The 113,273-nt window shown below is 73.9% G+C and carries 98 protein-coding genes and 3 pseudogenes (1 of these 101 only partly in view); 51 read left to right on the forward strand and 50 right to left on the reverse strand.

What is annotated here, in order from left to right:
• The first annotated feature begins 430 nt into the window (after positions 1-430).
• Both ACIPXC_RS04145 and ACIPXC_RS04150 read left to right on the forward strand, forming a co-directional pair.
• Positions 431-1,222 carry a glutamate racemase gene (locus ACIPXC_RS04145; RefSeq protein WP_401613316.1) on the forward strand — a complete coding sequence of 264 codons (792 nt, stop codon included), beginning with the start codon at positions 431-433 and terminating at the stop codon, positions 1,220-1,222.
• A gap of 405 nt (positions 1,223-1,627) precedes the next feature.
• On the forward strand, positions 1,628-2,182 hold the full coding sequence (locus tag ACIPXC_RS04150) for an ATP-binding cassette domain-containing protein (RefSeq protein ID WP_401613317.1): 555 nt from the start codon (positions 1,628-1,630) through the stop codon (positions 2,180-2,182).
• Here ACIPXC_RS04150 and ACIPXC_RS04155 read toward each other — a convergent pair.
• Together ACIPXC_RS04155 and ACIPXC_RS04160 are read right to left on the reverse strand one after the other, a co-directional pair.
• Positions 2,152-3,084 (reverse strand): ADP-ribosylglycohydrolase family protein, encoded by a 933-nt coding sequence (locus ACIPXC_RS04155; protein WP_401613319.1) that lies wholly within the window; start codon positions 3,082-3,084, stop codon positions 2,152-2,154. The two genes, ACIPXC_RS04150 and ACIPXC_RS04155, sit on opposite strands and share 31 nt — an antisense overlap.
• The gene (locus tag ACIPXC_RS04160) at positions 3,081-3,671 is read right to left on the reverse strand and encodes a TetR/AcrR family transcriptional regulator (protein WP_401613321.1); all 591 of its coding nucleotides are present in this window, start codon (positions 3,669-3,671) and stop codon (positions 3,081-3,083) included. The genes ACIPXC_RS04155 and ACIPXC_RS04160 overlap by 4 nt, the downstream gene beginning before the upstream one ends.
• Positions 3,672-3,824: 153 nt before the next feature.
• Between ACIPXC_RS04160 and ACIPXC_RS04165 the strand changes: the two are divergent.
• From ACIPXC_RS04165 to ACIPXC_RS04190, 6 genes and pseudogenes are all read left to right on the forward strand, one after another.
• A pseudogene (locus ACIPXC_RS04165) lies at positions 3,825-4,288 on the forward strand (FAD-dependent oxidoreductase); the annotation flags it as partial.
• A gap of 90 nt (positions 4,289-4,378) precedes the next feature.
• Positions 4,379-4,966: a dihydrofolate reductase family protein gene (locus tag ACIPXC_RS04170; RefSeq protein ID WP_401613323.1), complete on the forward strand. Its 588-nt coding sequence runs from the start codon at positions 4,379-4,381 to the stop codon at positions 4,964-4,966.
• A 72-nt stretch (positions 4,967-5,038) separates the two neighbouring features.
• A complete protein-coding gene (locus tag ACIPXC_RS04175) occupies positions 5,039-5,554 on the forward strand; it encodes a hypothetical protein (RefSeq protein WP_401613325.1) in 516 nt (171 codons plus the stop codon).
• Between the two features lie 73 nt (positions 5,555-5,627).
• Entirely contained in the window at positions 5,628-7,262 is a 1,635-nt protein-coding gene (gene lnt, locus ACIPXC_RS04180; RefSeq protein ID WP_401613327.1) for an apolipoprotein N-acyltransferase, read from the forward strand.
• A gap of 34 nt (positions 7,263-7,296) precedes the next feature.
• Positions 7,297-7,788 (forward strand): NUDIX hydrolase, encoded by a 492-nt coding sequence (locus tag ACIPXC_RS04185; protein WP_401613329.1) that lies wholly within the window; start codon positions 7,297-7,299, stop codon positions 7,786-7,788.
• A gap of 111 nt (positions 7,789-7,899) precedes the next feature.
• Positions 7,900-9,108 (forward strand): acyltransferase family protein, encoded by a 1,209-nt coding sequence (locus tag ACIPXC_RS04190; RefSeq protein ID WP_401613331.1) that lies wholly within the window; start codon positions 7,900-7,902, stop codon positions 9,106-9,108.
• A gap of 87 nt (positions 9,109-9,195) precedes the next feature.
• Here the strand turns inward: ACIPXC_RS04190 and ACIPXC_RS04195 are convergent, their stop codons facing one another.
• Both ACIPXC_RS04195 and ACIPXC_RS04200 read right to left on the reverse strand, forming a co-directional pair.
• Entirely contained in the window at positions 9,196-9,972 is a 777-nt protein-coding gene (locus tag ACIPXC_RS04195) for a trypsin-like serine peptidase (protein ID WP_401613332.1), read from the reverse strand.
• A 188-nt stretch (positions 9,973-10,160) separates the two neighbouring features.
• Positions 10,161-11,615, reverse strand: coding sequence for a hypothetical protein (locus ACIPXC_RS04200; RefSeq protein ID WP_401613529.1), 1,455 nt, complete (start codon positions 11,613-11,615; stop codon positions 10,161-10,163).
• Positions 11,616-11,776: 161 nt separating this feature from the next.
• Between ACIPXC_RS04200 and ACIPXC_RS04205 the strand changes: the two genes are divergently transcribed.
• Positions 11,777-13,066, forward strand: a complete 1,290-nt coding sequence (locus tag ACIPXC_RS04205) for an ATP-binding protein (RefSeq protein WP_401613334.1) — start codon at positions 11,777-11,779, stop codon at positions 13,064-13,066.
• 21 nt (positions 13,067-13,087) lie between these two features.
• Here ACIPXC_RS04205 and ACIPXC_RS04210 read toward each other — a convergent pair whose 3' ends face one another.
• The 5 genes from ACIPXC_RS04210 to ACIPXC_RS04230 all read right to left on the reverse strand — a co-directional run bounded on the left by ACIPXC_RS04210 (position 13,088) and on the right by ACIPXC_RS04230 (position 18,307).
• Complete coding sequence (locus ACIPXC_RS04210; RefSeq protein ID WP_401613335.1) at positions 13,088-13,669, reverse strand: hypothetical protein; 582 nt, start codon at positions 13,667-13,669, stop codon at positions 13,088-13,090.
• Positions 13,666-15,303 (reverse strand): serine/threonine-protein kinase, encoded by a 1,638-nt coding sequence (locus tag ACIPXC_RS04215; protein WP_401613337.1) that lies wholly within the window; start codon positions 15,301-15,303, stop codon positions 13,666-13,668. Before ACIPXC_RS04215 ends, ACIPXC_RS04210 begins: the two co-directional genes overlap by 4 nt.
• Before the next feature lie 121 nt (positions 15,304-15,424).
• A complete protein-coding gene (locus ACIPXC_RS04220) occupies positions 15,425-16,675 on the reverse strand; it encodes a Tm-1-like ATP-binding domain-containing protein (protein WP_401613339.1) in 1,251 nt (416 codons plus the stop codon).
• A gap of 48 nt (positions 16,676-16,723) precedes the next feature.
• Positions 16,724-17,209 (reverse strand): NUDIX domain-containing protein, encoded by a 486-nt coding sequence (locus ACIPXC_RS04225; RefSeq protein ID WP_401613341.1) that lies wholly within the window; start codon positions 17,207-17,209, stop codon positions 16,724-16,726.
• Positions 17,210-17,293: 84 nt separating this feature from the next.
• On the reverse strand, positions 17,294-18,307 hold the full coding sequence (locus ACIPXC_RS04230; RefSeq protein WP_401613342.1) for a cation diffusion facilitator family transporter: 1,014 nt from the start codon (positions 18,305-18,307) through the stop codon (positions 17,294-17,296).
• 179 nt (positions 18,308-18,486) lie between these two features.
• On the opposite strand from ACIPXC_RS04230, the gene ACIPXC_RS04235 reads away from it, so the two are divergent.
• Together ACIPXC_RS04235 and ACIPXC_RS04240 are read left to right on the forward strand one after the other, a co-directional pair.
• Complete coding sequence (locus ACIPXC_RS04235; protein WP_401613344.1) at positions 18,487-20,877, forward strand: FHA domain-containing protein; 2,391 nt, start codon at positions 18,487-18,489, stop codon at positions 20,875-20,877.
• 5 nt (positions 20,878-20,882) lie between these two features.
• Positions 20,883-21,548 (forward strand): hypothetical protein, encoded by a 666-nt coding sequence (locus tag ACIPXC_RS04240; RefSeq protein WP_401613346.1) that lies wholly within the window; start codon positions 20,883-20,885, stop codon positions 21,546-21,548.
• Positions 21,549-21,699: 151 nt separating this feature from the next.
• Here ACIPXC_RS04240 and ACIPXC_RS04245 read toward each other — a convergent pair whose 3' ends face one another.
• Positions 21,700-22,986 carry a streptophobe family protein gene (locus ACIPXC_RS04245; RefSeq protein WP_401613347.1) on the reverse strand — a complete coding sequence of 429 codons (1,287 nt, stop codon included), beginning with the start codon at positions 22,984-22,986 and terminating at the stop codon, positions 21,700-21,702.
• A gap of 94 nt (positions 22,987-23,080) precedes the next feature.
• On the opposite strand from ACIPXC_RS04245, the gene ACIPXC_RS04250 reads away from it, so the two are divergent.
• Positions 23,081-24,559 carry a DUF6777 domain-containing protein gene (locus ACIPXC_RS04250; protein ID WP_401613349.1) on the forward strand — a complete coding sequence of 493 codons (1,479 nt, stop codon included), beginning with the start codon at positions 23,081-23,083 and terminating at the stop codon, positions 24,557-24,559.
• 55 nt (positions 24,560-24,614) lie between these two features.
• On the opposite strand, the gene ACIPXC_RS04255 is transcribed toward ACIPXC_RS04250, so the two are convergent.
• Positions 24,615-25,355: an SDR family oxidoreductase gene (locus ACIPXC_RS04255; RefSeq protein ID WP_401613351.1), complete on the reverse strand. Its 741-nt coding sequence runs from the start codon at positions 25,353-25,355 to the stop codon at positions 24,615-24,617.
• 91 nt (positions 25,356-25,446) lie between these two features.
• Here ACIPXC_RS04255 and ACIPXC_RS04260 point away from each other — a divergent pair, with 91 nt between their 5' ends.
• The 3 genes from ACIPXC_RS04260 (at position 25,447) to ACIPXC_RS04270 (ending at position 29,395) form a co-directional block, all read left to right on the forward strand.
• Entirely contained in the window at positions 25,447-26,340 is an 894-nt protein-coding gene (locus ACIPXC_RS04260; RefSeq protein ID WP_401613353.1) for a LysR family transcriptional regulator, read from the forward strand.
• Between the two features lie 627 nt (positions 26,341-26,967).
• Complete coding sequence (locus ACIPXC_RS04265) at positions 26,968-27,189, forward strand: hypothetical protein (protein ID WP_401613355.1); 222 nt, start codon at positions 26,968-26,970, stop codon at positions 27,187-27,189.
• 124 nt (positions 27,190-27,313) lie between these two features.
• Positions 27,314-29,395: a SpoIIE family protein phosphatase gene (locus ACIPXC_RS04270; protein WP_401613357.1), complete on the forward strand. Its 2,082-nt coding sequence runs from the start codon at positions 27,314-27,316 to the stop codon at positions 29,393-29,395.
• A 370-nt stretch (positions 29,396-29,765) separates the two neighbouring features.
• Here ACIPXC_RS04270 and ACIPXC_RS04275 read toward each other — a convergent pair whose 3' ends face one another.
• The 3 genes from ACIPXC_RS04275 to ACIPXC_RS04285 form a co-directional block, all read right to left on the reverse strand.
• Positions 29,766-31,727: an ABC transporter permease gene (locus tag ACIPXC_RS04275; protein WP_401613359.1), complete on the reverse strand. Its 1,962-nt coding sequence runs from the start codon at positions 31,725-31,727 to the stop codon at positions 29,766-29,768.
• A gap of 221 nt (positions 31,728-31,948) precedes the next feature.
• The gene (modA, locus tag ACIPXC_RS04280; protein WP_401613361.1) at positions 31,949-32,761 is read right to left on the reverse strand and encodes a molybdate ABC transporter substrate-binding protein; all 813 of its coding nucleotides are present in this window, start codon (positions 32,759-32,761) and stop codon (positions 31,949-31,951) included.
• A 215-nt stretch (positions 32,762-32,976) separates the two neighbouring features.
• Complete coding sequence (locus ACIPXC_RS04285; RefSeq protein WP_401613363.1) at positions 32,977-33,372, reverse strand: molybdopterin-binding protein; 396 nt, start codon at positions 33,370-33,372, stop codon at positions 32,977-32,979.
• Between the two features lie 145 nt (positions 33,373-33,517).
• Here ACIPXC_RS04285 and ACIPXC_RS04290 point away from each other — a divergent pair, with 145 nt between their 5' ends.
• Positions 33,518-33,907, forward strand: coding sequence for an RNA-binding S4 domain-containing protein (locus ACIPXC_RS04290; RefSeq protein WP_401613365.1), 390 nt, complete (start codon positions 33,518-33,520; stop codon positions 33,905-33,907).
• A 385-nt stretch (positions 33,908-34,292) separates the two neighbouring features.
• On the opposite strand, the gene ACIPXC_RS04295 is transcribed toward ACIPXC_RS04290, so the two are convergent.
• Both ACIPXC_RS04295 and dhaL read right to left on the reverse strand, forming a co-directional pair.
• Complete coding sequence (locus ACIPXC_RS04295; protein WP_401613367.1) at positions 34,293-34,700, reverse strand: PTS-dependent dihydroxyacetone kinase phosphotransferase subunit DhaM; 408 nt, start codon at positions 34,698-34,700, stop codon at positions 34,293-34,295.
• Positions 34,697-35,311 (reverse strand): dihydroxyacetone kinase subunit DhaL, encoded by a 615-nt coding sequence (gene dhaL / locus ACIPXC_RS04300; protein WP_401613369.1) that lies wholly within the window; start codon positions 35,309-35,311, stop codon positions 34,697-34,699. The genes ACIPXC_RS04295 and dhaL overlap by 4 nt, the downstream gene beginning before the upstream one ends.
• 230 nt (positions 35,312-35,541) lie before the next feature.
• On the opposite strand from dhaL, the gene ACIPXC_RS04305 reads away from it, so the two are divergent.
• Positions 35,542-37,503: a PAS domain S-box protein gene (locus tag ACIPXC_RS04305; protein ID WP_401613371.1), complete on the forward strand. Its 1,962-nt coding sequence runs from the start codon at positions 35,542-35,544 to the stop codon at positions 37,501-37,503.
• 62 nt (positions 37,504-37,565) lie between these two features.
• Complete coding sequence (locus tag ACIPXC_RS04310) at positions 37,566-38,738, forward strand: lysostaphin resistance A-like protein (RefSeq protein WP_401613372.1); 1,173 nt, start codon at positions 37,566-37,568, stop codon at positions 38,736-38,738.
• 275 nt (positions 38,739-39,013) lie between these two features.
• On the opposite strand, the gene ACIPXC_RS04315 is transcribed toward ACIPXC_RS04310, so the two are convergent.
• The 4 genes from ACIPXC_RS04315 to ACIPXC_RS04330 all read right to left on the reverse strand — a co-directional run bounded on the left by ACIPXC_RS04315 (position 39,014) and on the right by ACIPXC_RS04330 (position 42,101).
• A complete protein-coding gene (locus ACIPXC_RS04315) occupies positions 39,014-40,414 on the reverse strand; it encodes an MFS transporter (protein WP_401613531.1) in 1,401 nt (466 codons plus the stop codon).
• Between the two features lie 148 nt (positions 40,415-40,562).
• A complete protein-coding gene (locus ACIPXC_RS04320) occupies positions 40,563-40,913 on the reverse strand; it encodes an ArsR/SmtB family transcription factor (RefSeq protein WP_401613374.1) in 351 nt (116 codons plus the stop codon).
• Positions 40,914-41,030: 117 nt separating this feature from the next.
• Positions 41,031-41,861 (reverse strand): CbtA family protein, encoded by an 831-nt coding sequence (locus ACIPXC_RS04325; RefSeq protein WP_401613376.1) that lies wholly within the window; start codon positions 41,859-41,861, stop codon positions 41,031-41,033.
• A gap of 12 nt (positions 41,862-41,873) precedes the next feature.
• A complete protein-coding gene (locus ACIPXC_RS04330; protein ID WP_386455370.1) occupies positions 41,874-42,101 on the reverse strand; it encodes a CbtB-domain containing protein in 228 nt (75 codons plus the stop codon).
• Positions 42,102-42,478: 377 nt separating this feature from the next.
• Between ACIPXC_RS04330 and ACIPXC_RS04335 the strand changes: the two genes are divergently transcribed.
• The 3 genes from ACIPXC_RS04335 to ACIPXC_RS04345 all read left to right on the forward strand — a co-directional run bounded on the left by ACIPXC_RS04335 (position 42,479) and on the right by ACIPXC_RS04345 (position 44,809).
• Positions 42,479-43,678 (forward strand): MFS transporter, encoded by a 1,200-nt coding sequence (locus ACIPXC_RS04335; RefSeq protein WP_401613378.1) that lies wholly within the window; start codon positions 42,479-42,481, stop codon positions 43,676-43,678.
• 61 nt (positions 43,679-43,739) lie between these two features.
• Positions 43,740-44,375, forward strand: coding sequence for an alpha-ketoglutarate-dependent dioxygenase AlkB (locus ACIPXC_RS04340; RefSeq protein WP_401613380.1), 636 nt, complete (start codon positions 43,740-43,742; stop codon positions 44,373-44,375).
• Positions 44,376-44,437: 62 nt separating this feature from the next.
• Positions 44,438-44,809: a VOC family protein gene (locus tag ACIPXC_RS04345; protein ID WP_401613382.1), complete on the forward strand. Its 372-nt coding sequence runs from the start codon at positions 44,438-44,440 to the stop codon at positions 44,807-44,809.
• A 66-nt stretch (positions 44,810-44,875) separates the two neighbouring features.
• On the opposite strand, the gene ACIPXC_RS04350 is transcribed toward ACIPXC_RS04345, so the two are convergent.
• Together ACIPXC_RS04350 and ACIPXC_RS04355 are read right to left on the reverse strand one after the other, a co-directional pair.
• Positions 44,876-45,184: a YkvA family protein gene (locus ACIPXC_RS04350; RefSeq protein ID WP_401613384.1), complete on the reverse strand. Its 309-nt coding sequence runs from the start codon at positions 45,182-45,184 to the stop codon at positions 44,876-44,878.
• A gap of 54 nt (positions 45,185-45,238) precedes the next feature.
• On the reverse strand, positions 45,239-45,703 hold the full coding sequence (locus ACIPXC_RS04355; RefSeq protein WP_401613386.1) for a MarR family winged helix-turn-helix transcriptional regulator: 465 nt from the start codon (positions 45,701-45,703) through the stop codon (positions 45,239-45,241).
• Positions 45,704-45,821: 118 nt separating this feature from the next.
• Between ACIPXC_RS04355 and ACIPXC_RS04360 the strand changes: the two genes are divergently transcribed.
• From ACIPXC_RS04360 to ACIPXC_RS04370, 3 genes are all read left to right on the forward strand, one after another.
• Positions 45,822-46,385, forward strand: a complete 564-nt coding sequence (locus tag ACIPXC_RS04360) for a DoxX family protein (RefSeq protein ID WP_401613388.1) — start codon at positions 45,822-45,824, stop codon at positions 46,383-46,385.
• A gap of 262 nt (positions 46,386-46,647) precedes the next feature.
• Positions 46,648-48,453, forward strand: coding sequence for a glycoside hydrolase family 15 protein (locus ACIPXC_RS04365; RefSeq protein ID WP_401613390.1), 1,806 nt, complete (start codon positions 46,648-46,650; stop codon positions 48,451-48,453).
• Positions 48,454-48,457: 4 nt separating this feature from the next.
• Positions 48,458-49,309, forward strand: coding sequence for a hypothetical protein (locus tag ACIPXC_RS04370; protein ID WP_401613392.1), 852 nt, complete (start codon positions 48,458-48,460; stop codon positions 49,307-49,309).
• On the opposite strand, the gene ACIPXC_RS04375 is transcribed toward ACIPXC_RS04370, so the two are convergent.
• Positions 49,306-51,465, reverse strand: coding sequence for a SpoIIE family protein phosphatase (locus tag ACIPXC_RS04375; RefSeq protein WP_401613394.1), 2,160 nt, complete (start codon positions 51,463-51,465; stop codon positions 49,306-49,308). The genes ACIPXC_RS04370 and ACIPXC_RS04375 overlap by 4 nt on opposite strands.
• A gap of 304 nt (positions 51,466-51,769) precedes the next feature.
• On the opposite strand from ACIPXC_RS04375, the gene ACIPXC_RS04380 reads away from it, so the two are divergent.
• Complete coding sequence (locus ACIPXC_RS04380; protein WP_401613396.1) at positions 51,770-52,507, forward strand: class I SAM-dependent methyltransferase; 738 nt, start codon at positions 51,770-51,772, stop codon at positions 52,505-52,507.
• Between the two features lie 111 nt (positions 52,508-52,618).
• Here the strand turns inward: ACIPXC_RS04380 and ACIPXC_RS04385 are convergent, their stop codons facing one another.
• Complete coding sequence (locus ACIPXC_RS04385; protein WP_401613398.1) at positions 52,619-53,527, reverse strand: alpha/beta hydrolase fold domain-containing protein; 909 nt, start codon at positions 53,525-53,527, stop codon at positions 52,619-52,621.
• 202 nt (positions 53,528-53,729) lie between these two features.
• Between ACIPXC_RS04385 and tdh the strand changes: the two genes are divergently transcribed.
• From tdh to ACIPXC_RS04400, 3 genes are all read left to right on the forward strand, one after another.
• Positions 53,730-54,758, forward strand: a complete 1,029-nt coding sequence (gene tdh / locus ACIPXC_RS04390) for an L-threonine 3-dehydrogenase (RefSeq protein ID WP_401613400.1) — start codon at positions 53,730-53,732, stop codon at positions 54,756-54,758.
• Positions 54,759-54,864: 106 nt separating this feature from the next.
• Entirely contained in the window at positions 54,865-56,073 is a 1,209-nt protein-coding gene (locus tag ACIPXC_RS04395; protein ID WP_401613402.1) for a glycine C-acetyltransferase, read from the forward strand.
• A gap of 30 nt (positions 56,074-56,103) precedes the next feature.
• Positions 56,104-57,018, forward strand: a complete 915-nt coding sequence (locus ACIPXC_RS04400; RefSeq protein WP_183065763.1) for a LysR family transcriptional regulator — start codon at positions 56,104-56,106, stop codon at positions 57,016-57,018.
• Positions 57,019-57,148: 130 nt separating this feature from the next.
• Here the strand turns inward: ACIPXC_RS04400 and ACIPXC_RS04405 are convergent, their stop codons facing one another.
• Positions 57,149-57,928 carry a DeoR/GlpR family DNA-binding transcription regulator gene (locus ACIPXC_RS04405; RefSeq protein ID WP_401613404.1) on the reverse strand — a complete coding sequence of 260 codons (780 nt, stop codon included), beginning with the start codon at positions 57,926-57,928 and terminating at the stop codon, positions 57,149-57,151.
• Between the two features lie 167 nt (positions 57,929-58,095).
• Between ACIPXC_RS04405 and ACIPXC_RS04410 the strand changes: the two genes are divergently transcribed.
• The 3 genes from ACIPXC_RS04410 to ACIPXC_RS04420 all read left to right on the forward strand — a co-directional run bounded on the left by ACIPXC_RS04410 (position 58,096) and on the right by ACIPXC_RS04420 (position 61,473).
• Positions 58,096-58,998: an SIS domain-containing protein gene (locus tag ACIPXC_RS04410; RefSeq protein ID WP_401613406.1), complete on the forward strand. Its 903-nt coding sequence runs from the start codon at positions 58,096-58,098 to the stop codon at positions 58,996-58,998.
• Positions 58,995-59,831: a class II fructose-bisphosphate aldolase gene (locus ACIPXC_RS04415; RefSeq protein WP_401613408.1), complete on the forward strand. Its 837-nt coding sequence runs from the start codon at positions 58,995-58,997 to the stop codon at positions 59,829-59,831. The genes ACIPXC_RS04410 and ACIPXC_RS04415 overlap by 4 nt, the downstream gene beginning before the upstream one ends.
• Positions 59,832-60,282: 451 nt before the next feature.
• Positions 60,283-61,473, forward strand: a complete 1,191-nt coding sequence (locus ACIPXC_RS04420) for an acyl-CoA dehydrogenase family protein (protein ID WP_401613410.1) — start codon at positions 60,283-60,285, stop codon at positions 61,471-61,473.
• A gap of 102 nt (positions 61,474-61,575) precedes the next feature.
• Here ACIPXC_RS04420 and ACIPXC_RS04425 read toward each other — a convergent pair whose 3' ends face one another.
• The gene (locus ACIPXC_RS04425) at positions 61,576-61,995 is read right to left on the reverse strand and encodes an arsenate reductase ArsC (RefSeq protein ID WP_266608171.1); all 420 of its coding nucleotides are present in this window, start codon (positions 61,993-61,995) and stop codon (positions 61,576-61,578) included.
• Positions 61,996-62,241: 246 nt separating this feature from the next.
• On the opposite strand from ACIPXC_RS04425, the gene ACIPXC_RS04430 reads away from it, so the two are divergent.
• The 3 genes from ACIPXC_RS04430 (at position 62,242) to ACIPXC_RS04440 (ending at position 64,471) form a co-directional block, all read left to right on the forward strand.
• On the forward strand, positions 62,242-62,556 hold the full coding sequence (locus ACIPXC_RS04430) for an ArsR/SmtB family transcription factor (protein ID WP_401613412.1): 315 nt from the start codon (positions 62,242-62,244) through the stop codon (positions 62,554-62,556).
• Positions 62,557-62,633: 77 nt separating this feature from the next.
• Complete coding sequence (locus ACIPXC_RS04435) at positions 62,634-63,416, forward strand: aquaporin (RefSeq protein WP_401613414.1); 783 nt, start codon at positions 62,634-62,636, stop codon at positions 63,414-63,416.
• A complete protein-coding gene (locus ACIPXC_RS04440) occupies positions 63,413-64,471 on the forward strand; it encodes an ArsO family NAD(P)H-dependent flavin-containing monooxygenase (RefSeq protein WP_401613416.1) in 1,059 nt (352 codons plus the stop codon). Before ACIPXC_RS04435 ends, ACIPXC_RS04440 begins: the two co-directional genes overlap by 4 nt.
• A gap of 61 nt (positions 64,472-64,532) precedes the next feature.
• Here the strand turns inward: ACIPXC_RS04440 and ACIPXC_RS04445 are convergent, their stop codons facing one another.
• Both ACIPXC_RS04445 and ACIPXC_RS04450 read right to left on the reverse strand, forming a co-directional pair.
• Positions 64,533-65,030: a GNAT family N-acetyltransferase gene (locus ACIPXC_RS04445; protein WP_401613418.1), complete on the reverse strand. Its 498-nt coding sequence runs from the start codon at positions 65,028-65,030 to the stop codon at positions 64,533-64,535.
• A complete protein-coding gene (locus ACIPXC_RS04450) occupies positions 65,027-65,395 on the reverse strand; it encodes a helix-turn-helix transcriptional regulator (protein ID WP_030724816.1) in 369 nt (122 codons plus the stop codon). The genes ACIPXC_RS04445 and ACIPXC_RS04450 overlap by 4 nt, the downstream gene beginning before the upstream one ends.
• 256 nt (positions 65,396-65,651) lie before the next feature.
• Here ACIPXC_RS04450 and ACIPXC_RS04455 point away from each other — a divergent pair, with 256 nt between their 5' ends.
• A complete protein-coding gene (locus tag ACIPXC_RS04455; protein WP_401613420.1) occupies positions 65,652-67,013 on the forward strand; it encodes an NAD(P)-binding domain-containing protein in 1,362 nt (453 codons plus the stop codon).
• Positions 67,014-67,200: 187 nt separating this feature from the next.
• Here the strand turns inward: ACIPXC_RS04455 and ACIPXC_RS04460 are convergent, their stop codons facing one another.
• The 12 genes from ACIPXC_RS04460 to ACIPXC_RS04515 all read right to left on the reverse strand — a co-directional run bounded on the left by ACIPXC_RS04460 (position 67,201) and on the right by ACIPXC_RS04515 (position 78,788).
• The gene (locus ACIPXC_RS04460; RefSeq protein ID WP_401613422.1) at positions 67,201-67,797 is read right to left on the reverse strand and encodes a hypothetical protein; all 597 of its coding nucleotides are present in this window, start codon (positions 67,795-67,797) and stop codon (positions 67,201-67,203) included.
• A 42-nt stretch (positions 67,798-67,839) separates the two neighbouring features.
• Positions 67,840-68,340, reverse strand: a complete 501-nt coding sequence (locus ACIPXC_RS04465; protein ID WP_401613424.1) for a flavodoxin domain-containing protein — start codon at positions 68,338-68,340, stop codon at positions 67,840-67,842.
• A 279-nt stretch (positions 68,341-68,619) separates the two neighbouring features.
• Complete coding sequence (locus tag ACIPXC_RS04470) at positions 68,620-69,066, reverse strand: universal stress protein (protein WP_401613426.1); 447 nt, start codon at positions 69,064-69,066, stop codon at positions 68,620-68,622.
• Positions 69,067-69,151: 85 nt separating this feature from the next.
• A complete protein-coding gene (locus ACIPXC_RS04475; protein ID WP_401613428.1) occupies positions 69,152-71,551 on the reverse strand; it encodes a glycoside hydrolase family 65 protein in 2,400 nt (799 codons plus the stop codon).
• Entirely contained in the window at positions 71,548-72,309 is a 762-nt protein-coding gene (locus ACIPXC_RS04480; RefSeq protein ID WP_401613430.1) for an HAD family hydrolase, read from the reverse strand. Before ACIPXC_RS04480 ends, ACIPXC_RS04475 begins: the two co-directional genes overlap by 4 nt.
• A complete protein-coding gene (locus ACIPXC_RS04485) occupies positions 72,306-72,467 on the reverse strand; it encodes a hypothetical protein (RefSeq protein WP_401613432.1) in 162 nt (53 codons plus the stop codon). Before ACIPXC_RS04485 ends, ACIPXC_RS04480 begins: the two co-directional genes overlap by 4 nt.
• A complete protein-coding gene (locus ACIPXC_RS04490) occupies positions 72,464-73,540 on the reverse strand; it encodes a zinc-dependent alcohol dehydrogenase family protein (protein WP_401613434.1) in 1,077 nt (358 codons plus the stop codon). Before ACIPXC_RS04490 ends, ACIPXC_RS04485 begins: the two co-directional genes overlap by 4 nt.
• A gap of 449 nt (positions 73,541-73,989) precedes the next feature.
• On the reverse strand, positions 73,990-74,655 hold the full coding sequence (locus ACIPXC_RS04495) for a CBS domain-containing protein (protein ID WP_401613436.1): 666 nt from the start codon (positions 74,653-74,655) through the stop codon (positions 73,990-73,992).
• A gap of 364 nt (positions 74,656-75,019) precedes the next feature.
• Complete coding sequence (locus ACIPXC_RS04500) at positions 75,020-76,033, reverse strand: Acg family FMN-binding oxidoreductase (RefSeq protein ID WP_401613438.1); 1,014 nt, start codon at positions 76,031-76,033, stop codon at positions 75,020-75,022.
• Positions 76,034-76,079: 46 nt separating this feature from the next.
• Positions 76,080-76,745 carry a CBS domain-containing protein gene (locus ACIPXC_RS04505; protein WP_401613440.1) on the reverse strand — a complete coding sequence of 222 codons (666 nt, stop codon included), beginning with the start codon at positions 76,743-76,745 and terminating at the stop codon, positions 76,080-76,082.
• Positions 76,746-77,081: 336 nt separating this feature from the next.
• Positions 77,082-77,789, reverse strand: coding sequence for a hypothetical protein (locus tag ACIPXC_RS04510; RefSeq protein WP_401613442.1), 708 nt, complete (start codon positions 77,787-77,789; stop codon positions 77,082-77,084).
• A 249-nt stretch (positions 77,790-78,038) separates the two neighbouring features.
• Positions 78,039-78,788, reverse strand: a complete 750-nt coding sequence (locus tag ACIPXC_RS04515) for an ABC transporter ATP-binding protein (protein WP_401613444.1) — start codon at positions 78,786-78,788, stop codon at positions 78,039-78,041.
• Positions 78,789-78,990: 202 nt separating this feature from the next.
• Between ACIPXC_RS04515 and ACIPXC_RS04520 the strand changes: the two genes are divergently transcribed.
• From ACIPXC_RS04520 to ACIPXC_RS04535, 4 genes are all read left to right on the forward strand, one after another.
• Positions 78,991-82,287 carry an FtsX-like permease family protein gene (locus ACIPXC_RS04520; RefSeq protein ID WP_401613446.1) on the forward strand — a complete coding sequence of 1,099 codons (3,297 nt, stop codon included), beginning with the start codon at positions 78,991-78,993 and terminating at the stop codon, positions 82,285-82,287.
• Positions 82,284-85,196 carry a hypothetical protein gene (locus ACIPXC_RS04525; RefSeq protein WP_401613448.1) on the forward strand — a complete coding sequence of 971 codons (2,913 nt, stop codon included), beginning with the start codon at positions 82,284-82,286 and terminating at the stop codon, positions 85,194-85,196. Before ACIPXC_RS04520 ends, ACIPXC_RS04525 begins: the two co-directional genes overlap by 4 nt.
• On the forward strand, positions 85,193-86,152 hold the full coding sequence (locus ACIPXC_RS04530; protein WP_401613450.1) for an ABC transporter ATP-binding protein: 960 nt from the start codon (positions 85,193-85,195) through the stop codon (positions 86,150-86,152). The genes ACIPXC_RS04525 and ACIPXC_RS04530 overlap by 4 nt, the downstream gene beginning before the upstream one ends.
• Positions 86,153-86,564: 412 nt before the next feature.
• Positions 86,565-86,816: a hypothetical protein gene (locus ACIPXC_RS04535; protein WP_401613452.1), complete on the forward strand. Its 252-nt coding sequence runs from the start codon at positions 86,565-86,567 to the stop codon at positions 86,814-86,816.
• Between the two features lie 17 nt (positions 86,817-86,833).
• Here ACIPXC_RS04535 and ACIPXC_RS04540 read toward each other — a convergent pair whose 3' ends face one another.
• A complete protein-coding gene (locus ACIPXC_RS04540) occupies positions 86,834-87,226 on the reverse strand; it encodes a molybdopterin-binding protein (RefSeq protein WP_401613454.1) in 393 nt (130 codons plus the stop codon).
• 149 nt (positions 87,227-87,375) lie between these two features.
• Here ACIPXC_RS04540 and ACIPXC_RS04545 point away from each other — a divergent pair, with 149 nt between their 5' ends.
• Genes ACIPXC_RS04545 through ACIPXC_RS04555 form a run of 3 tightly spaced genes read left to right on the forward strand, consistent with a single transcriptional unit; the run spans position 87,376 to position 92,044 of the window.
• Positions 87,376-88,323 carry an oxygenase MpaB family protein gene (locus tag ACIPXC_RS04545; protein ID WP_401613456.1) on the forward strand — a complete coding sequence of 316 codons (948 nt, stop codon included), beginning with the start codon at positions 87,376-87,378 and terminating at the stop codon, positions 88,321-88,323.
• 26 nt (positions 88,324-88,349) lie between these two features.
• Positions 88,350-90,443, forward strand: coding sequence for a tetratricopeptide repeat protein (locus tag ACIPXC_RS04550; protein ID WP_401613458.1), 2,094 nt, complete (start codon positions 88,350-88,352; stop codon positions 90,441-90,443).
• Positions 90,440-92,044 (forward strand): phytoene desaturase family protein, encoded by a 1,605-nt coding sequence (locus ACIPXC_RS04555; protein ID WP_401613460.1) that lies wholly within the window; start codon positions 90,440-90,442, stop codon positions 92,042-92,044. The genes ACIPXC_RS04550 and ACIPXC_RS04555 overlap by 4 nt, the downstream gene beginning before the upstream one ends.
• Positions 92,045-92,186: 142 nt before the next feature.
• Here ACIPXC_RS04555 and ACIPXC_RS04560 read toward each other — a convergent pair whose 3' ends face one another.
• Both ACIPXC_RS04560 and ACIPXC_RS04565 read right to left on the reverse strand, forming a co-directional pair.
• Positions 92,187-92,636, reverse strand: coding sequence for a nitroreductase family deazaflavin-dependent oxidoreductase (locus tag ACIPXC_RS04560; RefSeq protein WP_401613462.1), 450 nt, complete (start codon positions 92,634-92,636; stop codon positions 92,187-92,189).
• 39 nt (positions 92,637-92,675) lie between these two features.
• Positions 92,676-93,887, reverse strand: coding sequence for an FAD-dependent monooxygenase (locus ACIPXC_RS04565; protein ID WP_401613464.1), 1,212 nt, complete (start codon positions 93,885-93,887; stop codon positions 92,676-92,678).
• Positions 93,888-93,964: 77 nt separating this feature from the next.
• Between ACIPXC_RS04565 and ACIPXC_RS04570 the strand changes: the two genes are divergently transcribed.
• A complete protein-coding gene (locus ACIPXC_RS04570; protein WP_401613466.1) occupies positions 93,965-94,615 on the forward strand; it encodes a TetR/AcrR family transcriptional regulator in 651 nt (216 codons plus the stop codon).
• A 215-nt stretch (positions 94,616-94,830) separates the two neighbouring features.
• Positions 94,831-95,205: a VOC family protein gene (locus ACIPXC_RS04575; protein WP_401613468.1), complete on the forward strand. Its 375-nt coding sequence runs from the start codon at positions 94,831-94,833 to the stop codon at positions 95,203-95,205.
• 61 nt (positions 95,206-95,266) lie between these two features.
• Here the strand turns inward: ACIPXC_RS04575 and ACIPXC_RS04580 are convergent, their stop codons facing one another.
• The gene (locus ACIPXC_RS04580) at positions 95,267-97,366 is read right to left on the reverse strand and encodes a serine hydrolase (RefSeq protein ID WP_401613470.1); all 2,100 of its coding nucleotides are present in this window, start codon (positions 97,364-97,366) and stop codon (positions 95,267-95,269) included.
• A gap of 290 nt (positions 97,367-97,656) precedes the next feature.
• Between ACIPXC_RS04580 and ACIPXC_RS04585 the strand changes: the two genes are divergently transcribed.
• The 3 genes from ACIPXC_RS04585 (at position 97,657) to ACIPXC_RS04595 (ending at position 101,580) form a co-directional block, all read left to right on the forward strand.
• The gene (locus tag ACIPXC_RS04585; RefSeq protein ID WP_401613472.1) at positions 97,657-98,772 is read left to right on the forward strand and encodes a nitronate monooxygenase; all 1,116 of its coding nucleotides are present in this window, start codon (positions 97,657-97,659) and stop codon (positions 98,770-98,772) included.
• A 5-nt stretch (positions 98,773-98,777) separates the two neighbouring features.
• The gene (locus tag ACIPXC_RS04590; protein WP_401613474.1) at positions 98,778-100,361 is read left to right on the forward strand and encodes an acyl-CoA synthetase; all 1,584 of its coding nucleotides are present in this window, start codon (positions 98,778-98,780) and stop codon (positions 100,359-100,361) included.
• Between the two features lie 109 nt (positions 100,362-100,470).
• Positions 100,471-101,580, forward strand: a complete 1,110-nt coding sequence (locus ACIPXC_RS04595) for a calcium:proton antiporter (protein ID WP_401613476.1) — start codon at positions 100,471-100,473, stop codon at positions 101,578-101,580.
• Between the two features lie 93 nt (positions 101,581-101,673).
• Here the strand turns inward: ACIPXC_RS04595 and ACIPXC_RS04600 are convergent.
• Positions 101,674-101,964: pseudogene (locus ACIPXC_RS04600) on the reverse strand (penicillin acylase family protein); the annotation flags it as partial.
• On the opposite strand from ACIPXC_RS04600, the pseudogene ACIPXC_RS04605 reads away from it, so the two are divergent.
• Positions 101,965-102,264, forward strand: a pseudogene (locus ACIPXC_RS04605) (acyl-CoA synthetase); the annotation flags it as partial. It abuts the pseudogene before it with no gap.
• Between the two features lie 21 nt (positions 102,265-102,285).
• On the opposite strand, the gene ACIPXC_RS04610 reads toward ACIPXC_RS04605, so the two are convergent.
• On the reverse strand, positions 102,286-103,140 hold the full coding sequence (locus ACIPXC_RS04610) for a YhjD/YihY/BrkB family envelope integrity protein (RefSeq protein WP_401613478.1): 855 nt from the start codon (positions 103,138-103,140) through the stop codon (positions 102,286-102,288).
• 187 nt (positions 103,141-103,327) lie between these two features.
• On the opposite strand from ACIPXC_RS04610, the gene ACIPXC_RS04615 reads away from it, so the two are divergent.
• The gene (locus ACIPXC_RS04615; RefSeq protein ID WP_401613480.1) at positions 103,328-103,885 is read left to right on the forward strand and encodes a flavoprotein; all 558 of its coding nucleotides are present in this window, start codon (positions 103,328-103,330) and stop codon (positions 103,883-103,885) included.
• Positions 103,886-104,159: 274 nt separating this feature from the next.
• On the opposite strand, the gene ACIPXC_RS04620 is transcribed toward ACIPXC_RS04615, so the two are convergent.
• The 3 genes from ACIPXC_RS04620 to paaK all read right to left on the reverse strand — a co-directional run bounded on the left by ACIPXC_RS04620 (position 104,160) and on the right by paaK (position 106,751).
• A complete protein-coding gene (locus ACIPXC_RS04620) occupies positions 104,160-104,696 on the reverse strand; it encodes a hypothetical protein (RefSeq protein ID WP_401613482.1) in 537 nt (178 codons plus the stop codon).
• Positions 104,697-104,703: 7 nt separating this feature from the next.
• Positions 104,704-105,153: a cytidine deaminase family protein gene (locus ACIPXC_RS04625; RefSeq protein ID WP_401613484.1), complete on the reverse strand. Its 450-nt coding sequence runs from the start codon at positions 105,151-105,153 to the stop codon at positions 104,704-104,706.
• Between the two features lie 281 nt (positions 105,154-105,434).
• Positions 105,435-106,751, reverse strand: coding sequence for a phenylacetate--CoA ligase PaaK (gene paaK, locus ACIPXC_RS04630; RefSeq protein ID WP_401613486.1), 1,317 nt, complete (start codon positions 106,749-106,751; stop codon positions 105,435-105,437).
• 284 nt (positions 106,752-107,035) lie between these two features.
• On the opposite strand from paaK, the gene ACIPXC_RS04635 reads away from it, so the two are divergent.
• Positions 107,036-110,980 carry a hypothetical protein gene (locus tag ACIPXC_RS04635; protein ID WP_401613488.1) on the forward strand — a complete coding sequence of 1,315 codons (3,945 nt, stop codon included), beginning with the start codon at positions 107,036-107,038 and terminating at the stop codon, positions 110,978-110,980.
• 86 nt (positions 110,981-111,066) lie between these two features.
• On the opposite strand, the gene ACIPXC_RS04640 is transcribed toward ACIPXC_RS04635, so the two are convergent.
• Positions 111,067-112,704: an acyl-CoA synthetase gene (locus tag ACIPXC_RS04640; RefSeq protein WP_401613490.1), complete on the reverse strand. Its 1,638-nt coding sequence runs from the start codon at positions 112,702-112,704 to the stop codon at positions 111,067-111,069.
• A 187-nt stretch (positions 112,705-112,891) separates the two neighbouring features.
• On the opposite strand from ACIPXC_RS04640, the gene ACIPXC_RS04645 reads away from it, so the two are divergent.
• On the forward strand, positions 112,892-113,273 hold the 5' portion of the coding sequence (locus ACIPXC_RS04645; RefSeq protein WP_401613492.1) for a crotonase/enoyl-CoA hydratase family protein. Its footprint extends 419 nt past the window's final position; 382 of the gene's 801 nt are visible here — the first part of the coding sequence; the start codon lies at positions 112,892-112,894; the stop codon falls past the right edge of the window.

Consider the following 113,273-nt stretch of genomic DNA (forward strand, 5'->3'; position numbering starts at 1 on the left):
GGCAGGTCCGGATCCTGGGCCCTGTGCGGTACGTGGTACGGCGGGCCGGAGGTGGGCGTGGGCGGGCCCGGATCCTGAACCTGCGTGGTGCCGGGTGTCTGGTGCGTGGTGCGTGGTGCGTCGGGCCGGAGGTGGGTCTGGGCAGGTCCGGATCCTGGGCCCCGTGCGGTACGCGGTGCGGCGGGCCGGAGGTGGGCGTGGGCGGGCCCGGATCCTGAACCTGCGCGGTGCGCGGCCTTCGGTGCGCCGGGTCGCAGGACGGTGCGGTGGAGGCGGAGATCGGCCGCGGCCGGTCCCCCGGGGCTGGGGGGTGCTCCGGCGGGGTGCGACCCTCGGGCGTGGGGCGGCGGCGGGCGGGTGCTCCGGGGCATGGGGTGGGGAGTGGGCGACGGCGGGGCCCGGCGGGGGCGGTGTCGACTAAGGTGTGCGGGTGAAGATCGCGCTCATGGACTCCGGAATCGGCCTCCTCGCGGCGGCCGCGGCGGTGCGGCGGCTGCGGCCGGACGCGGATCTGGTCCTCTCCTCCGACCCCGACGGGATGCCCTGGGGCCCGCGGACCCCCGACGACCTCGCCGGGCGGGCCCTGGCCGTGGCCCGGGCCGCCGCCGAGCTCCGTCCCGACGCGCTGATCGTGGCCTGCAACACCGCCAGCGTGCACGCCCTGGACGCCCTGCGGGCCGAGCTGGAGCCGGCCGTCCCGGTCATCGGGACCGTGCCCGCGATCAAGCCGGCCGCGGCGGCCGGCGGCCGGGTGGCCATCTGGGCCACCCCCGCCACCACCGGCAGCCCCTACCAGCGCGGGCTCATCCGCGACTTCGCCACCGGCGCCCGGGTCACCGAGGTGCCCTGCCCGGGGCTCGCCGATGCCGTGGAGGCCGCCGACGACGCCGCCGTGACCGCGGCCGTCGCCGCGGCCGCGGCGCTGACCCCGGCCGACGTCACCGACGTCGTGCTCGGGTGCACCCACTACGAGCTGACCGAGGGGCCCATCCGGGCCGCCCTCGCCGCGCGGACCGGGGGAGCGGAGCTGGTCTTCCACGGCTCCGCCGAGCCCGTCGCCGTCCAGGCGCTGCGCCGTATCGGCGTCACCGCCGAGCCGGGCATGCCCCGTACCGGCGGCCTGACCGTCCTGCACAGCGGCCGCGTGGCGGCCCTGCCCGCTGCCGCCTTCGCCTACGCCGAGGGCAGGCTGCTGGCGGGCCAGGGCGCACCCGTCGGCTGACAGTCCGCCGGCCAACAGTCCGCGGGACGGCGATCCGCCGGTCGGCACCACCTCGGGCACCGTCCCCGAAGCGGGGCCCTGCGGTCTCGCGCTGCGGGCCGCCCGGCGAGCCGCGCCGCCGAACGGGCCCGCCGCGAGCGGGAGTACGAGGAGTGGCGCGAGGAGGTTCGCAGCGCCGAACGGCTCGCCGACACCAACATCGGGCGGTTCGCCGCGATCCCGCGCAAGCTGCCGCGCGGCTTCAGCGGGGCGGGGGCCTTCCGCGCCCGCTCGCGCACCCACGGCGCCGCGAGCCGTATCCGCACGGCCCGCGAGCGCCTGCACCGGCTGACCGGGAACCCGGTACCGTCGCCCCCGCGGCCGCTCGCCTTCACCGGCCGGTTCACCGAAGGCGCCGCCGGGTCCGTGGAACTGGCCGCCGCGGGACTGCCGGGACGGCTCGACCCGGTCGCGCTGCACCTCGCGCCGGGGGAGAGACTCCTGGTCACCGGCCCCAACGGGGCTGAAAAATCAACCCTGTTGCACCTTCTGGCGGGTGAACTCCAGCCCGAACAGGGCCTCGTACGGACCCCCGCGCGCGTGGGACTCCTACGGCAGGATGACCCCTGGGCGGGCGAACCCCGCTCCGCCGTCGAGCTGTTCGGGCAGGAGCACGCCGACCGGTTCGTCGCCGGGCTCGGCCTGCTGGCCCCGGCCGACCTGACCCGGCCGGTGCGCACCCTCTCGGCCGGCCAGCGCCGGAAGCTGGAACTGGCCCGTCTGGTGGCGCGGCCCCTCGACCTGCTCCTGCTGGACGAACCGACGAACCACCTGGCCCCGGCCGTGGTGGAGGAACTGGAGGCGGCCCTGGTCCACTTCGGCGGGACCCTCGTGGTGGTCACGCACGACCGGCGGCTGCGCGCCGGATTCCGCGGCCGCCGCCTGGAACTTCAGCCGGAGCCGGCCGCCGCCAGCCGCTGAGCCAGTGCGCGCAGGTCGTCGGCGTCCAGGACCCGCTCGCCGAACCCGGGCAGCGGCACGTGGAGTGCGGCCGTCCAGGGCGCGGGCACCGCACCCTGCCCGTACCGTGCGCCCGCCAGGGCGCCCGTCACCGCGGCCACCGTGTCCGTGTCCCCGCCCAGGTCCACGGCGGCCCGTACGGCTTCGGCGAACCCGGTGGTGGTGCGCAGCGCCCAGACCGCCGAGCCCAGGCAGGGCCACACGGCCCCGTTGAACTCGGTGGCCAGGTCCGGGTGCCAGTCGGGGGCGAGGACCCTGCCGTAGCGTTCGCGGTGGTCCGGGTGCACCGCACCGAGGGTGGCCGGGAGGGCGGCGAGCGGATCGGCGCCGTCCAGGGCGACCCGGACGAGATCGTGCAGGATCGCGGTCCCCTCCCAGGCGGCCCGGTCGCCGTGGGTGAGCGCGGCGATCCGCCGCGCGGCGTCCATGGTCGCCTCGCGTCCGGCGGCGGCGAAGTACACGGCCGGGGTGGCGGCCCGCATCAGGGAACCATTGCCTGCCGCCCGGGCGTTGACCTGGAAGTGCAGCGCCGCCGCGAGGTCCCAGGGCTCGCCGCTGGTGAGCACGACCTCGGTCTGCAGGCCGATGTCCTTGGGCTGCCCGGCGGCCCACCGCCGGAACCGGGCGAAGACGTCGGCGAGTTCGAGGCCGTCGCGCTCCAGCAGCGACTCGGCGACCAGGACGGCCATCTGCGTGTCGTCCGTAGCCTCGCCCGGATCCCAGCCACCGCCCCCGCGCATCTCCTCGCCCCGCGCGCTCAACTGCCCTGCCGGGCCGAACTCGTACGGGGCGCCGAGGGCGTCTCCCGCGGCCGAGCCGAGCACGGCTCCCACGGCCCGGTCGAGCCGGGTGGGCCCGGTCATCGTGCCTCCTCGGGGGGTACGGCGGCCAGCAGCCCGCGGGCGAACCGGTCCAGGTCGTCCAGGCCGGCGGCGGCGAGGGTCGCCGGGGCGCCGCTCAGCAGGTGGGGGATGGCGCCGTGCAGGGTGAGGGTCAGGGCCCGGGCCCGCTCCGGCCCGGCCGGCAGCCCGGCCGTCCGCAACAGGTGCGCGTGTGCGTCGAAGTCCGCCGCGGCGATCGGATCCAGGAGCGCGGCCAGCCACGGCCGCCGCGTCCCCTCGATCTGCAGCTCCAGATAGGCCAGGACGCGGGGGCGCCCCGGCCCCGCCATGTCCCGCAGCAGTCCGGCGAGCAGCGCCGCGAGCTGCTCGGCGTCGGCCGGACCCGGGCCGGCCCCCGCCAGGGACGCGGCCAGTGCCCGGTACTGCTCCACGCAGCGTTCGGCCACCGCCCGGAGCAGGGCGTCGCGCGTGGGGAAGTAGTTCTTGGCCGTGCCGGTCGGCACGTCGGCGGCAGCGTCGACGGCCCGGTGGGTCAGCCCGCGCCCGCCCGACTCCGCCAGTACGACGACGGCCGCGTCCCGCAGCCGGTCCCTCCGGTCCTGATTCACGTTGCCAGCATAACCACAGCCGTGGTACCGCAAATGTAGTACCGCGGCTGTGGTGGCCATTGTCGGCGCGGACGGGAGGGACGAGCCATGGGCGGTGAGACCGTGGACGGGGCCGGGACCGGGACCGAAGCCAGGACCGGCGCTCCGCGTGGACCCGTCGAGCCCGGCCGCACCAACTGGTACGCCACCGTGCCCGCGGCCACCACCGCCCGAGAGGTACGGGAGGCCTTCGCCGGCTGGCACGACCCGGTCCCGCGGATCCTGGCCGAAACCGACCCCGCGACCTGGATCCGCTACGAGATGCGCCACCTCCACCCCGCACTTCCCTCCTTCGTCGCCGACGGCCGCGTCGCCCTCGTCGGCGACGCCGCCCACGCCATGACGCCCAACCTCGGCCAGGGCGCCTGCACCGCCCTGCTCGACGCCGAGGCCCTGACCCGCGCCGTCGCCACCGGCGGGCCGGGCGGGCTGCCCGGCGCCCTGCGCGCGTACGACGCGGAGCGCCGCCGCAGCGCCCAGCGCGTCGCCCTCGGCTCGCGGGCCCTGCACCGGTTCACGACCGGCTGCCGCCCCGCCCCGCCCTGCGCGACGCGCTCGTGGCCCTCCTCCCGGGCTGACGCGCCCGGCGCGGCGGCTCGCGCGCGTCGCGACGAGTTCCGCGGCCTCCGGCGGCCGTACTGTCGGATCCTCACCGAGGAGGACTTCTGATGCGCAGTGTGACCTACGCGATGGGCGTCTCACTCGACGGCTACATCGTCGGGCCGGACGGTGACTTCGAGTGGACGGAACCCGACGACGAGATCTTCCGTTTCTGGATCGACGAGACCCGTGAGCTCGGCGTCCACCTGCTGGGGCGGCGGCTGTACGAGACGATGCTGTACTGGGAGACCGCCGACCAGGAGACACTCGACCCCGCATCACTCGAATGGGTCGCGGTCTGGAACCCGCTTCCGAAGGTGGTGTTCTCCAGCAGCCTCTCGACGGTGCAGGGCAACGCCCGCCTGGCCTCCGGCGGCCTGGCCGAGGAGATCGAGCGGTTGCGGGCCGAGCCGGGGGACGGCGACATCGGCCTCGGCGGCGCGACGCTCGCAGCCGAGGCCGCCGCGCTGGACCTGATTGACGAGTACCGGGTCATGATCCACCCGGTGCTGGTCGGCGGTGGCATCCCCTTCTTCCCCCAGCACGGCCGCCGGGTCGATCTCGAACTCGTCGAGACCCGCACCTTCGGCTCGAAGGCAGTCCACCTCCGCTACCGCGTGGTCCGTCAGGTGCCGCAGGTGCCCCAGGTGCCCTAGGAAGGGGGTCCCCGCCGGGTGGCCGGGCGTGCGGCGGTGGTGTCCTTCCGGAACGTGGGTACGCTGCTACGTATGACGGGTCACTCTCCTGGTCCGCTCTGGGCGGGCAGGGCCACCAACCCCCTGCAGTGGCTGCTCGCCGCGGCCGGTGCGGCCTGCATGGCGCTCGGCGTCGAGCTCGCCGTCGACAACGCGTGGACCTCCGGCTTCGTCCCGCTCCTCATGGCGGTGACCGGCTGCGTCGCCGCCGGGCTGCTCATGGTCTACGGCACGGTCGCCTTCGTGCACGTCGCCGTCACCGTCGACGCCCAGGCCCTCGTGGTGCGCTGCGGCCACATCGGGTTCCCGCGCCGCAGGATCGAGCTCGCGGACGTGGCCTCGGCCGAGTTCCTCCCCCGGATCACCCCCCAGCACTGGGGCGGGTGGGGCTACCGCTGGCGTCCCGAGAAGGGCACCGCGGTGATCGTCCGGCGCGGCGAGGGCTTCGAACTGACACTGGTCGACGGCAAGCTCTTCACGGTGACCGTCGACGACGCCGAGAACGCCGTCCGCGTCATCCGCGCCCACCTGCGCACCCTCGCCGGCTGAGGTTCCGCCGCGCACGCCGCACGGACCGAGGCGCTTACCGGATCCGACGGCCCGGGGACGTACACTCCGCCAGATGAGCAGCAGTGTGACGCGCGAGGCCGCCTCGAACGAGCCCTCGCGGCCCGCCGACGGACCGGCCGGGCCCAGTACGCCCTCCGTGACGCCCCCCGCCACCCCCGCTACCCCGGCGCGCAGGGGTGCCCGGCTGGTCAGGCCGGTGCTCGCCGCACTGTCCGGCGTGCTGCTCTACCTCAGCTTCCCGCCCCGCCCGCTGTGGTGGCTCGCCCCGCTCGCTCTCGCCCTGCTCGCCGGCTGCCTGTACCAGCGCCGTCCACGGGCCGGCTTCGGGCTCGCCACCCTGGCCGGGCTCGGTTACCTGCTGCCGCTCCTCGTGTGGACCGGGGAGGAGGTCGGCCCCGTGCCCTGGCTGGCGCTGGCCGCCCTCGAAGCCCTCTTCATCGGTCTCACCGGCCTCGGTATCGCCCTCGTCAGCCGGCTCCCGGCCTGGCCGCTGTTCGCCGCCGCCGTGTGGGTCGCGGGCGAGGCCCTGCGGGCCCGGGCGCCCTTCGGTGGTTTCCCCTGGGGCAAGCTCGCCTTCGGACAGGCCGACGGCGTCTTCACCCCGCTCGTCGCGCTCGGCGGCACACCCCTGCTCTCCTTCGGTGTGGCCCTCTGCGGATTCGGCCTGTACGAGGCGCTGCGCATCGCCCGCCGCCACCCCGGCCGCACCGCCGCCGCGCTGACCGCGCTCACCGTCGCCGCCCCGGTGGGCGTCGCACTCGCCGCCCGCCCGCTGGTCTCCGACGCCGCCGAGGACGGCACCGTGGTGGCCGCCGTCATCCAGGGCAACGTGCCCCGCCTCGGCCTCGACTTCAACTCCCAGCGCCGGGCCGTCCTCGACAACCACGTCAAGCGGACCATCCAACTCGCCGAGGACGTCAAGGCCGGCCGGACCCCCAAGCCCGACTTCGTCGTCTGGCCCGAGAACTCCTCCGACCTCGACCCGTACGCCGAACCCGACGCCCACGCCGTCATCGACGAGGCGGTCAAGGCCATCGGCGTACCCGTGGCGATCGGCGCGGTCGTCGCCCCGGAGACGGGCCCGCTGCGCAACACGATGATCCTCTGGGACCCCGTCGCCGGACCCACCGCGACCTACGACAAGCGCAAGATCCAGCCCTTCGGCGAGCGCATCCCGATGCGCTCCTTCGTCCGGCTCTTCAGCTCCGACGTGGATCGGGTGCGCCGAGACTTCGGCCCCGGCGAGGACCCCGGCGTCTTCGACATGGCGGGCAGCGGCGTCGGCATGGTCACCTGCTTCGAGGCCGCCTTCGACGACGCCGTACGCTCGACCGTCCAGGACGGCGCCCAGGTGATCGCCGTACCGAGCAACAACGCCACCTTCGGCCGCACGCAGATGACCTACCAGCAGCTCGCCATGGACCGGATCCGCGCGGTCGAGCACAGCCGCACCGTCCTCGTCCCCGTCACCAGCGGTGTCAGCGCGGTCATCCGGCCCGACGGGCGGATCGTCGCGGAGACGAAGATGTTCACCGCGGACGCGCTCGTCGCCGAGATCCCGCTCCGCTCCGGCCGCACCCCGGCCACCGTCCTCGGTCCGCTGCCCGAATACGCCCTGCTGATGCTCGCCGCCGGCGGCCTCGGCGTACTCGCCGCCCGTCGGATCCGCGCCCGCCGAGCCGCCTGAGCCGGGGCCGGCCCCGGCCTCGTAGGGTCGGGGGATGACCACTCCTGATTTCATCCGGCGGATCCGTGAGACCGCCGGACACCAGCTGCTCCTGCTGCCCGGGGTCACGGCCATCGTCCTCGACGACCGGGGCAGGGTGCTGCTCGGCCGGCGTTCCGACACCGGGCGGTGGTCCGTGGTCGGCGGCATCGCCGAGCCGGGCGAGCAGCCCGCCGAGACCGCCGTGCGCGAGGTGTACGAGGAGACGTCCGTGCACTGCGTGCCCGAGCGCGTGGTCCTGGTCCAGATGCTGGAGCCGATCACCTACCCCAACGGCGACGTCTGCCAGTTCCAGGACATCACCTTCCGCTGCCGCGCCACGGGCGGTGAGGCCCGGGTCAACGACCACGAGTCCCTCGAAGTGGCCTGGTTCGACGTGGACGCGCTGCCGCCGCTGGAGTCCTTCGCCCTGGACCGGATCCACCGGGCCCTGCGGGAGGAGCCCACCTGGTTCGAGATCCCCGCCGCCGTCACCGAAACACCCTAGGGGCGTCCTGTCGATCATGGTGGGGTTCGGTCGGACCGGCCCGGATGGCGCTGTAGGGTTCCGCAGATCCGACGGGTCAGACACGGACCGTCCAGCATCGGGGGTTGAAGAATGAGCGCAGGTGGAAAGGCCGGAATACCGAGGACGGGCGGGCACCCGAGGAACGGCGTCCCGCGCGCCGGAGGGCCGGGGCCGCGCCTCGTGGCCCTCGACGGCATCCGGGTGATCGCCGCGCTCTCCGTCCTCTTCTACCACTACGCGGCCCTCGACAGCGCCTGGGGCGAGCCCGCCGCGGGCGTCTTCCCGGTCGCGCACGCGCTGGCCGTCTACGGCTGGCTCGGCGTCGAGATCTTCTTCCTGGTCAGCGGCTTCGTGATCTGCATGAGCGCCTGGGGCCGCACCGCGGGTGACTTCGCGGTCTCCCGGGTCTCCCGGCTCTTCCCCGCCTACTGGGCGGCTGTGGTCTTCACCTCGCTCGTGCTGTTCAACTGGCCCGAAGTGCGCGAGGTCGAGTCGTTCAGCGATGTCGTGGTGAACCTCTCGATGCTCCAGGCCGGGATCGGCGTGCCCCACGTGGACGACGCGTACTGGACGCTCTTCGTGGAGCTCAAGTTCTACGTACTGTTCACGATCGTCGTCATGCGCGGCCTGACCTACCGCAACTGCGTGCTCTTCTGCGCGGCCTGGACCCTCGCAGGCGTCGTGGCCCCGACCGTCGACAGCGGCCTGCTGTCGTTCTTCGCGGTGCCGTCGGCGTCGCCGTTCTTCATCGCGGGCATCGCCTTCTACCTGATGCGCCGCTTCCGGCCGAACGCCGTCCTGTGGGCCGTGGTCGGTGTGCAGTTCCTCCTCGCCCAGCACCACGTGCACGCCCGCATGATCTCCAGCCTGGGCCGGAGCGCCACCCAGCAGACGCCCGCCTGGCCCGCCCACTTGATCATCGTCCTCGGATTCGCCGTCATGGCGGCCATAGCCCTCGGTGCCCTCGACCGCGTCCAGTGGCGCTGGCTCCCGCACGCCGGAGCGGTCACCTACCCGCTCTACCTGATCCACATGATGGCCGGGCTGACCGCGATCCATCACTTCCGCGGCGACATCGCACCCGTCCCGCTCGTCCTCGGGGTGACAGCCGTCATGGTGGCCCTCGCCTGGCTCGTCCACCGGTTCGTCGAGCGTCCGCTGGGCCGCGTCCTGAGGGACGGCCTGCGGCGCGGGGTACGGGACATCCGCCTGGGCACGCCGTGTCCGGCGACGCTCGGCAGGGTGCCCGCGCAGCCCTCCGTGCCGGAGGCGGAACGCATCCCGGCCGCCCGTACCTGAGGCCCTGCGGGCACCGGGAGCGGGGCGCGCACCGGCCGCCCGTACCTGAGGCCGTCCGGGCACCGGGGGCGGGGCCCGCACGGGCCGTCAGCCGTCGACCGCGGCCTCCCGGTACAGCTCCACCGCCTGATCGCCCATCACCGCGCTGTACGAGATCTCCGGCACGGTCCCGCCGCCCTCGTGGCCCCCCAGCACCCCCGCCAGCGCCCCGTCCACCAGCCAGGGGCTGCCGCTGGTGCCGCCGCTGAGGTCCGGGCAGCCGATCCGGCGCTGGGTCGGGGAGAACAGGCCGGTGGTGTTGGCGCAGCGCAGCGGCGCCTCCAGCGTCCGCGGGTAGCCGATGACCGTCACCCTGGCCCCGGCGGGCTGCTCGGCCGCGACCGGGAAGCCGCCCACGACGTCCTCGATGCGGCGGGTCTGTCCGCCGTCCACCGGCGCCACCGTCGCGAAGGCGATGTCGGCGTCCGGGTCCTGACCGGCGGTCCACTCCGGAGCCACGTGCACGCCGGTGATCCTCCACAGGCCGTACGGGGCCTCCCCGTCCCGGTATCCGGGCGCGAAGACGGTGGTGCCGGTGCTCTCCAGGCAGTGCGCCGCGGTGGCGATCACGTCGCGGTCCGCGCTGCGCACCACCGCGGCGGTGCAGAAGTGCCCGCCTTCGAGACCGTCGGCGAAGAGGGCGCCCACGCGGTCGGCCTCTTCGCCGGGCCGGGCCCACGCGGTGACGCCCAGCGGCGGTCCGGACGCCGCATCGGGCAGGTCCACGCCGATCAGCGCGGCCATCGCGGTCAGCGCGAGCAGGATCCGTGACGCCCGCCGCGCACGGGAGCGCCGGGCCGATCGGGGGAGCGTGTCCTGGATCATGTTTTCCACCCTGCCCTCCGAACCTATGACCGGAGGACGGTGTTCCGTATGAATCCCCTGTGAATCCTGTGAAGACGGCGTGAAGAACGGGTCATGACCGGACGAGGCGGTTCCGACCGGCACAGCCCCGGACGAGACACCCGCCGGCACCGCGCCCGGCCCACCCCGCCCGGCCCACCCAGCCGCCGTCAGTCGCGGCGCTCGTACACCGTCACCCGGCGCCCCCGCACCTGCCGGTCCGCCACCACCGTGAACCACTCCCGCAGCACAGCGGCCTTCGCCTTGTCCCGCTCCGCCGACGGGGCCTTCGCGACCTTCGCCGAGTCCGTCACCAGCAGCACCCGCCGCTGCTCCAGCAGGGCCTCCCGGATCCGCGCAGGCTGCGCCTCCTCGCCCTTGAGGGTGGCCGAAGCCACCGGGCTCTCGGCCAGCGCCAGGTCGGTCAGCCCCGTGAAGGCGCCGGGGGAGACCAGCGCGGTGTCCCGCCGCGCCGCCGGTACGAACAGCACCCCGTCCCCGTCCCGCTTCAGCCGGGCCACCTCGCCGGCCACCGCGAGCACGTCGTCGACCCGGCTGGCCGGGGCCCGCTTGCCCAGTTCCACCGGCAGCAGCGCCAGCACCGAGACCCCCACCACCCCCGGCACCAGCAGGGCCGACGCCCTCGGGAACCGGGGCGCGCACGCCCGTACGACAGCACCCAGGGCCGCGCCGACCAGCAGCGCCAGACCCGCCATGCTGAACAGCACGTACCGGTCCAGGAAGAGCGGTTGGACCAGCGACAGCCCGATCAGCCCGAGCTGGGGCACCGCCAGCAGCGGCAGCCCCACCGCCGCCGCCGACAGCCGCGACCGGTCCGGCCGGTCCGCCCACGCCCCCAGCGCGCCGATCGCCAGCAGGATCCCCGGGCCGATCAGCATGTGCCAGGTCAACGGCGGTATCCAGGACACCTGATCGGACTGGCCGCGGCTGAACAGGACCAGCGGCAGAGCCCCCGCCACCGCCCCGGAGCCGTACGCCGCCCAGCGCAGCCACACGCCGCGTCCGGCCCGTACCCACCACAGGGTCACCGCGTGCGCGGGCAGGACCAGCAGCGACAGCCAGTTCAGCAGCGCGCACACCAGCATGGCCGATCCGTACGCCGTCCAGCGCGGCCATGTCCGCCGCCCGGGCCGGCCCTCCAGCAGCGACACCAGCAGCAGCGTCGACAGCCCCGCCCCGGCCGCGACCAGCGCGTACGGCCGGCCCTCCTGGAGGTAGAACTGCACGGCCGGGAGCAGCCCGAGCGCCAGCCCGCCCCCGAGCCCCGCCCAGAAGCCGGCCAGGCGCCCGCCGATCGCGGCCACGCACACGGCGGCACACGCGACCGCCAGCACGGACGGCAGCCGCAGGGTCGTCGTACTCGCCCCGAACACCTCGAAGAGGCCGTGCATCAGCAGGTAGTAGAGGCCATGGACGGCGTCGACGTTCCCGAGCATCCGCCAGATCTCTGCCGTCGGCCGCCCGGCCACCTGCCAGGTCGCCGCCTCGTCGCGCCACACACTGTCCTGCCGGGAGAGCCCCCACAGGCCGAGCGCCAGGGTCCAGAGGAAGGGGACGAGGCAGAGGAGGCGCCCGCGCCGGGCCGCGGATATGTGGCAAAGCATGAAGTTGCTGGGATCCTCGCTCTGGCGTTCGGGCGGAAGCCACCAGTCTATGGACGCCACGGAGGGGTCCCGGACCGCCTGTTGTGCACCGCGGAGCGAGATCGCCGGGCCCACTCGCCCCTAGCCTCGCCGCAACGAGCACGAACGAGGGGCGGTACCCGGTGAACTGGCTCATCCACGACTACCGCGAGAGCGATCTCGCAGCGGTGGTCCACCTGATCGACACCACGGCCGAACTCGGCCAGGAGTCCGTCTTCTCACTCGCCGAGTGCATCAGCGCACTGACCGGCCGGCAGCCCTGCGTCGTCGCCGTCCACCAGGGCGTCCCGATCGGCGCCGCCCTGGCCTGCGTCACCGGGGAACGCGCCTGGGTCATGCGCATCGCGATCTCCGCCGGATGGCGCGGCCGGGGCCTGGCCAGCGCCCTCCTCGTCGAGCTGGAACGACGGCTCGTCGCCGCCCGCGTAGGCCGCATCGCCTACGTCCTGCCCGAGGAGGACCTGCTCGGCGAAGGGCTCCTCAACGCCGGCTACACCCGGCAGCCCGCCGTCGCCTACTTCGAGAAGACCGAGCCGCTGCACGGACCGGCCGCCGGCCTCCTCGACGACCTCGGCGGCCGGTTCCTGCCGAACGACCTGTGGTCCAAGGTCGCCGGCATGGAGAAGGAGAAGGACCTCATCGAGCGGCGCGTGGTGCTGCCGCTCGCCGAGCCCGAGCGGGCCGCCGCGCACGGAGTGCGGCCGCCGCGCGCCATCACCCTCTTCGGCCCGCCCGGCACCGGGAAGACCACCTTCGCCCGGGCCATCGCCTCCCGGCTCGGCTGGCCCTTCGTGGAACTGCTGCCCTCACGTCTCGCCGACGAGGGCAACCTGGCCGCGGCACTGCGCCACGCCTTCGCCCGGATCGCGGAACTGGAGCGCGTACTCGTCTTCATCGACGAGGTGGAGGAGATCGCCCCCGTGCGCACCGAGCCCGCGCAGCCCGGCGGCATCCACGGGGTCACGAACGAACTGCTGAAGCTGATACCGGGCTTCCGGGAGGGCGACGAACGCCTCCTGGTGTGCGCCACCAACTCCATCCGCTCCCTCGACCCGGCCTTCCTGCGGCCCGGGCGCTTCGACTACCTCATCCCGATCGGGACTCCGGACGCCGGCGCCCGCGCCGCGATCTGGGGCCGCTACACCGCGGGGCGCGCCGACGTCGACGTCAGCGCCCTCGTCGAGGCGTCCGAACTCTTCACACCCGCCGACATCGAGCACGCGGCGCGGATCGCGGCGCAGGTGTCCTTCGAACGGGACCTGGAGGCGGTGGGCGCTCGCGGCGCGGCGGCCGCGCAGCTCGGCGCGACCACGCGGGACTACCTGGAGGCCGTCCGGCAGTGCCGGCCGACGGTGACCCCGGCGATGACGGGTGAGTTCGAGGCGGACATCACCGCGCACGCGCGGTTCTGAACCCCGTGCGGGCGTGGCCCGCTACCGCGGACAGCGGTACGTGAAGTCCACCGCGGCCGTGCGCTGTCCGGGAGACAGCAGCTGGAGCTCGGCCTTCGCCCGGTAGCTGCCCGTGCCCCGGAACGTCCACAGCAGGTGCAGCCGGGCCTCGCGCTGACCGCGCGGCACCCGCTCGGTCAGCTCCTGCGACCGGGTGCCGTCGCTGCGGACCCAGCGGTAGGTGAGCGTCCCCGGCCGGCCGTTGGTGCCCACGACGGCCACCACGTCGGCGGTCGCGTCGCAGGCCGGGCCGGCCGGATCGGTGGTCACGGAGACCTCGCGGACCTCGATCCCGGGCCCGAACCGCTGCCAGCCGAGGTACGCGAGGACCGCCGCCAGCACGACCGCGGCCAAGGTGTACCGGCGCAGCCCGGCACCCCGCCGCCGCGGCGGCACCACGACGGGGACGACCACCGGGAACGGCGCGGGCATGGCGGCCGTCACGCCGGGCCCGAACCGCATGACCGACCCCTCGACACGGTCGGGCACGGCCTCCTGCGGCTGCGGCGGGCCACTGAACCAGTGGCTGCCGAGAACGGTCGCGCTGTACTCTTCGTCGCTCATCGGATCATGCACCTCGTCAGCCAGACCTGGTCGGTCGGGGAACCGTTGCCCGCGGCGGGCTTCGTGGTGACCCGCACGCCCCAGTAGCAGCCCTGCCCGGAGAAGGTGTGCCGCCTGACGACGGTGCCGCTGCCCGGCTGGTACACCAGCGTCTCCGCCCGGCCGTCGGCGGTGCCCAGAACACCGGACCGGTTGCTGGTGAACCACTCGACGGTGACGCTCACCGGGGCCGTGCCCTTCGCGTCGACGGAGATGGCGGCCTCACCCGTCGTGAAGTCCACCTGCCGGAGGTCCACCTTGATCGCCCCGACCACCACCGTCGGTCGCGGCGACGGGGGCCGGCTGGTGGTCGGCGAGGTCGTCGGCGTGGTCGTCGGCGCGGTGGGTGTCGCGGTGGGCCTCGCGGTCGGGGTCGCCGAGGCCCCGGGGGTCGCGGACGGCGACGGCGACAGCGACGGCGACGGCGACGCGGACGGCGAAGCGGAGGTCGATGCCGACGCGGAAGCGGACGCCGACGGCGAAGCCGACGCGGTGACCACCGGGGAGGGGAAACCACCGTCCGGCGCCGCGCTGGTCGTTGCGAACGCGCTCAGCGCCGATGCGCCGCCCCGCTGTTCACCCGCCGCCTGCGCCGAGAACACGATCATCGCGCCGAGCACCAGCGCCACACCGGCGGCCACCGCCCCGCGCCGGTCGGGCAGCCAACTGCGGGGCGGCGACGCCAGGGTGGTCGTCGCCACGGCCGTGGAGCCGGCCGACGCGCCCGCCGAGGGGAAAAGCAGCGGCAGGAGAGCGGCCAGCGCCGCCAGCTTGCGCTGTCCGCGCTCCTCCCACTCGGGCCCGTACGCGGCCAGTGCCACGCCCTCCAGTTCGGCCACGAACGCCTCGGCGTTCTCCGGCCGCTGCTCGGGCGCCTTGGCGAGGCCGCGCCGGATCAGCGGACGGACGGGCTCGGGGGCCTCGGTCTCCGGTACGGGAGCCTCGATGTGCTGGACCGCGAGCTCCGCGAAGTTCTCCCCGGCGTACGGCTTGCGCCCGGTGAGGCACTCGAAGAAGGTCGCCGTCGCCGCGTACACGTCGGCGGCGGGTGACGCCGGCCGCCCCTGCCACTGCTCCGGCGCCATGTAGGCGGGCGTGCCGGCGACGCCGGGCGTGGTGCCGCGGCGGGCGGCGATCCCGAAGTCCACCAGACGCGAGGAGCCGTCCGCCGCCACCAGCACGTTCGCCGGCTTGTAGTCACGGTGGACGACGCCCGCCCGGTGCGCGTGCGCCAGACCCAGCAGCGAGCCCTTCAGCACCACGAGCGCGGCTTCGGGGTCGGTCTGTCCGGCCTGCTTGAGCAGGGCCTGCAAGGAGATCCCGTCGATCAGCTCCATCACGATGGCGGCGCCACCCGGGGCCTCGACGTACTCGTACAGCCGCACGACATAGGGGGACTCCAGCCCGCCGAGGAGCCGGGCCTCGGCCCGGAACTCCCCGACGAAGGCCGGGTCCTCGCGCAGCCGGTCGCTCAGGTACTTCACGGCGACCGCCGTGCCCGTCGCCTCGTGGACGGCGAGCACCACGCGTCCACTGGCCCCCGAGCCCAGCTCGCGCACCTCCGCGTAGCCGGGCACCGCCCACGCGTTCTTCATCGTCTTCCCCCGTCCATGACGTCACCGTGCCCCTGGCCGTGCGGCGCGGTCTTCTTGTCGGCCGGCCACTCTCAGGGACACATTTCGCGCCGTGGCCGGTTCCCGGCGGTCCGGTCGCATGTCAGGCGACGGCGCGTCGCGCGCGGATCATCGTATGGAGCCGGTCCGCGGCCGCCCGCCCGAAAGCCGGGTCGTTGATGTGCGTGTCGTAGTCGTGGAGCCGCGCGGCGCTGCCCCGCAATCCCTCGCGCAGCGCCGAGAACAGTGCCCCGTCCGCGCGGGGGTCATGGTACGGCCCGCCGGGCGCGCCGAGCGTGGACAGTCCACGGAGCGGGACGCAGACGGCCGTGGGTCCGGTCGCCGCACGGAGTTTGGCGGCGACCCGGCGGCCGAGCTCCGTGCACTCGGCCTCGCTCGTGCGGATCACCGTGATCGACGGGTTGTGGACGTGGACGCCCCGCTCCAGCACCCGCCGGGGCAGGGTCTCCAGCGGCCCGAACTTCACCATGTCCAGCGCGCCCAGGCTCACCACCTGCGGGACACCGGCCCGCCCGGCCGCGGTCAGCCGGTCGGGACCCGCGGTCAGGATCCCCCCGCACAGGTCGTCGGCGAGCTCGCTGAGGGTCAGGTCGAGGACCCCGGCGAACACCCCCTGCCCGGCCAGGGCCTCCAGCGTGCGGCCGCCGGTGCCGCTGACGTGGAAGACCAGCACCTCGTACCCCAGCTCGGTCAGCCGTTCGCGTGCCGCGTCCACACTGGGCGTGGTCACGCCCGCCATGCTCGCCGCGACCAGCGGCCGGGGGCCCGCCCCGAGCCGGGGCGCGCGCCCGCCCGGGGCGCGGGCGAAGGCCCCGGCCATCCCGGCGATCGCCGCCACCGCGTTGGACAGGATCGGCGCGGAGACGCTGTTGATCCCCGCGATGTCCACCACGCTGTACATCATCGTGATGTCCGAGGAGCCCACGTACGGGGCCGTGTCCCCGGACGCCATGGACGAGACCATCAGCTTCGGCACGCCGAGCGGCAGGGCGCGCATCGCCCGGGTGGCGATCGAGGTGCCGCCGCTGCCGCCGATCGCGAGCACCCCGTGCAGCCGGCCCTCGGCGTGCAGGCGCAGCAGGATCGCCTCGGCGCCCCGGGCCATCGTGGTCACGGCCGCGCCCCGGTCGGCGGCCGATCGAAGGAGGGACAGTTCGGTTCCGGCGGCCCGGGCCACCGCGGCGCGCGGCACGTCCGCGGCCACCCGGGGTTCACCCATGATTCCTGTGTCGACCAGTACCACTTCGGCGCCGGCGCGCAGCAGCCTCTCGCGCAGCCAGCCGTACTCCACACCCTTGGTGTCCAGGGTTCCCACCAGCACGACGTTCGTCATGTGTGCAATGTCCAGGCAGGTGGGGATATTGGCAAGTACGCGCTCTGGTCAAGCCTTCAGCAGGGACAACAGTCGCTCCACGAAGGGTAGTTGCCCGGGAATGAGCATGCTCCGAGCCATCTCGGGCGTGCACCAGGCCACCCGGTCCAGCTCCGGGAACTCCTGTACGTTCCCCGAGCGCGGGGGCCACTCCATGGTGAAGGTACCCGGGACCATGAGCGCCGGATCGAGGTCCGCCTCCACCGCCCAGATGGTCACGAGCTTCCCGCTGGAGAGCCGTACCTCGCCCAGCGGCAGGTACTCGCCCTCCGGCGGGGGCAGTCCGATCTCCTCGGTGAACTCCCGCCGGGCGGCGTCGCGCGGAGTCTCCTGCGGCCCGTACTCACCCTTGGGGATGGCCCAGTCCCCGGAGGTCCGCCCCGACCACAGGGGGCCGCCCATGTGCCCGAGCAGGATCTCGACCCCCGGCCCCGGCCCCGGGCCGGTGTCCGTCCGCCGGAAGAGGAGCAGTCCGGCGCTGCGCTTGTACGTCATGGGCCCATACATGCCCCGGACCGGCGTCGCTCAGTGGTCCCCGCTCAGTGGTCCCCGGCCGGTGGTCCGGTCGGGAGCCGGCGGTCAGTGCTCGTGCGGGCCCTCGCGGTGGACCGGCCCGTGCGCGTCCGCGCAGTGCGGGTCGTACGCCGCCTCGCCGCGCCGGCCGACCGAGAGGAGGGAGTCCTGGGCGTGGTCCACCTGGAGGGTGGTGTGCGTGATCCCGTACTCCTTCTCCAGCAGCCGCTCCAACTCCCGGCGTACGGCGTGGCAGTCGCCCGCCGGCTCGACCAGCACGTGCGCGGAGAGCGCGGCCTGCCCCGAGGTGATCGTCCAGATGTGCAGGTCGTGCACCTCGGTGACCGGCGGGTGTCCCGCGAGCCGGTCGCCGACCGCGTCCGGGTCCAGGTGCGCGGGGGCCGCCTCCAGGAAGATCCGTCCGGAGTCGCGGACCAGTCCGTAGCCCGCCTTGACCATCAGGACCACGACCACGAGCGTGGCGATCGCGTCGGCCTGCCGGAAACCGGTCGTCATGACGACCAGGCCGGCGACGGCCGTCCCGATGAAGGCGTACAGGTCGTTCAGCACGTGCTGGAAGGCGCCCTCGACCGCGAGCGAGGACCGGTTCGCCCGCGAGATGCACCAGGCCGCGGCCACGTTGACGACGATGCCCGCGAGCGCCGTCACCAGCACCAGCCCGCCCTCCACCGGCGGCGGGTCCATCAGCCGGCGCACCGCCTCGTACGCCAGCCACGCGCCCAGCAGCAGCAGGGTCAGGCCGTTGGCCTGGGCGGAGAGTATCTCCGCCCGCTTGAGGCCGTACGTGAAACCGCCGCGGGCGGGGCGGGCCGCCAGCCGCATCGCGATCAGCGCGAGGACGATCGAGACGGCGTCCGTCAGCATGTGGGCCGCGTCGGAGATCAGGGCCAGGGAGTGGGCCATGATGCCGATGACCACTTCGACGGCCATGAACCCGCAGATCAGGGCGAGCGCGATGGCCAGCCAGCGGCGGTCCGCGTCGGCTGCCACGCCGTGGCTGTGGCCCCCGGGACCGTGGTCGTGGCCGTGGTCGTCGTGCCCGTGGTCGTGCCCGCTCATGGCATCCCCCGTCTCGTCGCGGCAGCCGTGTGTTCGGTTCCGTCGCGTGAAGTGAAGCGCACCCCGGCGAGATCGGCAAAGGCTGCAACGGGGACCGTTGTCATTACCCATAAGAGGCCTCTGACCTGGGGTTTTATCGGATCGCTGCCAGGCTGGTGTGATCGTGGGAAAATCTCCTCATGGTCCAGCGCCCCGGTGTGCCGACCGCGCCCGAGTTCGTCCTGGAGACAGACACGGGCTCCACACCGATGAGCCCGGGCCGGACGTACCACGTCGGCCGGGACCCGCTCTGCGAGATCTGCTTCGAGGACGCCCGCGTCTCCTGGCACCACGCGCTCCTGCGCCCCGACGGCGACCACTGGACGGTCGAGGACGAGGACAGCACCAACGGCACCTGGGCCGACGGCCACCGCGTCCACGAGTGGAGCGTGGGCGCCGGCAGCGAACTGCGCTTCGGTGACGCGCAGGACGGCCCCCGGGCCGTCCTCACCGCCCCGGCCCCCTCTCCCTCACCCGGTTCCGCGGAGGCCGGGTCCGGACCGGCCCGGATCTCCAACCCGTCGATGACCACCACCTTCCGCCGCCCGAGCGCCGTCCTCCCGCTGCCCGCCCGTACCACCGTGCGCATCGGCCGCGCCACCGACAACGACCTCGTCATCGACGAACTCGACGTCTCGCGCCGGCACGCCGAACTGCGGGCCCTCCCCGACGGCGGCTACGAGATCGCGGACCTCGGCAGCCACAACGGCACCTACCTCAACGGCACCCCCGTCGCGGGCGCGGCCCCCCTCGCCGAGGGTGACCTCGTCGGCATCGGCCACCTGGTCTTCTGCCTCGTCGGCGACCGGCTCCAGGAGTACCAGGACACCGGCGAGGTCACCCTCGACGTCCAGGGCCTCACCGTCGCCGTGGACCGCGGCCGCAAGACCCTCCTCGACCAGGTGTCCTTCCCCGTGGGCGCCAAATGCCTGCTCGCCGTCATCGGCCCCAGCGGAGCCGGCAAGTCCACCCTGCTCGGTGCCCTCACCGGCCTGCGCCCCGCCGACCGGGGCACCGTCCTCTACGACGGCCGCGACCTCTACCGCGACTACGCCGAACTGCGCAGCCGCATCGGCCTCGTGCCCCAGGACGACATCCTGCACTCCCAGCTCACCGTCCGGCGCGCCCTCACCTACGCCGCCGAACTCCGCTTCCCCCAGGACACCGCGAAGCCCGAACGGCAGCGGCGGGTCGACGAGGTGATCGGCGAACTCGGTCTCGAACAGCGCGCCGCCCAGCCCATCCACAGCCTCTCCGGCGGCCAGCGCAAACGCGTCTCCGTCGCCCTGGAACTGCTCACGAAACCCTCCCTGCTCTTCCTCGACGAGCCCACGTCCGGCCTCGACCCGGGGATGGACCGTTCGGTGATGCACATGCTGCGCGGCCTCGCCGACGACGGCCGTACCGTCATCGTGGTCACCCACAGCGTCCTCAGCCTCGACGTCTGCGACCGGCTGCTGGTCCTCGCCCCGGGCGGGCGCATCGCCTACTACGGGCCCCCGGCCGAGACCCTCGGCTTCTTCGGCGCCTCCCAGTGGCCCGAGGCATTCGAGGCCTTCGAGAACGAGCGCGACCGCGACTGGGCCGGGGAGTACGCCGCCTCGGCGTCCCACCTCACGTACGTCCGGGGCGGGGCCCGCCAGCCGTGGCACGGCGGCGAGCGCAGGGCGTCCGGAGCCGCCGCCGGGGCCGACTTCGTCCCCCCGCCGCCCAAGGCGCAGAGCTGGGGCTCGCAGCTGTCCACCCTCGTCCGCCGCTACGCGGCCGCACTCGCCGCGGACCGGACCTTCCTCGCCATCATGATCGCGCTGCCCTTCGTCATGGGCGCGATGGCCCGTGCCCTGGCCGGCAGCAGCCTCACGCAGGAGACCGCGATCAACGCCCTGCTCATCCTGTCCGTCGGCGCCGTCCTCACCGGCGCCGCGAACGCCGTGCGCGAACTGGTCAAGGAACGGGTCATCTATCGTCGGGAGCGGGCGGTGGGGCTGTCGCGCTCCGCCTATCTGATGTCGAAGGTCGTGGTGCTGGGCGCCGTCACCGTCGCCCAGGCGGTCGTACTGACCCTCGTCGCCCTCTACGGCGTGGACCTGAACGCCCCGGGCGGCCAAGGCGTGATCATGAACCCCCTCCTCGAGATCACCATCGCGGTGGCGCTCCTGGCGTTCACCGCCATGATGCTCGGGCTGCTGGTCTCCGCGCTGGTCCGCAAGGAGGAGGTCACCATGCCGCTGCTGGTCCTCCTCGCCATCGTGCAGGTGGTGTTCTGCGGCGCGCTCCTGCAACTGGACGGCGTGCCGGTCATCGAACAGCTGGCCTGGCTGGTCCCCTCCCGCTGGGCCCTCGGCGCCATGGCGGGCACCATCGACCTCGGCGCGATCGTGCCGGGCACCCTCACCGACGATCCGCTGTTCGCCCACACCCCCGGCGTCTGGCTGCTGAACCTGGGCATGCTGGTGGTCCTGTCCGTTCTCTTCGGGGTGCTGGTCGCGAGGCTGCTGCGCCGCCACGAGCCCGCGATCATGCGGAAGTAGGCCCCATGAGCAGCTCGATGGATCCCGGGATCGCCGTGGCGGACTTCCGGCCCACCCATGTGGTGCCGCCGCCGGGGCTGTCCGCCTGGGAGGCCCCCGACGTCTCCCGGCCGACCGCGGCCCTGGACGCCTTCCTGCCCGTACAGCTGCTGTCCCGGCGCGGGGAGTGGGGGGAGGTCCTGTGCGCCAACGGATGGAGCGCCTGGGTCGACGGGCGGCTGCTCGTCGCGGTCCCCCAGCCGCCGCCGACCACGGGGGAGCGGCCGTCGGTGCGCGCCGAGGACCCGAGGCCGCTCCTTGAGCGCGGCGCCGAAGCCCTGGCGCGCTACCGGCACGCCGTGGACGAACTCGCCTCCGGCCGGGCCGACACCGACGCCTTCCGCCGGTCCCTGCGGGGACTGCGGGCGGGCGTGGTCGTCGACGGGGAGTCGGTCTGGCTCTACGACGAGGGTTCGGGGCGGTGGATGTACGGCGACGGGACCCGCCTGGCGACCTACGCGGTGACCGAGGGACCGGGGACGGCCCGCGGGCCCACCTCACCCCCGGCGGAGGCGGACGGCGGGGCCGACGCGGGCCCGGATGCGTCGGCCGCAGACCCGAAGGCGGCCGGGCACGACCGGGAGGCCACCGCGACCCGGATCGTGGACACGCACGACCCCGGAGCGGAATGAGGGAACGGGGGGAATGGGGGAATGGGGGTGGGTGCCGTCCGTCTCCGGCGGATGCCCGGCCGACGGGCCGGCCCCACCGGTCCCGTGGGCTGCCCCGGGCCCTGCACGGCCCTGGCGGCCCTGCCCGGCCCTGTCGGCGCGGTCGGGCCTGTCAGGCGTGTGGCGCGGCCGCAGGTGCGTCGACCCGCCCGCGGCGGTGCAGCGGGCGGGCCAGGACGCCACCGAGGAAGCCGGCCACCGCACCCCACAGCAGGCCGAGGCCGACCGTCCGCCACAGCACGGGGTCCAGCAGGACCTCCCCGCCCAGGGCGTCCACCTCGCCGATGCCCAGGAGGGACAGTCCGTACACGGCGTGGACCCGGGCCAGCAGACAGACGGTGAGGGTGGCCAGGGCGAGGGCCGCGCCCAGGTGGAGGGCGTGCTGCCAGGGCCGGACGTGCGCGGGGGACCGTACGGCCGCCAGTACGCCCGTACCGAGCAGCAGGACGACGGCCACCGCCACCAGCCACCAGGCCCGCGGGTCCCGTGCGGCGAACGACGCCACGTCGACCGGAGCCCCGTCGGCATTGCGCAGCACCCCGTCCAGCAGGGGCGGCATCGGCAGCCCGAAGGCCCCCTCCACCCGGGCCTCCCAGGCTCCGCCGAAGCCCAGGGTGAGCGCTATCCAGACGAGGTTCGGCAGCCCGAGCAGGACGACCGCGAGGGTCCGGTCGGCGTGTCCCTGGGTCGCGGCCACCACCAGGCCGACGACGACGCCGATCGCGACGTAGGCGAGGAGCAGCACGGCCGTGGCGAAGGCGGCCGGCCGCACCGCCGTGTGGAAGCGGACCAGCCCGGCCGGGAGCGGGGCGCGGCGGGAGACCAGCAGGACGATCAGCAACAGGCCCAGGATCCAGACCAGTCCGAACAGGAGCGTGGCGGGCAGGTCGGCGCGGAAGCCCACCTTCGGTGAGGAGTCGAGGAGTTCGCCGATCACCCCGAGGGGGGAGTCGCCCACCGAGAGGCCGAACTCCTGCCGGGCCAGGAGGGCGGCACCGATCAGGGCGATCAGCCACAGTACGGCCAACGGCGCCACCCGGCCCAGGAGTTCACGGGAGCCGGCCACGGCGCGGTTGCGCAGCGGGCGCAGGAAGCAGTAACCGGCCGCGAGGGCGCCCGCCAGGGTCACCGAGAGCGGGAGCACCGACAGGTTCGCGTCCGCTCCGGCCAGGAGACCGACGTCGCCGGACACCTCCACCGTGCCGCCGGCCGCCATCACGACGACCGCTGCGAGCACGTGCGGGAACGCCCCCTCCGGGAGGCCGCCCGCGCCCGCGCACGCCAGGCCGGCCGCGGCGACCGCGGTCATCGCCGCGAAGCCAGCGACGACGGTGACGAGGGCGTCGCGCCAGGCCCTCGCGGAGCCCCCGGACGATACCGGTCTCGGTGTCTGGCCCACCCTGCAACGGTGGCACTCCCGGCTTGCGGCCACCACCCGGACGGCGCACACAATGGTCCGATGGGTAACTCCCTCCTCCTGGGAAGAAGAGCCCGTGAGCACACATCCCTCCGGCGGCCAGCCGTCGTCAGAGCGACCCACCGGGCCGCCTTCCGGGCCGCTGTCGGGCGGACAGCAGGTGCCGCCGCCCCCGCCGCCGACCGGGCCCCCCTCGGGGCCGCCGGGCGGCCCCGCCGGTCCCGGCGGTCCGGGGCAGGGCAAGGATCCTTGGTGGCGGTCCGTTCCACGGCTCGCCACCGCGCTCGTCGCGGTGGTGGCGGTGGTGGCCCTGGCGGTGGTGCTCACCCGGCCCACGGGTACGCCCAGCGCCGGGGCCGAGGTGTTCCTCCAGCCGGCCGCCGCGGCGGGCCCCGACCCCTTCACCGAGTCCACCGTGGTGAAGGAGGACGTGCGGCCGCCGGATAGTCCGGCGCCGTCACCCACCGGGACCGGCGCCGCCCCCACGACCCAGGGCACCGCCACGGGCACCCGGAGCGTCAGCGGCTCCGCCCCGGGCGTGTACGGCGGCACCCAGGACGTGGCGAGCTGCGACGTGGAGAAGCAGATCAAGGTGCTGGCCGCGGAGCCGGCCAAGAACGAGGCCTTCGCCGCGACGCTCGGCATCCGGCCCGCTGCCGTCCCCGCGTACCTGCGCTCGCTCACGCCGGTGCGGCTGCGGCTGGACACCCGGGTCACCAACCACGGCTTCAAGGATGGCAAGGTCACCAGCTACCAGGCCGTGCTGCAGGCCGGAACGGCCGTGCTCGTCGACGACCGGGGCGTGCCGCGGGTGCGCTGCGCCTGCGGGAACCCGCTGGGTCCGCCGGTTCCGCTCAAGGCCACCCCGAAGCGCTTCGGACAGACGTGGCCCTCCTACCAGCCGGCGAAGGTGGTCGTCATCGCACCGGCCGCCCAGCCGGTGCAGAAGATCGTGATCTACGACCACCAGAACCGGCACTGGTTCGAGCGTGAGAAGGGGCAGCACCAGGACCGCAGGCCCGACCGCCCGATCCCGCCGCCCGTGCTGCCGACGCCGCCGGCCACGCCGACCGCCCGGCCGACGCACACCGGGCCGCAGTCGCCCACCCACACGGGCTCGACGCCGCCGACGAAGTCGCCGTCCACGTCGCCGTCGGGTTCGCCGACGCCGTCCGGTTCGCAGTCCCCTTCGACGTCTCCCTCGAAGTCGCCCTCGGGTACCCCGTCGGTGACGCCGACGCCGACGCCGACGCCCTCGCCGACGGCGTCACCGACGTCCTCACCGACCGCGTCCCCCTCCGGTTCGCCGTCCCCGGCCACGTCCCCCTCGGGGACCCCGTCGGAACCTCCCTCGCCGTCGGGCTCCCCCTCGGGGACCCCGGCGGCATCGCCCTCGCCCAAGCCGTCACCGTCACCCACTGAGCCGGGTTCGCCGTCCCCCACGGACCGCACGCCCCCGCCGTCCCCGGTCGCGTCGCAGCCGGAACCGGCCGGTACGGCGGCCGAACAGCCCCGCGAGGACGGAAGCGACAACGGCAACGGCGGGAACAGCTAGGCAGGACGTGGCCAGTCGTTTCGTCGTGGTCCTGTGTGGGTCGGCGGGTTCGTGATCACCAGGGGACGACGCCGTCGTCCTCGAAGAACGAACCGGTCGGACCGCCGTCCGGCAGGGTGGCGAGCCGGATCGCCGTGGTCGCGCCCTGCTCGGGAGTGCGGGGCCCCTGGAAGCCCGTGAAGTCCGTCGCGACCAGGCCCGGGCAGGCGGCGTTGATCAGGATGCCCGTACCGGCGAACTGCCGGGCGTACTGCACGGTGACGGCGTTGAGGAACGACTTCGACGGCGCGTAGGCCGCCATGACCGGGCCGATCTCGATGTCCGGGTCCGATTGCCGGGCCAGGGAGCCGACGCTGCTGGAGACGTTGACGATGCGCGGCGCAGCCGAGCGCCGCAGCAGGGGCAGCATCGCGTTGGTGACCCGGACGACACCCATGACGTTGGTGTCCACGACCCTGCGGAGCACCTCCAGGTCGAGGGTGGTCGGGTCCTGCACCCACCCCGGGTCCATCTCGCCCGAGATACCGGCATTGTTGACCAGGGCGTCCAGGCGCCCCCCGGCCTTCCGTTCGATCAGTTCCGCGGCATCGGTGACGCTCTGGTCGTCGGTCACGTCCAGCGGTACCCCGAACGCGTCCACGCCGGCGGCGCGCAGCTTCGCGACGGCGGTCCGGCGTCGGGCGGCGTCGCGGGCTCCCACGCCCACGCGGTACCCGAGGCTGCCCAGCCCGGCCGCGATCTCGTACCCGATGCCCTTGTTCGCGCCGGTCACCAGCGCAATCATCGTTTCGCTCATGCTGATGATGGTGCTCGCGTGCGAGTGGCGAGGCCAACACCGATACGGTGTTCTGTCATACCTGGCAGGTATCACCGCGTATGCTGCGGCCGTGGACACCCCGGACACCCTCGTGGACACCCTGGACACCCTCGAGACCCGCGAGTTGAGGTACTTCGTGGCGGTCGCCGAGGAACTGCACTTCGGGCGCGCCGCCGAGCGCCTCGGCATGGCCCAGCCGCCGTTGTCACGGGCGATCCAGCAGCTCGAACGGCGCCTCGGGGTCTGCCTGCTCGACCGCAACCGCCGTGGTGTCCGCCTGACCGGTGCCGGAGAGGTGCTGTTGCACGAGGGCCGGGCGGCCCTCGACGCGACCGCTGCCGCTGCTCGCCGCACCCGGCGCGCCGGCGGTGCCGACAGCCCTGGCGGCTCCCGCGGCCGGCTGGTTCTCGCGGTGAAGGCCGCCGCGTCGCACGAACTGCTGCGGCAGCTTCTCGACGCCTACGCGGCCGAGCCCGGCAGTGCCGAGATCGAGGTGCTGCTGTGCGGTATGTGCGAGCAGGAGGAGTTGTTGCGCGACGGACGTGCTGATGTCGCGCTCATGCACGCGCCGTGGAACTCCCTCGCGGGGTTCGACAGCGAGGAACTGACGACCGAGGGACAGGTCGCCGTCCTGCCCGCCGGGCACCCGCTCGCCGCCCGCCGGACCCTGTCCCTGGCCGATGTCATGGACGTCCCCGATCTGCCGCTCGCCCGCTGGCCCACCCACGGCACCTACGCCCCCGGCCCCGGCCCCGAGATCCACAACCAGACGCAACTGGCCCAGTTGATCGCCCTCGGACGCACCGTGGCGGTCGTCCCCGACTCCGCCCGCTCCTGGCTGTGGTCCGAGCACACGGCCGTGCCCCTGACCGACGCACCTCCCGTCGTGACCCACATCGCCTGGCCCGCGCACAGCCGTTCCCTCGCCCTGGCCGGCCTGGTCCGCACGGCCGCACGTCTATGACCCGATCCTGACCCCATCGGCCGCCACCTGGCATCAGGTCGACGCGTCGCCCCGGTCCTGCGTGAGCGGCAGCACGGCTCGCCCGGCGTGCAGCGGGCACCGGCCCGCCGTGCGGCGCCCGGCCGGGCTGTCGGACAACCGGCCGAAGTGGCGGACCTGGTCGGCGCGGTGGCCCGACGCCGCCGAGCGTCCCGGGGCGGACGTCCGGCACAACTCGCCGCGGTCCGTGCCGGGCCGCTCTGTCCTCGCGTGCGGGACCGGGCCTGGTCCGTCCGGGTAAGGGGGCGGACTCCCCGACCAGTTGGCCCATGCACCGGAACTGTGTGGAGCGTGGCGATTTCGGCAGGTCTGCCCGAGATGCCGATGGGCGGGGCGGTGATTAGTATCATCCGTAGGTGACTGTGGCCACTGCGGGACTCAAGCCCTTTGCCCGCGGTGAATACACCAGAGCGCGAGGCGTGCGACATATCGCACCGGCCCACGAGGTCCGCGGCACGATGAAGCCGCGTTGACGGGGATGTGCGCACTTACACACATCGGTACTGCCACAGGTGCGGCCTTGCGCGTCGTTCTGCTGAGGAGGAAGAACAAATTTTCGTGCAATAGCAACGAGAAGGGTTCTCAACCATGCGAGCAACGAGAGTCAAGCGTCTCTTCGCGGTGTCCGCCATCGGCGTTCTGATGGCCGGCGGCGCCCTGGGAGCGGCAGGTACCGCCTCGGCGGCCACCCCCACCCAGTCCGTCGCGTACGTGAGCGGCGGCGGCTGGGACCACGACAGGGGCGGTCACCACGGCTGGTACGACGATGACGACGACTACCGTGGCGGAGGCTACGGCCACGACTGCTGACACCGGCACCACACGCTGTGCGGCCCGCGCGACGGGCCGCACAGTGCCGTGTCCCCCTCCCGCGGCGCCCCACCGCAGGCCGCCCCGCAGGGACACCGGCCGGGGACAGTGAGACGCTGGCAGCATGGCCCGTAGGGGAGACGTTCCCGAGGTCGGCTGGCCCGCGCGGCCGGACACGAGCCTTGCGCTCAACCGCATGGGCACGTTCGACTGGGACCTCGACAGCGGGCGGATGCACCTGGATCCCACCGCCCTCGAGGTCCTCGACCTGCGCCCGGACGAGTACAGCGGCACCCCCGCCGGACTCCGCGCGCGCATCGCGCCCGTCGAGGAGGCCCGGCTCGACTCCCGGGTCGCCCAGGCCATCAAGGACGGCCGCAGCCACTACGGGGCCTACGTCCGCAGCCGCCGCCGCGACGGGTCGCCGGCCTGGACCCATATCCAGGGCCACATCCTGCGGGACCCGGGCGGCCGCCCGTACCGCGTCATCGGCATCCTCCGCGACGCCGCCCACGACCCGGGCGAGCCCGGAGCCGCCGGGGAACAGGACGAGGGGCGCCGCCGGATGACCGGCGTCGTCGAGCGGACCACCGCCATCCTCGCCCACGCCCGCACCGTCAACGACGTGACCGACGTCCTCAAGGACCCGCAGGCCCTCGGGCACCTCGGTGCCGTCAGCGTGATGCTGGGCGTCGTCGACGGGGGCCGCATCCACCTCGTCGCGGAGGGCCAGCTCGGTACGTACGTGCCCGAGATCGAATACACCCGGATCGACGCGCAGTTCCCGATGAGCGTCGCCGTACGCACCATGCAGCCGGTCTTCATCCTCTCGCGCCAGGAGTTCCAGGAGACCTACCCGGAGCTGTGGCCCTACATCGAGCCGCTGTCCGTCCACAGCGGGGTCTACCTGCCGCTGATCGCCCAGGGCCGGCCCGTCGGCGCCCTGGGGCTCCTCTACGAACGGGAGGGCGACTTCACCGCCGAGGAACGCAACCTGCTGATGGCGCTCGGCAGCGGAGTCGCCCAGAGCCTCCAGCGCGCCATCCTCTTCGAGCAGGAGCACGACCTCGCCGAGGGCCTCCAACGGGCCATGCTGCCGCGCCGGATCCCCACGGTGCCGGGCGCGCTGATCGCCGTACGCTACCGCTCCGCCCGGATGGGGAGGGACATCGGCGGCGACTGGTACGACGTGGTGCCGCTCGGAGGCGGCCGGGTCGGCGTGATGATCGGCGACGTCGAGGGCCATGACACGGACGCGGCCGCCGTCATGGGGCAGCTGCGCATCGTGATGCGCGCCTACGTCGTAGAGGGGCACACGCCCGGCGCGGCGATGGCCAGGGCTTCCGCGTTCCTGCGCGACCTGGAGACGGAACGCTTCGCCACCTGCACGTACGCCGAGGTCGACCTCACCAGCGGGATGCTTCAGGTGGTCCGCGCCGGCCATCTCGACCCGGTCGTGCGGCGCGGCGACGGCAGCTGCCACCGGATCCGGGTGGCGGGAGGCCTGCCGCTCGGACTGCCACCCCGCGAACCGGCTGCGGCGGAGGGCTCCGGCTACCCCGTCACCAGCCTGGAACTCCACCCCGGCGACACCCTGGTGCTGTGCACGGACGGCCTCGTCGAGAGGCCCGGTGAGGATCCCGACATCGGCATGCACGAGCTCATGGGGACCATCCGCAGCGGGCCCGCGGACGTCGAGGAACTCGCCGATGTCCTGTGCGACCTGGTCCCCGACTCGGGCGGCGGGGACGACATGGCCCTGCTCGTCCTGCGCCGCCGCGGTACGCCGACGGGGCGCGGCGGCGGGCCGCTGCACCAGCGCCTGGACCCGGGGGACGCCGGGGCCCCGGCCCTGGCCCGGCACCTCATCCGGGCCGCGGTGGCCGCATGGGGCGCGAGGGAGCGGGCCGACGAGATCGAGCTGGTGGCGGACGAACTGATGACGAACGCCCTGGTCCACACCGACGGCGGCGGCCACATCAGCATGCGGATCATGCCGCAGGGGCGGATCCGCGTCGAGGTCGAGGACACCAGCAGTGCCCTGCCGCGGCGGCGCGAGGCGGGGGACTGGGCGGTGTCGGGGCGCGGCCTGATGCTGGTGGATCAGCTCGCGGACGCATGGGGTGTGGAACCGCGGGGCGGCGGCAAGTGCGTATGGTGCGAATTCGAGGTGAACGCGCCGCCGGGCGCGGACGGGGCGGGCTGAGCCGGGTCGGCGCCGCGCCGACTACCCGCAGGGGGCGGGCTGCGTCGCGGCGTCCGGCGACAGCAGGACTCCCGGGCCCGCGGGGGCGGGGGCGTGCTCAGACGTCCCGACAGTGCGGTGCGGTGCCGATGTGGTGCCGGCGCGGTGCGGTGCTGTGCGGCGCGGCCCTGTGCGGCGCGGCGCGGTGCGGTGCCGGGGCGCCGTGGGGCGGCGCGGTGCGGTGCGGTGCGGTGCCGGGGCGCCGTGGGGCGGCGGGACTCCGCCAGTACGCTCTCGGGGTGCCTTGCCGGGTTCGAGCACGGTGGGCCCGGGCCGCGCGGCTCGCAGCTGCCATCGCGGATCGACAACCGACCGGGGCGGCCCTGCGGGGCTACAGGCCCACCAGTGTCACCTCGGTGGCCTTCACGCTCGTCCACACCTCGGACCCGTCGGCCAGGCCCAGTTCGGCCGCCGCGTCCGGCGTGATCTCGGCGACCAGGTCGGGCGCCTCGGCCGACCCGATCAGCACGCGCAGCCGACTGCCCACCGCCGTGATCTCCCGGACCGTGCCGGGCCACACGTTGCGGGGGCTGCCGCCTGGGCGGACCCGGTGCACCGACACCGCCTCCGGGGCGATGATCGCCAGGGCCTGGGTTCCCTCGGGCAGGGTCTCGGCGACCACCAGACGGCCACCCGCAGCGAGGGTGAGGCCGTCGGCCGAGGCGATGCCCGGCCAGGCGTTGCGCCCGAGCATACGGGCCACCCAGGGGGAGCGCGGGTGCCGTGAGACCTCGGCCGGTGGTGCGTCCTGCAGGGCCAGGCCGTCGGCCAGTACGAGGACCCGGTCGGCCAGCGACACGGCCTCGACGGGGTCGTGGGTCACGATCAGGCAGACCCCGCCGAAGCCGGCCAGGTGCGTGCGCAGGGTGTGCCGGACGTGGGCCCGCGTGGTCTGGTCGAGGGCGGCGAGCGGTTCGTCGAGCAGCAGGAGCCGCGGGCGGGCGGCCAGGGCGCGCGCGAGGGCGACGCGCTGGGCCTGGCCGCCGGAGAGCTGGGACGGCTTGCGGTGCGCGAGGTGACCGACGCCCAGCCGGTCCAGCCAGGCCTGCGCCTCGCGCCGGGCGCCGGCGCGCGGCACCCGGCGGGCGCGCAGCCCGTACGCGGTGTTCGCCAGGGCGCTCAGGTGCGGGAACAGCGCCCCGTCCTGCGGGACCCAGGCGACCTGCCGCTTGTGCGGGGGCAGCGAGGTGACGTCGGCGTCGCCCAGCCGCAGCTCGGCGTGGGCCCGCGGGGTCAGGCCGAGGAGGGCGCGCAGCAGGGTGGTCTTGCCGGCCCCGTTCTCGCCGACGACGGCGATCGTGGTGCCGGGCTCGGCCCGGAGGGTGAGGCGGGTGAAGCCGGTGACGGTGGCGTGCAGGGGCCAGTGCCCCGTCTCCGCGTCCGTTTCCTTCTGCGTCTCCGGGCCCTGCCTTGGGGCGGCGGGTGCGGGGATGCCGGCCGGTGCGGGGGCCTCCTCCGGGGTCGGTCGGGGCACCGCGACCGCGCCGCGGTCGATCGGGGTGCCCGTCCAGCGGCCGCGCAGGGCGATCAGTACGGCCATGGCGGTCGCCAGCAGCAGCAGCGAGACCGAGGTGGCCGCCTCGGGCTGGTCCTGGAGCAGCAGGTACACCTGGAGCGGCAGCGTCTGGGTGGTGCCGGGCAGGTTCCCGGCGAAGGTGATGGTCGCGCCGAACTCACCCAGCGCGCGGGCCCAGGTGAGGGCGGCGCCGGCGATCAGACCGGGCGCCACCATCGGCAGGGTGACCGTGAAGAACACGCGGACCGGCGACGCGCCGAGCGAGGCCGCGGTCTCCTCGTAGCTCTGCCGGAGACCGCCGAGGGCGCCCTCCAGGCTGATGACCAGAAACGGCATGGCGACGAAGGTCGCCGCGACGACGGCCCCCGACGTGTGGAAGGGCAGGGTGATCCCGAAGGACTCCTCCAGCCACGGCCCGAGCAGTCCGCGCCGCCCGAATCCGAGGAGCAGGGCGACGCCGCCCACGGTCGGCGGCAGCACCATGGGGAGGAGCACCAGCGAGCGCACCAGGGCCTTGCCCTTGAACTCCACGCGGGCCAGCAGCCAGGCCAGCGGCACGCCGAGGAGGAGGGAGAGGCCCAGCGCCCAGAGGGACACCAGGAGCGAGAGCCTCAGGGCCTCGACCACGCCCGGGCTGCCGAGGTGTTCCCCGAGATCGCCCCACGGCGTGCGGACGAGGATGCCGATCAGTGGCATCAGCAGGAAGGCGACGGCGAGCAGCGCGGGGAGCGCCAGGGCCACCGGGGGCCGGGTGGTGCGGGTACGGAGTCTGCTCACGGGACTTCCTGGCTGGGACGGCGTGGTGGGGCGGGGGGAAGGGGGCGGCGCAGGGGTGAAGCGTATGCCGGGCCGGGAGGCGTACGCGGGTACGTGAGCACGCGGGTACGCGGCACGCGGGCACGGGCGGACGCGGGCGGGCACGCGCGGGTACGCCGAAAGGGGCTGTTCGTCCCCCCGGACCGGACAGCCCCCGCGCCGCTTCGGGAGGGGCGACGCCGCTACGGCTGCTGGAAGCCCGCGTCCTGGAGGATCTTCTGCGCCTCGGGGGTGCTCAGCCAGGCCACGAACGCGGCAGCGGCCTCCCCGTTCTCGGACTGCTTCAGCGTGGCGGCCGGATAGGAGGCCACGGCGTTCTGGGTGTCGGGGATGTCCACGGTGACGACCTTGTCGCCCGACTTGGCGGAGTCCGTCCTGTAGACAAGGCCGGCGTCGGCCTCACCCATCTCGACCTTGCCCAGGACGGCGCGGACGTTGGGCTCCTGGGAGACCGGCTTCACCACGACCTGCTGGGCGTCGAGGATCTGCTTGCTGTAGCGGCCGACCGGCACCTCGGGCGCGGCGAGCACGACCTTGAGCTTGCTGTCGGCGAGGTCCCTGAGCTCGTCGATCTTGAACGGGTTCCCCTTGCCGGTCGCGATGACCAGGCGGTTCTTCGCGATGATCTTGGCCGCGCCGGTCTCGGCCCTCAGCCCGTCCATGGTCCTGGTGTCGGCGGTGACCAGCGCGTCGGCCGGGGCGCCCTGCTTGACCTGCGCCGCGAGCTCCTGGGAACCGGCGAAGGAGAAGGTGACCTTCGTACCGGGGTGGGACTTCTCGTACGCCTCGCCCGCGGCCCTGAAGGCGTCGGTGAGGGAGGAGGCGGCCAGGACGGTGAGGTTCGCCTGCGGCGCGGCGGAGCCGGTGTGGGAGGCGGCGTTCTCGTCCTCGCCGCTGCCGCAGGCGGTCAGCCCGGTGAGCAGGGCGGTGGACAGGACGGCGGCGGCAGCGGTGGTGGTGGTGCGGCGACGGGTCGAGGCCGGGGTCGGGGGCATGGGCGCAGGCTCCTCGGTCGGGTCGGCGGCCGGCCGGGTGCCGGGTCCGCGTGGTGGTGACCCGCGCCGGTGACGGGCGGAGCGGGTGGGGGCGATGCGGTGTGGTGCGGTGCTGAGCGGTGCGGTGCTGAGCGGTGGTGCCGGGCCGGGGGTGGGCCGGGGCCGTGGGTGGGCCGGGGGTGAGGCGTGCGGCCCGGGGCGGCGCGTCGAGGGGTTCAGGCGCGGTCGATGTGCACGCTCGTGGACTTCACACGGGCGGTGGCCTGCATCCCGGCCTCCAGCCCGAGCTTCTCGACGGCCTCGCGGGTGAGCGGGGAGACCAGGCGGTGCGGACCCGCCTGGATGTCGACCCGGGCGGACACGTCGCCGAGCCGGACGGCGGTGACGATGCCGGGGAAGGCGTTGCGCGCCGAGGTGTACGGCTCCCCGTCCTCGGCGTGGGCGTCCTGGCCCACCTCCACGGAGAGGGCGGCCGGATCACGGCCGTTGATCAGCCGCCGGCCGACCGCGTCGCGATGGGTCACGACCCGGCCGGCGTCGGCCCAGCATCGTGCGGTGTCCGGGCTGACGCCCGGCAGTCGCGCGGCCTGTCCGATGGTGTAGGACTGCATGTGCGACAAGGTAGGCGCACATGTGGCGCATCTGCAATTCTCTTTGGGGTATCACCATGGTAGGTGCCAGGTGCGTTGGTGCATCTGCCAAGAGTCGCGGAAAAGTCGTTCCGTCCCGGTGGGCCGGGATCGCTAGAGTCGGGGCATGGCTGATGAGGTTTCGGGAACGGAAACGGGCACGGTACGGGTCGACGCGTGGATCTGGTCCGTGCGGCTGACCAAGACGCGCTCGATCGCGGCGACGGCGTGCCGGGCGGGCCATGTGAAGGTCAACGGGGAGCGTGCCAAGCCGGCGCAGCCGATCCGCGCGGGCGACGAGGTACGACTCTTCCACGCGGGGCGCGAGCGGATCGTCGTCGTCAGGCGACCGGTGTCCAAGCGGGTCGGCGCGCCCGTCGCCGCCGAGTGCCTGATCGACAAGAGCCCGCCGCCGCCGACCCCGGTCGAGGCCGCGGTCGTCGGCATCCGCGACCGCGGCACGGGCCGCCCCACGAAGCGCGAGCGCCGCGAGATCCAAACCCTGCGCGGCCGCTGACACCGCCCACGACGACGCTCCTCGGTCCTTGTGTGCGAGCGGGGCACCCCCGCCGCCCGGCCGCGGGTGCGGTACGCCCGACCTGCTCGTCGGCGGGATGCGGGTGTGCGCCCGCTGTGCGCCCGCTGTGCGTCCGCGCTGCCGCGCCTCCGGCGAACGGCCGGTGCGCGCGGCACGGCCGATGGCGGCGCGCGCCGAGCGGCGGGCCGCCGGGTGCGCTGCATGGCCCCTGCGGGTGTCGCCGGCCTGGACATGAGCTGCCCCGGGACCGGGCGTTCGCACCGTGCCTCCGCGAACGGGGCACCCGCGGAGGCCGCGGACACTGCCGGGCGGGAGCGGCGCGGCCCGCCGACCCGGCCCGGCCCCGCCCGGCGGACAGCGCCGCTCAGACCTTCCGGTAGGCGTAGGCCTCGGTGGCGGCCTCGGCCACCCCGGTGAGCGGGGCGCCGGCTGACGCGGCGACCAGGGCCGCCACCGCACCCTCGACGAAGGGCGCGTCCACCAGCACTGAGTCCGGCGGCAGTTCGTCCTCCAGCAGCAGGGTCTTCACCGTCAGGACCGAGCTGCCGAGGTCCACCAGCAGGGCCACCCCGGCGCCCCGGTCCACCTCCCGCGCGGCCGCCACGATCAGCTCCGCGCTCGTGCCGAGCCCGCCGGCGGACGTGCCGCCCGCCGAGGCCACCGGAGCCACCGCCCCGCCCGCCGCCAGCCCCCGCGCCAGCTCCGCCACCGACTCGGCGACCGCCGCGCTGTGCGAGACCAGCACCACCCCCACCAGGGCCCCGTCCGTCATCGCCCGTCCTCCGCCCGCTCGGCCACGTCCGCGAGCGCGTCCAGCAGCAACGCCGACGAAGTCGCCCCCGGGTCCTGGTGGCCGATGCTCCGCTCGCCCAGGTAACTGGCCCGCCCCTTGCGCGCCTGCATCGGTACGGTGGCGAGCGCCCCGTTCTCCGCCGCGTCCGCCGCCGCCCGGTACGACGTGCCCAGGGCGGCCACGCCCGGCAGCAGCGCGTCCAGCATGGTGGCGTCGCCCGCTGCCGCGCCGCCCAGCTGCGCGACCGCGTCGACCCCCTTGTCCAGGGCCTCGCGCAGCTCCGCGTCGGACACCCCGGGTGCCTCCCCGAGCTCCTTGCCGGTCCGCCGCAGCAGCATCCCGTACAGCGGTCCCGACGCGCCGCCGACCGTCGAGATCAGTGTCCGCCCGGCGAGCTGGAGCACCGCGCCCGGGGACACCGGGGGCTCCGCCTCCAGGGCCGTGCGCACCGCCGTGAAACCGCGCAGCAGATTGCTCCCGTGATCGGCGTCCCCGATGGGGGAGTCGAGTTCGGTGAGCCGGTCCGCCTCACGCTCCACGGCGGCCGCCGCGGCCGTCATCCAGCTCAGGAAGAACTCTGCGTCACGCACCGGATCTCCTCGCCTCGCATCCGCCCGGCCAGTCCTTCCGCCACCATAGATCAGCGAGCCCGCGCCGGCGCCGCCGTCCGGACGGACGCGTCAACCTGAGCTGACCCCGATCCTGCCGCCGGCGCGCAGAATCGGTCAATTGGCGCCGCATGCGGTCAACCGGAAGCGCGAGATTCGGCCACGTGGTCGTATGTCGGCTTGTGCGGGATTCGACGAGTGCGAGGCGCAGCGTGGCAGCGACGACTGAAGAGCCGTTCAGGGCCCTGTTGGAAGCGGCACCGGACGCGATGGTGATCGTGGACGACGCCGGTGTGATCCGGCTGGTGAACGCACAGACCGAGGCCCTTTTCGGCCACCCCCGCCGGGAACTCCTGGGCCGTCACATCGAGGTCCTGGTGCCCGAGCGGTTCCGCGGCCAGCACCCGGGCCACCGGCTCGGCTACGCGGCCAGCCGCCAGGTCCGCCCGATGGGCGCGGGCCTGGAGCTCTACGGGCTGCGCCGCGACGGCGGCGAGTTCCCGGTGGAGATCAGCCTGAGCCCGCTGGAGACCCCGGAGGGCCTGCTGATCTCGGCGGCCGTCCGCGACGTGAGCGAGCGCAGGGCCGCCGAGGAGCGCTTCCGGGCCCTGCTGGAGGCGGCACCGGACGCGATGGTGATCGTCGACGAGCGGGGCGCGATCCAGCTCGTCAACGCGCAGACCGAGGCCCTCTTCGGATATGCCCGGGAGGACCTGCTGGGAAGACCGGTCGAGGTGCTCGTCCCGGAACGATTCCGCGGGCACCATTCCGGCTTCCGGCACGGCTACTTCGTCAACCGCAAGACCCGCCCGATGGGCGCGGGCCTGGAGCTCTACGGACTGCGCCGCGACGGCGGCGAGTTCCCGGTGGAGATCAGCCTGAGCCCGCTGGAGACCCCCGACGGCACCCTCGTCTCCGCCGCCATCCGCGACGTCACCGAACGCAAGTCGGCCGAGGAGATGCTCGCGAAGCTCTACGAGCAGCAGCGCCACGTCGCGCTCACCCTCCAGCGCAGCCTCATGGGATCCCCGCCGGACGTTCCGGGTATGCCCACGGCGAGCCGCTACTTCCCGGCCCGGCAGGGGGCGGGGGTGGGCGGCGACTGGTTCGACCTCATCCCGCTGGGCGGCGGCCGGGTCGGCGTGATGGTCGGCGACGTGATGGGGCGCGGCCTGGACGCCGCCGCCGTCATGGGCCAGCTCAGATCCGCCTCCCACGCCCTCGCCAAGACCGGCATGCCGCCCTGGCAGCTCATGCGCGCCCTGGACGCGGTCGTCAGCGAACTGCCGGACCAGTTCGTCACCTGCTGCTACCTGGTCGTCGACGCCGATTCCGCCGAGATCACCATGTGTTCGGCCGGACACCTCCCGGTCCTCCTCGTCGCCCCGGGCGGCGAGGTCACCCGGCTGCCCGTGGAGGTGAGCGTGCCGCTGGGCGTGGGGGAGGTGCCCCACCACGAGACCCGGCACACCGTCGAGCCCGGTTCGGTGCTCGCGCTGTACACGGACGGCCTGGTCGAGACGCCGGACAGTGACATCGAGGGCCAGGTCGACGGTCTCGCGGCCGCGTTGGAGAAGGCCGTCGCGACGACGGACAGCCTGGAGGCGGCCGCCGACCGGCTGCTGAGCGAACTGCTGCCGGGGGCCGACGACAACCCCGACGACGTGACCCTCCTGCTCGTCCGCATTCCCGACACACCGGTGACCTCCCAGAGCATGCTCCTGGCCGCGGACCCGAGCAGCGTCGGCGCCGGGCGCCGCTTCCTGCGCTCCACCCTCGCCCTGTGGGGCAAGGACGACGAACACCTCCGCGACACCGCCTGCCTGCTCACCTCCGAGCTGCTCTCCAACGCCGTGAACCACAGCCGCGGCCCGGTCCGGCTCCGTCTGCGCCAGGCCGGCCGGGAACTCAGCGTCGAGGTCTGCGACGGCAGCCCCGTGCTGCCACAGGCCCGGTTCGCCGCCCCCGACGCGGAATCCGGCCGGGGCCTGCTCCTCGTCGACTCCCTCGCCTCCTCCTGGGGCACCCTCCCGACGGCCGAGGGCAAGGCCGTCTGGTTCTCGCTGCCCCTGCCGGCCCCGCGCGCCGCTCCGCGCTCCGCGCCGCCGTTCGATCCACCCGCCGTATGCGTGCCCGGCGGGGCTCCGGCGGACCCCCGTACGAGGACGGACTGAGCCCCGGCGCGGCGGCGTGATCGAATGGGTGTGTCAACGGCCGTGACGGAAAGGGTCCCGCTGTGTCAGATACGCCCCCGCCGAACGTCTGGGCCCCGCCGCCCGCAGGCGCTCCGTCATGGCCGGCCCCGGCACAGGGCTGGCCGCCACCCGGTCACGGCGGCCCGCCCTTCGGCGCCGCACCCCTCCCGCAGCCGCCGACCGACACCGCACCGGCCGGCAGCGCCTACCACGAACAGGCCCGCAACGGCCGCCAGCACGTCCCGCAGCGCATCGGGGAGTTCCTCCTGGTCGCCGTCGGGAACCTGGCCGCACCCCTGGTGCTGATCGCGTTCGGCGCCCTCGCCTGGTACGCGCTGGGGCTGGACTTCGCGCCCGAGGACGGCGAGCGGATCCTGGGGGATCCCCTCGCCGACGAGGCACTCTCCCTGCTCTCCATAGCCACCGGCATACCCGTGGTGCTGCTCGCCGTGCGCTGGTGCGGCAGCCGCCCCGCGGGCACCGTCGTCTCCGTCACCGGCCGGCTGCGCTGGGGCTGGCTGGCCCGGTGCGCGGCGGTGGCCTTCCCCCTGATCGTGCTCCAGATGGGCGGATTGGCGCTGTGGGGCTACATCAGCGACGGCGAGGAAGCCGTCGCGGGCGACTTCCCCGGCTGGTCCGGGTTCGTGCTCGGGCTGGTCGTGCTGTGGGCGCTGATCCCCTGTCAGGCCGCGGCCGAGGAACTCGTGTTCCGGGGCTGGCTCGCCCAGTTCTTCGGCGGGTTCCTCACGTCCCCGTGGCCCGGCATCGTCGTCGCGTCCGCCCTCTTCGCCCTCGCCCACGGCATCGGCGAGTGGTCGGGGTTCGCCCTGCTGTTCTACTCCGCCATGTGGTGGGGGTGGCTGACCGTCCGCACCGGCGGCCTCGAAGCCGTCATCGCGGTGCACGTGGCGAACAACATGACCGCCTACGCCATCACCGTCGCCCTGGGGCAGCTGGCCGAATCGGGGAACGCGGCGGACGCCCCGTGGCAGGCGCTCGTCCTCGAACTCGTCGCCGCCCCGGCGTACTGCCTGCTGATCGCGCGGCTCGCGGGCACCCATGGCGTACGGCGCCTCAGCGGGGCGGACCCCGCCGACCCGGCCCACCCCGCGCACCCGGCGAGCCCCACGGCCCCCGCAGGCCCCGAGGCCGCGGCCGACCCTGCGCACCCGGCCGACCCAGTGGGCCCCGCGGACCGGTCGGCGCCGGCCTGACCCGCCGCCGCATCCCCACCGGGGTGCGGCTCACCGCGGGGCGGCGGCCGGTCCGATACAGGTTGAAGTCGACGTCGATGCCTGCGGCGGCGCACGCCCCGGCCCAGTCGCCGGTGTGGCGGCGGGCGGTCGCAGTCTCGATCATGGAAGCCGGCACGGCGTACTCGCGTACGCGGAGCCAGAGGGCGAGGCGGGAGTCCCCGTTCGCGGTCTCAGTGAGCATCAGCGCTCACCTTGCGCGGTGGGGACCTCCGATCCGTGAGTGGAATATGTGGTCATCGCGGTGATCGTATCGCCCCCCGTCGCGACCGGCCAGGGGTTTTCCGGCGGGTGCCGTCCCGACTCGGCCAGTGCCGGTGGTGCCGGTCGATGACGTAGTGGTGGCCGTGCAGCCAACCGCGCCCGCAGGGACGGGCGTCGGCGAGGTGCGGGTGCCCGGGCGGCAGGTCCGGGTGCAGGTGCTCCAGCCGGTACGGGTCGTGGACCGGCCAGCTCACGGCCGCGGCGGCGGTGGCAGCCACGGCGACCGCTCCCAGGGCCGCGACCGTCGGCGGCAGTCCCGCCCATGGGGCGAGCCATCCGGCCAGCGGGTAGGTGATCAGCCAGCAGCCGTGGGAGAGGGAGAACCGGGCGGCGAAGGCGGCGGGCAGGTCCGCGTCCGCGGTGGAGCGGCGGACCACGCGGCCCCCGGGGGTCAGAACGGCGGAGCAGGCGGCCCCGATCGCCGCCCACGCCACCAGCAGGACGGGCCAGGACCAGGTGGCGGGGGCGGCCGCGGTGAGCACGGCCACGGCGGCGAGGACCACCGGGAGCGCGGAGGCGGCGGAGAGCATCACGGTGCGGTCGGTGGCGTGGCGCAGGAGCCGCGGCAGGGCGAGCGCGGCGAGTACGGATCCGGCGCCGTACGCGCCGAGGGCGACCGGGACGGCCCCGGCCGGGCGGCCCAGGCCGCGGACGACGGCGACGGTGTCCACGAGTACGACGGCGCCTGCGGCGGCGACCGCGAGGTCGAGGGCGAGCAGCGCCCGCAGCCGCGGAGTGGCGCGGAACAGGCGGGCGCCGAGTGCCGCCTTGGTGCGGATCCCGTCGGTCCGCTCGACCGGAGCGGGCGCGGGCAGCGTCGTCGCGGTCACGAGCGCGGCGGAGGCGAGGAAGCCGACGACGGTGCCGGCGAACAGCCGGTCGTAGGAGACGACGGTGAGCAGCGCCGCGGCCAGGAGCGGGCTGAGCAGGCTTTCCAGGTCGTGGGCGAGCCGGCTCATCGACAGGGCCCGCGTGTAGTCCTGTTCGTCGGGCAGGACCTGGGGGATCGTCGCCTGGAAGGCCGGGGTGAAGGCCGCCGAGGCCGCCTGGAGCAGGAAGATCAGGACGTGGATCTGCCACACCTCGGTGACGAGGGGGAGGGCCAGCGCCGCGCCGGCCCGGGTGAGGTCCGCCGCCGCCATGAGGGTCCGCCGGGGGACCCGGTCGGCGACGGCCGTGATCAGCGGCGCGACCGTCACGAAGGCGATCATCTTGATCGCGAGGGCGGTGCCGAGGACCGCCGGGGCGTCGTCGCCGGCGAGGTCGTACGCGAGCAGGCTCAGCGCGACGGTGGCGAGCCCGGTGCCGGTCAGGGCCACGACCTGGGCGGTGAACAGGCGGCGGTAGGTGCCGTTGCGCAGCACGGACGGCAGGGACGGTACGGACGCAGGGGACGCAGAGGAGGGCAAGGTCGGCCCCGTTCCGGTCGGCGGATCGACGGCACCTCCAGCGTAGCCAACATGTGCGCACCTGTGCACGTATTGATGAGTGGTGCGGACCCGGTGCGGCACGGACGGCGGCTCAGTCGTGCGGCGGGAGGGACCCGATCTGGTGGTCGGCGACGTTCATGGCCTCGTCCACCAGCCTGCGCAGGTGTCCGTGGCGCAGGGCGTAGACGACGCGGCGCCCGTCCCTGCGGGTGGTGACCAGTCCGGCGAGCCGGAGCTTGGCCAGGTGCTGGCTGACGGAGGGGCGGGCCGCCCCGCACGCCTCGGTGAGGGTGGTGACATCGGCCTCGCCCCGGCCGAGCCGCTCCATCAGCGCCAGACGCGTGCGGTCCGCGAGCAGGGCCAGTACGGACGCGGCGACCTCCAGCCGGTCGCTCCGCTCCTGCGCATCCTGCGCACGTGCCGTTCGTGTGCCTGTGCTCATACGGACATCGTAGGGCGGCCGGGCGCGAAGTGTGCGCCGCTGCGCACACATACCCACGCGCACGGGCCCCGCGCCCCAGGGGGGTGCGTGGCCCGTGCGCGGGCGTGGCGGGTCGGATCAGCCCAGGGCGGGTGCCTGCTGCCCGGCCGTCGCTTCCGCGCCGTCGGTGCGCGTGTCCAGGAGCCGCTGGGCGAGGACGCCGAAGACGACGGCGAACACCGCCCAGAGCACGAGCTGGACGGACAGCGAAGCCATCCGGAACTCCCACAGCAGGGCGGCGGGGAAACCGGGCTGGACGGCGTCGCTGTTGTCCGGCAGGAACACGAAGGCCAGGGCGGTGACGGCGATGAAACCGCCGGCCGCGGCCAGCGTCGCGTTCCAGTTGCCCAGGCGCGGTGCCAGCCGTCGCCCGAGGATGATGGCGCCGACCCCGAGCAGCACGCTCAGCAGGATCATCAGGAAGAACAGCGTGGTGCGCTGCCCGATGGTGTCCGGGTTGCCGACCGCCGGAGGGGTGGCCGGGTACTTGAGGAACGGCACCAGGTAGACCAGGGCGAACGCGCCCGCCCCGGTGAGCGCGGCCGTGGCCCGGGGGCTGAACCCGCCGACGCGGCCGAGCGCGAACGAGAACGCGAGGGAGGCTATGCCGCCGAGCGCGACCCCGTAGACCAGGACGCCGGTGGCCAGGCCGACGGTCGACTGGACCGGGCGGCTGACGAGCTCTTCCTCCTCCTCGGCGGCTCCGCCCGACGCGGCGTCACCACCGTGTCCCGCGTGGCCGGAAGCCGCGCCGGCCGTGTCCTGGGCGGCGGCGGCCTCCTCGACGGCGATGGAACCGCGTACCGAGGGCTCACCGACCACGTAGGCGACGGCGAAGGCGAAGAGTCCGGCGACCAGGCCCGCGATCATGCCGCGGACCAGCAGACCTCTGACAGTGGAGGCGTACATGTGCGCGGCCTCTCAGTGGCAGGGGAAGCCGAGCAGGTGGCGGCCGTCGTGCACCCACTCGTGCACGCCCTCGCCGGCGAACACGGCGGTGGCGCCCTGCTCGGCACCGACGAAGTACAGCGCGACGAGCATCAGGAGGCCGACGAAGACGGCCCAGGGCAGGACCGCCTTCACGGGCAGCGGAGCCGACGGCGAGACGGCGGGGGCGGATACGGCAGCGGAAGCGACGGCCTCGGCCATGATGGAACCTCCTTGGGGAACAACGCGTCCCATACGGTGGTGCAGGACGACGGTCCTCGGGTCTGACTCGCCGCGAGGCCTCTGGGGGAGGTCACCGCAGCACACAGTGGCGCGACCATGCCGGATTCTCACCGGACTTCCGTCTCGCCGTCGTCGCTATGTCTTTATGTCGCGTTGACGCTACCGCGTGGCGGGCCCGCGGCCAAGACCGTGAGTTCCTGATCACACGCCTACCCTGCGGTAATGCCGTTCCGGGAGGTGCGCCGGAGCGGTGCGGGACCCGTGGTGTCCGGCGGGCCGGCCCCCGAGTGCTGCTAGAATCCCCGGTGTTGGCCTTCGGCGTGCGTGCCCCGTGCATGCGTCCGGAGGCTTTTTTCATGCCTTCACACCCGACCGTCGGCCGAGCCGACGCCCCCGTCACCGGCTACCGGGACCTGCTCCGCACCAGGGAGTTCAGCGGTCTCTACGTCGGTCTCACCCTCACCGTGGCCGCCGGTGCGCTGTCCGGTATCGCACTCGGCACCCTCGTCGACCAGCAGACCGGTTCGCCGTTCCTGACCGCCGTCAGCATGTACGGCGCCACCTTCGCCACCGTCCTCGGCGCACTGACGCTCATGTCGGTCGCGGACGGGAAGCGGCCCCGCCGCACCCTGCTCGTGCTGCAACTCGCCTCGCTGGCGGGAGTCTGCGCGCAGGCGGTCCCCGGACTTCCGCTCGCGGCCCGGTTCGTCCTCCTGCTGTTCCTCGGCCTCTTCCAGTCCCTCGGGACCGGCGCACGGCTCGGTCTGCTCGCCGAGGTCGTGCCGGTCTCCGCCTATGCTCCGGCCCGCTCCCTGATGAACATCACCTCGGGCGGCACGGCGATCCTCGGCTACGCCGTCGGCGCCGTACTGCTGCGCCATGCGGGCCCCCAGGCAGTCTTCGTCGTCGCCGCCTCCCTCACCGCCCTCGGGGCCGCCGTGGTGGCGGCCACCGTCCGGGAGCACTCCGTCCGGCCCACCCGCCGTCCGGGCCTGCGCCAGACCTGGCGGACGAACGCCGAACTGTTCTCCCACCCGGGCCGGCGGGCCCTGCTGCTCGCCCTGTGGGTCCCGAACGGTCTGGTCGTCGGCTGCGAGGCGCTCTTCGTCTCCTACGACCCCGGTCACGCCGGGATCTACCTGGCCGCCGGATCCGCGGGCATGCTCCTCGGCGACCTGGTCGTCGGCAGGCTGCTCACCGCCGGACAGCGCCGTCGCCACGCCTTCGCCCTGCGGCTGCTGCTGGCCGCTCCCTTCCTGCTCTTCGCGGTCCACCCGCCCGCTCCCGTCCTGGCGGTCGCGGTGTTCCTCGCCGGTGCCGGGTTCGCGGCCACCCTGCCCCTCCAGGAACAGCTGCTGGAACTGACCCCCGAGGCGATCCGCGGTCAGGTGCAGGGGGTGGAGTCGGCGGGCCGGATGACCTGTCAGGGCCTGGGCGCCGCGATCGCCGGCGGCCTGGCGCAGGGAATCGGCCCCGGTGCGGCGATCGCCCTCACCGCGACGGCCTCGCTCGCCGTCACCCTCCTCATCCGGTCGTCCCGCCGGGTGCGGGGGTGACCCGGGCCGACGCACCCCCGGTATTCGTGCACGTGTTCGGTTATGGGTCTAGTCTGAAGACATGCATGCGCTCCAGGGCCTCCAGGGTTCCCTCTTCGACCAGGGCGACGAGATCCGCCCCGGCCCCCTCGACGGGCTGCGCCGGACGGAGCTCGGCGCCGGGGCCTGGGTCGACCACCTGCCCGGCTGGCTGTGCGGTGCCGACGCGCTCTTCGAGCGGCTGGCCGCCGACGTGCCCTGGCGCGCCGAGCGGCGGCAGATGTACGAGCGGGAGGTCGAGGTGCCCCGGCTGCTCGCCTTCTACGCCGAGGGCGAGGCGCTGCCGCACCCCTCGCTCGTCGCCGCCCGCGATGCGCTGAGCGGCCACTACGCCGCCGAACTGGGCGAGGTGTTCGCCACCGCCGGACTGTGCCTGTACCGCGACGGGCGGGACAGCGTGGCCTGGCACGGCGACCGCACCGGCCGCTCCTCCACCGAGGACACCATGGTCGCCATCGTCAGCGTCGGAGACCCCCGCGACCTGGCCTTCCGTCCGCGTGACGGAGGGGCCACCCGGCTGCGGCTGCCGCTGGGGCACGGCGATCTGGTGGTGATGGGCGGCTCCTGTCAGCGGACGATGGAGCACGCGGTACCGAAGTCCGCCCGGGCCGTCGGGCCCCGCATCAGCGTCCAGTTCCGGACGCGCGGTGTGCGCTGACCCTCCGGCCGGGCGCGCCCCCGCGGTTGCGGGCCCGTCGGGAGGCGTACAGGCTGGTGCGCATGGATCTGGGCGCGTTCTCCGTGAGTCTGTCCGTGCGGGACATCGAGGCCTCCAGGGCGTTCTACGAGAAGCTCGGCTTCACCGCCTTCGGCGGGGACCCCGCGCAGAACTGGCTGATCCTCAAGAACGGCGACCACGTGATCGGGCTGTTCCAGGGCGTGTTCGAGAAGAACATGCTGACCTTCAACCCGGGCTGGGACCAGAACGCGGACCCCCTCGACGCGTTCACGGACGTCCGTGAACTCCAGCGGCAGCTGAGGGCGCTCGGCGTGGGGTTCCTGATGGAGGCCGACGAGTCGGCGTCGGGACCGGGCAGCTTCCTCGTCGTCGACCCGGACGGCAATCCGGTCCTGGTCGACCAGCACGTCTGACCGGCCCGCGCCGAGCACCGCCGAACCCGACCCGCCGGCCGGGTGGGGCGGTGCTCGGGGGCGTGGTCAGGCGCGGGTGCGGACGTCGACGCCGGTCTCCTCCGGTGTGCGCGCCGCCGAGGCCGCCGCGTGGAGGGAGCGCAGCGCCAGCATCAGGATCCCGATGTCGTCGAGGTACACCGGGTCCGGGATGAGGTCCACGGGCGAGACGGTGTAGATCAGGGCGGCCCAGAACAGGGCTTTGTCGTGCAGGGGGACACCCGCGTCGAGCAGCAGCCTCCGCGCCCTGAGCACGCGTACGAACATCACCGCCGCCACCACGGCGAGACCCGCCATGACGACCGCGGTCACGATGAGCCAGACCGTTCCGTCCATGGCGCCCATATACCCCATTCGAGGAGTTGGTACCCGTACGGCCGCCGGGGCGGCTCAGGTGCCCTGTCCGCGCAGGCGGCGCCCGACCTCGCCCAGGCCGTCGGCGAGCGCGTCGAGCTGCTCCGGGGTCAGTACGTCCACCAGGACCTCCCGGACCGTGGCCACATGCCCCGGCGCGGCCTCCTCCAGCTTGGCGCCGCCGGCGTCGGTGAGCACGGCGAAGACCCCGCGCACGTCCGAGGGGCAGCTGCGGCGGCGGACCAGTCCGGCCTTCTCCAGCTGGGTGACCTGGTATGTCAGCCCGCTCTTGGAGTTGATGAGGCCGTTGGCGAGTTCGGTCATCCGCAGCTCCCGGCCGGGTGCCGCGGCGAGCCGCACGAGGATCTCGTACTGCGGGTGCGACAGCCCGGAATCGTCCTTGAGCTGCTGGTCGAGGCGCCGGTTCACCAGGGCGGAGGCGGCCAGGAAGCCGCTCCAGGCCCGCATCTCGCGCTCGTCCAGCCATCTCGGTTCAGCCATGGCCCCACCCTACACGGGTTGTTCGAATTTGAATCACCGGCTAGGGTCCAGGACTGCGGTTCGAATTTGAACAACTCTTCACCCGCCCCCGGGCCGCACGACCGGAAGGACCCCCACGATGACCAGCCCCTCCGTCACCACGACGAAGCCGCAGGCCACCGCACCGGCCGCAGAGCCCCGGCCCGCCGCCCTCTCCGCCGCCGGCCAGGACGCCGGCCTGCTGCTCCTGCGCGTCGTGCTCGGCCTGACCATGGCCGGACACGGTGCGCAGAAGCTCTTCGGCTGGTTCGGCGGCGGGGGCATCAGCGGCACCGGCACGTTCTTCACGGCCAGCGGTTACCCCGCCGGCGACGCCATGGCCGTCCTCGCCGGCCTCACCGAGACCCTCGGCGGCCTCGGTCTCGCCGCGGGCCTGCTCACCCCGCTCGCGGGCGCCGCCGTCGTCGGCACCATGATCAACGCGATTGCGGTCCACGGCGCCGGCTCCTTCTTCGCCCCCGCCGGAATCGAGTACGAACTGCTCCTGACCGCGGGCGCCGCGGCCCTCACCCTCACCGGCCCCGGCGCGTACGCCGTCGACCGGTACCTCCCCGTCCTGCGGGCCCCCCGCCCGGCCCACGGAGCCCTGGCCCTCGCCCTCGGCGTCGTCCTCGCCGCGGTCACGCTCCTCGTGCGCAACTAGGGGGTGTCTTGCCGGTCGGGCGGGGCTCGTGGGTCCCGGCACCGCGCCTCGCCGCGTTGTCCTCGGTCGACGACGCTCCGCGTCGCCTCCCTCGTCCGCCTTGCGATGCTTCCCCTCGGCCCTGCGGGCCTGGGGAGGCCCCATGGCACCGGACCCCGCTCCCTGATCCGGCCCGACCGGCAAGACACCCCCTGGTGCCGCGCTCGGGGGTGTCCGGGGCCTCAGCTGATTGGCCCCGGACATTCAGGGGAAGAGCGCACAAATGACACAACCCATCGAAGACTACGCACTCATCGGCGACCTCATGACCAGCGGGCTCGTCGGCCGCGACGGGTCCATCGACTGGCTGTGCCTGCCGCGCTTCGACTCGGCGGCCTGCTTCGCCAGGCTCCTCGGCGACGAGGAGAACGGCCACTGGCGCATCGCCCCCCTCGGCGCCGCCGACGGCGAACGCTGCACCCGCCGCGCCTACGTCGACGGCTCGCTGGTCCTGGAGTCGTACTGGGAGACCGACACCGGCACCGTCAAGGTCATCGACTTCATGCCGCAGCGCGACGTCGCCCCCGACGTCGTCCGCATCGTCGAGGGCATCAGCGGCACCGTCAGAATGCTCAGCACCCTGCGCCTGCGCTTCGACTACGGCCACGTCGTGCCCTGGGTGCGCCGCAGCGACGGCGACCGGGTCGCCGTCGCCGGCCCCGACTCCGCCTGGTTCCGCAGCGAACCCCCCGTCCGCACCTGGGGCGAGGCCAACAGCACCCGCTCCCAGTTCCCCGTCACCGCCGGCCGCCGCGTCGCCTTCGTCCTGACCTGGCACCCCTCGCACGAACCGCGCCCCGAACCCACCGACCCCTTCGAGGCCCTGGAGAGCAGCCTCTCCGACTGGCGCGAGTGGACCGCCCCCTGCCGCTACGAGGGCCCCTACCGGGAAGCGGTCACCCGCTCCCTGATCACCCTCAAGGCCCTCACCTACGCCCCGACCGGCGGCATCGTCGCCGCCGCGACCACGTCCCTGCCCGAGGAACTCGGCGGCGTCCGCAACTGGGACTACCGCTACTGCTGGCTGCGCGACTCCACCCTCACCCTCGGCTCCCTCCTCACCACCGGGTTCCTCGACGAGGCCCGCGCCTGGCGCGAATGGCTCCTGCGCGCCGTCGCCGGCGCCCCCGCCGACCTCCAGATCATGTACGGGATCGCGGGCGAGCGCCGGATCCCCGAGAGTGAACTGCCCTGGCTGCGCGGCTACGCCTCCTCCGCGCCCGTCCGCGTCGGCAACGCGGCCGTCGACCAGCTCCAGCTCGACGTGTACGGGGAGGTCATGGACTCCCTGCACCTGGCCAGGTCCGCCGGACTGCCCGCCGAGGCCCACTCCTGGCGGATCCAGCTCGCGCTCCTCGACTTCCTGGAACAGAACTGGCACCGGCCCGACGAGGGCCTGTGGGAGGTCCGCGGCCCCCGCCGGCACTTCGTGCACTCCAAGGTGATGGCCTGGGTGGCCGCGGACCGGGCCGTGCGGACGCTTGAGGACGAACCCTCGCTGCCCGGCGAGCCGGACCGCTGGCGCGCCATGCGCGACGCGGTCCACCACGACGTCTGCGCCAACGGCTTCGACCCCGAGCGGGGCACCTTCACCCAGTACTACGGCTCCCGCGAACTCGACGCGGCGACCCTGCTCATCCCCCGCGTCGGATTCCTGCCGCCCGACGACCCCCGGGTCATCGGCACAGTCGACGCGGTGCGCGCCGAACTCGGCCGCAGCGGACTCGTCCGCCGCTACAGCACCGCCGACACCGACGACGGACTGCCCGGAGACGAAGGCGCCTTCCTCGCCTGCTCGTTCTGGCTGGCCGACGCCCTGCACCTGACCGGCCGGAAGGACGAGGCCCGCGCCCTCTTCGAACGGCTCCTGAGCGTACGCAACGACGTGGGACTGCTCGCCGAGGAGTACGACCCCGTCTCCGGCCGCCAACTCGGGAACTTCCCGCAGGCGTTCAGCCACGTCGGCCTGGTCAACACCGCGCTCACCCTGGCCGGCATGGAAAAGCGGACGACCGGGGTGGTGGGCTGACACCGTGGCACCGCCCCAGCAGCGCGCCGAGGGCGCGGGCCCCTTCACCACCCGGCTCACCTGGCAGAGCCCCGAGGGAGAGACGGTGGTGTGGGAGTCGCGGCCCGCGCGCCGGCGCGGAACGCTCGCGGTCCGCAGCCCCGGCGAGACGGCCGGCAGGACCGCCACCGCCACCGCCGACGCCGAGGCCCTGCGCCGCCTGCGTCGCCTCAACGGCATCGCGTCCGCCGCGTTCGTCGTCGGCGGTGCGCTCTTCGCCCTCGGCGCCGCGGTCTCGCAGTTCGGCTGGGGGGACACGGCCGAGAGCGCCGTCATCTACTTCGCGGGAGGCCTGTTCTTCAACACGGGTGGCTACGTCTCCCTCCTCCAGGTGCTGAACGGGCCCCGCCACACCCCGGAAGCCGGCGGCCGACTGGTCACGGGTGCGTGGAAGTGGTGGGCGTACGAGCCGATGCGCCTGGACTGGCTGAGCACGTTCGTGCTGTTCGTCGGGACGCTGGTGTTCGGCATCAACCTCCTGGACTCCTTCCTCCAGGGGCTCACCGTCCAGCAGACCAACCGGCTGATCTGGAACCCCGACGTGATCGGATGCCTGCTCTTCCTGCTCTCCGGGCACCTGGCGTTCATCGAGATCTGCCACCGCCCCCGGGCCTGCCTGCGCTCGCGCAGCCTCGGCTGGTGGGTCGTCGCCGTCAACCAGTTCGGATCGGTGCTGTTCATGGTCTCGGCCCTGGCGGCCTTCACCCTGCCCACCACCGGGAACCTCCTCGACACGGACGTCGCCAACTGGGGGACGCTGTGCGGAGCCCTGTGCTTCTCGGTCGGCGGCGTGCTCCAGGCCTTCGAACGACCCTAGCCCCCGGGTGCGGCCCGCTCGTGGCCGTTCGTCAGGGACGCCAGGAGCAGGGCGATGTCGTCCGGCCGGTCGGCGGTGCTGCCGATCAGCCGGTCGGCGGTCTCGGCCAGCGGAACCGGCAGCCCCGAGGCCAGGGCCAGCCGCAGCCGCTCCACCCCCTCGTCGATGTCCACGCCGGGCCGCTCCACCAGCCCGTCCGTGTACAGGGCGAGGACCGCGCCCGGCTCCAGCCGCAGTTCCGTGACCGGGTACGAGGCCTCCGGGTCCACGCCGAGCACCACCCCGCCCGCCAGGTCCAGCACCTCCGTCCGGCCGTCGGGGTGGCGCAGCAGCGGCTGCGGGTGCCCGGCCCGGACGGCCAGGGCGGAGCCCGAGGCCGGGTCGAGCACCACGTAGCAGCAGCTGGCGAACTGCCCCGGATCGAGGTCGATGAGCAGCCGGTTGGTGCCGCGCACCACCTGCTCCGGCGTGCTCCCGGCCAGGGCGAAGGCCCGTACGGCGCTCCGGAGCTGGCCCATGGTCGCGGCGGCCGCCACGCCGTGGCCCTGGACGTCGCCGATGACCAGGGCCAGTCGGCGCGATCCGGTCTCCACGACGTCGTACCAGTCGCCGCCCACGTCCATGCCCGCGGAGCCGGGCAGATAGCGCCCGACCGTGTCCACGTGCTCCCGTACCGGCAGCCGGTGCGGCAGCAGTGCCGCCTGGAGCCCGTGGGCCAGCGCCGCCTCGCTGTCGTAGCGCCGCGCCCGTGCCAGGGCCTGCGCGATCAGCCCGGCCAGCGCGGTCAGCACCGTACGTTCCTCCGGGCTGAACCCGCGGGGCGCGTCGAAGCCGAGGATGCAGGAGCCGACCGGCCGCCCGGACGCGATCAGCGGCAGGAAGGCCCGGGCGCCGACGTCGGCGTCCAGGGGGATGCCCGGATAGGCGGCGGCCAGGCGCTGCATCGACTCGAAGAACAGCGGCCGGCCCGTGGTCAGCGTCTCCACGCCCGGCAGCCGGACATCGAGCGCGACTCCGTCGAAGCGGTCCAGGAAGCCCTGCGGGAAACCGGTCTCCCAGGCCAGGTACAGATGCCGCTGGTCGAGCAGGTAGATCGCGAGCTGGCGGCCACCGAAGGCGGGCAGCAGCTCGTCGGTGACCACCGCCGACACCTGCCGGGCGGTGACCGCCTCCGTCAGCGCGATGGCGAGGGCCACCGGCCGGTACAGCGCCGACGCCTGGTCCGCGGGCGAACCCGGGCCCGTCGCGGGGTCCGGCGGGGACGCGGGCGGGTCGGCCGCGCCGATCGTGACGGTCACACCGTCGGACGCCGGGTAGAGGCCCACCGACAGCCATTCGCCCGGCGGATGCCGCCCCCGCCGGGCGGAGAAGTGCACCGGCTCCGAGGACATGAAGACGGCCCGGAAGTGGTCGTCGTGCGAGGGATGGCCCAGCCAGGGCAGCGCCTCCCACAGCAGCCGCCCCTGCAGATGCCCGGCACCGACGCCGACCAGGCGTTCCGCCGCGGAGTTGACGAATCCGATCCGGCCCTGCCGGTCCAGGGAGAGCACCGCCTGCGCGAGCCGCTCCACGGCTCCCCGGGCGCCCGCGGCCCCCGCCTCGGGCGCCTCGGCCGGCACTCCGACCGGATCCCCCTCCCACGCCACCGGCACCCCGGCAGCGGACAGGGCGGACAGCTCGCGCGCCAGCTCCTCCGCGGCCTCCCGGAGGCGTTTGCGGTCCCCGGCCCCGACCGGGGCACCGGGGGTGGGCGGGCGCAGCACCAGCAGTACGCCGAACCGCTCCGAGCCGGTGGCGACCGGCTCGTACAGCGAGGCGAAGGGGAAGGGCAGTCCGGCGACCAGCTGCGGGAAGCGGCTCATGGCCGACGCGGCGTCGGGGAGGTGCACGGCCTGCCCCGAGCGGTAGGCCTCGGCCACCGGAAAGGGACGGTTGACCTGCATCCGCCACCAGGGACGGAACAGCGGCAGCGGCAGCCCCGTGAACAGGGCCAGCAGCAGGAGCTCACCGGAGCGCGAGCGCAGGTAGACCCCGCCCGCGTATCCGCCGACGGCCTCCACGGCGCTCACGGCGGCCCGCGCGAGCGCCTGGACCATGGCATCGGTGGCGGCGCCGACGCCGTCCGCTCTCGCCCTCACACAGTCAGGATGCGCCATCGGCGACGGCATCGGCATCCCGGCACCGAGGCCGTGCGCACCGGGGCAGATGCCGTGCGGCCCGGGTCCGTAGCCGTCGGGTGCGGGACCGCGGTCTCATCCGGGGCCGCGCCGGCCCGGGCCGCGGAGCCCCGCCACCACCGCGGCCGACGCCAGCGGAGAGGGGCCGGCGGACGTGCGGCGATAGGCCGACCGCTTCCCTCGTCCGGGGGACGGACGGGTGTGCGGGCGGCCACCCGCACGCGCCGCGGGGCACGATACGCACGCGTCCCACCCCCCCCGGCAGGCCCCCGGAAGGCAGAGCATGCGGTTCCAGTACGACACCATCGGCGAGCGCTACGCGGAGTCCACGAGCACGGCGGCCTTCTCCGCGGCCGACACCTACACCCTGCACGGGGCCCTCGACGCGCTGGGCGGCCTGCGCGGCCTCGACGCCCTCGATCTGGCCTGCGGATACGGCTACAACACCCGCCTGCTGGCCCGCGGCGGGGCCCGACGGACCGTCGGTGTGGACGTCTCGGAGGAGATGATCCGGCAGGCCCGCGAGCACGCCGCGACCAAGGACCGCACCGACGTGGAATACCTCGTCGCCGACGCCGCCGGTCTGCCCGATCTCGGCCCCTTCGACGTCGCCACCGCCGCCTACGTCTTCAGCTACGCGCCGGACCGCCGCGCCCTGCACGCGATGTTCCGGTCGGTCCGTGCCAACCTGCGAGCCGGCGGCCGGCTGCTCGCCATCGTGCCCAACGCCGGGGCGTTCCCGCGGGTGGACTGGTCACCGTACGGGGTCCGGATCCTCGACCGGGTCCCCGACGGCGACGCGCCGCTGCTGAAGGCCCACTTCCTGACCGAGCCGCCGGTGCCCTTCGAGTTCCGCGAATGGGCCCACGCGGACCTCGCCGAAGCGGCTGTCGAGGCGGGCTTCGTCACCGTCGGCTGGCAGCCGAACCGGACCCCGCCCGCCGACCCCGTGCGCGACGAGGCCTACTGGACGGCCTACCGCGCCTGGCCGATCAGCTCGCTGATGACCTGCACGGCCTGAGGCGTGCACCGCGGGCGTCCGGCGGAACCGGGCCGACCCGCCCGGGGCCCGGGCCGACCCGCCCGGGGCCCGGGCCGACCCGCCCGGGGCCGTCGCGCCCGGCCCCGGCCGTCACAGGTCCGCGGCCGACCGGACCAGCTCGACGATCCGATCGCGCGCCGCCCGCCCCTCGGGCACCGGCAGCAGCGGGTACCCGTGCGGCATCCCCGCCGCCTCGTGGAACTCCACCGCGACGCCCTCCGCGCGGGCCCGGCGCACCAGCTCCCGGCTGTCCGTCGCGAGCACGTCCCGGGTGCCGCTGAACACCGTCAGCGGCGCCAGCCCCCCGAACGTCCCGCGCAGCGGGCTGACCAGCGGGTCCTCGACGGCCAGCGTCCCCGCGTACAGCCGCCCGGCCTCCATCAGCCCCGCACGGGACAGCACCGGATCGGCCGCCTCGATCACCGCCTGGTCCGGATGGCTCATCGTCACGTCCAGCCAGGGCGAGAGCAGCACGATCCGCGAGGGCTGCTCGCCGTCGCGGTCGCGCAGCCGCTGCGCGGCCGCCAGCGCGAGCCCGGCCCCGGCCGAGTCGCCGATGAGCACCGTCCCACCGTCACCGCCGCCCGCGATCAGCCCGCTCAGCAGATCGGTGGCGACCGGAACGGTCCGGTCCGCGGTCCCGCGCGGAGCCAGGACGTACGCCGGTACGACGACCCGCGCCCGCGCCCGCGTCACCAGGGTCCGCACCAGCTCCCAGTCCCGGCGCTCCAGCTCGCCCACGTAGTCGCCCCCGTGCACGTACAGGACCTGCACCGACGGCTCGACCCCGAGCGGGGACACGTCGTACACCGGCCAGGCGCCCACGAACGTCCGGGAGATGTCGGCGACCCGGCCCAGCCGGCGCGGCGGCACATGCGAAGCGGGCCGACGGGCGGCCGAGGCCACCCGGTCGCGCACCGCCTCGGCGCTCGCCGACCGTCTTCGCCGACCCACCACGGCCATGGCGACCGAAAGCGCCCTGCTGCGCAGACTCGGCACGCCCCTCACCTCCCCTTTTCCCTGCCCCGTCAAGGGAGGAGCATAGGCGTGAAGACGCGCTCGTGAAGCTGCGCTGTCGGCCTGTTTAAGAAAGTCTCGATGGACTGATCACCACGGTGATCGGCAGATTGGTGCCCGTCACCGACGCCGTCCGAGCCCCGCACGCTCGCGGCGCCCCCTTTCCGCATGCCTGGAGCCACCCATGAAGGCACTCGTCAAGCACAAAGCCGAACCCGGCCTGTGGCTCATGGACGTCCCGGAGCCCGAGTACGGCCCCGGCGACGTGCTGATCAAGGTGCTGCGCACCGGCATCTGCGGAACCGACCTGCACATCCGCTCCTGGGACGGCTGGGCGCAGGGCGCCGTCAGGACCCCGCTCGTCCTCGGCCACGAGTTCGTCGGCGAGGTCGCGGCGGTCGGCGCGGACGTGCGCGACATCGAGCTCGGCGCGCTGGTCAGCGGCGAGGGCCACCTGGTGTGCGGCAAGTGCCGCAACTGTCTCGCCGGCCGCCGCCACCTGTGCCGCAGCACGGTCGGGCTCGGCGTGGGCCGCGACGGCGCCTTCGCCGAGTACGTGGTCCTGCCCGCGCAGAACGTCTGGGTGCACCGCACCGCCGTGGACTTGGACGTCGCCGCGATCTTCGACCCCTTCGGCAACGCCGTGCACACGGCGCTCTCCTTCCCGCTGGTCGGCGAGGACGTACTGATCACCGGCGCCGGCCCGATCGGCATCATGGCGGCCGCCGTGGCCAGACACGCCGGCGCGCGCAACGTCGTCATCACCGACGTCAGCCCCGAGCGGCTGGAGATCGCCCGAAAGGCGGGCGCCACGCTCGCCGTGAACGTCGCCGAGTCCTCGATCGCCGCGGCCCAGGCGCAGCTCGGCCTGCGCGAGGGCTTCGACATCGGTCTGGAGATGTCCGGGCGCGCCGAGGCGATGCGCGACATGATCGACAACATGACGCACGGCGGCCGGATCGCCATGCTGGGCCTGCCCGCGACGGAGTTCCCCGTCGACTGGGCGAAGGTCGTCACCTCGATGATCACGATCAAGGGCATTTACGGCCGGGAGATGTTCGAGACCTGGTACGCGATGACGGTGCTCCTGGAGGGCGGGCTCGACCTCAGCCCCGTCATCACCGGCCGCTACTCGCACCGCGACTTCGAGGCCGCCTTCGACGAGGCGTCGACCGCCCGCAGCGGCAAGATCATCCTGGACTGGACGGCGTAGCGCCGACCGCTCCCCGTCCCACCGAACCATCTCCCTCCGGCCGGGCCCCGCACACCCTCCCCCCTCCGCGGGGCCCGGCCCCTCCGCCGCACAAGGAGCACGCAGCATGTTCGAGACCGTCCGCGACGACCTCCGCACCACCCTCGACGAGATCCGCTCCGCCGGTCTGCACAAGCCCGAGCGCGTCATCGGCACCCCGCAGAGCGCGGCCGTCGCCGTCACCTCGGGCGGCACCGCGGGCGAGGTCCTCAACTTCTGCGCCAACAACTACCTGGGCCTGGCCGACCACCCCGAGGTCGTCGCCGCCGCCAAGGACGCGCTGGACCGCTGGGGCTACGGCATGGCCTCCGTCCGCTTCATCTGCGGCACCCAGGAGGTGCACAAGGAGCTGGAGGCACGCCTCTCGGCCTTCCTCGGCCAGGAGGACACGATCCTCTACTCCTCCTGCTTCGACGCCAACGGCGGCGTCTTCGAGACCCTCCTCGGCGCCGAGGACGCGGTCATCTCCGACGCCCTCAACCACGCCTCCATCATCGACGGCATCCGCCTGTCCAAGGCCCGCCGCTTCCGCTACGCCAACCGCGACATGGCCGAGCTGGAGGCCCGCCTGAAGGAGGCCACCGAGGGCGGCGCCCGCCGCAAGCTGATCGTCACCGACGGCGTCTTCTCCATGGACGGCTACGTCGCTCCCCTCCAGGAGATCTGCGACCTGGCCGAGCGCCACGACGCCATGGTCATGGTCGACGACTCCCACGCCGTCGGCTTCGTCGGTCCCGGCGGCCGCGGCACCCCCGAGCTGCACGGCGTCATGGACCGCGTCGACATCATCACCGGCACCCTCGGCAAGGCCCTCGGCGGCGCCTCCGGCGGCTACGTCGCCGCGCGCGCCGAGATCGTCGAGCTGCTGCGCCAGCGCTCGCGCCCGTACCTCTTCTCCAACTCCCTCGCCCCGGTCATCGCGGCGGCCTCCCTCAAGGTCCTCGACCTGCTGGAGTCGGCCGGCGACCTGCGTGAGCGCCTCGCCGCCAACACCGCGCTCTTCCGTACCAAGATGACCGAGGCCGGCTTCGAGATCCTGCCCGGCGACCACGCCATCGCCCCCGTGATGATCGGCGACGCGGCGGAGGCCGGCCGGATGGCCGAGCTGCTCCTGGAGCGCGGGGTCTACGTGATCGGCTTCTCCTACCCGGTGGTGCCGATGGGCGCGGCCCGCATCCGGGTCCAGCTGTCGGCGGCCCACTCCACGGCCGACGTCGAGCGGGCGGTGGCCGCGTTCGTCGACGCCCGCGCGGCGCTGGAGACCGCCGGGGCCTGAGTGACCTCCGCGTCCTGAGACAATGGTGGGGTGATCGACCCCCGCCGGCTGCGCATCCTGCGGGCCGTGGCGGACCACCGTACGGTGACCGCCGCGGCCGCAGCCCTCTACCTCACCCCCTCCGCCGTGTCCCAGCAGCTCGCGGCGCTGGAACAGGAGACCGGGCACGCGCTCCTCACCCGCAGCGGCCGGGGTGTACGGCTGACCGCGGCGGGGGAGATCCTGCTCGGCCACGCCCACGAGGTACTGGCGCAGCTGGAGCGGGCGGAGGCCGAGCTCGCGGCGTACGCGGGCGGCTCGGCCGGCGAGGTCACCGTGGCCGCCTTCGCCACGGGGATCGCCGAGGTGCTCGCCCCGGCCATCGCCCGGCTCGCGCTGGAGCGGCCGGGCATCAGGCTGCGGGTGCGTGACGCGGAGGGCGACCAGAGCCTGCCGCTGCTGCTGGACGGCGAGGCCGACCTCGCGCTCGCGGTCGAGTACCGGGGTGCGCCGGGTGCCGACGACGGCCGGCTCTCCGTCCTCCCGCTCTACGCGGAACCCTTCGACGCGGTGCTGCCCTCGGGGCACCCGCTGGCCGATCTGCCGGCGGTGTCGCTGGCGGACCTGTCCGACTCGGACTGGGTGGGCCAGTATCCCGGCAACCCGTGTCACGACGTGACGCTGCTCGCCTGCGAACTGGCCGGCTTCCAGCCGCGGTTCGCGCACTCCTCCGACGACTTCCGCGCCGTGACCGCGCTGGTCGGGGCCGGGGCCGGGGTGGCCCTCGTACCGCGCTCCGCGCTGCGGGGCATGGACCTCAAGGAGGTCCAGGTCCGCCCGGTCGCCGGACCGGCCGCCACCCGCCGGGTCTTCGCCGCCACCCGCCGCGGAGCGGAGACCCACCCGCTGATCGCACCCGTCCTGGCGGCACTGGTCCGCGAATCGGAGCGCCTGCCGGCCCACTGAAGGGGGCGGCGGCCGGTTCTCCGGTACCGCGGGCCGGCCGGCCGACTGGCTGCTGACCGGCCGACCGTGGCACCGCCGGGGCCGGGGCCGGGGCTGGGCTGGGGGCTGCGGCTGCCGCTGCTGCTGCCGCTCAGACTGTGACCACGTCGACCCCCGCCGCGGTGAAGGCCCCGGCCACCGCCGGGGCGAGGCCCGTGTCGGTGACCAGGACGTCCACGGCCGAGGTGGCGCAGATACGGGCGAAGGCGCGGACGCCCAGCTTGCTGGAGTCGGCCGCGACGACGACCCGGCGGGCGCGCTCGCACAGCAGGCGGTTGACCGAGGCCTCGTCCTCGTGCCGGGTCGCCGCACCGTCGCGCGGATCGAAGCCGTCCACGCCGAGGACCGCCGTGTCCACGGACAGCTGCCCGAGGACCTGCTCGGCGAGCGGCCCCGTCAGTTCGTAGGACTGGGGGCGCGCGACCCCGCCCGTCAGCACGATCTTGAACTGCGGCCGGATCACCAGTTCGCCCGCGATGTTCAGCGCGTTGGTGACCACGGTCAGCGCGGGCGAGCCCTGGGCCAGGTCCGGCCGTCCGGCCAGGGCGCGCGCCACCTCGGTGGTCGTGGTGCCGCCCGTCAGGCCGATCACCTCGCCCGGGGAGACCAGTGCCGCGACGGCCTCGCTGATGCGGCCCTTCTCCGCGGCGCGCCGTGACGTTCGGTAGCGCAGGGGGAGTTCGTAGCTGACCCCGTGGAGCACCGCGCCGCCGCGCGTGCGGACCAGCAGCTGCTGCTCGGCGAGCCGGTCGAGGTCACGGCGGATCGTCGCGGCGGAGACCCCGAGGGCCTCGGCCGCCGGTTCCACCTCCAGCTCGCCCCGCTCCACCAGCAGATCCAGCAGTGTCTGCCAGCGCTCCTTGCGGGTCATCGGCCGCCCCCTCCGTACTCGCTCCGCGCCCGTCCCGTGGCCTCCGTCGGGCCACCCGGCGACACTAACCCAGCAGAACACCCCGTGGTTGCTTGAAGTTGCGCGAAATTGCCCGCTACTTTGCAGGAAAACGCATTCAGACCCGTCTGTCGCACGAGGGAGCCTGTATGAGTCACGTCGCGTACGAGTTGGGCACGCAGCCCGCGTGCTGGGAGCGGGCCGCCGAACTGGCCCCGGCCCGGCGGGCGGTGCTCCCGCAGCCGGGGGAGCGCACCGCGATCGTCGGGTGCGGCACCTCGTACTACATGGCACAGGCCGCAGCCGTGCTCCGGGAGCAGGCGGGGCAGGGGGAGACCGACGCCTTTCCCGCGTCGGAGTTCCCGCTCCACCGCCGCTACGACAGGGTCGTGGCGCTCACCCGCTCCGGCACCACCACCGAGGTGCTGGACCTGCTGGCCGCGCTGCGGGACGCGGGCGTACCCACGACCGCCGTCATCGGCGATCCGGCGACCCCGGTGACGACGCTCGCGGACGAGCTCGTCGTACTCGACTTCGCCGACGAACAGTCCGTCGTGCAGACCCGCTTCGCGACCACCGCCCTCACCCTGCTGCGCGCCCACGTCGGGCTGCACGGCCCCGCGGCCGTCGCCGACGCCCGCACCGCCGTCTCGGAACCGCTCCCCGCGGAACTGGCGGGCCGGGGCCAGTTCACCTTCCTCGGCCGCGGCTGGAGCGTGGGGCTCGCCCACGAGGCGGCCCTGAAGATGCGCGAGGCCTCCCTGTCGTGGGCCGAGTCCTACCCGGCGATGGAGTACCGGCACGGGCCGGTCAGCATCTCCGGACCCGGCACCGTCACCTGGTCGCTCGACGAGGCTCCCGACGGCCTCGCCGATCAGGTCCGCCGGACCGGCGGCCACTGGGTGGCCGGCCGGCTCGACCCGCTCGCCGAACTGGTCCGCGTGCACCGCCTCGCCCTGGCCGTGGCCGCCGAACGCGGACTGGACCCCGACGCGCCGCGCAACCTGACCCGCTCGGTGATCCTCACCACCGGCGAGGAGGCGGTCCGATGACCCTCGTCTGCGCGGGCACCCTGGTCAGGGAGGCGGCCGGAGCGGGCCGCGCCGTCGCCGCCTTCAACATCATCACGCTGGAGCACGCCGAAGCCGTCGTGGCCGGCGCCGAGGCGGCGGGACTGCCGGTCATCCTGCAACTGAGCGAGAACGCCGTGAAGTTCCGCGGCGGGCAACTGCTGCCCATCTCCCGCGCCGCGGCCGCCTGCGCGGAGGCCGCAGGGGTCCCCGTGGGACTGCACCTCGACCACGTCAAGAGCCCCGAGTTGCTGCGGCGGGCGTGCGACGCGGGCTACAGCTCGGTCATGTACGACGCCGCCCAGCTCCCGTACGCCGAGAACCTGGAGGCCACCCGGTCGGCCGCCGACTGGGCGCACGCCAACGGGCTGTGGATCGAGGCCGAACTCGGCGAGGTCGGCGGCAAGGACGGCGCCGCCCCGCCGGACCCGCACGCACCCGGTGCCCGTACGGACCCCGACGAGGCGCGGCGGTTCGTCGCCGATTCCGGGGTCGACGCCCTGGCCGTCGCCATCGGCAGCAGCCACGCGATGACCAGCAGGACCGCCGCCCTCGACCACGCGCTGCTGGCCAGGCTCGCCAAGACGGTGGAGGTGCCGCTCGTCCTGCACGGCTCGTCCGGGCTGCCGGACTCCGAGCTCGCGGCGGCCGTCGCGGGCGGCATCCGCAAGGTCAACATCGGCACCGCGCTGAACCTCGCCATGACGGAGGCCATCCGTGCCCACCTGACCCCCGCGGACCCCCGGCCGTACCTCACCGCGGCCCGCTCGGCGATGACGGCGACGGCCACGGCGATGATCGGCGCCCTGAACTGAGCCGCCATCGGGGGCGGGCGGGGACGTACGCCGGGGACGTGCCAACCGCAGGCGCTTCCTGCTGATCGCCGGGATCCCGCCGCCGACCGTGGGCGCGGGTACGGCCCACGCCGTGTGGCCCGGCCCGGCCCGGCCCGGCCCGGCCCGGCCCGGGCCACACGGCGTAGGCCACAGGTCCGCTCCGAGCTGGACGCCGTGAACACGCGCTTCGGCCCGTACGTCGGCCCCTCGTCGAGGCGTACTGGCCCGGCCGCGCCCCGCAGAAGCCGCCGTCGGGATCGTCATGGTGGCGAGCCCGGCCGCCGGAACCGAACGGCCGGTACGCGGGTCCTTCCGAATTCTTGCAACAGGTTCTAATCTGACCGCCGCCACACGCCATCACGCCACACGCCATCACGCCGTCACGGCGAACCGGCCGGAACGGCTGGACCGCGATATTCCCGGAGGGGCCGTGCACCTCGAATACACGCCTGAGCAGCAGCGGTTGCGCACCGAGCTGCGCGCCTACTTCGCCGAGCTGGTCCCCGAGGACGTCTACGCCCGCTACGAGGACCCGGCCGCCCAGAAGCGGTTCTACCGGGAGACCATCCGCAGGCTCGGAGCCGACGGCTGGCTCGGCGTCGGCTGGCCGAAGGAGTACGGCGGCCGCGGGATGACCCCGATGGACCAGTTCATCTTCTTCGACGAGGCCGCGCAGGCGGTCGTACCGCTTCCCCTGATGGCGCTCAACACGGTCGGGCCCACCATCATGCAGTTCGGCACCGACGAGCAGAAGGCCTACTTCCTGCCCAGGATCCTCTCCGGAGAGATCGACTTCGCCATCGGCTACAGCGAGCCCGACGCGGGCACCGACCTCGCCGCACTCAGGTGCAAGGCCGTGCGCGAGGGTGACGAGGAGACCGGCACCTACGTCGTCAACGGGCAGAAGATCTGGACCACCAACGGCGACACCGCCGACTGGGTCTGGCTCGCCGTGCGCACCGACCCGGACGCCCCCGCCCACAGGGGCATCACCATGCTCCTCGTCCCGACCTCGGACCCCGGATACTCCTGCACCCTCATCAACACCCTGGCCTCCCACGACACCACGGCCAGCTACTACGAGGGCATCCGCGTCCCCGCCGCCCGCCGCGTCGGCCAGGAGAACAAGGGCTGGCGGCTGATCACCAACCAGCTCAACCACGAGCGCGTCACCCTCGCCGCGCACGGCACGATGGCGATCCGGGCACTCCACGACGTGCAGCGCTGGGCGGCGTCGACGAAGCTCGCGGACGGCCGCCGGGTCATCGACCTGTCCTGGGTCCGCGGCCGCCTCGCCCGCACGCACACCCGCCTCGACGCGATGAAGCTGCTCAACTGGCAGATGGTGAACGCGGTCGAGTCCGGCACGCTCACCCCGCAGGACGCCTCCGCGGTCAAGGTGTACGGCTCCGAGGCGCGCCGCGACGCGTACGCCTGGCTGATGGAGATCGTCGGCGCGGCGGGCCCCCTCAAGGACGGCTCCGCCGGCGCGGTCCTGCACGGCGAACTCGAACGCGGCTACCGCAGCGCGGTCATCTTCACCTTCGGCGGCGGCAACAACGAGATCCAGCGGGAGATCATCTCCTGGATAGGCCTGGGCATGCCCCGAGTCCGCCGCTGATCCCGGGCAGTGGTCCGGCTGGGTGTGCCCGGCGCGGCCGGAGCCCATGACGACGGCGTCGTGTACGTCGGCGGCCGGGGCGTCCTGCTCGCGCGGGGTGCCTCAGGCCTTGGACTTGGCGTCGATCTCGGCGATCAGGCCCTCGATGAGGCCCTTGATCTCGTCGCGGATGGGGCGGACGGCCTCGACGCCCTGGCCGGCCGGGTCCTCCAGCTGCCAGTCGAGGTAGGTCTTGCCGGGGAAGTACGGGCAGGCGTCGCCGCAGCCCATGGTGATGATGTAGTCGGACGCCTGGGCGGCCTCGGGGGTGAGGACCTTCGGCTTCTGGTCGGAGATGTCGATGCCCAGCTCGGCCATGGCGGCCACGGCGGAGGGGTTGATCTGCTCACCGGGCACGGAGCCGGCGGAGCGGACCTCGACGCGGTCGCCCGCGAGGTGGCGCAGGAAACCGGCCGCCATCTGGGAGCGGCCCGCGTTGTGGATGCAGACGAACAGGACGGAGGCGGCGGGAGCGGAGGACATCTGTTCTTCCTTGGGTCGACGCTGCGGGGTTTCATGCGGTGAGCCGGTGAGCCGGTGAGCCGGTGAGGGCTCGGTGACGTGGGCGTCCGTGGCGCCGCGGATGCCGGGGACGACGGCGGTCGGCGCCCCGTCGGGGCCGGCGTCCGGCCCGCCGAGGAGCGGGTGGGCGCGGCGGTCCCGTTCGTGGAGCCGAGAGGGGTCACTGCAGGCTGGTATCAGCCTCGGGTGATGTGACAGTATCAGCCCATGATGACGTCAGTCGACACTGATCTGATCCGGGTTCTGGCCGACCCCCTCAGGCTCCGGATCGTGACCCTGCTCGCCCGTGAGACGCTCTGCACCACCCACCTGGTGGAGGAGACGGGCGCGAAGCAGACCAACCTCTCCAACCACATGAGGGTGCTGCGGGAAGCGGGGGTCGTGGAGACGGAGCCGTGCGGCCGGTACATCTACTACCGCCTGCGCCCGGAGGTCATCGAAGCCCTCGCCGGTCGGTTCGCCGACCTCGCTCGGACCGCGCGGGCCACCGCCGAAGCGAACCTCAAGCGGTCCTGCCCCTAGGCCCCCCAGGTCCCCCAGGCCCCCCAGGTCCCCGCGGCCTTGTCCGCCCTGCCTCAGCTGCCCGAGGAGTATCTGCCTTGACCGCCACCGAGCCCGCCGTGCGGGACGCCACAGCCGCCGACACGGCGCCGCAGCCCGCGCCCGGCGCGACCGCGCCCCGTACCCCGTTGATCGCCCGTGCGGCCGCCGAGGCGGTCGGTACGGCCGCGCTCGTCGCGGTGGTGGTCGGCTCCGGCATACAGGCCACCGACCTCACCGACGACGTCGCGCTGCAACTGCTGGCCAACTCCACCGCCACCGTCTTCGGGCTCGGAGTGCTGATCCTCCTCCTCGGCCCGGTCTCCGGCGCCCACTTCAACCCGGCCGTCACGCTGGCCGAGTGGTGGACCGGCCGCCGCGGCGGCGCCGGCGTCAACGCCCGCGAGCTGGCCGTGTACGTGCCCTCGCAGATCGTCGGCGCGATCGCGGGCGCGATCCTCGCGGACGCGATGTTCGGCGAGCCGCTGGTGAAGTGGTCCACCCACGACCGCTCCGCCGGGAACCTCCTCCTGGGCGAGGTCGTCGCCACGGCCGGTCTGATCCTGCTGATCTTCGGTCTGGCCCGCACCGACCGGCTCCGCTTCGCGCCCGTCGCCGTCGCCTCGTACATCGGCGCCGCGTACTGGTTCACCTCGTCCACCTCTTTCGCCAACCCGGCCGTCACCGTCGGCCGCGCCTTCACCGACACCTTCGCCGGCATCGCCCCGGCCTCGGTGCCCGGCTTCATCGCCATGCAGCTCATCGGCGCCGTGGCGGGTCTGGCCCTGGTGGCGGTCATCTTCATGCGTGGCCGGACGGACAACGCAACGCCCCCGGCATGACGCGGCGCACGGACGTGGTGGTGATCGGCGGCGGCCAGGCGGGGCTCGCCGCCGGGTACCACCTGCGGCGCCTGGGCGTCGAGTTCGTCATCCTCGACGCCGAGGCCGCGCCCGGCGGTGCCTGGCAGCACACCTGGGACTCCCTGCGCCTGTTCTCCCCGGCTCAGTACTCCTCCCTGCCCGGGCGGCTCATGCCCTCCCGGCCCGGCGAGGCCCACCCGGACGCCGCCCACGTCGTCGACTACCTCGCCGACTACGAGAAGCGGTACGAACTCCCCGTCCACCGCGGCACACGGGTCGACGGCGTGCACCGCGACGGACCCGGTCTGCGGGTCGAGACGGACTCCGGTTCCTGGACCGCGCGGGCCGTCATCGGCGCCACCGGCACCTGGACCCGGCCGTTCCTGCCGGCCGTCCCCGGAGGGCGTGACTTCCGGGGACGCCGGCTGCACACCGTGCAGTACCGCAGCCCGTCCGCATTCACCGGGCAGCGGGTGATCGTGGTGGGCGGCGGCAACTCCGGAGCCCAGATCGCCGCCGACCTCGCCTCCGCCGGCGTCGACCTGGTCTGGGTCACCCGACGCCCGCCCCGCTACCTCGCCGACGACATCGACGGCCGAGCCCTCTTCGACGCGGCGACCGCCCGCCGACGGGCTCTCGACGAAGGCCGCACCGACACCGGCGGGGTCGCCTCCCTCGGTGACATCGTCGCCGTCCCGCCCGTACGCGCCGCCCGCGACGCCGGACTCCTCGGCGTCCGGCCGATGTTCACCCGGCTCACCGAGACCGGGGCCGAGTGGGCCGACGGCACCCGGACCGAGGCCGACGCCATCATCTGGTGCACCGGATTCCGGCCCGCCCTCGCCCCCTTCGCCTCCCTGCGCCTGCGCGGCACCCGAGGCCGCATCGCCCTGGACGGCACCCGCGCCGTGGACGAACCGCGCCTGCACCTGCTCGGTCACGGCGACTGGACCGGCCCCGCCTCCGCCACCCTCATCGGCGTCGGCCGCCCCGCCCGGGATGCGGCCCGCGAGATCGCGCGCCTCCTCGCGTGACCCGGCAGGACGGGGCGGATCGCGGCCGGGCCCACACGATGTCGATGCTCGTGCCGGACGGTCAGCCCGCCACGGAACTGCGGCGCTCCAGCAGTACGACGTCACGCCAGATCCCACGATGGCGGCCGATGCGTTCCCGGGTGCCGATGGTGCGGAAACCGGCTCGTGCGTGGACGGCGAGGCTGGCGGTGTTCTCGGGGAAGACACCGGACTGGATGGTCCAGATGCAGGCGGCCTCCGTCGAGGCGATCAGGGCGTCCAGCAGGGCGCGGGCGACGCCGCGGCCACGGGCGTCGGGACGGACGTAGACGGAGTGCTCGACCACGCCCGCGTACGCGCACCGGTCCGACACCGTGCTCGCCGCGATCCAGCCCGCCACCCGGCCGTCGTCGTCGAAGGCGACGAAACGGTGGCCGGGCAGCTTGGCCTTGTCGAACGCGGACCACTCGGGGGCCCGCGTCTCGAAGGTGGCGTTGCCCTCTTCGATTCCGGCCCGGTAGATGTCCAGCACCTGTTCGGCGTGCTCGGGCAGCAGCGCCTCGACGCGCACCGCGGTCATGCCGTCTTCGCGGCGCCGGCCAGCAGCGCGCCCATGGCGGCCAGCACGGACGGCTCGACCCGGTAGTACACCCACGTCCCGCGGCGCTCGGAGGACAGCAGGCCCGCCTCCTTCAGCTTCTTCAGGTGGTGGGAGACGGTGGGCTGGGAGACGCCGACATCGGAGATGTCGCACACGCAGGCCTCTCCGCCCTCGTGCGAGGCGACGGCGGAGAACAGGCGCAGGCGCACCGGGTCACCGAGGGCCTTGAACATCTTCGCCGCGACCTCGGCCTCCTCGGCCGACATCGGGCGCTCGTTCAGCGGCGGGCAGCAGGCCGCGACGACGTCGGGCTCCAGCAGCGGCAGCACCTTCACATTCGACATACGTCTATGTTGACACACATCGAACCAAGGGGGCAGGGGGTCAATCGTGGGTCGGGTGGGCCAGGTGTGCCCCAGTCCAATAATTTGATGAATGTCTATGTTGACGTCTGTCGATACAGGTGCCATGCTGATCACGCAAGCCATAGACAAACTTCGAAACACCAGGCCAAGAGCGAGGCCGTCGTCACCGGCGCCGGCTGCTGCTGATCACCCGAAGTCTCACCCACCCACCTGCGCGAACACCCGGAGACCTGTCATGAGCGAGACCACCGCCGAGCTGCCCGTCGTCGTCATCGGGGCCGGCCCCGCCGGACTCGCGGCCGCCGCCCACCTCCTCGACCGCGCCATCACGCCCCTCGTCCTGGAGGCCGGACCTGTCGCCGGAGCCGCTGTGCGCGAGTGGGCGCACGTACGGCTCTTCTCCCGGTGGGGCGAACTCGTCGATCCGGCCGCCGAGAAGCTCCTGGCGCCGACCGGCTGGACCAAGCCCGCCGAGGACACCTACCCCTCCGGCGGGGACTGGGCCGAGCACTACCTCCAGCCGCTGGCCGACGTGCTCGGCGAGCAGGTCCGCTACGACGCCCGCGTCACCGGCGTCTCCCGCACCGGCCGCGACCGCCTCGTCGACGCCGACCGCGAGGCCCAGCCCTTCGTGGTCCACTACGAGACGGCGGACGGACGCGAGCGGCGGGTCCTGGCCCGCGCGGTCATCGACGCCTCCGGCACCTGGGCCACCCCCGGCCCCGCCGGCGGCAGCGGACTGGCCGCCCTCGGTGAAAAGTCCGCCGCCGACCGCGTCACCTACCGCGTCCCGGACCTGAAGGACCCCGCAGTCCGCGCCCGCTACGCCGGCAAGCGCACCGCCGTCATCGGCTCCGGAGCCTCCGCCTTCACCGCCCTCGCCCACCTCGCCGCCCTCGCCATGTCCGACGACGGCCGGGGGACGCACGCCACCTGGATCCTGCGCCGCGGGATCTCCGGCTCGACCTTCGGCGGCGGCGAAGCCGACCAACTGCCCGCCCGCGGCGCCCTCGGCCTCGCCGCCAAGGCGGCTGTCGACGGAGGCCACGCCGACGCCGTCACCGGCTTCCGCACCGACGCCTTCGAGCGCGACGGGGAAGGCCGCCTGGTCCTCGTCGGGGAGGACGGTCGCCGCCTGGACGCGGTGGACGAGGTCATCGTGCTCACGGGCTTCCGCCCCGACCTCACCTTCCTCGACGAGCTGCGTCTGGGACTGGACGAGCGCCTGCAGGCTCCGGTGGAGCTGGCGCCGCTGATCGACCCGAACCAGCACTCCTGCGGCACCGTCTACCCCCACGGCGTGAACGAGCTCTCCCACCCGGAGAAGGACGTCTACCTCGTCGGCATGAAGTCCTACGGCCGCGCCCCCACCTTCCTCGCCATGACCGGCTACGAGCAGGTCCGCTCCATCGCCGCCCACCTCGCAGGCGACCACGAGGCCGCCGAGCGCGTCGAACTCGTCCTCCCCGAGACCGGGGTGTGCGGCGGGGCGGGCCTCTTCGACGAGCCCGCCGCTGAGGAGACCGGCGGCGGGTGCTGCGCGGCCCCGGCGACCCTCACCATCGGTGCCGCTCCGGCTGCCGCCGGCGGCTGCTGAGGTGAGCGACCTGCACAGCGGCGTGGCCGCGGCCGGGACGGGGGTCCGGTCGCGGCCACGCGCCGTCCTGCCCGCCCTCTGTAGAAGCCCGGTCATGACGAGCGCGGCGGAGACGGTACCGGGCCGGCCCCGGCGTTCCAGGGGGTCCGGCGCGGTGTCCGGCGTGAGGTACGGGGAGGCGGCGGTATCAGTCATCTCCGGCTCCCGGTCCGGGACGAAGACGGCCCGACCAGAGGGGCTCGACGCCCGCCCACTCCGATTCCCAGGCCCGAGCGCTGCGCGCGTCGACCATACGGAGCCGCACGGCCACGAGGCCGCCGCCACCGAGCACGATCCCGGCCACCGCCGCGGCGCCGAGGGCCACCGCGTTCAGCGCGATGTCGGCCCGGCCCGGCGGCGCGTCCGCCGTACGGCCGGAGTCGTCGATCCACACGCGGACCGTGTCCCCTTTCCGGGTTCCCGCCGGAACGGGGATGGTTTCCGTGTGCGGGCGCTGTGCGGGGTAGTGCCACGTGGCCGTGGCCACGGTGACCGTCCGGCTGCTCGGCCGGTCTTCCGTCCGGTGGGCGGTCTCCCCGACCGTGGTGGCCGTCACGACGTGCCGATGGCGTGCGACGTCCACGGCAGCGTGGTGGCCGTCCGTCCATGCGGCCCGCCCGACGGCGAAACCGGCGACGAGCGCCAGCAGGCAGGTCAGCGCGAAGGCGGCATGCATACGGGTCCGGGTGCGGTCGACATCCCGCCTCAGCGGGTTGGCCCCCGTCCCGTTCGTCCGGTGGTGCATGGCGGGCCTCCGTGCCGGTGCCTGCCGGGCCGGGCCGTCCCCTCAGGCGGCGGCGAGCTCGGCGCTGATGTGGTGGGCCCACTTCTGGATTCGCTCGGGGTTGCGGAAGTCCCCGCCCTTGCCCTGGCGGGTCAGCGCCTTGGCGAGGAAGCCCGGGGTACGGGCGGTGACGCTGCCACCGAAGGTCATGTGCTCGCGCGCTCCGACCAGCTGCATCTCCCGGGCCACGGCGGCGACCGGGGGGATGTCCCTCTCCTCGGCGGAGCGGTCGAGGGGGCCGCTGCTGAACATCCACACCGGGCGATGCCGCAGGGAGTCGGCGTTGCGTTCGGCGCAGTGCTTGGCCTTGGTGCTCCAGTGGCCGGCGTAGAGGGCGCCGCCGAGGACGACGGCGTCGTAGTCGCGGACGTCGTGGACATCGCCGGCGGGCAGCACGACGGCGTCGAGACCGTCCTCGCGCAGGGTCCTGCCGATCTGCTCGGCGATGCCTGCGGTGGCGCCGTGTTTGGTGCCGTACGCGACCAGGACTCGCTTGGTGCTCATGGCGGGCGCTCCTTGACTGCGGGCTGCGGGTCTGATGCCACTGTTACGCGGCCCATGGCCCGTCCGCTTGGGCCGGACGGGCCCTACCGGGACCATTCGGTCCTCCCCTGAGCACCGTCCCCGGAGCACCGTGCCCCGGCCACGGCAGCACGGACCGCGACACGACCGGGGGGAACCTGCGCTCGACGCCGTCGACCGGGAACGGCTCGGCGCGTGCAGCACGCCGACGGGCGCGGCCGCCGGGAAGGAGCAGCAGATGCACGCCCCGCCTCGGGCGGGTCAGCCGACGGCGGTGTCCGCCCGGACGATGGTGATCGGACACGGTGCGTGGAGCGCCGCCTGCTGGCTCACCGAACCGAGCAGGGCGCGGCTGAAGCCACCGCGACCACGGCTGCCCACGACCAGCATGTCCGCACCCGTTGCCGCGTCGACCAGGACATCGACCGGGTTGCCGCGCACCAGACGCTGGTGCACGGAAGGGGCGTCCTCACCGAGAACAGCACGGACCTCCTCGACCAGCCGGCGCTCGGCGTCCTCCTCGTCGAACGTGGTGTCCACCGCCGGAGCCGACCACGATGCGGCACCGGGCAGGTCCCACGCCGCGACCGCCTCCACCCGGCCGCTCACCAGCTCTGCGTACCGGACCGCCCAGCGCAGTGCGGCCTGGGACGAGGGCGATCCGTCGACACCCACCACGATCCGCGGCGCCTCATGCTGCCTGTCCATCCCGTTCACCTTTCCAGACGGCTGATACATCCACAGTGTGCGCTTCGCGAACACACCGCCACGCGGGCTGCCACCAGGGGGCGCGTCAGCTCCGGGGAAGACGGAACCACCGTTCCTGACCTGCGGAAACGCGTGCGTGTCGGCCGCCGGGCAGGACCAGGGGCACCGGCCCCCGGGCCGACGGGGGGACGCTGATGCCGAGCCGTCCGGGCCGGAACCGGACACGGACGCCCCGGTGCCCGAGATAGCAGACGGAGAACGAGGAACCGGGCACCTCGGAGAGCGGCACCGGGTCGATGTGCAGGCCGTCGCCCTGCGATTCGAGTCCTACGATGCAGCGCTCGACGAGGTCGAGGGTGCCGCCCATGGCGCCGAGATGGATCCCTTCGCCGGTGGTGCCGCCCTGGACGTCGGTGATGTCACCGAGCAGGGCCTCCTGGCAGTAGCGCCAGGCGTCGGGGCCCTGCTCCCGGGCGAGTACCCAGCCATGGACGAGACTGCTCAGCGTGGAGCCGTGGCAGGTGCGCCGCAGGTAGTAGTCCACCGTCCGGCGCCAGAGTCCGTCGTCGAGGCGGTACCCGAGCCGAAGGAACGCCTGTTCCAGTTCTGCGGGGCGGAAGAGGTACCCGAGCATGAGGGTGTCGGCCTGCTTGGACGCCTGGTAGCGGTTGGGGGTGTCGCCTTCGGCTTCCAGGATGCGGTCCAGGCGGCGGATGTCGTGGTAGCGGGCGCGATAGTCGTCCCAGTCGAGCTCGGCGAGGTCCCCGTAGCCGTGGAACTGGCTGATCACGTCGCGATGGAACGGCACGTAGAGACGGCGGGAGACGTCCTCCCAGACGGTGAGGCCGTCGGGGCCGATGCCGAGTTGTGTGAGGAGCTCGGCCCGCCGGGCAGCCGGGAGCTCCCGGTACAGGTCGAGGGCCCGGTTCAGTACCCACGCCGCGGTGACGTTGGTGTAGGCGTTGTCGTCGATACCGGGAGCGGTGGCGCCCGGGTAGGCGTCGTGGTATTCGTCCGGTCCGACGACGCCGCGGATCCGGTAGCGGCCCAGACCTGTGTCCCACGTCGCCGTGTCGGCCCAGAAGTGGGCTGTGTGCAGGAGGAGTTCGGCACCCGGGCCGTGCATGAACCCGGCATCGCCGGTGGCGCGCCCGTACCGCCACACGTTCCAGGCGATGGCCGACCCCACATGGCGCTGGAGGTGCGAGTGGTCCGGCAGCCATCGGCCGGAGCGCGGGTTGAGATGCAGCCGCTGGGTCTCCTCGGATCCGGAACCGCCGCTCTGCCAGGGGAACATCGCCCCTTTCGCCCCGGCCCGGCGAGCGGCCTGTCGCGCCGCGGGAAGTCTTCTGTGCCGGTACATCAGCAGGGCGCGGGCGGTCTCGGGAAGGTGGAGGGCGAGATAGGGCACGACGAACAGCTCGTCCCAGAAGACGTGCCCCCGGTACGCCTCACCGTGAAGGCCGCGGGCGGGGACGCCCGCGTCGAGCTCCGCAGTGTGCGGGGAGAGGGTCTGCAGCACGTGGAAGGCGTGCAGCCGCAGCACCTTCCCCGTCTCGCCCGGTACCTTCAGCTCTCCTTCGCTCCAGAGGCGTAGCCAGGACGCCCGTTGGGAGGCCAGCAGGGAGGGGAAGTCCGGGGCGTGCGTGGCGCAGTCGATGCTCCGCCGCAGCGGCTCGGCCGGGGGACGGTCCAGGGAGGTGCACAGGGCGGCGGTCTTCACGACCACGACGGGAGCGGCCCGCTCGATCGGCAGGACGAACGTCTGCGAGGCGGTGGTGGCCGTGCAGGACGCGCCCACCGGTGCCCGAGGACGTGCCGATGTCCGCACGGCGAGCCCGATCCTCACCCGGGAGGCGGTCGTGGTGCAGGACAGCCAGGAGATGCCCTCCGCCTCCACCCCGGCCCGGTGCTCGACGAGATGACGTCCGGCCAGGGAGCGGTAGCGGTCGACGCCCGCGTTGGTGACGTCGCCGTCGAGTACGGACTCGATCTCGATCCTGCCGCTCCAGCCGTAGGCTTTGAACACCGTGTTCTGCGCCGCCAGGTTCGGGTCGCCCATGTGGACGAGACGGGTGTGGGTGACGCCCAGGCGGCGGCCGTCGGCGTCGTGGAAGAGCATGCGGCGGGTCAGCGTTCCGGCGCGCAGATCGAGCGAGACGTGGCTGTGGCGAAGAGACGGGTGGTCGGGTGTGAGCCAGTCGCCGGGCGGTGCGCCCTCCGGCAGACAGCGGTACCGCAGGGCGGTCCAGTCCGGCAGCCGGACCATGTCCTCGTTGGAGACCGTTCGGCCGCCGACGGTGGAGGCGAGCCGGTCGTAGCAGCCGGCGAGGTAGGTGCCCGGGTAGTGGATGTCGTCGGCGACGCATTCGGGCGCCGAACCGCGCGTGGCGAAACGGCCGTTGCCCAGGGTGCACAGGGATTCCACCAGCCGCTCGGTTGTCGGGTCGTAGCGCTGGTACTGCCAGTGCCAGGGCGTGTTCACGGGCGGCGGCCGCCTTCGAGCGCGTCGGGCAGCCCACCGAGGTCGCGGAGGACGAGATCGGCGCCGTGCTCACCCAGGGCGTCCCTCCTGCCCGGGTCGTCCTCGCGGTCGAGCCCCACCACCAGCCGGAACCCGCCCCGGTGTCCCGCCTCGACGCCGGCGAGCGCGTCCTCCACCACGGCCGTGTGCGCGGGGGACGCGCCGAGACGACCGGCAGCTTCGAGGAAGAGGGCGGGGTCGGGCTTGCCCGGGAGGGCGAGCGCGGTCGCGTCCCGGCCGTCCACCACGGTGTCGAAGTAGCCGATGAGGCCTGCGGATTCCAGGAGGGAGCGGGCGTGCCGGGAGGCCGAGACTGCTGCGCACCGGATCGTCCTCTCCCGCAGTTCCCGGAGCGCGGGCCGCACGTCGGCGAAGGCTCGGACGCCGTCCGCCCGCAGCGTCGCGGAGAAGACCTCCTCCTTGCGGGCGGCGACCGCGTGGACGGTGGCGCACCCGGGCGGATCCTCGGGCGTTCCGGGCGGGAGGCCGATGTGGCGGGCCGTGAGGAAGGCACGTACGCCGTCGAGGCGGGAACGGCCGTCGACCAGGTCCCGGTACTCGTGGACGGCGTCGAACGGGCGCGGTCCCGCACCGCCGTGAGAGGGCTGCCACTCGGGGAGGCAACCGTCGAAGACCTCCTTCCAGGCGGCCGCGTGGCGGTCCGCCGTGGCGAGGAGCACTCCGTCGGTGTCGAAGACGACCGCCCGCAGGTCGTTCATGGGCCGTGCACCGCACGACGGCCCGTGACGCGGGCGGAGGTGACCTTCGTCGCGTGGGCGCGCGGGCCGCCGGCCCAGGGCCGGGAGCGGGCCGTGGTGCCGATCTCGTAGACGACGTCGGTCCCGGCGGTTCCGGCGGTGACGGACACGACGCTCACTGCTCCCGGGGTGGTACGGCGACGGTGTCGTGCTGCGGTCCGCCGAGGACGACCTTGAGGGCGCCGGTGTCGCCGGCGCGGGAGAAGACGTCGTACGCCTCCTGCATCCGGTCCAGCTCGAACCGGTGGGTGACCATGGCGGCCCCGGTGAGGCGGCCGGCGGCCATCATGCGCAGCAGCATGGGGGTGGAGCGGGTGTCGACGAGGCCGGTGGTGATCGTGACGTCCTTGATCCAGAGGTCTTCGAGGTGGAGGGTCGCGGGCTTGCCGTGGACGCCGATGTTGGCGACGCGGCCGCCGGGCCGGACCATGCGGGTGCACATCTCGAACGCTTCCGGCACGCCGACGGCCTCGATGACCACGTCCGCGCCGAGCCCGTCGGTGAGGTCCTCGACCAGACGCTCCGGCTCCTCGTCCGCGCTCGCGGTGGCATCGGCGCCGAGGTCGTGCGCGGCGGCGAGCCGGGAGGCGGCGAGGTCCACGGCGATGATGCGTCCGGGGCTGTAGAGCTGTGCGGTGGCGATGGAGGCCAGTCCGATGGGGCCGGCACCGACCACGACGACGGTGTCGCCGGGGCGCACGTTGCCGTTGAGTACGCCCACCTCGTAGGAGGTCGGGAGGATGTCGGCGAGCAGTACGGCGTCGTGGCTCGCCAGGGTGCTGGGCAGCGGGTGGACGGAGAGGTCGGCGAAGGGGACGCGGACGTATTCGGCCTGGGTGCCGTCGATGGTGTGGCCCAGGACCCAGCCGCCGCCTCCGCGGCATTGTCCGTAGCGGCCTTCGCGGCAGAAGCGGCAGCGGCCGCATGCGGAGATGCAGGAGATCAGCACGCGGTCGCCGGGGCGGACGCTGCGGACGTCGCCGCCGGTCTCGACGACGGTCCCCACGGCCTCGTGGCCCAGGATCCGTCCGGGAGTGACCTCGGGGACGTCGCCCTTGATGATGTGCAGGTCGGTGCCGCAGATGGTGACGGCGTCGACGCGGACGATCGCGTCGGCGGCGTCCTTGATCGCGGGGTCCGGGACGTCCTGCCAGGAGGTCTGTCCGGGCCCGTGGAAGACGAGTGCCTTCATGGCGCGGCCTTCTCTCGGTCAGCGGTGCGAAAAGGGTGGTCACCGCCAGGCTGTGCCCGTGGTCCTCCGTACCGCTTGGGCCGGTCGGCCCCTGCCCGGGGACCACTCGGTCCCCGGGAGCAGGTTCCCGGACGGGAGCGACCACGCCCGCGTCGACGTCGACTGCGGACTCTTCCAGAGTGGCGCGGACCTTCTAGGCCGCAACCGGGACGAGCCGCCCTGCGTCGCTTCCGGCACCTGACCCGGGCTTGTCGACGGTGCGTCCCGAGCGGACGCTGCGGAGGAAAACGCTGGGCGTGGGCCGGGAGGCGTGCGCCCCGCGGAGCGCCGGCCCCGGCCTCCTGCCCCGGCCTCCTGCCCCGGCCCCCGGCCCCGGCCTCCTGCCCCGGCCCCCGGCCTCCTGCCGCGGCTGCTTCGACCGGGTCCGGGACGTCGGGCCCCAGGGGCTGTCAGTGGCCGGTGCCTTCCTCCGCCGCCACCAGTCGGCAGTCGACGTCGACGATGCCCTCGACGGAGCGGGTGAGGCGTTCGGCCACCGGGATCAGGGTCCGGTCCTTCACCTGTCCGGTCAGGGTGGCGACGCCGTGGAGGACGGTGACCCTCACCGCCCCGTGGGAGAGCGGGAACAGGTGGGTGACGACGCTCCGGCGGATCTCCGCGGTCAGCTCCTCGTCGCTGCGCAGGAAGACCTTGAGGAGGTCGCTCCTGCTGACGATGCCCTTGAGGGCGCCGTCGGCGTCGACGACCGGGAGGCGTTTGATGTGCCGGTCGGCCATCAGGCGGGCGGCCCGGGGGAGGGTGGCGTCGGGGTGGATCGTGACCGCGGGGGTGGTCATGAGGTTCTCGGCGCGGGTGGAGCCGGCCTTGGCCGTGTCGCCGAGGCGGCGCATCCGTTCGATCATGCCGGGGCCGTGCTCGTGGAACTCCTCCTTGGGCAGCAGGTCGGCCTCGGAGACCACGCCGACGACGCGGCCCTCGCCCTCGACGACGGGGAGGGCGGTGACCTTCCACCGCTTCATCGCGGCGGCGATGTCCTTGAAACCGGTCGACGGGGTGACGGCCACGACCTGGGTGGTCATGACGTCGGCGACGGTGTAGGGGGTGGAGGGGGGCATGGAGGGTTCCTCATCGTGTGGGAGAGCGGGAGGCGAGCGGGTCAGCGGACCAGGACGGCCTCGCCGGACTCGGGGACGCCGGACCTCCGGCCCGGCTCGTCCGTGATCCGTTCGTGCGGGGTCTCGGAGGCGCCCTCCTCGCCGGTCTCCCTTCGGGACGGGTGCCGCCGGCCGGCGGCACCGGCCCGGCCCGGCTCCGCAGGACGTGCCCGACCGTTCCGGGCAAAGGGCCGACGGGCCGGGGTGGGGCGAGGGATCACCCCGAAGGCGACCCCGTCCGGCTCACCGGCCGTCGTGCGACCCGGCAGCGGTGAGCCAAGTGCAGCGGTGAGCCGGACGCAACGGTGAGCCGGGTGCCGGTGCGTCACCGGATCTCCAGGACCTCCGTCACCGGGCGACGCGGCGTGGCCACTCCCGACGGGCCGTAGCCGAGGCGCACCACCATCTGGACGTGGCCCGCGGAGGCGAGCGGATCGCGGACCGTCCAGCGGAGCTCCGGCCATTCGAGCGCTTGCGAGGTCATCGACGTGGCGAGGCCGTCGGCGGTGGCCCGCAGGAGCACGCGTTCGAGGGCCTGGCCGGCCCGCAGCCAGTCGGCCGGGGTGTCGGTCGGCGTGCCGAGCAGGGCGAGCTGGGGGTGCTTCTCGAAGACGGCCCAGCCGCGGCCCGGGACCGGATGGGCCCGGCCGAAGTCGCGTACGGGCGCCGTCGCCGCGCCGGAACTCCGGGGACCGAACGCCGCGGTGGGAATCCCGTCGTCCCGCGTCGTGGTCGCTGTCGCGGTCGTAGGAGACGGGCCCGGCGCCCCGGTGGTCCAAGAGGCCGTCTCCGCCCGGGCGAGCGGGTCCATCTCCTCGTGGTGCTCCGCGTCCCGTACGAGTGCCAGCACGGTCTCGGTGTGCCAGCTGTCGGGGACGGTCAGCAGGCAGCCCTCCAGCCGGGCGGCTGCCCGCAGGCCGTCCAGCAGCGCGGGCGCGATGCGCTCGTCGCCGAACGGAAGGCGGCTGGTGTGCCGGCGCCGGAGCGCGTCGTGCAGGGCGGCGAGCTCGTGGTTCTCCTCCGTGGGCGGCCCGAGGCCGACGGTGGCCAGCAGCCACGGGTCGTCCGGGTCGGGCAGCAGGGCCACGTCGGCACCGAGTCCGTTCCACGCCGCCGATACGCGCAGGTTGAACAGTGCCGCGGAGCAGCCCAGGTGGAGGGCACGGTGGTCGGGGTCCGTCCGCGTCATGGCCCGTTCCGGATCGCCGCGCAGTTCGAGGGTGCCGGTCGCCGAGTGCAGGAGGAACCGCCAGGGCTGGGCGTTGTGCATCGAGGGGGCCGTGACGGCGTCCGCCACGAGCCGGGCGGCGGTGTCCGCGTCGACAGGGGATGCGCTCATGGGAATCGTCCTGTTCCGTGCGTTCGTTCGGGTGTCCGGCCGGAGGTCACCACGGCATCGCGTGGCGGACATTGCCGACCCCGGTGTCCTCCTCGTCGTCCGTGCGGGCCGTCAGGCGCGATGCCACGGCCACGACGCCGTCGATCCGTTCGACGAGAGAGAGGATCACGGGCAGCCGGCTCCGGTGCGGGACGGTGCCGTCGAGGGTGACGATGCCGTCCACCACGTGCACGTCGACGTCGGCGGTCGGTACGTCGGCCACGTCCCTCAGGACCTCCTGGACCCGTCGGCGTATCTCGGAGTCCGGGCGCAGGAACATCCGCAGCAGGTCCCGGCGGGTGATGATGCCGACCAGCCGGTCCTCCTCGTCCACGACGGGCAGCCGTTCGATGCCGCGGCGGGTCATCAGGCGGGCCGCGTCCGCCGCCGTCCCGTCGGCGAGGACGGTGACCGCCGGGGCGGACATGATCTCGCCCGCCGTGGTCGGCCGGGCCGCGGGCCGCTCGTCCGCGGGCGCGTACGGATCGGGCCCGGCGTGGGCCAGCACGTCGGTCTGCGAGACGACGCCCACCACACGGTCCTCGTCGTCCAGGACGGGGACACCGCTGATGTCGTACTGGGCGAGCAGCTTGGCGACGTCCTTGAAGGCGGTTCCCGGAACGACGGAGACGACCTCGTCGTTCATCAGGTCCGTCACCTTGAGGCTTTGCATGGGCCTTCCTCCTGGCTGCCGGGGCGTGCCGTGCCTGCCGTTCCGCCGCAAGCGGCGGTGCGGGGTGCGTACGCCAACCAGCATCCGCCGGAGCCGGCGGGCGGGCGAGGGGCCGAACGGTCCCCTTCGGGGCCCGGAAGGGACCCTGGTCCCGGCGGTACGGGGCCGGAGCCGGGCAGGGCCCTGGACGCGCCGATGGGCCCGCCGGACGGGAAACCGCCTCCGGCCGGGGCTGCTGCGTCGGCCACCGCCCTCGGGCGGGCCGGCGTCGGCGCCGGCGCCGACGCAGGACCCGGACCCGGTTGGTGTGCGGCGGCGGTCAGCGGGCGACGGCGGTCAGTGCGCGAGGCCGACGGCGACCGGAGCGGCCTTGTAGGGGGCGAAGCCGGTGTTGTCCTTGCAGCCGAGCTGCTCCCAGGTCTTGTCGTTGGTGACCGGGTCGGTACCCGTCAGCCGGTACTTGCACGCGCCCTTGATGAAGTTGCCCTGGACGCCCCCGGGGAAGTCGACCTCCTTGTTCCACAGGTACGGCGACTGGTAGTTGTTCACGCGGGCGGTCGCGTTGACGTCGATGCCGCCGGGCGCGTAGATCTCGTACACCCAGCCGGTCTTCTCCGTGCCGTAGGTCGCGAACCTCTTGGCCACCGACTGGTCGCAACTGGTGCTGAGGTGGGCGCTGAGCTGGCCGCCTCCCCTGACGATGTACTCGGCGAGCGGGATCAGCTGGTCGCCGCGCGGGGTGAAGCCGGTCCGGAAGATCTCCTCGACGTTCTCCCTCGTGTCGCCGCGCCACAGGGTGTTGACGTCCTCCCGCCACTGCCAGCGCTCGCCGGAGGCGGTGGCCGCGACGGTGGGGGCGATGTGGGCGACGGTGGTGGTGCGCCACCAGTCCGCGGCCCGGTAGGTGACGACCGGGCCGCAGGGCGCGGTGGTGTCGTCCTCCGCCGCCGGTGCCGCCGTGGCGGTCGGGGTGACGACGACGGAGAGCAGGAAGGTGGCGGCCAGGACCCGCAGAGCGGCCTTCAGCATGACGTGGCGACCCATCAGTCGAGGTGGTGAGGGGAGGGAGCACCCCGTTTATAGGGGTGCCGCTCCTCTGCCGGGCCGCGGGCCGCAGGACGGACCACTCGTGCGGGGGGATCAGTCGTACTGGGTAAAGGATTCGCCGGCCGGTCGGGTCCCGGCCCGCCCCACTCTGCCCCGCATCCGGTTTCCGGCCCGGTCGCCAGGCCGCCCACCGCGTCCCGGGTGCCGTCGCGGTCCCCGGTGTTCCGGCGGGCCCCACGGCTACGGCTAAGGCGCAGGCGCCGGCGCGGCCGGGTCGACAATGCGGCCGTCGCGCAGTTCCACGACCCGGTCGGCGAGTTCGATGAGGTTGGGGTCGTGGGTGGCGACCAGGACGGTGACCGACTCGCTGCGCACCACCGCGCGCAGCAGTTCCATGATCGACCGGCCGGTCTCCGAGTCGAGCTGGCCCGTCGGCTCGTCCGCGATGATCAGGTCGGGGTCGTTGGCGAGGGCGCGGGCCACCGCCACGCGCTGCTGCTGACCGCCGGAGAGTTCGCCCGGGCGCTGCTCGGCGTGGTCGGCGAGACCGACCAGGGCGAGCAGGGTCCGGGCGCGCTCCTCGCGCTCCCTGGCCGGGACGCGGCGCAGTCGCATGGGTACGCCGACGTTCTCGGCGGCGGTCAGGACGGGAATCAGGCCGAAGGACTGGAAGACGAAGCCGATGCGGTCGCGGCGCAGGGCGAGCAGGTCCGGCTCGCCCAGGGTCGCCAGGTCGGTCCCGTCGACGCTGATCCGGCCGCCGGTGGGGGTGTCGAGGCCGCCGACGAGGTTCAGCAGGGTGGTCTTGCCGGAGCCCGACCGGCCCTTGAGCGCGGTGAGTTCGCCCCGGCGCACCTCGAAGGACACCCCGCGCAGGGCGTGGACGGCCTGCGCTCCGCTGCCGAAGCTGTGGCGTACGTCGTCCACGACCACGATCGGCGTGCCGTCGTCCTTCCGTGCCGCCGGGACCGTGGCCGCTTCCTGATGGTCTGTCATCGCCTGTACCCCCCGTTGGGTCGTCCGGTCGGAGCGTCCAGCTCCGCTTTTCCCGCCCCGGTCACACTGCCGCTGCAACATTCAGAACGCATTTGCGCATCTGTTGCATCAATCACGCAAGCTCCTTCCGTCTTTGGCTCGAATCTGACAACATCGTCCGCTATCCGGTATCAGGGGTCCGGATGGGGGAGGAACTCACCACGTGCTCGGCTTCGTCGTGCGCCGACTGCGCGGGCGTTGGCCGCTCGCCGTCGCCGTGCTGCTCACCGTACTGATCACCGCGACCGCTCTGACCGCGCTGACGGCTTTCACCCGTGGCGTGGGGGAGGAGGGCCTGCGGCGGGCCCTGACCGGACCGGAACAGCCGCGGACCACCGTCGTGATCACCAGTGGCCATCCCGCCACCGACCGCGCCAAGGACGACGAATCCGTCCGCGCCTACGCGGACGAGGTGTTCGGACGGCTGCCCGTCACCACCGAGAGCGTGGCCCGCAGCCGCTCGTACGGACTCCCCGGCGCCGCCGCCTCGGGCCAGGACGCCGACCTCACCCTGCTCGCCGCCCTCGCCCGCGACCACGTACGGCTGCTCGCCGGCCGGTGGCCCGAGCCGGTTACCGCCACCTCCCCGTCCTCGACCCCCGGGGCCGCCACCACCGCCCCGGCGCCGACCCAGGTCGCCGTGCCGCGCGCCGCCCTGGCCCGCCTCGGCCTCACCGAGACCGCGCTGCCCGCTCCCGTCCGGCTCGACGACCGGTTCGGCGGACCCCGGCTGACCGTGCTGGTCACCGGCGTCTACCGGGCCGCCGACCCGGACGCCGGATACTGGAAACTCGACCCGCTCGGCGGCCGGGAGGTCCAGTCCAGCACCCTGGCCACCTACGGACCGCTCCTGGTGGACGACAGCGCCTTCACCACGGGCGCGCTCCTCCAGAACTACCGCCTCAAGCTGCTCACTCCGGACCTGCGCACCATCCGCACGGCCGAGGCCGAGGCCGTCCGCACCACGGCGGACCCCGCCGCGGCGGCCCTGGAGGGCACCACCTCCCTGCGCGCCACCACCGAGCTGCCGAAGGTCCTCACCGAGCTGGACTCCGGCATGCGCGTCGCCCGTTCGACCCTGATGATGGGCGCCCTCCAGCTCGCCGTCCTCGCCACCGCCACCCTGCTCCTCGTCTCCCACATCGTCGCGGTCCGCCAGGAACCGGAGCGCGTCCTGCTCACCGCGCGCGGCGCCTCCCGCCGGCGCCTCGGCGCCCTGAGCGCGGCCGAGTCCCTCCTGCTGGCCCTGCCCGCCGCCCTCCTGGCACCCCTGCTGACCCCGCCCCTGCTGAGCCTGATCAGCCGGTTCGGACCGCTGGAGCGGGTCCACCTGCGGATCCCGGACACCTGGCTGGTCTGGCCCGTCGCCGCCGGCTGCGCCCTGGCCTGCGTCCTGCTGACGACCCTGCCCGCCGTCCTGCGCGGCGCCTCGGCCGCCGTACTGCGCCGCGTCGGCGGCCAACAGACCATGGTGACCGGAGCCGCCCGCTCCGGCCTGGACCTGGCCGTGGTGGTCCTCGCCGTCCTCGGCTACCAGCAGCTCTCGCAGTACGCCGACACGGACACCCCGCTCGCCACCACCGGCTTCGGCGACGGACTCGGCGTGGACCCCGTCCTCGTCGCCGCCCCCGCCCTCGCCCTGTGCGCAGGCACGCTGCTGGTCCTGCGGCTGCTGCCGTTCGCGGCCCGGGCCGGGGGACGGCTGGCCGCCCGCGGCCGGAGCCTCGCCCCGGCCCTCTTCGGCTGGCAGCTCGCCCGGCGCCCCGGCCGGGCCACCGGGCCCGTACTGCTCCTCGTACTCGCCGTGTCCAGCGGCATCCTGGCCCTCGGCCAGGATGCCGCCTGGTCCGCGTCCCAGCGCGACCAGGCCGACTTCGCGACCGCGGGCGGCCTGCGCATCTCGGCGAGCAGCATGCCCGCGATGGGACAGGGCGGCCGCTACGGAGCACTGCCGGGCGGCGACCGCCTGGGCCCGGTGATCCGCCGGGAGCAGCAACTGCCCGGCGGTATCGTCGCCGACGTCATGGCGCTGGACGCCGCCAAGACGGCCGCGCACGTACCACTGCGCGCCGACCTGCGGGGCGGCCGCGACCTGCGCGAGCTCTTCGCCCCGCTCTCCGCCACCGCCGCACAGGCCCCCGGCGTCGCACTGCCCGGCAACCCCCGCCGCATCGACCTCGACGTGTCGGTACGGTCCGCCGGAACCGGCTGGGCCGCCGTCAGCGTGCTGCTGCGCGACCGGTTCGGAGCACTCCACGGCACACAGTCGGTCACCCTGGCCGCCGACGGCGACACCACCCTCACCTTCCCCCTGGACACCCTGACCGGCGCCCCGGTCGGGACCGCCGCGACCCCGCTGACCCTCGCCGGTCTGCGCCTGTCGTACGCGGGGGACGGCAGCCCTCCCGGCGACGGAAGCGAACTGACCCTGCGCCGGATCTCCGTCTCCGACACCCCGGACGGCGCCGCGACAGCGGTCCCCGCACCCGCCGCCACCGGCCCGGACGGCTGGCGCACCTCGCCCTCGCAGGAGCAGCGCGTCCAGCGGGCCCCCGAACTCTCCCCGGTCCCGGCCGGCTCCACGGACCTGGCACGGCTGCGCTACTGGGGCGGGTTCGGCACCGACAGGGGGGTCACCGCCGTACTGTTCCCGGCACCCGCCGCGCCGCCCGCCGACGCGGTCCCGGCCGTCGCCACCACCCACTACCTGCGGACCGTGGGCGCCTCCGTCGGAGACACCGTCCGCGTCCCGATGGACGGAGCGAGCGTCCCCATGCGGATCACCGCCGCCGTGGACTCCCTCCCCGTGGCCGGCCGCACGGCGCTCGCCGCGGACCTCCGTGTGCTCGGCCGCTTCCTCGTGGAATCCGCCGGCCGGCAGCCGGCCGCGCCCACCGAGTGGTGGCTGCCCGCCACCTCGGCGGCCGACCCGGTCCCGGCCCGCGCCGCCTCCGAACTGCGCGCCGGGGTCAGGACCGAGCGCGTCCAACTCCGCGAGGAGATCACGGACCGTCTGCTGGACGACCCGCTGAGCGCCGGCCCGCACAGTGCGCTCGCCGCCCTCGCCGTCGCCTGCGCCGTGCTCGCGGCCATCGGCTTCGCGACCTCCACCGCCGCCGAACGGCGGGTGCGCGGACGCGAGTTCTCCGTCCTGCTCGCACTCGGCACGCCGCGCCGGTCCCTCGCCGGGGCGGCCGCCGCCGAGGGCGGAGTGCTGATCCTCATCGGGACCGCCGTCGGCACCGGCCTGGGCGTCGCCCTCGTCCATCTGATGGCGCCCCTGATCGTGCTGACCCCCTCGGCCGGGCGGCCGTTCCCGCCCGTACAGGTGGACATGTCGCTCTGGCAGATCCTGCTGACGGCCACCGCCATCGCCGCCGTTCCCCTGCTGTCGGCCGTCTCCAGCGGCCCCCGGGGCCGCGACATCGCCGCCCGGCTGCGCCCCGTGGAGGACATGTGACCACCCCGCCGCCGCCCGCCACCCCGCCCCCGCCGACCGAGCCGCCGCGGCCCACCCCCTGCCCGCCCGCCGCCCCGCGGGCCGGGACGCGGCCCGCGCCGTGGGTCCGGACCCGGCTGCGCGCGGCTCCGCTCGGCACTCTGCTCGCCGCCGCGCTGGCGTTCGTCGCCGTGCTGTTCGCCGCGGCACTGCCGCGAGCCCAGGACCGGGGAGCCGACCAGGCGCTGCGGTCCTTCCTGAACGACGCCGGGTCGACCCGCACCAGCCTCCGGGCGACCGCACCGGCACCCGGGGCCGGACAGAGCGCCGAAGCCCTGGACCGTACGCTGAACAGCCTGCTCTCCCGGACCGGGAACACCTTCCACGTCGACACCGACCGGGTCGTCCACGGCACGCGGACCACCAAGCGGCAGCCGCTGCTGAACCCGGAACTGTCCCGCCCGCACGGCCTGCCGCCCAAGATGTCCCTGCTGTACGTCCAGCAGGCGCAGGACCACGTGAAGCTGGTGGAGGGGCGCTGGCCGGGCGACACCCCCCGGTCCGCCGGAGCCACGTACGAGCCGCCGCTCCAGGTCGCCCTGCCGCAGGAGGCCGCCCGGACCATCGGCGCCCGCGTGGGGTCCGTCCTGAAGACCGCACCCCTGGCCAACGGCACACCGTCCGTGGAGGTCGTGGGCCTCTACTCGGTCCCGGACAGGACCGAGGACTTCTGGGTGGACCTCGACTGCCTCCCGCGCGTCTGCAAGACCTTCGTCGGGGACAGCTACCTGTGGGAGGCCGACGCCCTGATCGGCGCCGGTGACCTGGAACGGATGGACCTCTGGGGCCACGACGCCGAGGACTTCTGGCGCCTCCCCGTGGACGTCGGCCGCCTGCGGGCCGACCGGCTCGACGCCACGAAGCAGGAGATCGCCTCCTACGTGGCCGGTCCCACCGCCGCCCGCCTCGCGTACGAGACCCGCCGCGAACGGCTGCGGACCACCTCGTGGCTGCCCGAGCTCTTCGAGCAGGCCCACGACCGCAGGCAGGCGGCGGCGCCGCTCGCGCTGATCGGACCCGCCGGGGTCGGCGGGGTCGCCTTCGTCGTCCTGTGCCTCGCCGGCGCGCTCGCCGCGGACCGGCGGGACGCCGAACTGCGGCTGCTGCTGGCCCGCGGCGGCTCGCGCTCCGCCATCGCCGGCCGCCTCCTGCGGGAGGGCGCCGTCACCGTCCTCCCGGCGGCCGCGGCGGCCACCGCCCTCGCCGCACTCCTGCTGCCCACGCCCCGGCTCGCCCCCGCGGTGCTCTCCGCCGCGGCCGTCGCGCTGCTCGCGCTGCTGGCCTTCCCGATACGGGCGGCCGTACTGCTGACCCCGCCCCGCCCGGCCGGGCGCTGGCGTCGGCCCGTGGCCGAACTGCTCGTCCTCGCCGCCACGGCCGCCGCCGTGCTGGAGGTCCGCCGCCGCGGGGTAGCCCCGGCCGGCAGCGACCCGGACCCGCTGCTCGTCGCGTCCCCGCTGCTGCTCGCCCTGTGCGGGGCGCTGCTGCTGGCCAGGGTCCAGCCGGTGGTGACGGGGTGGTTCGCCCGGGCGGCCGGCCACCGCTCCGGCCTGGTCGGCTTCCTCGGACTGGCCCGGGCCGCCCGCGGCTCCGGAGCCCGGGGCGCGGGCCGCTCCGGCCCCTCGGCCCTGCCGATGGTCGCCGTGCTCCTCGCCATCACCACCGGGGGGTTCGGAGCCACCGTCCTGCAGTCCGTCGAGTCGAACCGCCTCGGGGTCGCCCGGCTGACGGTCGGGGGCGACGCGTCGGTCTCCGCCTTCGGCAAGGCGAACCTCCCGGACGGCCTCGCGAAGGCCGCCGGTGCGCTGCCGGGCGTACGGACCTCCGTACCGCTGTGGATCGACCACGACTCGGCCCTCGTGGGTACCGTGCAGCGCTCCAGCCAGGTCAACCTGATCGTCGTCGACCCGGCCGCGTACGCCGAGCTGTCCCGCGTGCTCGACTGCGGCCGCTTCGACCCCGCCCTCCTCGCCACGGGCGGCGGGGAACCGGCGGACGCACCGGTGCCCGCGCTGTTCAGCTCCGGCGTGGCACGCCTGGGCGGCTCGGGCACCTTCACCGTCCAGCCCGGCAACGGCGGGGAGGTGCGGGTCCGGGGCGCCGCCGTGATCGACTGCACCCCTGCGGTCCCGGCCGCCGACGCCGCGACCGTCGTCCTGCCCGCGGGCCGCGCGACGGCCCTGATCGCCGGCGCCGACCGCCCGAACCGGTGGTTCGGCATCGGCCCCGTCGACGGGGACCGGCTGCGGGCACTGGTCCGGTCCGCGCTGCCGCCCGTGTCCGCCACCCCGTCGGCGCCCGTGTCCGCGACCCCGTCGCCCACGGCCCCGGCCACCCCCGCGGGGCAGGAGCCGGCCCCCGCGACGCAAGCGGACGACGAGGTGCTTCCCGTACGCACCAGTGCCGAGGCCGTCGCCGCGCTGGGCGCCGATCCGCTGCAGCGGTCGGCCGAGCACCTCTTCTGGGCGTCCGTCGCCGGAGCGGCCGGCTTCGCCCTGCTGGCCGTACTGCTGACGCTGATGCGGACCGTCCCCGAACGCGCGGCCCTGCTGGCGCGGCTGCGCACGATGGGCCTGCGCCGTCGGCAGGGCGTCGCACTGATCCTCGCCGAGACCCTGCCGCAGACCCTGGCGGCGGCCCTGGGCGGGGCCCTGGTGGCGGCCGTCGCGGTGGTGCTGCTGGGCCCGGCGATGGACCTGTCCACCCTGGTCGGCGCGAGCGTGCCGACCGGCGTACGGCTCACGGCGGCGCCCGTCCTGACCCAGGCCCTGGGCCTGGCCGCCCTGGTCGCCGCAGCCGTCCTCGCCGAGGCGGCGACATCCGGGCGGCGGCAGATCACCACCGAGTTGAGAGCGGGAGACCAGCGTTGAACAGCGACCAGCCGACGTACGAGGAGCTGCGCCGCCGGGCGACGGCAGCCGCGGAACCCCGCGCCCGGGCGGCGGACGCCGCGATCGCCTGCGACCGCCTGGTACGGATCTTCAGCACGGACGGCATCGAGGTACAGGCCCTCCAGGGGCTGGAACTGACGGTCGAACAGGGCGACCTGGTGGCCCTCGTCGGCGCCTCGGGCAGCGGCAAGTCCACCCTGTTGAACATCCTGGCGGGACTGGACGTCCCGACGGCGGGCAGCGCCGCCGTCGCCGGCTACGACCTGCTGGAACTGACCGCGCGGGACCGGCTGCGCTACCGGCGCGAAGCGGTCGGGTTCGTCTTCCAGCAGACGGCCCGCAACCTGCTGCCGTTCCTGACGGCCGCCCAGAACGTGGCGCTGCCGATGCAGTTGAAGGGCGGCGGCTCCCGTCGCGGCGGGAGCGCCCGCCGCGCGGCCCGGGTGGCGGAGATCCTCGACGCCCTCGGGATCGGCGACCTGGCGCACCGCCTCCCGGCGGAACTGTCCGGCGGCCAGCAGCAGCGCGTCGCGATCGCGGTGGCGATGGCCAACGACCCCAAGGTGCTGCTGGCCGACGAACCCACCGGCGAACTCGACTCCGAGACGGCCGCTGCCGTCTTCGAGGCCTTCCGCACGGTCAACAAGGAACTCGGCGTGACCGTGGTCGTCGTGACGCACGACCCCATGGTGGCGGGCGAGGTCCGCCGCACCGTCGCGATCCGCGACGGCCGTACCAGCAGCGAGGTCCTGCGCCGCCTGGTCACCGACGAGCACGGCGAGGAGTCGATCAGCGAACGCGAGTACGTCGTCCTGGACCGCTCGGGACGCGTCCAGCTCCCCGCGAAGTTCCTGGAGGCCCTCGGCATGGAACACCGGGTGGCGGTCGACCTGGCGGCCGACCACATCGAACTCCGCCCGGACCGGGCCTTCTAGCCCTGTCGTCGACGTCCCGCCCGCCCCGCGGCGCCCGGCACCGCACCGCACCGCACCGCGCCTCGCCGCTCTGTCGGGGCGCCCCTCCGCCCCTCCGCCCTGCGATACACGGCACCGGACGCCGCGGGCCCTACCGGCGCTGCTTCGACGACAGGGCCCAGGGGCCGGGTGGCCGCGGCGCGGCGGGAGCACCCGGCCGGGCGTCAACCTGTCGGCCCACCGCGAACTGACAGGCCGTCATGCGGACGCCTACGCTGCAGTGCGCGCACGCCTCCGGCATGCCGGAGGGCGCCGCTGTCGCGACCTCGCGCGCCGCCCGACAGCGTCCGGACCCGCCGGCCAGGGCTCGCCCGAGGACGGGCCCGCCCCCGCACCCCGGCCGAAAGGTGGACCCTTCGCCGCGGCGGACACAGTGGTCACCCTGAACCTGCCGCGCGGGGCGCAGCCCACCGGCACGGATCCGGCCAACCTCAGGGTCGGCGCCGACCGGGTGAGCCGGCCGGTCGGGGTCCTGGGAGCCGGACAGCTGCGGGTCTTCCACGTCACCGTGCGGGCCGACCGGCGTCCCGTCGTCATCGCGACGGCCGGGGTGCACTCCCGTACACCGGACCCGAAGCGGAACAACAACACCGACAGGGCGGTGACCCGGGTGACCCGCCCCTGACCCCCTCGCGGTGCGGCTCAGTCCACGTCGATGTGGACGCTGGTGGACTTCACACGGGCGACGGCCCGCACGCCGACCGCGAGCCCGAGCTCCTCGACCGCCTCGCGCGTGAGCAGGGACACCACCCGGTGCGGACCCGCCTGGATCTCGACCTGGGCGGCGACCTCGCCGAGCGTCACCGCGGTCACGATGCCGGGCAGCGCGTTGCGGGCGGACGTCGAGGCCTCGCCGTCGTCCTCGGCGGACTCCCGGGCCAGCTCCGCGCAGAAGGCGGCCAGACGGGCGCCCTCCACCATCCGCCGGGCGCCGTCCCGCCGGGTCGGGAAGCGGCCGGCGTCGGCCCAGCGGCGGGCGGTGTCGGTGCTGACGCGGAGGATTTGGGCGGCCTCGCCGATGGTGTAGAGCTGCACCCGGCAACTCTATGCGGCCGCCCCGCCCGCCCGGCTGGCTCGCCCACCCGCCCGGCCGCCCCGCCTGCCCGGCCCGCCCGCCCGCTGCCCCGGGGACGCCCTCCTCGGTAGGCTGGAGCCGCCGGGCACCCGAGACGGGGAGGTACGGGATGGGGAACGCCACGACCGGACCCGAGCCCCGGCCCGCCCCCCAAGCGGGAGCCGCGCCCGGGACGGGATCCGGCGCCGACCCGGGTCTCTACGGCCCCGGATCCGTCACCTGGCACTGCCACGGCGACCCGATGATGTGGATCGCCGGGGTCCGCGCCCTCTACCTCCAGGCCCTCCACCCGCGCGCCGTACGGGGCGTCATGGAGAACTCCGACTTCCGGCGGGACGCCTGGGGCCGACTGCTGCGCACCGCCGACTTCGTCGGCACCCTCACCTACGGCACCACCGAGGACGCCGAGCACGCCGGCCGCCGCGTCCGGGCCATCCACCGCAGACTGTCCGCCACCGACCCGGCCACCGGCCGTACCTTTCCCGTCGACGATCCCGAGCTGCTGCTGTGGATCCACTGCGCGCAGATCGACAGCTTCCTGCACGTCCTGCGCCGATCGGGCATCACGCTCACCGCCGCCCAGGCGGACCGATACGTGGACGAGAACCGCGTCAACGCACGTCTTGTCGGACTCGATCCGCAGGACGTACCCGCCGACACCGCCGGGCTCGCCGCCTACTTCGAGGAGGTCCGCCCGGAACTCGCCGCCGGCCCCGACGCCCTCGCCGTGGACGACTTCCTGCGCGGCCCGCCCGTCCATCCCCTTCTGCTGCCTGGCCGAAACCTGCTGTGGCGCCCGCTCGCCGGCCTCGCGTACGGTTCCCTCCCCGGCTGGGCGCATCAGCTGTACGGGCGGCCCGCCCCGGCCCCGCGCAGCGTCACCCGGCGCCTGCGTCTCACCGGACGCGTCCTGCGCAGCATTCCCGCAGGTCTGCGCTGGAAGCTGCCGCCAGGTCACATCTTGAAAGCGATGCGTCGCATGGGTCCCGGGAGCCGCCCCTCTCCGTACACACTGCGTACATCAGCGGCCATACTGGACCGGCCGGGGAGGGCGTAGCGCGACGACGGGGGCGATTTCAAGACATGGCGGAGTCCAGACTGATCCAGGGCCGGTACCGGTCGCTCGATCTGATCGGGCGCGGCGGCATGGGCGAGGTATGGCGCGCCCGGGACGAATCGCTGGGCCGGCACGTCGCCGTGAAGTGCCTCAAACCGATCGGCGCCGACCAGGACGCCCACTTCACACAGGTGCTGCGCGAGCGCTTCCGGCGCGAGGCGCGCGTGGCGGCGTCCCTCCAGCACCGGGGCGTGACCGTCGTCCACGACTTCGGCGACGACAGTGCCGCCGGCGGCCCCCTCTACCTCGTCATGGAGCTGCTCGAAGGGCGCAACCTCAGCCAGCTCATGGAGGACAACGAGACCCGTCCGCTCCCCGTGGACGTGGTCGTCGACATCGCCGAGCAGATGGCCGCCGCCCTCGGCTACACCCACGACCAGGGCGTCGTCCACCGTGACCTGAAACCGGCCAACATCATGCGGCTCGTCGACGGCACCGTGAAGATCTGCGACTTCGGCATCGCCCGGCTCGCGCACGACATCGGCTTCACCGCCAAGCTCACCGGTGGTGGCATGGCCATGGGCACCCCGCACTACATGTCGCCCGAGCAGATCGCCGGCGGCGAGGTCGACCATCGCAGCGACCTCTACTCCCTCGGCTGCGTCCTGTACGAGATCGCCACCGGTGCCCCGCCCTTCGACCTCGGCGACTCCTGGTCGGTGCTCATCGGCCACCGCGATGCCGCACCCGTGCCGCTGCGCCGACACCGCCCCGAGCTGCCCGGCTACTTCGAGCAGGTGGTCCTCGACCTGCTCGCCAAATGCCCCGACGACCGTCCGCAGGACGCCCGCCACGTGCACCGCAGGCTGGTGGAGTCCCGGCTCGGCCCGGGCGGGCCGTCCGGCGCCCTCGCCCCGCTCCCGGCCTGGGCCCGCGGGATGACCGCCGGCCGCAAGGCGGGCATCGAGGCGCGCCCCGCGAGCGGCGAATGGGCCGTGCTCACCGGCTCCTGGACGGCCGTGCGGCCCAGCGGCGAACAGCCCGTCCCGCGCACCGGCGGCGGCCGGTACGCGACGATCGTGCGCCCCGCCCCCGCCGAGGACCCGCGCCTCACCGTGGCCTACGGCTTCCCCCGTCCCGTCGGCCCGCGCGAGACCGGCCCTGACGCCCTCGCGGCCGGCCACGCCCGCGCCTACGCCCTCAGCCGTGCCGGCCGCCCCGAGGAGGCGCTCTCCGTGTACACGGCCGTGGCCGACGGGCGCGCCCGGGTCCTCGGCCCGGACCACGCCGACACCCTCGCGGCCCGCCAGGAGGCGGCGTACGAGATGGGCCGGCTCGGCCGCCACCAGGAGGCGTACGACGTCTACCGCGCGGTGCTCGTCGCCCGCGAGCGCGGCATGGGACAGCTCCACCCCGACACGCTGCGCTGCCGCCACAACCTCGCCTGCGCGCTGCGGGCGCTGGGCCGGTACGCGGACGCCCACACCACGGCCGTCGCGGTCGCCGCGGACCGGGAGGCCGTCCTGGGGGCCGAGCACCCGGACACCCTGCTGACCCGGTACGAGGCGGCGTACGTGCTCGGCCGGCTCGACCGCTGGCACGAGGCACTGGCCGGCTTCCGTGACGTCGCCGCAGCGCGGGAACGGGTCCTGGGCCGCGACCACCCCGACACCCTGGCCGCCCGCTACGAGGTCGGCATCGCGCTCGGCCGCACCGGCGGCAGCGCCCAGGCCCTCGACCTGTTCCGGTCCCTGGTCCGCGACCGCACCCGCGCCTACGGGGCCACCGACCCCGAGACGCTGCGCGCCCGGCACGTCCTCGGCGTCAACCTGGGCCGTCTGGAACGCTGGGAGGAGGCGGTGGCGGAGGCCCGTCAGGTGGCCGCCGCCCGTGCCCGGGTGCTCGGCGCCGAACACGCGGACACCCTCGTCAGCCGCCGGGAACTGGCCGTCGGGCTGGGGCGGCTGGGACGCTGGGACGCGGCCCTCCCGATCTACCGGGACCTCTCCGGCATCCGCGAACGCTCCCTGGGCGACGAGCACCCCGAGACGGTGCTGGCCCACGCCGACGAGGCCCACTGTCTGGAGCGGCTCGGCCAGGTGTGCTACCAAGAGCCATGACGACCTTCGGGCGGGACGTGTACGACGACGTGATCGTGGGCGGCGGGCACAACGGGCTGGTGGCCGCCGCCTACCTGGCCCGGGCGGGCCGCTCGGTGCTGGTCCTGGAGCGGCTCGGGAACACCGGCGGCGCGGCGATCTCCAGCAGGCCCTTCGTGGGCGTCGACGCCCGCCTCTCGCGCTACTCGTACCTCGTCTCCCTGCTGCCCGACAAGATCGTGCGCGACCTGGAGCTGGGCTTCGCCGTACGTAGGCGTACGGTCTCCTCGTACACGCCGACCGACCGCGACGGGCGACCCGGCGGACTGCTCGTCGGCGGCGGTGAGGACCGCACCCGGGAGTCCTTCGCCCGGCTCACCGGATCGGACCGGGAGTACGAGAGCTGGCGGGCCTTCTACGAGACCACCGGACGGGTGGCCCGCGCGGTGTTCCCGACCCTGACCGAGCCGCTGCCCACCCGGGCCGAGCTGCGCCGGCGGATCGACGACGAGGCCGCGTGGCGGATGCTGTTCGAGGAGCCGCTGGGCGTCGCGGTGGAGCGGCACTTCGCCGACGACCTGGTCCGCGGGGTGGTCCTGACGGACGGCCTCATCGGCACCTTCGCCGACGCGCACGACCCCTCGCTGGCCCAGAACCGGTGCTTCCTCTACCACGTCATCGGCGGCGGGACCGGGGACTGGGACGTGCCGGTCGGCGGCATGGGCGCTCTGACGGACGCCCTCGCGGCCGCCGCGGTCAAGGCCGGGGCGGAGATCGCCACCGGCCACGAGGTGCTCCGGATCGACACGGACGGCGCCGCACCGGCCGAGGTGGTGTTCCGTACGGCGACCGGCGAGGGCCGGGTCGTGGCCCGCACCGTGCTCGTGAACGCCTCCCCGCGGGCCCTGGCCGAACTGCTCGGCGAGACCCCGGCCCAGAACCCGGGGACGGCCCCCGAGGGCGCCCAGCTCAAGGTCAACATGCTGCTGCGCCGACTGCCCAGGCTGCGGGACACCGCCGTGGACCCGCGCGAGGCCTTCAGCGGGACCTTCCACATCGCCGAGGGGTACACCCAACTCGCCCGGGCCTACGCGGAGGCGGCGGCCGGGGAGCTGCCGTCCGTACCGCCCTCGGAGATCTACTGCCACTCGCTCGCCGATCCGACGATCCTCGGGCCGGAACTGGTCGAGCAGGGCTACCAGACGCTCACCCTCTTCGGCCTGCACACCCCGGCCCGGCTGTTCGGGCACGACAACCAGCAGGCCCGCGAGGTGCTGCTGACCGCCACCCTCGCGCAGCTCGACGCGCACCTGGCCGAGCCGCTCACCGACTGCCTCGCCTTCGACGCGGACGGCCGCCCCTGCATCGAGGCGAAGACCCCGCTGGACCTGGAACGCGAACTGCGGCTGCCCGGCGGCCACATCTTCCACCGCGACCTGTCCTGGCCGTACGCGGACGAGGGCGAGGGCGAGGGCGAGGGCGGCCGGGACGAGCGCGCCGGCCGGTGGGGCGTGGAGACGGCCCACCGCAACGTCCTGCTGTGCGGCGCGGGCGCGGTGCGCGGCGGTGGCGTCAGCGGGGTCCCCGGCCACAACGCGGCGATGGCGGTACTGGGGCGGTAGGAGACGCAGGACGGGCCGGACCCGGGCGCCCCGGCCCGGCCCGGCCCGGGAGGAGCCCGGCCCGGGAGGAGCCCGGCCCGGGTGGAGCCCGGCCCGGGTGGGGAGGGGCACGCCCCGCCGGGTGGGGGGCTCGCCTGCGTGCCTACCCGGCGGGCTCGATCACCACGATCGGGATCTCCCGGTCCGTCCTGGCCTGGTACTCGTCGTAGGCGGGCCAGTGCTTCACCATCACCGGCCAGTAGGCGGCGCGCTCCTCGGCGTTCGCGGTGCGCGCCGTGCCCTGGAGGATCCGGGTACCGACCTGGATGCGGACCTCGGGGTGTGCGCTCAGGTTGCGGAACCACAGGGGGTGCTCGTCGGCGCCGCCCTTGGAGGCGACGAGCAGGTAGCGGCCGTCGGCCTCACCGTAGATCAGGGCGGTGCGCACGGGGTGGCCGGAGACCCGGCCGACGGTGGTGAGCAGGAGGGTCTGGGTGCCGTTCCAGTACTGCCCCTCGGTGCCGCCGGAGCCCACGTACTGCCTGACGTGCTCCAGTTGCCAGCTCCCCTCCCGCGGGTCGGTCGGGTGGTCCCAGTCGATTCCGGTCGTCATGCGGTTTCGCCTGCCTTCGCGTCGAACGGTCAACGAACCTCACCAACGAGTGCCAACGCCCCGGGGTGCGGTGGCCATTCCGGCCGGAAGGGTGAACCCGTCGAAGACGTCGTCCAGCGCCCGCTGCGCCGCCCGGTCCGGCGTGGCGCGGACGGCGAGGTCGCGCAGGGCCACGGCGAGGGGGTGGGTGAGCGCGGCGATCCGGCCCGCCCGGCGGGCCCGGACCCGGATGGCGTCGGTGCGGGCGCAGCGGGCCACGCTGTAGGCGGCGAGGGCCGCCGGGACGCCCCCGGTCCCGGCCCCGGCCAGCAGGTGGGCGAGGACCACCGCGTCCTCGACGGCCTGGCAGCCGCCCTGGCCGAGGTTGGGCGTCATGGCGTGGGCGGCGTCGCCGAGCCAGGCCAGACGTCCGTGGTGGAAGCGGGGGAGCGGCGCCGCCAGGTCGTACAGGTCGTGCTGGAGCACGGCCGCCGGGTCGATCCGCTCCAGCAGGGCCGGGATCGGGTCGTGCCAGGTGCCGTAGCGGCGCAGGAGTTCGGCGCGGACGTCGGCCGGCCGGTACCCCTCGGGGACGACGGCGGTGGCGTAGACGTAGGTCCTGCCGTCGGCGAGCGGCACCACGCCGAAGCGCTCGCCGCGGCCCCAGGTCTCCGTGGTCGCCGTCCCGGCCGGGCCGGCGGAGGCCGGCAGGACGGTGCGCCAGGCGGTCTCCCCGCTGTGACGCAGGCCCGGGTGGTCCGGGAAGTACCGGCGGCGCAGCGGGCTGTGGATGCCGTCCGCGGCGACCACGAGATCGGCGGAGCCGTCGAGGTCGCCCGCCGAGGTGCGGACCACGGGGAAGCCGTCGGCGCCGTCCACGGAGGTGACCGCGGCGCCGTAGCGGACCGTCCCCTCGGGGAGCCCGCCGGCCAGGGCCTCGGCGAGCGCCGAGCGGTGCAGGGCGAGCGGCGGCCCGCCGTGCCGGGCGGCCAGGGCCGCGGTGTCGGCGCGACTGAGCCAGCGGCCATCGGCGCGGCGCAGGCCCATGGCGGCCGGGAGGGTGCGGCCCGCCGTGCGGGTGATGTCGAAGCCGATGGCGTCCAGGGCGCGCAGGGCGTTGGGTGCGAGGACGATCCCGGCACCGACGGCGGCCGGGCCGGGCGCCCGTTCGCAGACGGTCACCCGCCAGCCCGTGCGGTGCAGGGCCAGGGCCGCGGTGAGCCCGCCGATCCCCGCACCGACGACGACCGCGTGACGCTGGACTGCAGACATGGCGGATCCCTGCCTTCTCCCGGGGCTCTACAGCTGTAGAGGGTGACGGTGTCACTCTACAGTTGTAGAGTGACCTGATGTCCACCTCTCCTGCTGCGGATCGCAGAACACTGATCGCCGACACCGCGATCGGCCTCGTGGCCGCCGCCGGGCTCCGGGGCCTGACCCATCGCGCGGTCGACGGAGCCGCGGGCCTGCCCGCGGGCAGCACGTCGTACTACTTCCGTACGCGGACGGCGCTGATCGGGGCCTGCTACCAGCGACTGGCCGAGCTGGACCTCGCGGACGTGGACGGCGGGAGTCCCTCCGGGGTCGCCTCGTCGGCCCTCCCCGGGGCGTCCGGCCGGGACCCGGTCGGCCGGGAGGCGGTCGACCGGGAGGCGGCCGCGGCGGCGCTGGCGGGGCTGCTGTACCGCTGGCTGACCGTGGGGCGCGAGCGCCAGTTGGCCCGCTTCGAACTGAGCCTGGAGGCGGCGCGCAATCCGGAGCTGTCGGCGGGCCTCCAGCGGGCGGGGCGGGGGGCGCGGGTCCGGGCCGCCGGTATCGCCGCCGCCCTCGGGGCCGACCGGCCCGAGGAGGCCGCCGAGCTGCTCGTCGCCTGGACCGAAGGGCTCCTCTACGACCGGCTGGCCGGTGCCCGGGCCCGCTCCCGGCCGGCCCCGGACCTCGCCGAACTGACCGCGGTGGCCCGCCGGATGCTCACCGCGGCCCTGGCGGACCTGGCCTGAACGCGGAAGAGCCCCGCCGCACCGGGGGATGTGGCGGCGGGGCTCCTCCATCGGTACGCGCCGGCGGGATCAAGGCGGGAGGGCCGGTGCGTTCCTCCTGGTGGAGTGCGCTTACGCTACGCCCGGCGTGGCCGAAAATACACCCCTTCGCATGGCTTGATTCGTAAGTCCGGCAGGGGCAGGATTTTCTGTTCGGGCACCCCTAGGATCCGGTCATGATCGCTGAACTGCAGTGCGTGGTCCTCGACTGCCCCGAGCCGCAGGTGCTCGCCGATTTCTACCAGTCGCTGCTGGGCGGCAACGTCAACCAGCAGGACCGGCGTTGGTCCCTCGACGAGACCTGGGCGACGCTCCACACCCCGTCGGGTCCGGTGCTCGCCTTCCAGCGGGCGACGGACCATCAGCCGCCCCGCTGGCCCGACCCCAGCAGGCCGCAGCAGTTCCACCTGGACCTCGGCGTCGCGGACCTGGACCGGGCGCAGGAGGAGGTGCTCGCGGCGGGCGGGACCCTGCTCGACGGGGCGGACGGGCGCGGCTGGCGCGTGTACGCGGACCCCGCGGGACACCCCTTCTGCCTGGTCGGCGACTGACGGGCCCCGCCGATCGGTCAGCCGACCGGTCCGCCGGTCGGTCAGCCGGTCAGTCCGCCGGTCAGTCCGCGGACCGGATCCAGCCGGCGGCGTCGAGGAGGGCCGCGTCCTCGGGCCGGTCCTCCGTGAACAGCAGCCGGGCCGGTTCCGCCACGCGTACGACGTCCACGTACACCCCGCGGCCGACATAGCGGCCCGTGGCGGTGTGGCGGAACCGCAGCCGCACCTCACGGCCCGCCCAGGCAGCCGTGAGGGGGGCCTCCAGCCGGTGCCAGATGCGCCCGGACCAGCCGCCGACGGAGCCCCGCGGCCACTCCTCGGCGACGCCGCCGGTGGACCGCAGGGTGGTGAACGGCAGCGGCGACCAGTCCACGCCGTCCGCCGAGACCTCCAGGTGCAGGGCGCCCTCGCCGGGCACGGTGTCCCACCACACGGCGCAGCGCAGCCGGGCGGCGGCCGTGGCCGGGGTGAGCGGGGGCAGGGTGAGGGTGCCCGAGCCGCCGGGGACGTTCCCGGAGAACCAGGCGGCGCCGCCGTGCCGCGTACGGACCGGGACGGCCCGGGCGAAGCGGTTGCCCACGGCGACCCGCGGGGCGCTGCCGGCCCGCCAGGTGCGCACCGGGTGGACGGAGTTGCCCAGCAGGATCAGGAAGGAGTCGGTGGAGGGGTCGAGGACGAGGGAGGTGCCGGTGAAGCCGGTGTGGCCGGCCGAGTGCGGGGTGGCCATGGCGCCCATGTACCAGTGCTGGTAGAGCTCGAAGCCGAGGCCGTGGTCGTCGCCGGGGAAGGCCGTGTTGTAGTCGGTGAAGAGCAGTTCGACGGAGGCGGGGCGCAGGATCCGCCGGCCCGCGTAGGCCCCGCCGTCGAGGAGCGTGCGGGCCAGCACGGCCAGGTCCCAGGCGGTGCCGAACACCCCGGCGTGGCCCGCGACCCCGCCGAGGGCGTACGCGTTCTCGTCGTGGACCTCGCCCCACACCAGGCCGCGGTCCAGGCCGGACCAGGGCGGCCGCTGCACCTCGGTGGCGGCGGTGATCCGGCGCCAGGAGAGCGGCGGGTTGTACCGCGTGCGGTGCATACCGAGCGGAGCGGTGATCTCGTCGTGGAGCAGGACATCCAGAGTGCGACCGGTGATCCGTTCCAGGAGCAGTTGCAGCGCGATGAGGTTGAGGTCGGAGTAGCGGTAGACGCTCCCCGGGGTCTCCTGCGGCCTGACCGACCACAGCAGCCGCAGCCGCCCCTCGTGCGTCGGCTCCTGGTAGAAGGGCGCCCACGAGCGCAGCCCCGAGGTGTGCGTGAGCAGCTGACGGACCGTGATGAGCTCCTTGCCGCCGCCGGTGAACTCCGGCAGGTAGCGGCGCACCGGGGCCTCCAGCTCCAGGCGCCCGCGCTCCATCTGCTGCACGGCCAGGATCGAGGTGAACAGCTTGGTCAGCGAGGCCAGGTCGAAGACGGTGTCCTCCGCCATCGCGATCCGCTCGGCCGCGGGGAACTCCCGCACCCGGTCGGTCCGTCCGTCGTAGTCCGCGTACCGGACGGCGTGGCCCATGGCCCGGTGCAGGGCGACCGTGCGGCCCCGCCCGGCCAGGACCACGGCCCCCGCGTAGTACGGGTGCTCGGGGGAGGGGCCCAGGAACCGGCGGGCCTCGTCCGCCACCGCCTCCAGGTGCCTCTCCAGCAGTCCGGCCTGGCGCGCGGACCCGTACCGCAGGCGCAGCCCCTGCAGGGCGCGCCGCTCGGCCGGGCTGCCGGCCGCGCCCGCCGCGCCCGGGAGCGCCGCGTTCAGGACGAGCACCCCGCCGAGCGCGAGCAGCCGCGCCCCGAGCCGCCGCCGCCCCAGCGCGCGCCGGGCCCCGGACGCACCGTCACGGCCCGGCTCCGGCCGCCCCCCACGACCCCGCGCCACCGCCCGCGCCGGCTCCTGTGTCCGCTCGGGCTGCGGCTCCTGCGTCCGCCGAGACGTCCGCTCCGGTTCCCACTGCGGGCTCTGCTCCGGCGTCCCCTCCCGCGCCTGCTCCAGCCCCCCCTTCGGTTGCGGTCCGGGGCCCTGCCGGAGTGGGGACTCCAAGCCGTCCCCGCGCTCGTGCGGTTGCTCACGGCCGGTGCCGACCGTCCGTCCCGTACCGGCCTCCGCCACCGCCTCGGCCCCCGTGTCCACTGCCATGTCCGACCCTCCTCGTCCGCAATCCGCAACCCGCAACCCGCATTTCCCGCCCGCAGTCCCTTCCGGATGCCCGTCCCCCGGTCCGCACCGGCGGGGACGGGCACGCCGCAGGCGAGCGGGCATCCGGTCCGCCCGGACCTCCCGGCTCCCGGATCTGCGGAGCGTGCCGCAGGCTATGGGGTATCTGCCCGCCCCTCGGTCACCCTCCCCACCGACCGGGCCGTAAAGAATCTGACACTGCATCAGAAAATCTCTTCCCTCGGTCGCCGGGCTGCGGCATCCTGCCGCCCATGGAGACGGAGCTGAGCAGGAAACTGGGAGTCGAGCACGCCATCTTCGGCTTCACGCCCTTCCCCGCGGTCGCCGCCGCGATCACCCGGGCGGGTGGGTTCGGCGTACTCGGCGCGGTCCGCTACACCGCGCCCGACGACCTCGAACGCGACCTCGACTGGATGCAGGCGCACACCGACGGCAAGCCCTACGGCCTGGACGTGGTCATGCCCGCCAAGAAGGCCGTCGACGGCATCGGCGAAGCCGACATCGAGGCGATGATCCCGGCCGCGCACCGCGCCTTCGTCCGCGACACCCTGGCCAAACACCACGTGCCCGAGCTCGCCGAGGGAGAGGCCTCCGGCTGGCGCATCACCGGCTGGATGGAGCAGGTCGCCCGGCGCCAGCTCGACGTCGCCTTCGGCTACCCCGTCAAACTCCTGGCGAACGCCCTCGGTTCCCCGCCCGCCGACGTCATCGCCCGCGCCCACGACCACGGCATCCTCGTCGCCGCCCTCGCCGGCAGCGCCAAGCACGCCCGCCGCCACGCCGAAGCCGGCATCGACGTCGTCGTCGCGCAGGGCTACGAGGCCGGAGGCCACACCGGCGACATAGCCACCATGGTCCTGGTACCGGAGATCGTCGAGGCCGTCGCACCGCTCCCGGTCCTCGCCGCCGGCGGCATCGGCAGCGGCGAGCAGATCGCCGCCGGACTCGCCCTCGGCGCCCAGGGTGCCTGGCTGGGATCCCTCTGGCTCACCACCACCGAGGCCGACCTCCACTCCCGCGCCCTCACCGAGAAGCTCCTCGCGGCCGGCTCCGGCGACACCGTCCGCTCGCGTGCCCTCACCGGCAAACCCGCCCGCCAGCTGCGCACCGAGTGGACCGACGCCTGGGACGACCCGGAAGGGCCCGGCGCGCTCCCGATGCCGCTCCAGGGCCTCCTCGTCGCCGAGGCCGTCTCCCGCATCCAGAAGTACGAGGTCCAGCCGCTGCTGGGCACACCCGTCGGCCAGATCGTCGGCCGGATGAACAGCGAACGCAGCGTCCAGGCCGTCTTCGACGAGCTCACCAGCGGCTTCGAGAAGGCGATCGACCGCATCAACCGCATCGCCGGCCGAGTCCGAGAGGCGTGACCGCCATGACCGCCACCACCTCCACCACCCCCGACGCCGACCGGCAGCCGCCCAACGGCTTCTGGGCCCAGGCCGCCGCCGACCCCGGCCGCACCGTGCTGACCGCCCCCGGGGGCGAGGAGTGGAGCGCCGGCCGGTTGCACGCCGACGTCAACCGGCTCGTCCACGGACTGCGCGCCGCCGGGCTGGAGAGGGGCGACGTCTTCGCCGTCGTCCTCCCCAACGGCGTCGAGTTCCTCACCGCCTACCTCGCCGCCTCCCAGGCCGGCTTCTACCTCGTGCCCGTCAACCACCACCTGGTGGGGCCCGAGATCGCGTGGATCGTCTCCGACTCCGGCGCCAAGGTCCTCATCGCCCACGAGCGCTTCGCCGAGGCCGCCACCGCCGCGGCCGACGAGGCGGCCCTGCCCGCGAGCCACCGCTACGCCGTCGGAACGGTCCCCGGCTTCCGCCCGTACGGCGAGCTCCTCGACGGGCAGCCCGCGACCGCTCCCGCGGACCGCACCCTCGGCTGGGTCATGAACTACACCTCCGGCACCACCGGCCGGCCGCGCGGCATCCGCCGCCCCCTGCCCGGCAAGCTCCCGGAGGAGACCTACCTCGGCGGCTTCCTCGGCATCTTCGGGATCCGGCCCTTCGACGGCAACGTCCACCTGGTCTGCTCGCCGCTCTACCACACGGCCGTCCTCCAGTTCGCGGGCGCCGCCCTGCACATCGGACACCCGCTCGTCCTCATGGACAAGTGGACCCCGCAGGAGATGCTGCGCCTGATCGACGGCCACGCCTGCACCCACACCCACATGGTGCCGACCCAGTTCCACAGGCTCCTCGCCCTCCCGCAGGAGACGAAGGACGCCTACGACGTCTCCTCCATGCGGCACGCCATCCACGGCGCCGCGCCCTGCCCGGACCACGTCAAGCGGGCGATGATCGACTGGTGGGGCGGCTGCGTTGAGGAGTACTACGCGGCGAGCGAGGGCGGCGGCGCCTTCGCGACGGCCGAGGACTGGCTGAAGAGGCCGGGCACGGTGGGCAAGGCCTGGCCGATCAGCGAGCTGGCCGTCTTCGACGACGACGGCAACCGGCTGCCCCCGGGCGAACTGGGCACCGTCTACATGAAGATGAACACCGGCGGCTTCAGCTACCACAAGGACGAGGGCAAGACGAAGAAGAACCGCATCGGCGACTTCTTCACCGTCGGCGACCTCGGGCTCATGGACGAGGACGGCTACCTCTTCCTCCGCGACCGCAAGATCGACATGATCATTTCCGGCGGGGTCAACATCTACCCGGCCGAGATCGAGTCCGCCCTGCTCACCCACCCCGCCGTCGCGGACGCCGCCGCCTTCGGCATCCCGCACACCGACTGGGGCGAGGAGGTCAAGGCGGTCGTCGAACCGGCCGAGGGCTTCGCGGCCGGGGACGCCCTGGCCGCCGAGATCCTGCACCACTGCGAGCGGCAGCTCGCCGGGTACAAGCGGCCCAAATCCGTCGACTTCATCGAGACGATGCCGCGCGACCCGAACGGCAAGCTCTACAAGCGCCGGCTGCGGGACCCGTACTGGGAGGGCCGCGAGCGCGCCATGTGAGCGCGGGGAAGGTTCGCCACGCCGGGAGATCCGTGAGAAACGCCACGTCAGGGCCGGAGGAGCGTGCCGTACGCCGCACCCGGTGGACACTTCTGGCAAGTTGGCAGATATGGGTACGACGAAGCGCAGATCCCCCCTGACCGACTGGACCGTCCTGGTCCCCGTGGTGGCGCTGGTCGCCCTGGTGTTCAGCTGGGGGCGGGAACTGCCCGGCTTCGCCGTGGTGCTCGTCGCCCTGTGCCTGGCCGGTGCGGTCCTGGCGGCCGTCCACCACGCCGAGGTCGTCGCCCACCGGGTCGGCGAACCCTTCGGATCCCTCATCCTCGCCGTCGCCGTCACGGTCATCGAAGTCGCACTGATCGTCACCCTGATGGCCGACGGCGGGGACAAGTCCGCCTCGCTCGCCCGGGACACCGTCTTCGCCGCCGTCATGATCACCTGCAACGGGATCGTCGGTGTGTCCCTGCTCGTCGGCGCCCTGCGCAACCGGGTCGCCGTCTTCAACCCCGAGGGATCGGGCGCCGCCCTGGCCACCGTCGCCACCCTGGCAACCCTCAGTCTGGTCCTGCCGACCTTCACCACGAGCAAGCCCGGCCCCGAGTTCTCCACGGGGCAGCTGACCTTCGCCGCGGTCGCCTCGCTCGCCCTGTACGGGCTGTTCATCGCCGTCCAGACGGTCCGCCACCGCGACTACTTCCTGCCCGTGGACACCGGCCGGGACGCCGACGCCCACCAGGTGGACGACCACGCTGCGCCGCCCACCGGCCGCGCCGCCCTGCTCAGCCTCGGCCTGCTGCTGGTCGCGCTCGTCGCGGTCGTCGGCGACGCCAAGGCCGTGTCCCCGACCATCGAGGCGGCGGTGGCCAAGGCAGGCCTGCCCCAGGCCGTCGTCGGTGTGATCATCGCCCTGCTCGTTCTGCTGCCGGAGACCCTGGCCGCCGTCCGCGCCGCCCGCCGCGACCGCGTGCAGACCAGCCTCAACCTCGCCTACGGCTCCGCCATCGCCAGCATCGGGCTGACCATCCCGGCGATCGCGCTGGCGTCCATCTGGCTTTCCGGCCCGCTCCTGCTCGGCCTCGGCCCGGTCCACATGGTGCTGCTCGCGCTGACCGTGGTGGTCAGCACGCTCACCCTCGCCCCCGGCCGCGCCACACCGCTGCAGGGCGGGGTGCACATCGTGGTGCTGGCCGCGTACCTCTTCCTGGCCGTCAGCCCGTGAAGGCCGGGGGCCGGGGGCCACGGCCGGGCTACGGCCGGGCTACGGCCGGGCCACGGCCGGGCCGGGGGCCGGGAGGAGGCACGCGGGCAGCGGTCACCGCCGCTCGCGCACCAGCACCACCTCCAGCCGGGGCGAGGTGAGGATGTCCCGCTCGCAGAGGCGCGCCCGGACCCAGCGTTCCCCGGAGAACAGCCGGGTCTGGTCCGCGTGGTACGGCGAGCCCGGGTCCGAGGACTGGCTGTACGTCAGCAGGGGCCGCGCCACCGGGCAGGAGCTGCCGTCCCAGCCGACCGCCTGGATGTGGCTGGACCCGTTCGCGACGTCGGGGTAGCCGCCCGCCGCCGCGTTCCACCGCGCCTCGATCTTGTTCCAGACGCCGAACGCAACTCGGGCGGTGTCCTGGTCGCCTCACGGCAGGTGGAGGACGTGCTCTACACCCATCCGGACGTGGCCGAGGCCGCGGTGGTGGGCCTGCCCGACGAGCGGTGGATCGAGGCGGTCACCGCGGTGGTGGTGCCGCGCGGCGCGGTGACGGAGACGGAGCTCAAGGCCTACGCCCGTGACAGGCTCGCCCACTTCAAGGCTCCGAAGCGGGTGCTGTTCGTGGACGCGCTCCCGCGCAACGCCAGCGGCAAGATCCTCAAGCGGGAGCTGAGGGACCGGATCCGGGCGCAGGGCGGCTGACACCCGTACGGGCGCGCGGGATCAGCCCGGTCCCAGGTGGTGGTGACGGGCTCCGTCCCCGGGCAGGACGCCGCTGCGCCGCAGGCGCCGCAGAGTGAGGTGCTCGTGCACGAGGCGGCCGACGAGCGCGCCGCCGTAGACCACGAAACCGACGCCGACGAGCCAGGACTGGACGACCAGCAGCGTCCCGAAGGGGCCGTAGGTCACGGCGTTGGAGGCGATGAGCGGGGAGAACACCAGCTGCGAGAAGATCCGCAACCCCAGCAGCCCGATACTGGTGGCCACCGCTCCCGGGACCAGGGCCCGCCAGCGGACCCGTCCGCCGAGCAGCAGACGCTGCGAGCCGATGAAGAACAGGCACGTGCCGAAGAGATCGCCGAGCGTGCCGAGGGCCGTACCGAAGGCGTTGTCGGACGGAGCGGGGATCACCACGAGCAGCCCGAGGTAGCAGACCAGCAGGGCGAGCCAGACGACATGCCGCCACATGGTGTGCCAGCGGGCGGTCGGCAGGTCCCACACCTTCTCGTAGCCGGTCTGCACGGCCGAGCCGAAGGTCAGGCCGAACACGGTGAGGGCGGCCAGCCCGAAGGCGGTGGTCCGCTCCAGCGCCAGGTCCGCCGCGCCGAAGACCATCTCGATCCTGGCACGCGAGTGCGCCGCGACCCCGAGGGCCTGGCCGAGCCACCGGCCGAATCCGGATCCGCTCCCGGGTGCCGCGGCGGCCACCACCACCAGCAGCGGCACCAGGGTGAGGAATCCGAGGGCCGCGAAGCCCATCGCCCGGTGCATCAGCTCCATCTCCCGGCCGCGGCTCCAGGCCAGCCCGACGGAGGAGCCCTGGAGCCGGTCGTGGAGCTGCCGGAGGGTCGAGATCACGCCTCATGCACTACCCGGACGTGCCCGTCGGCTCCCGGGAGCCGGACCGAAATGGGCCCGAAGGGGTGGTTTCGTTCGCGCTGATCCCTCCGGCGTCGGCCTCGCGCCCGGTGCGCGGGTGTTCTCGGCCCCGCGGATCCGGGACCCCGCTGACGCGCCGAACCCGCCGTCTGGTCAACTGTGGCGCATGACGCGCACCCTGTACCTGCTCTGTTCGGCCGCCCCGCCGGTCTTCGACGTCGCCCGCGTGGTCGAGGACGCCCAGGCGCGCGGCTGGGACGTGTGCCTCGGTCTGACCCCGACGGCGGCCCACTGGCTGGCAGAGGGCACCGACGGCCTGGCCGCACTCACCGGGCACCCGGTCCGCAGCCGGTACAGGATGCCGGCGGATCCGGACGTGTGGCCGGAGGCGGATGCGATCCTCGTCGCCCCGGCGACGTTCAACACGGTCAACGGCTGGGCGCTCGGGCTCACGGACCGGTTCGTCGTCGGCGTGGCCGCAGAGGCCATCGGAAAGGGCACCCCGCTGGCCGTCATGCCGTGCGTGAACACGGCGTACGTACGGCACCCGCAGTTCGAGCAGAGCATCGCCGTCCTGCGCGGCGCGGGTGTCCGGGTGCTGTACGGCGAAGGCGGCTTCACCCCCCACCCGCCGGGCCTGGGCGGCACGCAGCCGTACCCGTGGGAACCGGCCCTGGACGCCATGGACGACCTCGTCCGGGAGGACCATTGGCCGGGCGGGTGAACCGCGGCGGGCGCCGCCGGGCCGGCCGGTCTCCGTCTCCGCCGTGTCTCCGGCCCGGCGGGCACCTCCGGGCGACGGTCCGCGCTCTTCGTCCACACCGACCAGCCGAGCGAACACCGCCCCGGTCGGCGCATGCCGCCTCGCGCAACGGCGCACCGGGCCAACGGAAACCCCGAGGCCATGGTGAAGAGCGGGACCGGTATGCGGCGCGGAACTCCTGACGGACATCACCGCAGGTGCACGACACGGTCGGCGACCGGATTCTCACGATCTGCTAGCAGCTGATGCGCGAACCGTCCGGTGTCGCCTCGGTGGACCAGGAGAACCAGGTCCGGGCGGCCACGCCGAGCAGGGACGCCGGGTGCGGCTGCGTGCCGTAGAACTCGCGGAGCTGCTCGGGGGAGGCGAAGCCGAGGGTGATGCTCGGCCGGCCGGCGGATTCGAAGCAGAAGACGGCGAAGCCGCCGCCGAACGCCGTGTCCAGGTCGTGCGCCGGGCGCCATCCCGCCGCGGCCGCCTCCCGGCCGTAGTACTCCAGGACTTCTTTCCTGGTCCCGCCGTACGCGTAGAACCGCGTCGCGGTGAGCCAGGCGTCACCGGTGTCGTCCACGCAGTGGGCCCCGGCCCACGGTTCGCCGCCGAGGGACACGGCACCCTTCGGGCGCAGTTCCAGCGCGGGCAGCTGCTCGAGTTCGGCCAGGGCCGCCTCCGTTCCCCCACAGCCTTCGAACGGGGGGAGGAGGGCACATCCGCTCAGGCCGGTTCCGACGAGCAGAGCCGCCAACAAGGCCCGCACGGCAAGCATGTTCATGGCGAGATTATGACCCTGCCCGGCCCCTGCCCGTCGACAGGGCCTCATCGGAGTCGAGTTGATGGTCCGACCAGACGTAGCTCTCGGGGAGCAGTTCGCCGATGGGGACGGACCGGACGCGGTCGCCCGCGCCGACGATGACCTCGATGGCGGGGAAGTAGTCGAGGAGGACCTGGCGGCAACGGCCGCACGGCGGTACGACCCCGCGGTCCCGGTCGCCGACGGCGACGATCGCGTGGAGTTCGTAGACGCCCTGGGCGGCCGCCGCGCCGATGAGGACCAGCTCGGCGCACGGCCCGCCCGAGAAGTGGTAGGCGTTCACCGCGGTGACGATGCGGCCGTCCCGTGCGCGGGCCGTGGCGGCCACGGTGTGGTTGTCGCCCCGGCAGCGGGTGCGGGCGATGTCGGCCGCCGCCTCGATGAGCGCGTGGTCGACGTGGTGGGTCCGGGTGGTCATCTCTCCGCCTTCTTCGGGTGTCCGCCGACGGTGCCCCGGACGGCGACGGCGCGCAAGCCGATATCGCCCACGGCGATGACACCGCGCACGGCGGTCCGGTGGCGGAGACCAGGGCGACGAGCCGGACGCGACGGCGCCGTCGTGCGCGGCCGTGGGCCTGCCTTCGTCGCTCGTGCCCGAGTGATCGGCGCCCGCATCCGAGCGGTCCGTACCGACGCCGACCTCACCCGGGAAGCCCTCGGCGAGCGCGTCGGCGACCCCGTGACGGGCGCATGTCCGCGTCAGGAGGCCGGGGGTCGGCCGGAGGTGCGCAGGTCGACCAGTCTCTTGATCTTGCCCACCGAGCGCTCCAGCGTCTCCGGATCGACCACCTCGACCCGGACGGACACCCCGATCCCCGCCTTGACCGCCTGGACCACGGCCGCCGCCGCGGACTCCCGCCGGGCGGTGTCCGACTCCCTGCGCGCCTCCACCCGGACCGTCAGGGTGTCCATCCGGCCCTCCCGGGCCAGTCTCAGCTGGAAGTGGGGCGCGAGCCCCGGCGTCCGCAGCAGGATCTCCTCGATCTGGGTCGGATACAGATTCACCCCGCGCAGGATGATCATGTCGTCGCTGCGGCCCGTGATCTTCTCCATCCGCCGGAAGGCCGGCCGGGCCGTGCCGGGGAGCAGCCGCGTCAGGTCCCGGGTGCGGTAGCGGATGACCGGCATCGCCTCCTTGGTCAGGGAGGTGAACACCAACTCCCCGAGCTCACCCTCCGGCAGCACCGCACCCGTCAGCGGATCCACCACCTCCGGATAGAAGTGGTCCTCCCAGATGTGCAGCCCGTCCTTGACCTCGACGCACTCCTGAGCCACGCCCGGCCCGATGACCTCGGACAGGCCGTAGATGTCCACCGCGTCCATGCCGAGACGTTCCTCGATCTCGCGGCGCATCTCCTCGGTCCACGGCTCCGCACCGAAGATCCCCGTCCGCAGCGAGGTGGTGCGCGGGTCGATTCCCTGGCGTTCCATCTCGTCCAGCAGGGTCAGCATGTAGGACGGGGTCACCATGATGACCTCCGGTCGGAAGTCCTCGATGAGCCGGACCTGGCGGTCCGTCATCCCGCCCGAGGCGGGCACGACCGTACATCCGAGGCGTTCGGCGCCGTAGTGCGCGCCCAGCCCGCCCGTGAACAGCCCGTAGCCGTAGGCGATGTGGACGATCTGGCCCGGTCGGCCGCCCGCTGCCCGTATCGAACGGGCCACGACTTCGGCCCAGGTGGAGAGGTCCCGCTCGGTGTAACCCACAACGGTCGGCCGCCCGGTGGTGCCGCTGGACGCGTGGATGCGGCGCACCTCGGAACGCGGCACCGCGAACATCCCGAAGGGGTACTGGTCGCGCAGATCGGCCTTGGTGGTCAGGGGGAACAGGGCGAGATCGGCCAGGGAGCGGCAGTCGTCGGGATGCACACCCGCCTTGTCGAACGCCTGCCGGTGGAACGGCACCCGCTCGTACGCGCGGTGCAAGGTCTCCCGCAGCCGCCTGAGCTGGAGGGCGGCCAGCTCGTCGTGGTCCAGCCGCTCGCCCTTGTCGTGGAATCCCGCCTGCACCGCCATGTCGTCACCTCATCGTGAGTGGGCCCCGAGAACCCGACCGATCATTCGGTAGATTGCCAGGAATTCGCAGGTTTAATCAATGACTCGAACGAGTGATCGTCTGGTCTGATGGCCTCATGCCCGATCCCGCCATGAACGGCGGAACCCGGCTCGCCCACCGCACCCCGGGCGAAGGGCTGCCCCTGGTACCCCTTCTCGGGCGATGACCGGCGCGGGATAGGCTCCGCCTGCCCGCGACCCCTTGTGCAGATCACAGGGCCGGGCCTGACCGAACTGGGGGGTTCATGAGATTGCTGCCACATGGCAGAGGACTGTCCGGCATCCGGGGGAGAAGCCGTACGGCCCTCACCACGGGAGCCCTGCTGCTCGCCGTCCTGACGGCGGGCCCGAACGCGTCCGCCCTCGCGGCACCGGCGCCCGGTTCCGCTGACGGCCCCGGCGCCGTCGCGCCGTCCGCCGCGCAGCCGTCCGCGGCCGGTCCCGAGGCCGCGCCGGAGTCGGATCCGAAGGCCGCGTGGGAGGCTGCCTCCCGTGCGGTCGGGGTGAGCGGCGCAGCGGGCGCCTGCCCGGCTGCTCTGGAGCCGCACGCCGTGGTCCGTTGCACACTCGAGGCGAACAAGACCGCTTCCTTCGCCCTCACCATGCCGCAGCCCAAGGACGTGGTGCTGCTCGAGGTTCCCAGCGGGACCACCCGCAAACTGATCGGCCCGGGCGGCACGGCCGTGCCCTGCGCGAGCGTCTACGGTCCGACGGAAACGTACTCACCGCTGCAGTGCTCCATCAGCCAGGCGGGGGCGTACACCCTCGAGGTGAGGAGCAGCGATGGAAGCCGGGCCGACCTCACCCTCTCGTACACCCCGCTGCTCTCCACCACCGCCTGCCAGGCGGTCGGGAAGTCCGATCACAAGCTCGGCGCACCCACCGTCTTCCACAACTCGCCGTCGACCCCGCAGGGCGCCGACTGCTACACGCTGGACCTGGCTGCCGGCGATGTCCTGCAGAGCCGTATCCGCTCGAGCTCCGGCTCCCTGAGGCTGTTCTACGACGCCAACGGCAAGCAGGCGTGCACCTCGCACGACAGCCGTTCCGCGGCCCTCGAGTGCAAGCTCGCCGGCACCGCGCCGTTCCGTGCCTACGTGTCCGACTGGGGTGGTAGCTACGACCTGACCATCTCACGACTGTCCAGGCCCGAGAGCTGCCCGGTGGTGGAGGCCCAGTCTCACGGGGTCTCTCCGGAACTGGGCTCCACCGTGCGCTGCCGCACGCTGCGGGTCGCGCAGGCCGGCGCGTACACGATCGACCCGGTCTCCTCCGGCCTCGTACCGCCCGGTCAGGTGTACCGGTGGGACGGGACTCCGGGCAGTTGTTCGTCCGGCACCGATCCCTGCGCCCTGGCTGCCGGCGACCACACCTGGCTGGTCAGGGGCGACCTCGACCACGCCGGAGCGTTCGGCATGGCCTTCCGCTCCACCGGGGAAACCCGGGGCTGCACCCCGGGCAACGACAACGGCCTGGTCGCAGGCCCGTCGAACGGTACCTTCGCCGGCCCCGGCCAGGCCTTCTGCCTGACCCTGCCGACGGCCACCGGCAAGGGTGTGTACCTCCTCGACCGTCCGCCCACCGGCGGAACCAGCCTCGTGGTGACGGTCTACGACGCCTCGGGCGCGCAGCAGTGCCAGGTCGTCGGCTACAACAACCCCATCTGCCGACTGACCGGCACCGCCCCCTTCCGCGCCGTCCTGACCGGCACACCCGACAGGGCGTACGGGCTGGTGGTCCACCGGACCGGTGAGGCCGCAGGCTGCGCCCCCTGGCGCCAGACCGGCTTCGACAGCACTGCGGGAGCCAGGGTCACCGTGTCCGAGACCGTGCGCCAGGCGTGCCTGAGCGTGCCCGCGGATCAGCACGCGACGGTGGAGGCGATCGGCCGCACCGCTCTGTCCACGGGCATGTCCACGACGCCGGTCCATCTGGTCGACCCGGCGGGTGTGGCCTGCGTGGCCGACGTCTGCGCCCTGTCCGCCGGTGTGCCGTACACGGCGCTGGTGGTCGGGCACCTCGGTCCGGAAACGTACGAGCTGGCGCGACGTGATGTCTCCTCGCGTGCCAGGTGCGTGTCCGCGCCCTCCACGAAGGTCGGTGGCCCGTCCCTCCCCTTCGAGCTGACATCCGGCCTGGACGCCCGCTGCATCCGTGTCGCCGCCGCCCCCTCGGACAAGCTCTGGTTCGGTGCGCGCACACCCGTCGACCGCTCCACCCCCACCGCCGCCACCGTGACGGCCGTCGACTCCGCGGGCGCCGTCGCCTGCCGGCAGGACCAGGGACCCTCGTGCCGGGTCACCGGCTCGACCTCGTACGTCGCCGTCGTGAGCCTCCCCCGGTACCAGGGCAAGCCGGTCCGCGTCAGCGTGGACTCCTGGACGGTCGGCACGGCGGCGGGCTGGGTACCGGAGTGCACGGCCGACCGCGTCTCGAACGACTCCTCGGTCGTCCGAAGCGGTGTGCTCACCGAGCAGGCCACCGCCCGGTGCGCCGTGGTGGCCATGAAGCCCTCCCACCGGTTCGTGGCCGGTGTGGGCATCACCGCGGACGACCTGGGCAAGGGCTCCGGCCCCGTCGAGGTGAGCCTGCACAACGGGCCCGGCTGGGCGCGCTCCGCCACCGCATCCGGATACGGGTGCACCGACGGTGTCTGCGCGGCCTCCGGCAGTGCCGAACCCGGCGACGCCGTGCTGCTGCTGAGCGCCGGAAGGGCTGCCACACCGGTCGAATACAGCATGCAGGGGCCCTGCTCCGCCGACTGCAAGGCCGCCCCCGCCTCCTGGGTGAGCGGGATCAGCCCGTCGAGCGGACCGGCAGGCACCCTCAACCAGGCCGTCATCCACGGCACGGGGCTGCGCCTGAGCACCGAAGTGAGGCTGATGCCCAGTGACGACCCGTTCGCGGAGGGAACCGTCATCGACCAGCTCTCCGTGAGTCCTGACGGCAGTTCGATGAAGGTGCTCGTCGACACCAACGGCCTTGAGCCGGGTCTCTACGACGTGGGGTCCTACGTCGGGGGGCACCGGATCGCCAAGGCGTACACGGTCACCGCGCCCTCGCCCGAGCAGACGGGCAGCCGGTTCGTTCCGCACGGTCCGTCCCGGTTCCTGGACACCCGGGACGGCACGGGTGCCAAGAAGGAACGGGTCGGCCCCGGCGGGGTCGTCACCCTCCAGGTCGCGGGCGTCAAGGGCGTTCCGGCGACCGGGGTCACGGCCGTGGTCATGAACGTCACCGCGGTCCAGCCGACCGAGGCCGGGCACGTGATGGTCTACCCGAACGGGCAGCCCACACCCAAGGTGTCGAACCTCAACTTCGCACCCGGGCAGATCGTCCCCAACCTGGTGACGGTGCCGGTCGTGAACGGCAAGGTGGACCTGCGCAACAATGCCGGTTCGGTGGACCTGATCGCCGACGTCACCGGCTACTTCACCGACAAGGCCGGGGCCGGCTCCGCGCTGAACCCGATCACGCCCGCGCGGTTCCTGGACACGCGCGACGGCACGGGTGCGAAGAAGCAGCGGGTCGGCCCCGGCGGCGTGGTCACCGTGCAGGTGGCCGGTGTGAAGGGTGTTCCGGCGAGCGGGGTCACGGCCGTGGTCATGAACGTGACCGCGGTCCAGCCGACCGAGGCGGGACACGTGACGGTCTATCCGAACGGCCAGGCCGCACCGGGTGTGTCGAACCTCAACTTCACGCCCGGACAGATCGTCCCCAACCTGGTGACGGTGCCGGTCGTGAACGGCAAGGTGGACCTGCGCAACAACTCCGGTTCGGTGGACCTGATCGCCGACGTCACCGGCTACTACGCGGCCACCGGTTCGACCTTCTCCGCAGCGGGCCCGGTCCGGCTCCTCGACACCCGCGACGGCACCGGCGCCCGAGCCGGAGCGGTGTCACCGGGCGGTCTCGTGAGCGTCCGTGTGGCCGGGGTCGCAGGCGTGCCCGCCCAGGGAGTGACCGCGGTGGTCCTCAACGTCACTGTGACCAACCCCACCGAGGCGAGCCACCTGATCGTGCACCCGCACGGGGCCGGACGGCCGGCCGTCTCCAATCTCAACTTCACGGCCGGGCAGACCGTCGCCAACCTGGTGGTCGTCCCCGTCGTCGACGGCCGGGTGACGTTCTACAACAACTCCGGTTCCGTCGACGTGATCGCCGATCTGAGCGGCTACTTCACGTCCTGACACCCGGGCAGGAACCGGCGAGTGCCCCGCCCGATCGCTGGATCGGGCGGGGCACTCGGTGTGCGAGGGAGGCGTGATGCGACGGCTCAGCTCGCGCTGCCTGTGTCCGCCTCCGTCGCGACCGTCTTCGCCCAGCGGTAGTCCGCCTTGCCGCTCGGGGAGCGCTGGATGGCCGGTGTGATGACCAGCTGCCGCGGAATCTTGTAGCCCGCGAGCCTGGTGCGGCAGTGGCTCTGGATCTCGTCCAGCGTCGGCGCCGCGGCCCCCGGCCGTACCTGGACCACCGCGGCCACATGGCTGCCCCAGGTCGCGTCGGAGACCCCCGCCACCAGGGCGTCGTACACGTCGGGGTGCGCCTTCAGCGCCTGCTCGACCTCCTCCGGATAGACCTTCTCGCCGCCCGTGTTGATGCACTGCGAGCCGCGGCCGAGGACCGTCACGATGCCCCGCTCGTCGACGGTCGCCATGTCACCGAGCAGTACCCACCGCTCCCCGCCCTTCTGGAAGAAGGTGTCGGCCGTCTTCTGCGGGTCGTTGTAGTAGCCGAGCGGTACGTGGCCGCGCTGCGCGAGCCGCCCCGGCTCACCGACCGCCACCGGCTCGTGCGTCACCGGATCCACCACCTGCGTGCGGTCGTTGACCTCCAGGCGGAAGCCCTTCTCCGGGCCCGAGTCGTCCGTCGCCCGACCGTTGGACCCGGACTCGGAGGACCCGAAGTTGTTCAGGAGCAGGACGTTCGGCACCAGCCTCTGGAACTCGGCGCGCACCGTCTCGGACATGATCGCCCCGGATGAGGAGACGCTGAACAGTGAGGACAGGTCGGTGCCTCGGAGCGGACCGTTCAGGGCGTCGATGAGCGGCCGGAGCATCGCGTCACCGACGAGCGACACGCTCGACACCCTCTCCTTCTCGATGGTGCGCAGCACCTCCTCGGGGGCGTACTTGCGGTGGATGACCACCCGCTGGCCGTAGTTGAAGGCGATGAACGAGGTCAGTGTCGAGGTCCCGTGCATCAGCGGGGGAGCGGGGAAGAAAGTGAGCCCGGCGCCGCGCGCCGCCACCCGCTCGGCCAGCTCCTCCGGCCGTTTCACCGGTTCGCCCGAGGGCTCACCACCGAACAGCCCCGCGAAGAAGAGGTCCTCCGCCCGCCACATCACGCCCTTGGGCATGCCCGTGGTGCCGCCGGTGTAGATGATGAACAGGTCGTCGGCGCTGCGCGGCGGGAAGCCGCGCCCGGGCGAGCCGGCCGCCTCCGCGTCCGGGTACGCGACCGGTGCGATCGACGGTTCCGCGGCCCCCTCGGGGGTTTCGCCGACCCGGATCAGGTGCCGCAGCCGCGGCGTCCTCGGCAGCGCGGCCGCCACCCGCCCGGTGAACTCGCCCTCGAAGACGAGCGCGGCGAGGTCGGCGTCGTTGTAGAGGTAGACCAGTTCCTCCTCCACGTACCGGTAGTTGACGTTCACCGGGACCAGCCGGGCCTTCAGGCAGGCCAGGACGGTCTGGAGGTACTCGATCCCGTTGTAGAGGTGCAGTCCCAGGTGCTCGCCGGCCGTCAGGCCGCTGTCCAGCAGGTGGTGTGCGATCCGGTTCGCCGCCGCGTCCAGTTCCGCGTAGGTGAGGCGGCGCTCGGCGCCGGTCCCGGGGTGGTCCACGTACACGAGGGCCTCGCGGTCCGGGACCACGTCGACGACCGACTCGAACAGGTCGGCAAGGTTGTACTCCACCGTTCCTCCTGACCCCGTTGTTCCCGATGACTGGCCCCGTGGCCGGCTGCTCAGGCGGTCATTAGAGCGCCGCGGCCGGTCAGTGGGAAGGGAACCGTCCAAGAAATCTGACTGGGTGTCAGGAAACTATTGAACTGCACCCTCCCCTACTGCAACCTGTTCTAGGTCTTGAGACGGGAGGACGGCAATGGGTGGGACGGAACACCTGACCGTGGAACGCCGCGGCGCCACGCTGGTGCTCACCATGAACAGGCCCGAGGCGAAGAACGCGCTCTCGCTGCCGCTGCTGGTGGGGCTGTACGACGGCTGGCTGGAGGCGGACGCCGACCACGGGATCCGCTCCGTGGTCCTGACCGGTGCGGGCGGCGACTTCTGCGCCGGCATGGACCTCAAGGCACTGGCCGGCCAGGGCATGGCCGGCGACCAGTACCGGGACCGTCTCAAGGCCGATCCCGACCTGCACTGGAAGGCGATGCTCCGTCACCATCGGCCGCGCAAACCCGTGATCGCGGCGGTGGAGGGCTACTGCGTGGCCGGCGGCACCGAGATCCTCCAGGGCACCGACATCC

It is taken from the genome of Streptomyces sp. NPDC090021 (assembly GCF_044748225.1).
Lineage (GTDB): Bacteria > Actinomycetota > Actinomycetes > Streptomycetales > Streptomycetaceae > Streptomyces.

Bases quoted from the DNA above. Each gene is read 5' to 3' on its own strand.
- ACIPXC_RS04155 (WP_401613319.1), bottom strand. From the start codon at position 3,084: ATGACCGGGCCCACCCGGCTCGACCGGGCCGTGGGAGCCGTGCTCGGC.
- ACIPXC_RS04170 (WP_401613323.1), top strand. From the start codon at position 4,379: ATGCGCAGTGTGACCTACGCGATGGGCGTCTCACTCGACGGCTACATC.
- ACIPXC_RS04175 (WP_401613325.1), top strand. From the start codon at position 5,039: ATGACGGGTCACTCTCCTGGTCCGCTCTGGGCGGGCAGGGCCACCAAC.
- lnt (WP_401613327.1), top strand. From the start codon at position 5,628: ATGAGCAGCAGTGTGACGCGCGAGGCCGCCTCGAACGAGCCCTCGCGG.
- ACIPXC_RS04185 (WP_401613329.1), top strand. From the start codon at position 7,297: ATGACCACTCCTGATTTCATCCGGCGGATCCGTGAGACCGCCGGACAC.
- ACIPXC_RS04190 (WP_401613331.1), top strand. From the start codon at position 7,900: ATGAGCGCAGGTGGAAAGGCCGGAATACCGAGGACGGGCGGGCACCCG.
- ACIPXC_RS04195 (WP_401613332.1), bottom strand. From the start codon at position 9,972: ATGATCCAGGACACGCTCCCCCGATCGGCCCGGCGCTCCCGTGCGCGG.
- ACIPXC_RS04200 (WP_401613529.1), bottom strand. From the start codon at position 11,615: ATGCTTTGCCACATATCCGCGGCCCGGCGCGGGCGCCTCCTCTGCCTC.
- ACIPXC_RS04210 (WP_401613335.1), bottom strand. From the start codon at position 13,669: ATGAGCGACGAAGAGTACAGCGCGACCGTTCTCGGCAGCCACTGGTTC.
- ACIPXC_RS04215 (WP_401613337.1), bottom strand. From the start codon at position 15,303: ATGAAGAACGCGTGGGCGGTGCCCGGCTACGCGGAGGTGCGCGAGCTG.
- ACIPXC_RS04220 (WP_401613339.1), bottom strand. From the start codon at position 16,675: ATGACGAACGTCGTGCTGGTGGGAACCCTGGACACCAAGGGTGTGGAG.
- ACIPXC_RS04225 (WP_401613341.1), bottom strand. From the start codon at position 17,209: ATGACGTACAAGCGCAGCGCCGGACTGCTCCTCTTCCGGCGGACGGAC.
- ACIPXC_RS04230 (WP_401613342.1), bottom strand. From the start codon at position 18,307: ATGAGCGGGCACGACCACGGGCACGACGACCACGGCCACGACCACGGT.
- ACIPXC_RS04235 (WP_401613344.1), top strand. From the start codon at position 18,487: ATGGTCCAGCGCCCCGGTGTGCCGACCGCGCCCGAGTTCGTCCTGGAG.
- ACIPXC_RS04240 (WP_401613346.1), top strand. From the start codon at position 20,883: ATGAGCAGCTCGATGGATCCCGGGATCGCCGTGGCGGACTTCCGGCCC.
- ACIPXC_RS04255 (WP_401613351.1), bottom strand. From the start codon at position 25,355: ATGAGCGAAACGATGATTGCGCTGGTGACCGGCGCGAACAAGGGCATC.
- ACIPXC_RS04265 (WP_401613355.1), top strand. From the start codon at position 26,968: ATGCGAGCAACGAGAGTCAAGCGTCTCTTCGCGGTGTCCGCCATCGGC.
- ACIPXC_RS04270 (WP_401613357.1), top strand. From the start codon at position 27,314: ATGGCCCGTAGGGGAGACGTTCCCGAGGTCGGCTGGCCCGCGCGGCCG.
- modA (WP_401613361.1), bottom strand. From the start codon at position 32,761: ATGCCCCCGACCCCGGCCTCGACCCGTCGCCGCACCACCACCACCGCT.
- ACIPXC_RS04285 (WP_401613363.1), bottom strand. From the start codon at position 33,372: ATGCAGTCCTACACCATCGGACAGGCCGCGCGACTGCCGGGCGTCAGC.
- ACIPXC_RS04290 (WP_401613365.1), top strand. From the start codon at position 33,518: ATGGCTGATGAGGTTTCGGGAACGGAAACGGGCACGGTACGGGTCGAC.
- ACIPXC_RS04295 (WP_401613367.1), bottom strand. From the start codon at position 34,700: ATGACGGACGGGGCCCTGGTGGGGGTGGTGCTGGTCTCGCACAGCGCG.
- ACIPXC_RS04320 (WP_401613374.1), bottom strand. From the start codon at position 40,913: ATGAGCACAGGCACACGAACGGCACGTGCGCAGGATGCGCAGGAGCGG.
- ACIPXC_RS04325 (WP_401613376.1), bottom strand. From the start codon at position 41,861: ATGTACGCCTCCACTGTCAGAGGTCTGCTGGTCCGCGGCATGATCGCG.
- ACIPXC_RS04330 (WP_386455370.1), bottom strand. From the start codon at position 42,101: ATGGCCGAGGCCGTCGCTTCCGCTGCCGTATCCGCCCCCGCCGTCTCG.
- ACIPXC_RS04335 (WP_401613378.1), top strand. From the start codon at position 42,479: ATGCCTTCACACCCGACCGTCGGCCGAGCCGACGCCCCCGTCACCGGC.
- ACIPXC_RS04340 (WP_401613380.1), top strand. From the start codon at position 43,740: ATGCATGCGCTCCAGGGCCTCCAGGGTTCCCTCTTCGACCAGGGCGAC.
- ACIPXC_RS04345 (WP_401613382.1), top strand. From the start codon at position 44,438: ATGGATCTGGGCGCGTTCTCCGTGAGTCTGTCCGTGCGGGACATCGAG.
- ACIPXC_RS04350 (WP_401613384.1), bottom strand. From the start codon at position 45,184: ATGGACGGAACGGTCTGGCTCATCGTGACCGCGGTCGTCATGGCGGGT.
- ACIPXC_RS04355 (WP_401613386.1), bottom strand. From the start codon at position 45,703: ATGGCTGAACCGAGATGGCTGGACGAGCGCGAGATGCGGGCCTGGAGC.
- ACIPXC_RS04360 (WP_401613388.1), top strand. From the start codon at position 45,822: ATGACCAGCCCCTCCGTCACCACGACGAAGCCGCAGGCCACCGCACCG.
- ACIPXC_RS04365 (WP_401613390.1), top strand. From the start codon at position 46,648: ATGACACAACCCATCGAAGACTACGCACTCATCGGCGACCTCATGACC.
- ACIPXC_RS04375 (WP_401613394.1), bottom strand. From the start codon at position 51,465: ATGGCGCATCCTGACTGTGTGAGGGCGAGAGCGGACGGCGTCGGCGCC.
- ACIPXC_RS04380 (WP_401613396.1), top strand. From the start codon at position 51,770: ATGCGGTTCCAGTACGACACCATCGGCGAGCGCTACGCGGAGTCCACG.
- tdh (WP_401613400.1), top strand. From the start codon at position 53,730: ATGAAGGCACTCGTCAAGCACAAAGCCGAACCCGGCCTGTGGCTCATG.
- ACIPXC_RS04395 (WP_401613402.1), top strand. From the start codon at position 54,865: ATGTTCGAGACCGTCCGCGACGACCTCCGCACCACCCTCGACGAGATC.
- ACIPXC_RS04405 (WP_401613404.1), bottom strand. From the start codon at position 57,928: ATGACCCGCAAGGAGCGCTGGCAGACACTGCTGGATCTGCTGGTGGAG.
- ACIPXC_RS04410 (WP_401613406.1), top strand. From the start codon at position 58,096: ATGAGTCACGTCGCGTACGAGTTGGGCACGCAGCCCGCGTGCTGGGAG.
- ACIPXC_RS04415 (WP_401613408.1), top strand. From the start codon at position 58,995: ATGACCCTCGTCTGCGCGGGCACCCTGGTCAGGGAGGCGGCCGGAGCG.
- ACIPXC_RS04425 (WP_266608171.1), bottom strand. From the start codon at position 61,995: ATGTCCTCCGCTCCCGCCGCCTCCGTCCTGTTCGTCTGCATCCACAAC.
- ACIPXC_RS04430 (WP_401613412.1), top strand. From the start codon at position 62,242: ATGATGACGTCAGTCGACACTGATCTGATCCGGGTTCTGGCCGACCCC.
- ACIPXC_RS04440 (WP_401613416.1), top strand. From the start codon at position 63,413: ATGACGCGGCGCACGGACGTGGTGGTGATCGGCGGCGGCCAGGCGGGG.
- ACIPXC_RS04445 (WP_401613418.1), bottom strand. From the start codon at position 65,030: ATGACCGCGGTGCGCGTCGAGGCGCTGCTGCCCGAGCACGCCGAACAG.
- ACIPXC_RS04450 (WP_030724816.1), bottom strand. From the start codon at position 65,395: ATGTCGAATGTGAAGGTGCTGCCGCTGCTGGAGCCCGACGTCGTCGCG.
- ACIPXC_RS04455 (WP_401613420.1), top strand. From the start codon at position 65,652: ATGAGCGAGACCACCGCCGAGCTGCCCGTCGTCGTCATCGGGGCCGGC.
- ACIPXC_RS04460 (WP_401613422.1), bottom strand. From the start codon at position 67,797: ATGCACCACCGGACGAACGGGACGGGGGCCAACCCGCTGAGGCGGGAT.
- ACIPXC_RS04465 (WP_401613424.1), bottom strand. From the start codon at position 68,340: ATGAGCACCAAGCGAGTCCTGGTCGCGTACGGCACCAAACACGGCGCC.
- ACIPXC_RS04470 (WP_401613426.1), bottom strand. From the start codon at position 69,066: ATGGACAGGCAGCATGAGGCGCCGCGGATCGTGGTGGGTGTCGACGGA.
- ACIPXC_RS04480 (WP_401613430.1), bottom strand. From the start codon at position 72,309: ATGAACGACCTGCGGGCGGTCGTCTTCGACACCGACGGAGTGCTCCTC.
- ACIPXC_RS04490 (WP_401613434.1), bottom strand. From the start codon at position 73,540: ATGAAGGCACTCGTCTTCCACGGGCCCGGACAGACCTCCTGGCAGGAC.
- ACIPXC_RS04495 (WP_401613436.1), bottom strand. From the start codon at position 74,655: ATGCCCCCCTCCACCCCCTACACCGTCGCCGACGTCATGACCACCCAG.
- ACIPXC_RS04500 (WP_401613438.1), bottom strand. From the start codon at position 76,033: ATGAGCGCATCCCCTGTCGACGCGGACACCGCCGCCCGGCTCGTGGCG.
- ACIPXC_RS04505 (WP_401613440.1), bottom strand. From the start codon at position 76,745: ATGCAAAGCCTCAAGGTGACGGACCTGATGAACGACGAGGTCGTCTCC.
- ACIPXC_RS04510 (WP_401613442.1), bottom strand. From the start codon at position 77,789: ATGGGTCGCCACGTCATGCTGAAGGCCGCTCTGCGGGTCCTGGCCGCC.
- ACIPXC_RS04515 (WP_401613444.1), bottom strand. From the start codon at position 78,788: ATGACAGACCATCAGGAAGCGGCCACGGTCCCGGCGGCACGGAAGGAC.
- ACIPXC_RS04545 (WP_401613456.1), top strand. From the start codon at position 87,376: ATGGGGAACGCCACGACCGGACCCGAGCCCCGGCCCGCCCCCCAAGCG.
- ACIPXC_RS04550 (WP_401613458.1), top strand. From the start codon at position 88,350: ATGGCGGAGTCCAGACTGATCCAGGGCCGGTACCGGTCGCTCGATCTG.
- ACIPXC_RS04555 (WP_401613460.1), top strand. From the start codon at position 90,440: ATGACGACCTTCGGGCGGGACGTGTACGACGACGTGATCGTGGGCGGC.
- ACIPXC_RS04560 (WP_401613462.1), bottom strand. From the start codon at position 92,636: ATGACGACCGGAATCGACTGGGACCACCCGACCGACCCGCGGGAGGGG.
- ACIPXC_RS04565 (WP_401613464.1), bottom strand. From the start codon at position 93,887: ATGTCTGCAGTCCAGCGTCACGCGGTCGTCGTCGGTGCGGGGATCGGC.
- ACIPXC_RS04570 (WP_401613466.1), top strand. From the start codon at position 93,965: ATGTCCACCTCTCCTGCTGCGGATCGCAGAACACTGATCGCCGACACC.
- ACIPXC_RS04575 (WP_401613468.1), top strand. From the start codon at position 94,831: ATGATCGCTGAACTGCAGTGCGTGGTCCTCGACTGCCCCGAGCCGCAG.
- ACIPXC_RS04580 (WP_401613470.1), bottom strand. From the start codon at position 97,366: ATGGCAGTGGACACGGGGGCCGAGGCGGTGGCGGAGGCCGGTACGGGA.
- ACIPXC_RS04585 (WP_401613472.1), top strand. From the start codon at position 97,657: ATGGAGACGGAGCTGAGCAGGAAACTGGGAGTCGAGCACGCCATCTTC.
- ACIPXC_RS04590 (WP_401613474.1), top strand. From the start codon at position 98,778: ATGACCGCCACCACCTCCACCACCCCCGACGCCGACCGGCAGCCGCCC.
- ACIPXC_RS04595 (WP_401613476.1), top strand. From the start codon at position 100,471: ATGGGTACGACGAAGCGCAGATCCCCCCTGACCGACTGGACCGTCCTG.
- ACIPXC_RS04615 (WP_401613480.1), top strand. From the start codon at position 103,328: ATGACGCGCACCCTGTACCTGCTCTGTTCGGCCGCCCCGCCGGTCTTC.
- ACIPXC_RS04620 (WP_401613482.1), bottom strand. From the start codon at position 104,696: ATGAACATGCTTGCCGTGCGGGCCTTGTTGGCGGCTCTGCTCGTCGGA.
- ACIPXC_RS04625 (WP_401613484.1), bottom strand. From the start codon at position 105,153: ATGACCACCCGGACCCACCACGTCGACCACGCGCTCATCGAGGCGGCG.
- paaK (WP_401613486.1), bottom strand. From the start codon at position 106,751: ATGGCGGTGCAGGCGGGATTCCACGACAAGGGCGAGCGGCTGGACCAC.
- ACIPXC_RS04635 (WP_401613488.1), top strand. From the start codon at position 107,036: ATGAGATTGCTGCCACATGGCAGAGGACTGTCCGGCATCCGGGGGAGA.